Source organism: Stutzerimonas sp. Brlt_14 (assembly GCF_051948915.1).
Lineage (GTDB): Bacteria > Pseudomonadota > Gammaproteobacteria > Pseudomonadales > Pseudomonadaceae > Stutzerimonas > Stutzerimonas stutzeri.
The window spans coordinates 115,344-230,686 of sequence record NZ_JAYJLM010000004.1 but is presented as its reverse complement, the minus strand read 5'-3'; the positions used below and the strand labels follow the sequence as shown (position 1 = coordinate 230,686).

The following is a 115,343-nucleotide window of genomic DNA, read 5'->3' as shown; positions in this document are numbered from 1 at the left end:
GCCGCCGCGTTCTGGCTGTGGCGCCGCCTGACCCGAAAGAAGACGCCTACCGCGCAACAGCAGGGCAGCCTGCCGATGGTCCGCTGCGCTCAATGCGGCGTGCACGTGCCGCAGAACCAGGCCCTGCAGGCCCATGACCGCTGGTACTGCAGCCAGGCTCACCTCGAGCAGGACAGCACCTCTGGTGGGCACTGAGAACCTCACCTTCTTCGGCGATCAGGGGCGGCGCATCCTTCGCCTGTATCACCTCTACCGCCTGACCATTGGCCTCGCGCTGGTGCTGCTGATCAGCAGCGACCTGCACAACGATCTGCTGCAGATGAGCAATCCGCGGCTGTTCCAGTACGGTGCCTGGCTCTATCTGATCCTCAACATCATCGTCGCGGTGCTGGTGCAGAGCCCCAAGCGCGACCTGCCAGTGCTCAGCCTGGCGCTGATGGACGTGATCCTGCTGTCGGGATTGTTCTATTTTGGCGGAGGAACGCCGAGCGGCATCGGCAACCTGCTGATCGTCGCCGTCGCCATCGCCAATATTCTCCTGCGGGGGCGGGTCGGTTTCTTCATCGCCGCGGTCGCTGCCACCGGCCTGATCTACCTGACCTTCTACCTGAGCATCAGCCGTTCCGAAGCCAGCAGCCAGTACGTCCAGGCCGGTGCGCTCGGCACGCTGTGCTTCGCCGCAGCCTTTCTCGTCCAGGGACTGACTCGGCGCCTGCAGGTCAGCGAGACTCTGGCCCGCCAGCGCGCCGAGGAGGTCGCCAACCTCGAGGCCCTCAACGCGCTGATCCTGCAGCGCATGCGCACCGGCATCATGGTGTTGGACCCGCAGGAGCGCGTGCTCCTGGCCAACCAGGGAGCGCTGCAGTTGCTCGGCCAGGAATCGCTGGCCGGCGAGCGTCTCGCGCCACGCTGCCCGGAGCTGCTCAAGGCACTGCAGCACTGGCGTGGCAATCCCACACTGCGCCCGCCGAACCTCAAGGCCACCCCCGGCGGACCGACGCTGCAGCCGAGTTTCGCCGCCCTGCAGCACGGCAACAAGCTCGACACTCTGGTGTTCCTCGAGGACATCTCGCAGATCGCCCAGAAGGCCCAGCAACTCAAGCTCGCCTCCCTCGGACGACTCACAGCCAGCATTGCCCATGAAATCCGCAATCCGCTGGGCGCCATCAGCCATGCTGCTCAACTGCTACAGGAATCCGAAGAGCTGGACGGCCCGGATCGGCGGCTGGCGCAGATCATCCAGGACCACTCGCGGCGGATGAATCTGGTCATCGAGAACGTGCTGCAGCTTTCCCGGCGCCGCCAGGCGGAGCCCCAGCTGCTGGATCTCAAATACTGGCTGCATCGCTTCGTCAGCGAGTTCCGCCAGGGGCTCAGCCCACAGCAGACGGTTCACCTGGAAACCATCGGCAGCTCGCTGCAGACGCGCATGGACCCCAACCAGCTGACCCAGGTGCTCACCAACCTGGTGCAGAACGGCCTGCGCTACAGCGGCAAGGAGCACGATCGCGCTCAGGTCTGGCTCCGCCTGTTTCGCGACGAAGCCAGCGATCTGCCGGTCGTTGAGGTCCTCGACGATGGACCCGGCATCGCCGCCGAGCAGTTGCACAACGTTTTCGAACCCTTCTTCACCACCGAGAGCAAAGGCACCGGGCTCGGGCTGTACATCTCCCGCGAGCTGTGCGAGAGCAACCAGGCACGCCTGGACTACCGCGAGCGCGCCGAAGGCGGCAGCTGCTTCCGCATCGTCTTCGCGCACCCGCGCAAGCTGAGCTAGGCGCAGCAGAACAGTTGCCGGCAACGCATCACACATCGACCAAAGCGGCAGCCACGGCGGCGCCGGGAGAGTTAACATGCTCGCCAGCCGCCCGGAAGGCGACCCCCGCTTCAGGAACCAGAGCAAGACCATGACCGCGCGCCAGAAAGCCCTGATCATCGACGACGAGCCGGACATCCGCGAGCTGCTGGAGATCACCCTCGGCCGCATGAAGCTCGATACCCGCAGCGCACGCAACCTCAAGGAGGCGCGCGAGCTGCTGGCACGCGAGCACTACGACCTGTGCCTGACCGATATGCGCCTGCCCGACGGCAGTGGCCTTGAGCTGGTCCAGCACATCCAGCAACAGTACCCACAACTGCCCGTGGCGATGATCACCGCCTATGGCAGCCTGGATACCGCCATCGGTGCACTCAAGGCCGGTGCGTTCGACTTCCTCACCAAACCGGTGGACCTGAACCGCCTGCGCGAGCTGGTCAGTACCGCCCTGCGCCTGCGCGCGCCCGCAGCCGAAGCGCCGGTGGACAGTCGCCTGCTGGGCAGCTCGCCGCCGATGAAAACCTTGCGCAAGCAGATCGGCAAGCTCGCCCGCAGCCAGGCACCCGTCTACATCAGCGGCGAGTCGGGCAGCGGCAAGGAACTGGTGGCACGCCTGATTCACGAGCAGGGCCCGCGCAGCGAAAAGCCATTCGTGCCGGTCAACTGCGGTGCCATTCCGTCGGAGCTGATGGAAAGCGAGTTCTTCGGCCACAAGAAGGGCAGCTTCAGCGGCGCCATCGAGGACAAGCCCGGCCTGTTCCAGGCCGCCAACGGTGGCACGCTGTTTCTCGACGAGGTGGCGGACCTGCCGCTGCCGATGCAGGTCAAGCTGCTGCGCGCCATCCAGGAAAAGGCCGTGCGTGCCGTTGGCGGTGCGCAGGAAGTGATGGTCGATGTACGCATCCTCTGCGCCACCCACAAGGATCTCGCCAGCGAGGTCGCCGCAGGCCGTTTTCGCCAGGATCTCTACTACCGCCTGAACGTCATCGAACTGCGTGTACCGCCACTGCGCGAACGCCGCGAAGACATCGGCCTGCTCGCCGATGTCATGCTGCGCCGTCTGGCGCAGGAATGCGGCGAGGCCACGGCCCGCCTGCATCCCGATGCCCTGGCCAAGCTGGAGAACTATCGCTTTCCGGGCAACGTCCGCGAGCTGGAGAACATGCTCGAACGCGCCTACACCCTGTGCGAAGGCGACGAGATCAAGGCTGGCGACCTGCGCCTGGCGGATAGCCCCGGCCTGCCGGAAAACGGCGAAGCCAGCCTGGCGCAGATCGACAACCTGGAGGACCACCTGGAGGAGATCGAGCGCAAGCTGATCATGCAGGCCCTCGAAGAAACACGCTGGAACCGCACCGCGGCCGCCCAGCGACTGGGGCTGACCTTCCGCTCGATGCGCTACCGCCTGAAGAAACTCGGACTGGACTGAGTGGCAGGCGTAGACGCCTGCCACCGGATACGAACGCTGCGCCCTACCCCTGCGACAGCAGGTTGCGCAGATCGATGATCGCCGCGTTGGCGCGGGAGATGTAGTTGGCCATCACCAGCGAGTGATTGGCCAGCACGCCGTAGCCGCTGCCGTTGAGCACCATCGGGCTCCACAGCGGCTCCTGCGCCGCCTCCAGCTCACGAATGATCTGCCTGACGCTGATCGTGGCGTTCTTCTTGGCCAGCACGTCGGCGAAGTCCACCTCGATCGCCCGCAGCAGATGTGACAGCGCCCAGGCCTGACCACGTGCCTCGAAGAACACATTGTCGATCTGCATCCAAGGCGTCTCGACCACCTGCTCCTTGACCTGCGGCACGATACCGGCCCGCTCCTGCTCCGGTGCGATATCGGCATCCAGGCGCACCCGACCGACACTTGCCGACAGGCGCTGGGACAACGATCCGAGGCGGGTCGCCGCGTCACCCAACCAGTTGTTCAGGTTGTCGGCGCGGGTATAGAACAACGCCTTGGGCTCCGGCTCGCTGAGGCGCGCCAGATAGCGATCCAGACTGCGGATGCCGTTGCGGTATTCACTTTCCGAGGCGGGCAGGGTCCAGCTGCGGTTGTCGAAGTTGAACAGCGGCTCGGCCTTGGCCAGATCCGGGTCCTCAGTGGACTGTGACTGCGAACGGGCGAAATCCTTGCGCAGCGCCCGCGCCAGATCACGAACCTGCACCAGCACGCCGTATTCCCAGCTCGGCATGTTGTCCAGCCACAGCCCCGGCGGGGCGATGTCATTGCTCAGATAGCCGCCGGGCTTGTCCAGCAGGGTACTGGCCACGCGCTTGAGGGTTTCCACCGTGGTATAGCCGCTGACCAGCTGGCGCTGCGAAGCCTCCGCCGCCTGGCGCGTATGCTGCTGTACCGGAAACAGGTCCGGCTCGCGACTCCAGTACCATCCCAGCAGCAGCGTCACCAGCAGGTAGATGCCCAGCAGAGCGGCAAGAATCAGCAGAAGCGGGTTGCCTGCGCGTTGGCCAGCCGCTCCGGCCGAGCCGTTGGAGCGGCCGAGGCGAGCGAAGCGATTCTTCCAATCCGACATGGGCTGTGTGTCCTTCTGGCGAGTTCAGGGGTTCGACCGCCCGGCACCGGAGACGTTGCGCAGGCATGTCTTTACTATAACGCAGGGCCCAGGCGTGCTCAGCGCCAAATTGAGAACCACTACCGCGCAACGCCCTTCCAAAGCGCACCGACGGTGATAGCATGCCGCCATTACAATGCACCAGGGCAGCGCACCTGGCGCGCCAGGAATAATCGCGATGTCGGATCAGGAAGAGCTTAAACAGCATTTCGCCCAGCGGGTCATCCACCAGGCACGGGAAGTGCTGGAGGTCTGGCAGCAACTGCAACGCAGTGAATGGAACGAGGACTACCATGCCGCGTTGACCGAAGCGACGACTCGTCTTCGGCGCTTTGCCGATCGCTTCGAGCAGACCGAGCACAGCGAGCTGGCGTTGAACATCGAGGATTGCCTGAGCGACATCCGCGACAACCGCGGGCGTCTGTCCAGCAGCACCATCTCCACACTGAGTCAGCTGATCTATCGCCTTGCCCGCACCGGACTGCGCCACAGCGATCCGCACAACCAGTCGTTCCTGCCGCCGCTGAGCAAGCCGGTGTACATCGCCCTGCAAGACCAGGAGCGCGCCGAGCATCTGGTACGCCAGCTGGACTTCTTCAGCATGTCCGCACAGGCTTTCAGCAATGTCGCCGCGTTCCGCACGGCGATGCATCGCCGGCACCCGGCCGCCATCGTGATGGAGGTGGACTTCAACGGACCGGGCGAAGGGCTGCGCCTCGCCGAACAGGTGCAACTCGGTCTGGAGCCGAAGCTGCCCATGCTGTTCTTCAGCCACGCCGAAACCGACACGCCGACTCGCCTGGCCGCCGTCCGCGCCGGCGGTCTGGAGTTCTTCACCGGCACCCTGGACGCCAGCAGCCTGCTGGAGAAGATCGAGATCTTCACCCGCACCGCGCATTACGAGCCGATTCGCGTGCTGATCATCGATGACTCGCGTGCCCAGGCGACGCATACCGAGCGGGTGCTGAACAACGCCGGCATCGTCACCCAGACCCTGACCGAGCCGATCCAGGCCATCGGCGCACTCGCCGAGTTCCAGCCGGACCTGATCATCCTCGACATGTACATGCCCGACTGCCAGGGCACCGAGCTGGCCAAGGTAATCCGTCAGCATGAGCGCTACGTCAGCGTGCCGATCATCTACCTGTCCGCCGAGGACGATCTGGACAAGCAGTTGGACGCCATGGGCGAAGGCGGCGACGACTTTCTCACCAAGCCGATCAAGCCGAGCCACCTGATCGCCACGGTACGCACCCGCGCCACCCGCGCGCGCAGCCTGAAGGCGCGCATCGTGCGCGACAGCCTCACCGGTCTGTACAACCACACCCACAGCCTGCAGCTGCTCGAGGATGCTCGCTTCCGCGCCCGTCGCGACAATCGACCGCTGAGCTTCGCCATGCTCGACATCGATCACTTCAAGCAGGTCAACGACACCTTCGGCCACCCCATGGGTGACCGGGTCATCAAGAGCCTGGCGCTGTTTCTCAAGCAGCGCCTGCGCAAGACCGATCACATCGGCCGCTACGGTGGCGAGGAGTTCGCCGTGGTGCTGCCAGACACCCCGGCAGAGGCCGCCTGCAAGGTGCTGAACGAGATCCGCCAGCGTTTCGCCGAGATCCGTTTCCCGGCGCAGCCGCGCGATCTGAGCTGCACCTTCAGCTGCGGCATCACCGAGCTGACCGCCGATGCCGAGGTCAAGACGCTTACCCAGCAGGCCGACGAGGCGCTCTATCGTGCCAAGCACGCCGGTCGTAACCGCGTCGAGCGTTACTAGCCGCCAATACAGGCGCGGCCGCCAACGTCGCGGGTCGTGTAGCGATCGTCGGAGCGGCCGGCTGTCACGCGAATGACATCAAACTGCCATACCTTGCAAGGCCTCCGAATTGCTTTGCGAGGCGAGCATGCGCCTGAAGTCGCTCACCACTCTCAATACCCTGCTGCTGATCGCGGTGTGTCTGGCACTGGGCGCGACGCTCTGGTGGTCCGAGCGCGCCATGGAGCGTCCCTACCTGCTGATGGTGCGCTATCTGGCGCTGTCCCAGCAGTTTCAGCAGCAGGCGGTGGACAACATTCACGGCTACCTCGCCAGCGGTGACGCGCTGCGCCACAGCCAGGCGCAGCAGGCGCTCACCGAATTCGCCGATGACAGCAGCGCGCTACCGGAGGACCTGGCAGCGCGGCTGCGTCCCAGTCTCGCCGAACTGTCGCGCTTCACCGCCGACGAGCTGCTGGCCGCGGGCAAGCTGGCCGGCGACCCGCAAGGGCTGCTGCTGCAGGCCGAGCGCGAAATGGCCGGCGTGCTCTCGCAGCTCGACGACTACCGCGCGCACGCCGATCATCCACGCGCCGCAGACTACCAGCGCCCCCTGTTCGCCGCCGGGCAGCAGCTGTTTCGTCTGAGCCACGCCCGCGGCAAGCTGGTGAGCAGCGGCCGTGACGAGCTGAACTCCGAGGTGGAGCAGGTGCTGCGCAGCCTGGAGCAGGAGGCGGCACGACTCGACACGCTGCCGCTGCTCGGCGTGCTCACCCAGAACCAGTCCGCCACCAGCACCTTTGCCGCGCTGCTCGACCTGGGGGCGGCAGCGGATCAGCACAGCGAAGACCGTGGTATTGCCCTCAAGCGCGAGTTCGCCAGCCTGATCAAGCGCTACCCGGCCGAGCTGCAGCGCACCCGCGAGCTGATCCGCCAGCGTAGCGCGCTGCTCGACAGCAGCGCGCAGAAGATCGCCAGCGTCGAGCAGGCGCTGGCCGCGCTGGAGCCCGCGGTACGGGCCGAACACAGCCGCATCCAGAGCGAAGTGCGCCTGATCCAGATCGGCATCATTGCGCTGATCCTGCTCATCGCTCTGGCCATCGACCGCCTGCAGCGTCAGCTGACTCGAGCCCTCGGCCAGCTGGTGCCGGCTTTGTCCAACTGGGCGCGAGGTGACTTCAGCGCAGAGGTACGCATCGCGAGCCGGATTCGCGAGATCGACGACATCGAGACCTCGCTGAACCAGCTGCGTACCTACCTGCTGGAACTGGTCGGCACGCTGCGCAAGCAGGCGACGCGCGTCGCCGAAAGCAGCCGCAGCCTGGACGAGATGAGCAGCAGCCTGCATGACGGCGCCCAGCGCCAGACCGGCGACACCGCGCAGATTCGCGACTCGCTCGGCGAGCTGGAGGCGACCATCCAGCAGGTGGCCGATGGCGCCGGCGAAGCCGCCCAAGCCAGCCGCGCAGCGGCGCGTGCGGTGCAGCACGGCCAGCAGGTCATCGGCGAGAGCCTGACCGGCCTGCATGGGCTGGTCAGCGAGGTGCAGGGCAACGCTGTGGCAATCGAACGACTGGCCGACGAAACCGTCACTATTGGCAAGGTCCTGACGGTCATTCGCGCGATTGCCGAGCAGACCAATCTGCTGGCGCTCAATGCGGCGATCGAAGCAGCCCGCGCCGGTGGTCACGGCCGCGGCTTCGCGGTGGTCGCGGACGAAGTGCGCTCACTGGCACAGCGTACCAGCGGGGCCACCGAGGAAATCCAGCAGCTGATCGGCCGTCTGCAGCAGGCCGCGCGGCAGTCCGTGGAGGCGATGCGCAGTCAGGTCGAGCATGCCGAAAGCACGGCCAGCCTGGCGCAAAGCGCCGATCAGGCCCTGGAACAGATCGTCTCGACCATAGCCAGCATCAACCATATGGCCGAGCAGATCGCCCAGGCCACGGCCCAGCAGGGCGAAGCGGTGGGCGAAATCCGTGGCCACAGCGAACGTATCCATCAGCTGGGCGATGCCAACCTGGGGCACATCAGCCGCGGCCGGGAGCAGAGCGCCGAGATGCTGCAACTGGGCAGCGAGCTGGATCGAGCGACCCAGGCCTTTCGCTTCTAGCCGGCGCGCTTGCCGATGGGCGCTCCAGACGATGCCCGCTAGCGCGGCGCGACCGGACGCTGCGGCTTGCGGCCCTTGCCGGCGGGCTTGCCACCATTGGCCGCCTTGCGCCGCGCCTCGGCGGCGGCCTTGGCCTGCTCGCGCTTGTCCCAGGCGTTGCCGTCGTGGCTGCGCGGCGGCAAGCCGTTGTGCTGGGTGAGGATCTTGCCACCCTGCCCGGCCTTCTTGCTGCCGACCGGCGTGGAGTTCTTGCGTCGCGCGCTCTGGTAGCCGTCCACCGCCGGCTGGTGCGCCGGAATCAGCTGGTGCTTGCCGCTGCCGATCAGGTCGGCACGACCCATGCGAATCAGAGCCTCGCGCAAGAGCGGCCAACCCTTGGGGTCGTGATAGCGCAGGAAGGCCTTGTGCAGGCGACGCTGCTCCTCGCTCTTGACGATGGTCACACCCTCGCTCTTGTAGGTCACCTTGCGCAGCGGGTTCTTGCCGCTGTGGTACATCGCGGTGGCGGTGGCCATTGGCGAGGGATAGAAGGCCTGCACCTGGTCTGCGCGGAAGCCGTTGGCCTTGAGCCACAGTGCCAGGTTGAGCATGTCCTCGTCGGTCGTGCCCGGATGCGCGGCAATGAAGTACGGGATCAGGTACTGCTCCTTGCCCGCCTCTTTCGAGTACTTCTCGAACATGCGCTTGAAGCGGTCATAGGTGCCGATGCCCGGCTTCATCATCTTGTCCAGCGGACCACGCTCGGTGTGCTCCGGCGCAATCTTCAGATAACCGCCGACATGGTGGGTGACCAGCTCCTTGACGTACTCCGGCGACTCAACGGCGAGGTCGTAGCGCAGGCCGGAGGCGATCAGGATCTTCTTCACGCCCGGCAGTGCACGCGCCTTGCGGTACAGCTCGATCAGCGAGCTGTGATCGGTATTGAGGTTCTCGCAGATGCCGGGGAACACGCAGGACGGCTTGCGGCAGTGCTTCTCGATTTCGTGGCTCTTGCAGGCCAGGCGATACATGTTGGCAGTCGGCCCGCCGAGATCGGAGACCACACCGGTGAAGCCCGGCACGTTCTTCATTTCCTCGATCTCGTGCAGGATCGACTCGTGGGAGCGGCTCTGGATGATGCGCCCCTCGTGCTCGGTGATCGAGCAGAAGGTGCAGCCACCGAAGCAGCCGCGCATGATGTTCACCGAGAAGCGGATCATTTCGTAGGCGGGAATCTTCGCGCCGTTGTATGCCGGGTGCGGCACGCGCGCGTAGGGCGCGGCGAACACGTAGTCCATTTCCTCGGTGGTCAGCGGAATCGGCGGCGGATTGAGCCACAGCTCACGGTCGTCGTGACGCTGCACCAGCGCGCGGGCGTTGCCTGGGTTGGTTTCCAGGTGCAGCACCCGGTTGGCGTGGGCGTACAGCGCCGGATCGTTGCGCACCTTTTCGAAGGACGGCAGACGGATCACCGTGCGGTCACGCTCCAGCTTCGGGTGCGGCAGCAGCTCCACCGGCCGGGCTTCGTTCGGGTCGTCTTGCGGCCCCTTGTCCTTCTCGATGGCGCAGGCGGACAGGTCCTGCGTGTTGACGTAGGGGTTGATGATCTTGTCGATCTTGCCCGGGCGGTCGATGCGAGTGGAGTCGATTTCGAACCAGCCTTCGGGTGTGTCCTTGCGAATGAACGCGGTGCCGCGCACGTCGGTGATCGCTTCAACCGGCTCGCCACGCGCCAGGCGCTGCGCTACCTCGACGATGGCGCGCTCAGCATTGCCGTAGAGCAGGATGTCCGCGGTGGCGTCCATCAGGATCGAGCGGCGCACCTTGTCCGACCAGTAGTCGTAATGAGCGATGCGGCGCAGCGAGGCCTCGATGCCGCCGAGCACCACCGGCACATGCTTGTAGGCCTCCTTGCAGCGCTGGCTATAGACCAGACTGGCGCGATCCGGCCGCTTGCCGGCCAGACCGCCCGGGGTATAAGCGTCATCGGAGCGGACCTTGCGATCGGCGGTGTAGCGATTGATCATCGAGTCCATGTTGCCGGCCGCGACGCCGAAGAACAGATTCGGCTCGCCGAGCTTCATGAAGTCGTCTTTGCTCTGCCAGTCCGGCTGGCTGATGATGCCCACGCGAAAGCCCTGCGCCTCGAGCAGACGACCGATGATCGCCATGCCGAAGGACGGATGATCGACATAGGCATCACCCGTGACGATGATGATGTCGCACGAGTCCCAGCCGAGCTGATCCATCTCCTCCCTGCTCATCGGCAGGAACGGCGCCGGACCGAAACACTCGGCCCAGTACTTGGGATAGTCGAACAGTGGCTTGACGGCGTGCATGGCGGAAAACCGGGGCAACGAAAACGGGCGCGGAATATAGCACAAAAAATAACCAAGTCCGACCAGCGTGCAGGGTCTTTATCGACCTTGGCGACGGGCGCGCGCAGTGTCATTGTCGCCCGCTATACTCGCGCCACCCGACCCACGCATCGAGCCCGGGAGATCCTGGTGCACGCCATCCTCCTCGCCCTGCTGCTGTGCCTAGGCACGCTCTTGCCGGCCCATGCCGATACTGCCCTGATCGGCGCGCATGACAGCGGCCGCAGTCTGAATGCCCACGTGGAATTGCTGATGGATCCCGGCGCCGAGTTGAAGGTGACGGACCTGCAACGCCCTGAGGTGCAGGCGCGCTTTCAGCCGGCGCAGGGCAAGGCCAGCGTCGGCCAGAGCCCGCACCCCTGGTGGGTTCGGGTCACGCTGCAGCGGGCCAGCGACGCGCCGTCTCAATGGTGGCTGGAAGTTGGCTCGGTGACCCTGAAAGACCTGCGCATCTATTTGCCGGACGGCAACGGTGGCTGGACCGAGCGTCAATCCGGCGAGCTGGTCGGCTTTCACGAAGGGCGCGACCACGCCTACCGGCGCATGCTGTTCCGCCTGCCGGAGCTTAGCGACCAGCGCCCGCTGACCTTTTATCTGCGCAGCTACGATCCGGCCGGCAACTCCTTTCCGCTCAAGGTCTGGCAGCTCGACGCCCTGCAGGAGCAGGCAGTGGGCGAGAACCTGTTTCTCGGCCTGATCTATGGCCTGATCCTGGCCATGCTGCTGTACAACCTGTTCATCTTCCTCAGCCTGCGCGATACCGCCTATTTCTGGTACGTGATGACCACCAGCGGCGCGCTGCTGATGATCCTGGGCATGACCGGACACGGCTTTCAGTACCTCTGGCCGAACGGACCGGTGCCCTTCTGGCTGGATCGCATCAGCATCCCGGCGCTCTGGGGCTTCAGCGCCTGCCGCTTCACCCAGACCCTGCTGCAGACCCGCCGTTTCGTGCCCTGGGCCCATCGCCTGCTGACCTTCGCCCTGTGCCTCTATGTCACGGCCGTGCTGCTCAACATCTTCGGGCTGCGCGCGTTCGGCGCCTGGGTCTTCGTCGCGCTGGCCCTGACCGCGATCCCGGCCTCGCTCTGGGCCTCGTTCCGCCGCTGGCGCCAGGGTTACTTTCCCGCCCTGCTCTACCTCTGCGGCTTCGGCGTGATCCTGGGCAGCGTCAACCTGCTGTTGCTGCGCGCCACCGGCGTGATTCAGCCGGCGGCCTGGAGCGGCTACGTCTTTCCGCTGGCGGTGGCGGCCGAATCCATCCTGTTCTCCTTCGCCCTGGCCTCGCGCATCCAGATACTCAAGCAGGAACGGGCGGCGGCGCTGGAGCATGCCGACCGGGAGAAGTCCGCGCGACTGAAGCAGGTCCAGGCCAGCGCCGAACAACTCAGCCTGGCGGTGGAGGCGCGTACCGCCGAGCTGGCACAGGCCAACCGGGACCTCAGCGAACGGGAAATCGAGCTCAAACAGGCCGCCTTCCACGACCCGCTGACCGAACTGCCCAATCGCCGCTACCTCATCGAGCGCGTCGAAGCGGCCATCGCCGAGGCCGCGCGGCGCGGTGAGTCGATTGCGCTGCTACTGATCGATCTGGACCACTTCAAGCCGATCAACGACGGCCATGGCCACGACGCCGGTGATCTCCTGTTGCGCACACTGGGCCAGCGACTGCGCAGCCTGGTGCGCAGCAGCGACATGGCAGCCCGGCTGGGCGGGGATGAATTCGCGATACTGCTGACCGGGGCAACCGTTGAACAGGATGCCGGGCAGGTCGCCGAACGCCTGTTGCACGAGCTGTCGTTGCCGGTGCCTTACCGGGGCACCAGCCTGGCGGTGACCGTGAGCGTCGGCGCCGCGTTCTTTCCGCACCATGCCGAGGAGTTCAGCCGGCTCTACAAGGCCGCTGACGAGGCGCTCTACCGCGCCAAGCAGCAGGGCCGGGCGAGCTGGGTCCAGCAGGACGGCCGCGCGCCGGCCGATCAGCCGACATAACGGCGCGGCACCCGCCCGGTCACCTTGGTCAGCAGCTCGTAGCCGATGGTGCCGCAGGCCTGGGCGAGCTCATCGATAGGCATCTGTGCCCCCCACAGCTCCACCGCGTCGCCGAGCTGCGCCTGCGGCAGGTCGGTCAGATCCACGGCGAGCATGTCCATCGACACCCGCCCGGCCAGCGGCACGCGCTGCCCATGGATCACCACCGAGGTGCCGGAAGGCGCGGTACGCGGATAACCATCGGCATAGCCGCAGCTGACGGTGCCGATACGCGAAGGGCGCTGCGCCACCCAGCTCGCACCGTAGCCAACGCTTTCACCGACCGGCACGTCGCGCACCGCGATCAGCGCGCCGGTCAGCGTCATCACAGGTTTCAGTCCAAGCTCCCGGGCGCTCAGCTCGGCGAACGGCGTCGCACCGTAGAGCATGATGCCAGGCCGGATCCAGGCCATATGCGCCTGCGGCAGGGTCAGCACGGCGGCGGAATTGGCCAGCGAACAGTGCTCGAACGGGAGCTCCAGCAGCTCTGCGTAGCGCTCCAGCTGGGTTTCGGTCAGCGCATGGCCACGCTCGTCGGCGCAGGCGAAGTGACTGATCAGATTGAGTTCGCCGACCTGGGCCGCTCCCTTGAGCCGCGCGTGACACTCGCGCAGGCCGTCCACGCTGAAGCCCAGCCGGTGCATGCCCGAATCCAGCTTGAGCCAGACGTTCAGTGGCCGCCCCAGGTCGGCGGCCAGCAGCCAGTCGGCCTGGCGCGCGTCCTGAACGGCGATGTCCAGCCCCAGCTCGGCCGCGCGCAGATACTCGGATGGCTCGAAGCAGCCTTCCAGCAGCAGGATGCGCGCCTCGGGTGCGCATCCGCGAATCACCTCCGCCTCTTCCAGGCAGGCCACGGCGAAACCATCGGCAATCTCGCGCAATGCCGTTACCGCCTCTGGCGCACCATGGCCATAGGCGTTGGCCTTGACCACGGCGAAGGCCTTGCGCTGGGGTGCGCATTGTTTGGCGAGCAGGTAGTTGTGACGAAGCGCGGTCAGGTCGACCGTGGCAACCAGCGGACGCATGGGACTGTTCCTGTACAACGGCGGGTGAGGCTGGAATCTTACTCCGCTCGGCACGACCGTGCAGACCGGAACTCGGCGAGGGGCATGGACGACACCCTGCCCCGACGCCGAGCGAGGCGGACGACTAGTCGTCGTCGAACTGATAGCTGCCCGGCGCGAGGTTCTCGAAGCGCGAGTACTTGCCGAGGAAGGCCAGCCGGGTGGTGCCGATCGGGCCGTTCCGCTGCTTGCCGATGATGATCTCGGCGACGCCCTTGTACTCGGTTTCCGGGTGATACACCTCGTCGCGGTAGACGAACATGATGATGTCCGCATCCTGCTCGATCGCCCCCGATTCACGAAGGTCTGAGTTCACCGGGCGCTTGTTGGGTCGCTGCTCCAGCGAGCGGTTGAGCTGCGACAGAGCGATCACCGGACAGTTGAATTCCTTCGCCAGGCCCTTTAGCGAGCGCGAGATTTCGGAAATCTCGTTGACCCGGCTGTCGCCGCTGGACCCTGGAATCTGCATCAGCTGCAGGTAGTCGACCATGATCAGCGCGATCTCGCCGTGCTCGCGGGCCAGGCGACGGGTCCGCGCACGCATCTCCGAGGGGCTGATGCCAGCGGTATCGTCGATGAACAACTTGCGATCGTTGAGCAGGTTGACGGCCGAGGTCAGTCGCGGCCAGTCATCGTCATCGAGCTTACCGGCGCGCACCTTGGTCTGGTCGATGCGCCCGAGCGAAGCGAGCATACGAATGACGATGGAGTCGGCGGGCATTTCCAGAGAGAACACCAGCACCGCCTTGTCGGTACGCAGCACGGCGTTTTCCACCAGGTTCATGGCGAAGGTGGTCTTGCCCATGGACGGACGGCCGGCAACGATGATCAGGTCGGCCGGCTGCAGGCCGCTGGTGGCTTCGTCCAGATCGGTGAAACCGGTGGACAGGCCGGTGATCGCCTCGCCAGCATTGAACAGGGTGTCGATGCGGTCGATGGCCTTGACCAGAATGTCGTTGATGCCGATCGGCCCGCCGGTCTTCGGTCGCGCTTCGGCAATCTGGAAGATCAGTCGCTCGGCTTCGTCGAGGATCTCCTCGCCGGTGCGGCCCTGCGGGGCATAGGCGCTGTCGGCGATCTCGTTGCTGATGCCGATCAGCTGGCGCAGCGTCGCCCGCTCACGAATGATCTGCGCGTACGCCTTGATGTTCGCCACCGACGGTGTGTTCTTGGCCAGTTCGCCGAGATAGGCAAGGCCGCCGACCTGGGACAGGTGCCCCTCCTTGTCCAGCTGTTCGGACAGGGTGACCACGTCGAACGGCGAGTTGCGTTCGGCCAGGGCGAAGATGGCGCGGAAGATGAGGCGATGATCGTGGCGATAGAAGTCGCCGTCGGATACCTGGTCGAGCACGCGCTCCCAGGCATTGTTGTCCAGCATCAGACCGCCAAGCACCGCCTGCTCAGCCTCGATGGAGTGTGGCGGCACCTTGAGCGCGGCGGTTTCCAGATCGTACTGCTGGGGGACACTGATGTCGTTCATGGCACTCGAAAGTCGAAACTACGGAAAAAACAAAGGGCACGTTCCACTCGCGTGGAAACGTGCCCGATGTTACTCGTCAGGCACCAGCGGTGCCAGACGACGGCTTAGCCGGCTACGACGATCAGCTTGACGGTCGCTTCGACGTCGGTGTGCAGGTGCACAGCCACGTCGTATTCGCCGGTCTGGCGAATGGTGCCGTTCGGCAGACGAACTTCGCTCTTGGCCACTTCGACGCCGGAGGCGGTCAGGGCATCGGCGATGTCGGCAGTGCCGATGGAACCGAACAGCTTGCCCTCATCGCCCGCGGTAGCGGTGATGGTGACTTCCAGTTCGGCCAGCTGAGCAGCGCGAGTTTCGGCAGAAGCCTTCTTCTCGGCAGCAGCTTTTTCCAGCTCGGCGCGGCGGGCTTCGAACTCGGCGATGTTGGCCGGGGTCGCAGCGGTAGCCTTGCCTTGCGGCAGCAGGTAGTTACGGCCGTAACCGGCCTTGACGTTTACCTTGTCGCCCAGGTTGCCCAGGTTGGCGATCTTTTCCAGCAGGATGACTTCCATTTGAGTCTTACCTCTTAACTTTTAACCTTCACCGTTCGCAGGTCCCGCGCCGTTCTTGCCGGCCGCGCGACCACGAAAATCAAACAGACTGTCGACAATGGCCAAAACGGCCAGTAGCGGATAAATCAACTGCATGAACAGCACCAGCGTGACGTACAGCCCCACCAGCCAGAACCGCGGCAGGCGCCCCTGAGCCACCAGTCCGTGCATCAGCGCGAGACCGGCGAACACCAGCGGTACACTGCACAGCGGCGTCAGCACGGCCAGCTGCGCACCGAGATTCGGCCCCAGCAGCATGCCCACCAACAGCAGCATCGCCAGAATCGGAGGAAACCGCAGCGCACGAAACTCGCTGCCGAAACCACCCGGGTTGTACAGCGCGGCCTGCCAATAGCGCCCCAGCATCAGGCTCAGCAGGGTGACGATCTGCAGCAACGCGGCCAGCAGGCCGGTCAGCACGGGCACCAACAGCGACTCCAGACGCCCGCGCTCTTCCACCGAAAGCTGCTGATAGGCCCCCGACAGCGCGTCGGGCAACACTTTCTGCAGTTCGCTGGCCAGCGCCGCAATCGGCTCGCCGAACACCGCACTGAGCGCCCAGACATACAGCAGTCCGAGGCCCACGCTACATACCATCACTCGCACCCACGACGCATGACTGCGCAGCAGGAGCGCCAGCCCCAGCGAACCGAGCAGTACCAGCAGGGTTCGCGGATCGCCGAAGTACCACCAGGCCAGGGCCGGTATCACCGCCCAGACCAGCACACTCAACGCATCGTTCAGCCCGCGTCGCAGCAGCACGAGACTGCCTGCGGCAGCGCTCAGCCAGAACAACATGGGCAGTGCCGCAGCACCGGCCACCACGAAGATGGCCTGCATGCGGCCGCGCATGATGAACTCAGCCAGGGCGCGCATGCGATTTATCCCTTACTTCTGTCGACCAGCCGGATCAACGGCCGTGGCTGTCGGTGTAGGGCAGCAGGGCCAGGTAGCGGGCGCGCTTGATAGCGGTGGCCAGCTGACGCTGATAACGTGCCTTGGTTCCGGTGATGCGGCTAGGAACGATCTTGCCGGTCTCGGAGATGTAGGCCTTCAGGGTGTTGAGATCCTTGTAATCGATCTCTTTCACGCCTTCGGCGGTGAAGCGGCAGAACTTACGACGACGGAAAAAACGTGCCATGAAATAGGCTCCTCAATAGATCCGTGGATTACTCGTCAGCGTTGTTATCGCTGTCACTGTCGTTCTCGTTGGAGCCGTCAGTGTTGTCAGGGCGATCACGACGCTCGCGGCGCTCGCTACGGTTTTCCTCGGCCTTGAGCATTTCGGACTGCTCGGTCACGGCTTCGTCGCGACGAATGATCAGGTTGCGGATGACGGCGTCGTTGTAGCGGAAGTTGTCTTCCAGCTCGGCCAGGGCCTTGCCGCTGCACTCGACGTTCAGCATCACATAGTGAGCCTTGTGCACGTTGTTGATGGCATAAGCCAGCTGACGACGGCCCCAGTCTTCCAGACGATGGATCTTGCCACCGTCTTCTTCGATCAGCTTGGTGTAACGCTCCACCATGCCGCCGACCTGCTCGCTCTGGTCCGGGTGAACCAGAAAGATGATTTCGTAATGACGCATAACTGCTCCTTACGGGTTGCAGCCTGCCGACGATGCGGTCAGGCAAGGAGTGAATGACTTGTTGTCTTGCTTGCAGAAAGGCGCGCAAACGCCTGCCATCCAGGCAAGGGGCGCCATTCTAGAGAAGGGGCAACAGCGGCGCAAGGCAAACTGGTGATTATTTAACCAGCACGTGGTAATCAGCCACGTAGCGCCTCGCGCTCGGCGCGAATGCCGTCGAGCAGCTCGCGCACCTGGTGGATATCGTAGGGTTTGAGCATGGTGCGCAACCGCTCGACGCCGACGTCCGAAGCGTTGACGGCGTAGCCCGAGGCGATCACCACGGACAGTCGCGGATGCCGCGTCACCGCCTCGCGCGCCAGGTCGATGCCACTCATGCCGGCCAGACCGACATCGGTCAGCAGCACATCGAACGGCTCCCGCGCGAGCGCCTCGAGCGCTTCCTCGGCTGTCTCGCTGGCCACGACATCATGACCGAGCTCCATCATCACCTCGCCGGTCAGCATGCGCAGCGTGGGATCGTCCTCGACGAAGAGAATCTTGAGCGCACCGCCATCGGCCTCTGGCACAGCCCCGGAAGAGGACGGCGCGCCCGCAGACGCTGGCGCTGGTTCAGCCGAAAACTCCCTATCAGCCGCGCATGCCTGCTCGTCAATATGACGGGGCAGATGCACACGCACGGCGGTGCCCCCGCGCTCGCCGCTTTCCAGGCTGACGAAACCGCCGCTCTGCTTGACGAAGCCATAGACCATGCTCAGCCCGAGGCCGGATGCGTTGCTCGCCTGCTTGGTAGTGAAGAAGGGCTCGAACGCCCGGGCGCGGACGTCCTCGCTCATGCCGCTGCCTTCATCGATCACGCTGAGCAGCACATAGTCGCCGCCCTGCCCCGACGCGGCATCGGCAGCGACCAGACGATTCTCCAGGCGCAGCACCACGCGGCCGCTGCCAGACATCGCATCACGCGCATTCGCGGCCAGATTCAGCACCACGCTCTGCAGATTGCCGACATCGACGAACACCGGCCAGGGCTGGCCGAGCACTTCGAGCTCCAGCTGTACGGCCGAACCCAGCGCGCCGTTGAGCAATTCATGCATCTGCTCGAGCAGCTGGGGCAGATGCACCTGCCTTGGCAGCAATGGCTGACGACTGGCGAAGGCCAGCAACTGCGAAGCCAGCCGGGCGCCTTTCTCCACGCCGCTGACGGCCGAATCCAGACGTCGGGCAGCGGTCTCGTCGCCACCGAGACTGCGACGCAGCAACTGCAGGTTGCCACCGATGATCTGCAGCATGTTGTTGAAGTCGTGGGCGATGCCGCCGGTCAGCTTGCCCACCGCCTCCAGTCGCTGCGCCTGCTGCAGAGCCTGTTCGGCGACCTGCCGCTCCGCCTCGCTCTGCTCGAGCGCCAGGGTCCGCTCGCGCACCAGCTCCTCGAGATGTTCACGATAGCGCTGCAATTCCGATTCGTTGCGCTGCTGCTCGGTTACATCCTGACCCTGCACGAAGATGCCGGTGACGTTGCCCTCGTTCTCGATGATCGGCTGCAGCACGAAGTCCAGAATCGTCTCTTCCGGCTCCCGGTCCGCTTGGCGCTTGAGAAACAGCGACACGCGCTTGCCGATGTAGGATTGCCCGGTGCGGTAGACCTCGTCCAGCAGGTCGATCAGCCCCTGGTCGACAACTTCGGGCAGGCCCTCGCGAACCGTCTTGCCCAGCAGCTGGCGATGCCCGGTCACCTCTCGGTAGGCATCGTTGATCAGTTCGTAGACGTGATTCGGTCCGCGCAGGAAACAGACGAATCCAGGCGCCTGCGCGAAGAGGCGCCGCAACTGCTCGCCCTCGGATTGCAGCAGCCTGGCGCGGGACATGACGCCTTGCTCGAGCTGCTGCACAGGCTGATGCCCTGCAGCCTGCTTCAGCGAATCCTTCATGGCCTGCAGCTCGGTGATGTCCGAGGTGTGCTGCAGGATGGCCACGACTTCGCCCTGCTCATCCAGGATCGGCGTGTGCGTGGCGCTCCAGTAGCGATCCTCGTAGACAGACCCGAGCGACGTGTGGCGGGCAATGGAATAACGGATTACCGGCAGCGTATCGATGGCCTTACGGCTGAGCACGCGGGCAAAGGAGTCGAGCAGCTCCTGCACACGAGTCGTCTCGGGGCTGAGCGGATCTGCTGCGAACGCTTCGTGAAGGCGCTGCCCCTGGATCTCCTCCAGCCTGCGGCCGGTCAGGGCCAGGTAGGCCGCGTTGGCATCCAGGATGACCAGATCGCGGTCGAGCAGAACATAGGCGTTCGGCGACAGCCGGAACAGGCTTTCAAAAGACGGGCGCTGCTGCATACAACCTCCATGGTACGAGCCTGACGCCGCGTAACGAACCCAGCAAGGCTCCGAGTCTGGAGCCCTCAAGCAACATGATGAAAAGACGCTATCCGGCGAACCAGCCTGTGACAGCGATTGACCACAAAAAGGTCAGTCGGTTTCCGAACGAACCGGAAGGATCGGTCCGGGATCAATCGGTCGCCGCACCCCGCCCACGCTGACGTAGCGCTTCGAACAGACAGACACCGGTGGCAACCGATACGTTGAGGCTGCTGACGCTTCCCGCCATGGGCAGGCGCACCAGATAGTCGCAGTGCTCGCGGGTCAGCCGGCGCATCCCGCGCCCTTCGGCGCCCATGACGAGCACGATGGGGCCGGTGAGGTCCTGCGCATAGAGCGACTGCTCAGCCTCGCCAGCGGTTCCGACGACCCACAACCCTTTCTGCTGCAACTTTTCCAGGGTGCGCGCCAGGTTGGTGACCGCCACCAACGGAATCACCTCGGCGGCACCACAGGCCACCTTGCGCACCGTGGCATTGAGGGTGGCGGACTTGTCCTTCGGCACAATCACCGCCAGCGCGCCGGCCGCGTCGGCCGTACGCAGACAGGCGCCGAGGTTGTGCGGATCGGTCACCCCGTCGAGCACCAGCAGCAATGGCGGGCCTTCGGCGCGATCGAGCAGCTCGTCGAGCATCGCCTCACCCCACACCTGACTCGGGCTGACCTCGGCCACCACGCCCTGATGCACGCCCTCGACCCAGGCATCCATCTCGCGGCGCTCGCACTGGCCGACACTGACCCGCGCCTGCGCGGCCAGTTCGATCAGCACCTGCACACGCGGGTCGCCCCGGCCTTCGGCCAGCCATACCTGCTTGACGCGCTTGGGATGATGGCGCAGCAACGCTTCCACGGCGTGCAGGCCATAGATCTTTTCCAGCTGACTCATGACTTGGCCTTGCGCTTTCTGGGACCACCGCTGGAGGCTGGCGACTTCTCGGCCGGCTTGCCAGCGGACTTCGGCTTGGATGCGCCGGACCTGGACTTGCTGCCGCCTGCCTTGTCGGCCTTGCCCTTGCGGCCGCCCGACTTGGCTTCGGCCATCAATGCCTGCTTCAGCTCACGGCTCTTGCGGATATCGGCGTTACCCGGCTCACGGCCGCGCTCGCCGCTGTCACGCTGGCCAGCTGTCTTGCTGCCACCGGCGATCAGCTCGAAGTCGATCTTGCGTTCATCCAGATCGACGCGCATGACACGCACCTCGACGCTGTCGCCAAGGCGGAAACTGCGACCGCTACGCTCACCGGAGAGACGGTGATGCAGCGGGTCGAAGTGGTAGTAGTCGCCCGGCATCGCCGTGACATGCACCAGGCCCTCGACATAGATGTCGGTCAGCTCGACGAACAGGCCGAAGCCGGTGACCGCGGTGATCACACCGGGGAAGGTCTCGCCGACGCGATCCTTCATGAACTCGCACTTGAGCCAGTTGACCACGTCGCGAGTGGCCTCGTCGGCGCGCCGCTCGGTCATCGAACACTGTTCGCCCAGTTGCTCCAGCGCCGCCTCGTCATACGGGTAGATGCGCGCCTTGGGCATGCTCGGGGCGCCTTCACGCCGCACGTGCGGCGTGTCTCGCCGGGACCGGATGACGCTGCGAATGGCGCGATGCACCAGCAGATCCGGATAGCGCCGGATCGGCGAAGTGAAGTGCGCATAGGCTTCGTAGTTCAGACCGAAGTGACCATGGTTCTCGGCACTGTAGACCGCCTGGCTCAGCGAGCGCAGCATCACCGTCTGGATCACGTGAAAATCCGGACGCCCCTGGATCTTCTCCAGCAGCGCCTGGTAATCCTTGGGCGTCGGCCCCTCCTTGCCCTTGTGCAGGGAAAGCCCCAGCTCACCGAGGAAGGCGCGCAGCTTCTCCTGACGCTCCAGCGGCGGTGCGTCGTGCACGCGATACAGTGCCGGGATCTCATGCTTCTGCAGGAACGCCGCGGTGGCGACGTTGGCGCAGAGCATGCACTCCTCGATCAGCTTGTGCGCATCGTTGCGCTCGGTGGGCTTGATCGCGGCGATCTTGCGATCGGTACCGAAGACGATGCGGGTTTCCTGAGTCTCGAAATCGATCGCACCGCGGGTATGGCGCGCCTTGAGCAGCACCTTATAAAGCGAATAGAGCTGCTTGAGGTGCGGTAGCACTTCGGCGTACTCGGCGCTCAGCCGCTTGCCTTCGGCAGACTTGGGCTGCTCCAGCATCGCGCTGACCTTGTTGTAGGTCAGCCGTGCATGGGAGTGGATCACCGCTTCGTAGAACTGGTAGTCGGTCATCTTCCCCGACTTGCTCAGGGTGATCTCGCAGACCATGGCCAGACGATCGACATGGGGATTCAGCGAGCAGAGACCGTTGGACAGCTCCTCGGGCAGCATCGGCACCACGCGCTCGGGGAAGTACACCGAGTTGCCGCGAACCACAGCTTCCTTGTCGAGCGCCGAGTCCACCTTCACATAGTGCGACACATCGGCAATGGCCACATACAGACGGAACCCGCCGGTCAGCAGCTTCCAGCCGCCCGGCTTCTCGCAGAAGACCGCATCGTCGAAGTCGCGAGCATCCTCGCCGTCGATGGTGACGAACGGCAGATGGCGCAGGTCGACGCGCTTGTGCTTGTCCTTTTCCTCCACCTCGGGCTTGAGCCGCGCAGCCTCCTTGAGCACCGCCTCGGGCCATACGTGCGGAATATCGAAGCTGCGCAGCGCGACGTCGATCTCCATGCCCGGCGCCATGTAGTTGCCGATCACCTCGACGATATCGCCCTGCGGCTGGAAGCGCTGCGTCGGCCAGTGAGTGATCTTCACCTCGACGAACTGACCCGGCTTGGCATCCAGCGCCCGCCCGGGCGTGACCAGCACTTCCTGCTGAATCTTGGGGTTGTCCGGAACGACGAAACCGACATCGCTCTCGATGTGATAACGGCCCACGATGCTCTCGTGAGCGCGGCTGATCACCTCGACGATGGCGCCTTCGCGGCGCCCACGCCGATCGAGGCCCGCGACACGCGCCAGGCAGCGGTCACCATCGAACACCAGGCGCATCTGCGCCGGGCTGAGGAACAGGTCGTCGCTGCCATCGTCGGGGATGAGGAAGCCAAAACCGTCACGATGGCCGCTGACGCGCCCGCAGACCAGGTCCAGCTTGTCCACCGGGGCATAGGTGCCGCGCCGGGTGTAGATCAACTGGCCGTCTCGCTCCATCGCACGCAGGCGGCGACGCAGCGCTTCGATATCTTCGTCGGACTCCAGCCCGAACTCTTCCACCAGCTCTTCACGGGCAGCTGGCGAGCCACGTTCGCCGAGATGCTGAAGAATCAGCTCACGGCTGGGAATAGGGTTTTCGTACTTTTCCGCTTCACGAGCGGCCTCGGGATCGAGGGATTGCCAATCGGCCATTAAGAGATGTCACCTTTCATTCATTTATAGAGGCAGAACGCCCTTTTTCTATTGAAGCGCGAATCGCTGCCGGACGGCAGCTTTCATGCGAATTATTTTTCGCCATCAGGGGTTTACAAGGCCAAACCTCGGCCGTATAGTTCGCGCCCACAATGTCTGGCAGACGTTGTAACACGGAAACGGCCAAGTATCATCGTTTCTCGTGCCCAGGTGGCGGAATTGGTAGACGCACTAGGTTCAGGTCCTAGCGGTGGCAACACCGTGGAAGTTCGAGTCTTCTCCTGGGCACCACTCTTCAAATGAAACCCGCATCTTCGATGCGTGTCTCAGGCAGTAACGAAGATTGCCGACTTCGGCCGATGTGAATCGGCAAAATGGCAAAAAAGTCGGTGAGCAATCATCGCAATGTGCCCAGGTGGCGGAATTGGTAGACGCACTAGGTTCAGGTCCTAGCGGTGGCAACACCGTGGAAGTTCGAGTCTTCTCCTGGGCACCACTCTTCAAGAAAAAACCGAGCCCCTGGCTCGGTTTTTTCGTTTCAGCCCGATAAAAATCCCCGTCGACCCAGACTCGCGCTGTCGCCAGCTCCAGAGAGCAAAAGACCGCCCGAAGGCGGTCTTTCTACCATGCGCGCTATCAGGCGTACGGATGACGCAACACGATGGTCTCGTTGCGGTCCGGACCGGTGGAGATGATATCCACTGGCGCCTCGATCAGCTCTTCCAGTCGCTTGATGTAAGCGCGAGCATTGGCCGGCAGCTCGTCAAGACTCTTGGCGCCAACGGTCGACTCGCTCCAACCCGGCATGTCCTCGTACACCGGCTGCAGACCGTCGTAGCTGTCGGCATCGGTCGGCGCATCGACCAACACTTCGCCATTGCGATCCTTGTAGCCGACGCAGATGCGGATGGTCTCCAGCCCGTCGAGCACGTCGAGCTTGGTCAGGCAGATCCCGGAGATGCTGTTGATCTCGATAGCACGGCGCAGGATGACGGCATCGAACCAGCCGCAACGACGCGCACGCCCGGTGGTCGAGCCGAACTCATGACCACGCTCGGCCAGGCGCGCGCCGACGTCATCGAACAGCTCGGTGGGGAACGGACCGGAGCCCACACGAGTGGTGTAGGCCTTGGTGATGCCGAGGATGTAGTCCAGGTACAGCGGACCGAAGCCGGAACCGGTCGCCGTGCCACCAGCCGTTGTGCTGGAGCTGGTCACGTACGGATAGGTGCCGTGGTCGATGTCCAGCAGCGAGCCCTGCGCACCTTCGAACATGATGCAGGCACCCTGCTTGCGCAGCTCGTGCAGACGGGCGGTGACATCGGTGATCAGCGGCTTGAGGATTTCCGCGTAGCCGAGGGCCTCGTCGAGAGTCTTCTGGAAATCAACCGGCTCGACCTTGTAGAAGTTCTGCAGCACGAAGTTGTGGTAGTCCAGCAGTTCGCGCAGCTTGACCGTGAAGCGCTCCGGATTGAACAGGTCACCGATGCGCAAGCCGCGACGCGCCACCTTGTCCTCGTAGGCCGGACCGATGCCGCGACCGGTGGTGCCGATCTTGCCTTCCGAGCGCGACGCCTCACGGGCCTGGTCCAGCGCCACATGGTAGGGCAGGATCAGGGTGCAGGACGGGCTGATGCGCAGGCGCTCGCGCACCGGCACACCCTTCTCTTCCAGCTTGGTGATTTCCCGCAGCAGCGCATCGGGCGCGACCACTACGCCATTGCCGATCAGGCACTGCACGTTGTCACGCAGGATGCCGGACGGGATCAGGTGCAGCACGGTCTTCTCACCGTCGATGACCAGGGTATGACCGGCATTGTGGCCGCCCTGGTAACGCACGACCGCAGCCGCCTGATCGGTCAGCAGATCGACGATCTTGCCCTTGCCCTCATCACCCCACTGGGTGCCCAGGACCACGACATTCTTACCCATAACCCTTTGTCCTCTTCGGCGAAGCATGCCGGCCGCAACCGGCGATAATCGAAACCTGGCCGGCGCCGCGAGCATGCGGCGCCATAGCCATCAGGACGCCAGCGAAGCCACCGTCCAGATACCATTACTCAACTGCAGCTGCCGATCACAGCCCAACTGCGCGGCATCGGCTTGCGACTGGCCGTCCAGCGCCTGCACTACGCGCTCACCCTGGCGGCGCAGATCGCGAATCGCCCCCCAGAGGCCGGACTCGTCGCCGTATGGCGCCCAGATTCCGGCAACCGGCGTGGTCAGATCGGCGTTACCCAGACCGACCAGCGTTTTCAGATCGGTGGAGAAGCCTGTCGCCGGGCGCGCACGCCCGAAATCGGCACCGATGTCGTCGTACCGCCCGCCCTGGGCGATCGACTGCCCCACGCCCGGCACGAACGCGGCGAACACCATTCCAGTATGGTAGTGATAGCCACGCAATTCGCCCAAATCGAAGTACAGCGGCACCTGCGGATAGCGCAGCGCGAGCTGGTCGGCCACCGTCGCCAGGGTTTCCAGCGCCGCCTGTACGTCAGCGGGCGCAGTGGCCAGCGCATGCCGAGCGTCGTCGAGCGTCTCGCGCCCACCACACAGACGCGCCAGCGCGCGCAGCATCGAGGCGAGGGCCGGATCAAGCGCCGCGGTCAACTGCTCAATCTCGCCCATGGCCTTGCGCTGCAGCGCGTCGAACAGGCGCTGCTCGGCCTCGCCACTCAGTGCGGCCGCCTTTGCCAGGCCGCGATAGATGCCCACATGACCGAGATCCATGTGCACGTCGGGCACATCGGCCAGTTCGAGCATCTCCAGCATCAGGCTGATGACCTCGAGATCGCTGGACGCAGACGCATCACCGTACAGTTCTGCACCGAGCTGAATGGGGCTGCGCGAGGTGGAAAGCGCCTGCGGCTTGGCATGCAGCACGCTGCCGGCATAGCACAGCCGGCTCGGCCCTTCACGACGCAGGGTATGCGCATCGACGCGGGCCACCTGCGGGGTGATATCGGCACGCAGCCCCATCTGACGACCGGAGAGCGGATCGATGACCTTGAAGGTGCGCAGGTCCAGGTCCTGCCCGGAACCGGTGAGCAATGACTCGAGGAATTCCACGTGCGGGGTGATGACCAGCTCGTAGCCCCAGCGCTGGAACAGATCCAGCACGCGCCGACGCGCCGTTTCGATACGCGCCGCCTCTGGCGGCAGCACCTCTTCGATGCCATCTGGCAAGAGCCAGCGGTCTACCGTTGCCATTCGCGAAATCACCTCTCGTTCCGGTAAGCCCAGACGAAAACCGCGGCTGCAGCCTCAGCTGGCCTCCGGTCGCGTGCAGTTGTGTTCGAACCATGGCATCCGAGCCATGCCCCTGAGGGGTCGGCATGACCACCGCATGCCTGGGATAGCCTGCGACCTCAAGGGCACAGACGCAAAAAAGCCGGGATTTTCCCGGCTGGCGGATCATAGCAACCTTTTCCCCATGGGTCACCCGGCGACACGCGCGTGCCGCCGGAGAACCCCGGGCAAATGGCCGTGAAACGCTACTTGTTGCTCTGCAGATAGCGGAAGAAGTCGCTCTTCGGATCGAGCACCAGCACATCTTCCTTGCTGGAGAAGCTCTCACGGTAGGCCTGCAGGCTACGATGGAACGCGTAGAACTCCTGATCCTGCCCGTACGCGGCGGCATAGATCGCAGCAGCCCTGGCATCACCATCACCACGCAGCTCTTCCGCCTCGCGGAAGGCCTCGGCCAGCAGCACCCGGCGCTGACGATCGGCGTCGGCACGAATACCTTCGGCCAGCTCCTTACCCTTTGCGCGATGCTCGCGAGCCTCGCGTTCACGCTCGGAACTCATCCGCTCGAACACGCTGCGGTTGACCTCGCGGGGCAGATCGATACCCTTGACGCGCACATCCACCACCTCGATACCGAGCTCCTGCTGAGCGGCGCGATTGAGACTGGTGGTGACCTGCGCCATCAGCTCGTCACGCTGACCGGAGACCGACTCGTGCAGGGTGCGCTTACCGAACTGGTCACGCAGCGCCGCCTCGAGACGACGCGCCAGACGCTCATCGGCAATCTGCTTCATCCCCGACGTCGCGGTATAGAAACGCTCGGCATCGTCCACACGCCACTTGGCATAGGAGTCGACCATCAGCGCCTTCTTCTCCAGCGTCAGGAAGCGTGACGTGGTGGTATCCAGCGTCAGCAGTCGCGCATCGAACTTGCGCACCGAGTTCACGTACGGAATCTTCATGTGCAGACCCGGCTTCACGTCAGGCTCGACGATCCGGCCGAAGCGCAGCAGCACGGCACGCTCGGTCTGGGAAACGATGTAGAAGCTGTTCCACAGAACGATGGCCAGCACCACACCCACGATCAGGGCGGTAAGGGATTTATTGCTCATCAGCGACTCTCCCTCGTACGAACTTCACGCGGATCCAGCTCCGGCGGCAGACGAGTGCCCTGGGTTGCCGCCGCACCCGACGCCACTCCGGCAGGTGCCGGCGTGCTTGCGCCACGGCTGTTGATCATCTTGTCCAGCGGCAGATAGAGCAGATTCTGCCCACCATCGCCACTCACCATGACCTTGCTGGTATTGCTCATGACTTCCTGCATGGTTTCCAGATACAGACGCTCGCGCGTAACTTCCGGTGCCTTGCGGTACTCGGCGACCAGCTTGCTGAAGCGGTCGGCCTCACCCGTCGCCCGTGAAATCACCGCATCGCGGTAACCGCTGGCCTCTTCCAGCATGCGCTGGGCCTGACCACGAGCCTCGGGGATCACGCCGTTGGCGTAGGACTCGGCCTGGTTCTTCTCGCGCTGCTCGTCCTCCCGCGCCCGGATCACGTCATCGAACGCTTCCTGCACTTCACGCGGCGCCGAAGCACTCTGGATGTTGACCTGGGTGACGACGATGCCGGTGCCGTAGTTGTCGAGGAAGCGCTGCAGGCGTTCCTTGACCTCGCCGGCCATGACCTCACGACCCTCGGTGAGCACCTGATCCATGGCAGTGGAGCCCACGACGTGGCGCACGGCACTGTCGGTGGCGTGCTGCAGGCTGATTTCAGGCTGATCGACACTCAGCACGAAGGACTGCAGATTGCTGATCTTGTACTGAACGGTCAGCGGCACCTCGATGATGTTCTCATCCTCGGTGAGCATCTGCCCCTGCTTGCTGTACGAGCGCTCGCGCGTCACGTTCTCCTGGAACTTGCGGTCGATCGGCGGGAAGTAGATGTTCAGGCCCGGCCCCACCGTCTCGTGATACTTGCCGAAGCGCAGCACCACGGCCTGCTCCTGCTCGTCGACGATGTAGATGGCGTTGAACAGCCACACGGCCAGCAGCACCACCAGCGCCACCCAGACAAGGCCGAAACCGCCGCGCTTGCCGGAGCCACCAAAGTTGCCGCCACCACGTTTCTTGCCGCCAAACATGCCGTTCAGGCTGTCCTGCAGCTTGCGGAAAGCCTCATCGAGATCCGGTGGCCCCTTCTGGTCGCCACCGCCGCCACGACGGCCGCCGCCACCACTGCCCCAGGGATCCTGGTTGTTCGAGTTGCCACCCGGCTCATTCCAAGCCATAGCGCTCTCCATTCAAATAAAGCTAAAGACGCGCCCACGGCGCGCCCGCCAATGCTACAGAAAGCCCCGAACGACCGGCAAAATTGCCGATCGAGGCTTTATTGCAAAGTGTGTTGCTCGATGAACTCGCCCACCCGCAACCCTTCGCGGCTGATCAAGCGATTCAGTTCGACCCGCGGCAAGCGAACTTCCAGCAGGCTGCCACCCTCCTCGTCGTGCGTCTCGCGCTGCACCGCACCCAGCTCGAAGAACTGCGCACGCAAGCGGCCCAGCCTCTGCGGCAGGCACAACGTGCCGACGAAGAGATCATCACCGAGCAGCTCGGCGACGGCCTGACGCAGCAGGTCGAGCCCCAGACCGTCACGGGCGGACACCCAGACGCGCTGCGGCTTGCCATCGGCATCGCGCTGTATCTGCGGCTCGATACCCTCGAGAAGGTCGAGCTTGTTGTACACCTCGAGCATCGGCAGCTCGTTGGCGCCGATCTCGCCAAGCACCGCGAGCACCTGCTCGATCTGCTGATCACGTTCAGGCTCGTGAGCATCGATCACGTGCAGCAGGAGGTCGGCGTTGCTGGACTCTTCCAGCGTCGCCCGGAACGATTCCACCAGCTTGTGCGGCAGATGACGGATGAAGCCCACCGTGTCGGCCAGGATCACCGGCCCGACATCCTCGAGCTCGAGGCGGCGCAGCGTGGGATCGAGCGTGGCGAACAGCTGATTGGCGGCATAGACCTCGGATTCGGTCAGAGCATTGAATAGCGTGGATTTGCCGGCGTTGGTGTAGCCCACCAGCGACACGGAAGGAATGTCCGCACGACGCCGGCCACGACGGGCCTGCTCGCGCTGGCCACGGACCTTTTCCAGACGCTGCTTGATCTGCCGGATGCGCACGCGCAGCAGGCGACGGTCGGTCTCCAGCTGGGTTTCACCCGGCCCCCGCAGGCCGATACCGCCCTTCTGCCGTTCGAGGTGGGTCCAGCCGCGGACCAGCCGCGTGCTCATGTGTTCGAGCTGCGCCAGTTCGACCTGCAGCTTGCCCTCGTGGGTACGCGCCCGCTGGGCGAAGATGTCCAGAATCAGGCCGGTGCGATCAAGCACACGGCATTCGAGCGCGCGCTCGAGGTTGCGCTCCTGGCTGGGGGTCAGCGTGTGATTGAAGATCACCAGCTCGGCCTCGCCTTCCTTGACGAGGTCATGCAGCTCCTCGACCTTGCCGCTGCCGATCAGGAACTTGGCGGAGGGCTGGTGGCGGGAAACATTGACGAAGCCAACCGTTTCCGCCCCCGCCGAACGCGCCAGCTCCTGGAACTCCTGAGGGTCCTCGCGCGCCGCGGGATCCTGGCCGTCCAGGTGCACCAGGATAGCCCGCTCACCGCCACCGGGACGTTCGAAGAACAAAGAAACCTACCTCAGTCGTTACCCGACTCGGATTGCTCGGCATCGCCAGCGGTCGGCAGACGCACGGGGCGGCCGGGAACCACAGTGGAAATGGCGTGCTTGTACACCATCTGGCTTACGGTGTTTTTCAGAAGGATGACGAATTGGTCGAAGGATTCGATCTGGCCCTGCAGTTTGATGCCGTTGACCAGATAGATGGAAACCGGGACGCGTGCCTTACGCAGTGTGTTGAGGTAAGGGTCTTGTAGCGAATGCCCTTTTGACATGTGCCGCACTCCTTAGAGGATCTGTTTTCATTAGTGTTCTAAACGTACAACCGACGATCCACTTGTTGAGAATAGACGGTCAATTAGCAGTGTCAGCTCAATATGGAGAGCGATTGCAGGTATTTCAATGCGCGCGGCAGATTGTCGCAGGACAAACTGTCCAGCCAGTGAACCTCCCCCCAGCTTCGCAACCAGGTGAACTGACGCTTGGCCAGTTGCCGGGTGGCGATGATGCCGCGCTCCACCATTTCCTCGCGAGTCGATGAGCCGTCCAGGTATTCCCACACCTGACGATAGCCAACCGCGCGAATGGATGGCATGCCGAGGTGCAGGTCGCCACGAGACCGCAAGGCTTCGACCTCTTCGACGAAGCCCTGTTCAACCATGTGCCGGAAACGTCTCTCGATGCGCTCGTGCAGGATGTGGCGTTGCGCGGGAGCGATACACAGTTGCGCGACAGTATAAGGCAAGACGCCGGAGCCTGGCGCGTCTGGGCCGGCTTTTTGCGACCTTTGTCGGGCGCGATGCTCGCTCATGGTCAAGCCGCTGACACGATAGACCTCCAGCGCGCGCACCAGCCGCTGCGGATCGTTGGGATGAATGCGTGCCGCCGACTCCGGGTCCACCTGCGCCAGCCGGTCGTGCAGCACCTGCAGCCCCTCGCTTGCTGCCAGGGCTTCGAGTTCCGCGCGCACCGAAGCATCAGCCGCCGGCATGTCCGCCAACCCTTCCTGCAACGCCTTGAAATACAACATGGTTCCGCCGACCAGTAACGGAATGCGGCCGACGGCGGTGATCTCCGCCATGGCCGCCAGCGCATCGCTGCTGAACTCGGCAGCCGAGTAGCTCTCAGCCGGATCGAGGATGTCCACCAGGCGGTGCGGGAACTGCGCCAGTACCTCGGCAGAGGGCTTCGCCGTGCCGATGTCCATGCCACGGTAGACCAGCGCCGAGTCGACGCTGATCAGTTCGCAGGGCAGCACGCGCGCCAGCTCCAGCGCCAGGTCAGTCTTGCCCGAGGCGGTGGGGCCCATAAGAAAGATGGCGGGAGGCAGAGAAGACATCGGCGGGCTCGGCAGGCGTGGCCGCATAGTTTCCAGTGGCAGGCGGCAGGTCGCAAGCACGGCCTGCCGCCCGGAGCCGGGTCAGCGGCCGCGCAGGAACAGCTTGTCCAGATCGTCCATGCCCAGCTGCGTCCAGGTCGGGCGGCCATGGTTGCATTGCCCGCTGCGCTCGGTGTGCTCCATGTCGCGCAGCAAGGCATTCATCTCCGGAAGCGTCAGGCGGCGGTTGGCACGTACCGCGCCGTGGCAGGCCATGGTCGCCAGCAACTCGTTGAGGTGTGCCTGGATGCGGTCGCTGGTGCCGTACTCCAGCAGATCGGCAAGCACGTCACGCACAAGCTGGGTGGCCTCGGCCTGCTTGAGCAGCGAAGGAATCTGACGGATCGCCAGGGTTTCCGGACCGAGGCGCTGCAACTCGAAGCCGAGCATCTGGAACCACTGCGCGTGCTCTTCCGCGCAATCGGCCTCGCGCTGGCTGAGTGCAATGGACTCGGGCACCAGCAGCGGCTGGCCGCGCAGCCCTTCGCTGGCCATGGCAGTCTTCAGCCGCTCGTAGGTGATGCGTTCGTGGGCGGCATGCATGTCCACCAGGACCATGCCCTGGGCATTCTCGGCGAGGATATAGACCCCCTTGAGCTGCGCCAGCGCGTAACCCAGTGGCGGCACGTCATCCTGGCTGGCCGGCAGCGGCGCCGCGGCGCTTTCGGGCAGCGGAGTGAAAAACTCGCGGTACGCGCCCTGAGCCTCGGCGGTATAGCCGGCCGACGCCGGGCGCGGCGCCTGATAGCCCGCCCCCGCACCCCGCCAGGCGGGTGTCTCGCCTTGCGGCCGCTCGAGCACGCTGGCGGACAGGCTCATCTCGTTCTGCCCGGCGAACTCGCCGGCAGCCAGTCCGGACACCTGGGTCATCGGCGCTACGCTCGCCGGCGCGGCCAGCTGGTCCTCGGGACGCACATCGCCCAGCGCGCGGTGCAGCGTGCCGTAGAGGAAGTCATGGACCATATGGCTGTCGCGGAAACGCACCTCGTGCTTGGTGGGATGCACATTGACGTCCACCACCGCCGGATCGACGTCGAGGAACAGCACGAAGGTCGGATGCCGGCCGTTGAACAGCACGTCGCGATAGGCCTGGCGCACCGCATGGGCGACCAGCTTGTCGCGCACCATGCGCCCGTTGACGTAGAAGTACTGCAGGTCCGCCTGACTGCGCGAGAAGGTCGGCAGTCCGACCCAACCCCAGAGCCGCAGCCCGTTGCGTTCGATCTCGATGGGCAGCGCCTGCTCCAGGAAGGCCGGCCCGCATACCGCAGCGACGCGCCGCGCACGGGCGCTGTCGTCGTTGGCCTGATGCAACGCCAGCACGCCCTTGCCGTTGTGGCGCAGATGGAAGGCCACATCGAAGCGCGCCAGCGCCAGGCGCTTGATGACCTCCTGCAGGTGGTCGAATTCGGTCTTCTCGGTGCGCAGGAACTTGCGCCGTGCCGGCGTGTTGAAAAACAGATCACGCACTTCCACCGAAGTGCCCACCGGGTGAGCCGCCGGCTGCACTCGCGCTTCCATTTCGCGCCCCTCGGTTTCCACCTGCCAGGCCTCGCTGGCATCGGCAGTACGCGAGGTCAGCGTCAGACGCGAGACGGAGCTGATCGAGGCCAGCGCTTCGCCGCGAAAGCCCAGGCTCATGACTCGCTCGAGATCTTCCAGATCGCGAATCTTGCTGGTGGCATGGCGGGCCAGGGCCAGCGGAAGGTCGTCCGGCGGTATACCGCAGCCGTCGTCGCGAACCCGCAACAGCTTGACCCCGCCCTGCTCGACGTCCACCTCGATACGACTGGCGCCGGAGTCCAGGCTGTTCTCCAGCAGCTCCTTGATCACCGAGGCCGGGCGCTCGACCACCTCGCCAGCGGCGATCTGGTTCGCCAGCCGCGGGCTGAGCAGCTGGATGCGTGGCGCTTGCGTCATGGCTGGGACGCCAGGGTGGTAGCGGGAATGTTCAGCGTCTGGCCGATCTTGATCACATCGTTGCTCAGGTTGTTGGCACTGCGCAGCGAGGCCAGGCTGACCTGATAACGCTGGGCAAGCAGCGCCAGGCTTTCGCCCGAGCGCACGACATGCTCGCGCGGGCCGGCGGCGATCTTGCCGGAATCACGCAGCCAGGCAACGTAGGTCCCCGGCGGCGGATTCTCGTGGAAGAACTGCCGCACGCCACTGTGAATGGAGCGCGCCAGCGCCTGTTGATGGCTGGACGTCTGGAGTTTCTTGGCTTCCGACGGATTGGAGATGAAGCCGGTCTCGACCAGGATCGAGGGGATGTCCGGCGATTTCAGCACCATGAAGCCGGCCTGCTCGACGCGCCGCTTGTGCAGCGGCGTGATGCGCCCCATGTTGCTGAGCACCTTCTGCCCGACGTTCAAACTGGACGACAGCGAGGCGGTCATCGACAAATCCAGCAGTACGCCGGCGAGCATCTGATCCTTGTCGCCGAGGCTGACGTTGCCGGCACCACCGATGAGGTCGGAGCGGTTTTCGCTGTCGGCCAGCCAGCGGGCGGTTTCCGAGGTGGCGCCGCGGTCCGACAGGGCGAACACCGAGGCGCCGTACGCTGCCGAGCGCGGCGCGGCATCGGCGTGGATCGAGACGAACAGGTCGGCGCCCTTCTTGCGGGCGATCTCGGTCCGTTTGCGCAGCGGAATGAAGTAGTCGCCGGTGCGCACCAGTTCGGCGCGGAAGCCTTTCTCGGCGTTGATCTGGCGTTGCAGCTCCTTGGAAATCTGCAACACCACGTGTTTCTCGTAGACCTTGCCGGGGCCGATGGCGCCCGGGTCTTCGCCGCCGTGGCCGGCGTCGATGGCGATCACGATGTCACGCTTGCCACCCGAGGTGGCCGGCAGCTTCACCGCCGGCAGGGTCGGCGAGACCGGAGCAGCCGGGGTGGACGGTGTGGCGGTCGCTGGCGGCTGGGTGGCGGCACGGGCCGCAGTGGCCTGGTCGAACAGATCGACCACCAGACGGTGTCCATACTGCTGGTTGGGCGCCAGGCTGAAGCTCTTCGGCGAAACGGGCGCATGCAGGTCGACCACCACGCGCAGCGTGTTGGCATCGTGCTGACCGGCGCGCAGGGAGGCGACCGGCGTGTTCTGCAGAGCGAGCTTGTCGAGCTCGGCCTTCAAAGTCGCGCCAGTGACGTCGATGACCAGCCGGTCGGGTGCGGTGAGGGTGAAGATCTTGTGTTCGACCGGCCCTGACAGGTCGAACACCAGGCGGGTGTTGTCCGGCGCACGCCACAGACGCACGCTCTGCACATCGCTGGCAGCAAACAGGTCCGTCGCCATCAGCGACAGCACCAGGCCAACAACCAGGGTGCGAATGCGCATCCCCAAACCCATGTTATTCATAGCTCTCCGTCGGTCAGGGCGACACACCAGGCTTCGCCCCGCGCGGTATGGGGCGACAGGCGCAGCGTTCGGCCGGCCTCATGCGGCGTAATGGTAATGTCCATGTCGGCCTTTGGCAAAATGCCGGCCCCGCGCTCCGGCCACTCGATCAGGCACAGCGCGTTACCCTCGAAATAATCGCGGATGCCGAGAAACTCCAGCTCTTCGGGATCGACCAGGCGATACAGATCGAAATGGAACACCTGTACCTCGCCCAGTTCGTAGGGCTCGACCAGCGTGAAGGTCGGGCTCTTGACCTTGCCCTCGTGGCCGAAACCACGGATCAGGCCGCGTGACAGCGTGGTCTTGCCGGCGCCGAGGTCGCCATGCAGATAGATAACGCCCCGACCACCGGTCACCCGGGCAATGCGCGCGCCCAGTGCGAGCATCGCCGCCTCGTCCCCGGCATACAGATTCACTTCAGGCATGGCGACTGCTCCTCGAACAACTGACGAATCACCGGAATCAGATCACTGGCGGCCAGGCCGCGACCCAGCGGGCCAAGGCGCTCACCGGCGGCGGCGTGCAGCCAGGCGCCCAGGCAAGCCGCATCGAACGGCGCCAGCTGCTGCGCCAGCAAGGCACCGAGCACTCCGGCCAGCACGTCGCCGAGCCCGGCACTGGCCATCGCCGGATGGCCGCGATCGCACAGGGCCAGCCGGCCATCCGGCGCCGCGACCAGCGTGCCGGCCCCCTTGAGCAACGCGACGCACCCATAACGCTGCGCCAGCGCCCGCGCCGCCGCCGGGCGATCGGCCTGCACCTCGCCGACCGAGCACTTCAGCAGTCTCGCTGCCTCGCCCGGATGCGGCGTGATCAGGCAGCCGGACGGCAATTCGACGGCACCGGTAGCGAGCAGGTTCAACGCATCGGCATCCCAGACCTGCGGCTGCTCGCGCTGCGCAGCCGCGGAAATCAGGCTACGCCCCCACGGCGCCTGGCCGAGGCCGGGACCGACCACCAGCACATCGGCACGTTCCAGCAGCGCCGTCAGGCTGTAGGTGGACTCGACGCCATTGCACATGACCTCCGGCCGGCGCACCAGCGAAGCGCTGACGTGCTCCGGGCGGGTCGCCAGGGTCACCATGCCGGCCCCACAGCGCAGCGCAGCCTCGGCGCTGAGCAGCGCGGCGCCGCCGGTACCCAGATCACCGCCGATCACCAGCACCTGGCCGAAACTGCCCTTGTGCGCGGTCGGCGAACGAGGTGCGACCCGCGCCAGCGAGCCATGGTCGAGGCGCACGGCCTCACTGGCCACCTGCGCGACGATTCCCGGGTCGGCCTGCAGGTCGTCGAACACCAGCGCGCCGACGCGATCCGGGCCGTCGGCGGTAAACAGGCCGAGCTTGAGGCCAATGAACGTCACGCTGAGATCGGCGCGCACTGTTTGCCCCAGCACCTGACCGGTGTTGGCGCACAGCCCGCTGGGCAGGTCGATTGCCAGCACCGGACGGCCGCTGGCGTTGATCGCCGCGATCGCGCTCGCATAGGGTTCGCGCACCGCGCCGGTCAGACCGGTGCCGAGCAGCGCATCCACCAGCACGCCCTGCAGCGGCGCCTCCGCTCGCCAGGGTTCGATGGGCACTCCGCAATCACGCGCTTCGGCGCAGGCCAGCGCCGCGTCGCCCTGCAGCGTTTGCGGATCGCCCACCGCCAGCACCCGCACCTGCCAGCCAGCGCGCTGCGCCAGCGCCGCCAGCAGGTAGCCATCGCCGGCGTTGTTGCCGCGCCCCGCGAGCACGGTCACAGCACCTGCATCGGGCCAGCGCCGGCGCAGCGCGCGCCAGGCGGCATGGGCGGCACGCTGCATCAGTTCGAAACCGGACGTACCGGCGGCAATCAGGCGCGCATCGAGTTCGCGCACCTGGGTGGCGTTGTACAGGGCGACGGGCAGGGAATCGATCATCGGTGCAGGGATCATCGCGGCGGAATGTCTGGCAGAATTATACGCACCCGCTCACTTCCCGCCGCAGTCTCCGATGTCCAGCTCCGCTCTCGATCCCGTCGCACTCGCCGACTCCATCAAGGAGTGGGGCCGCGAGCTCGGCTTCCAGCAGGTGGGGATCACCGGCGTCGACCTTGGCGAGCACGAGGCGCACCTCGAGGCCTGGCTCCAAGCGGGCTATCAGGGCGAGATGGACTACATGGCGGCCCACGGCAGCAAGCGCTCGCGGCCGGACGAACTGGTGCCCGGTACGCTGCGAGTCATCTCGCTGCGCATGGACTACCTGCCGGGCGACACCCGCATGAGCCAGCAGCTGGCCGACCCGGAAAAAGCCTATGTGTCGCGCTATGCCCTGGGGCGGGATTACCACAAGCTGATCCGCAAGCGCCTGCAGCAGCTGGCCGAGCGCATTCAGCAGGTGGCCGGTCCGTTCGGTTTCCGCGCCTTCGTCGACAGCGCGCCGGTGCTGGAGAAGGCCGCCGGCCAGCAGGCCGGGCTTGGCTGGATCGGCAAGAACACCCTGCTGCTCAACCGCAAGGCCGGCAGCTGGTTCTTTCTCGGCGAACTCTTCGTCGACATCGCGCTGCCGGTCGACGAGCCGGTGACCCGCGATCACTGCGGCAGCTGCCACGCCTGCCTGGACATCTGCCCCACCGAGGCGTTCGTCGGTGAACGGCTGCTGGACGCGCGGCGCTGCATTTCCTACCTCACCATCGAGCTCAAGGGGCCGATCCCGGTCGAGCTGCGCGACAAGATCGGCAACCGCGTATTCGGTTGCGACGATTGCCAGATCGTCTGCCCCTGGAACCGCTTCGCACGCCCCACCGAGCAGAGCGACTTTCAGCCGCGCCATAGCCTGGACAACGCTGAACTGGCGACCCTGTTCCGCTGGACGGAAGAGGAGTTTCTCAGCCGCACCGAGGGCTCGCCGCTACGCCGCGCCGGCTACGAACGCTGGCTACGTAATCTCGCGGTGGGCCTGGGCAATGCGCCGTCGAGCATCCCGGTGCTGGAAGCGCTTCAGGCGCGCCGCGACGATCCGTCGGAGCTGGTGCGCGAGCATGTGGAGTGGGCCCTGGCCCAGCACGCCGGTCGCGCACCAGCCTGAAACACCCGACTAGGGCGCCGGAAGCGCCGCGGTGTCGGGCGCGGCGGCGCTCAGTTGGCGCAGCTCCTCGGCATCCAGCGTTTCCTGTTGCAGCAACTGCCGGGCGCAGCGCTCGAGCAGCTCGCGCCGTGCCTCGAGCAACGACAGGCTGCGCTGGAAGGCCGCCTGCACCAGCTCCTGCACTTCCTCGTCGATGGCCGTAGCGGTGCTTTCGGCGTAGTCGTGCTGCGGCTTGAGGCCGAGCAACGCTTCGTTGCCGAGAAAGGCGTTGGGCTCACGCTCCAGCGCCAGATGGCCGAGGCGCGTGGACATGCCGTAACGGGTGACCATGGCGCGGGCGATGTCGGTGACCTTGGCCAGGTCGTCCGCCGCGCCGGTGGACAGATGGGCGAACACCAGCCACTCCGCCGCGCGGCCGCCGAGCAGCACGGCCATCTTGTTTTCCAGCTCCTCGCGGGTCATCAGGAAGCGATCCTCGGTGGGCCGCTGGATGGTGTAGCCCAGCGCGCCCATGCCGCGCGGGATGATCGACACCTTGTGCACCGGATCGACGCCCGGCAGCGCCATGGCCACCAGCGCATGGCCCATCTCGTGGTAGGCGACGATCTCGCGCTCGCGCGGGTTGAGCAGGCGATTGCGCTTCTCCAGCCCGGCGATGATGCGTTCGATGGCCGCGGTGAAGTCCTGCATCGCCACCGCCTCGGCGTTGCGCCGGGTCGCCAGCAGCGTCGCCTCGTTGACCAGGTTGGCCAGGTCGGCGCCGGTGAAGCCCGGGGTCAGCGCGGCGATGGCCTGAGGATCGACATCGGTGCCCAGCCGCGACTTCTTCAGGTGCACGTTGAGAATCTGCACCCGTCCGACCTTGTCCGGCCGGTCCACCAGCACCTGGCGGTCGAAACGGCCGGCGCGCAGCAGCGCCGGGTCGAGGATCTCGGGGCGGTTGGTGGCCGCCAGCAGGACGAGCCCGCTGGAGGTGTCGAAGCCGTCCATCTCCACCAGCAGCTGGTTGAGCGTCTGCTCCTTCTCGTCATGCCCGCCGGACAGGGGGCCGGCACCGCGGGCACGGCCAAGGGCGTCCAGTTCGTCGATGAAGATGATCGCCGGTGCCTGCGCCCGCGCCTGCTCGAACAGATCGCGCACCCGCGCCGCGCCGACACCGACGAACAGCTCGACGAACTCGGAGCCGGAAATGGAGAAGAATGGCACCTTCGCCTCGCCCGCCACGGCGCGCGCCAGCAGCGTCTTGCCGGTGCCCGGCGGGCCGACCAGCAGCACGCCCTTGGGCATGCGCCCGCCGAGGCGGCCGTAGGTTTGCGGGTCGCGCAGGAACTCGATGATTTCCTTGAGCTCGTCCTTGGCCTCGTCCACGCCGGCAACATCAGCGAAGCTCACCTTCATGTCGGTCTCGACGTAGACCCGCGCCTTGCTCTTGCCGATCTGCATCATGCCGCCGCCACCCAGGCCGCTGCCGATGCGCTTGAGCAGGAACAGCCAGATGCCGAAGAACATCGCCGCCGGGATGATCCACGACAGCAGGTCGCGCACCAGCGTGCTTTCCACCTTGCCGGTGTAGCGTACCGGGTACTGCTGCAGATGCTCGGCCAGCTGTGGCTCGACGCGGTTGGTGATGAAACGACGCTGACCGCCGGCCAGGGGCTCCTTGAGCCGGCCTTCGATGCGCCGGTCCGTGATGGCCAGTTCATCTATGCGCCCTTCCTTGAGGTGCTGCTCGAACTCGCTGTAGGGGATGGTCGCCACCTCCTGCTGCGCCGACAGCAGGTACTGGAGGCCGAGAAACACCAGGATGGCGATCATCCAGTAGTTGAAATGGAACTGAGCGCGGTCTTTCACACCGTTTCTCCTTGTGCGCGGACCGTCAACTATGCCTGTGCGGCCGCGAGCTTGCCTGGACCCAGATCAGTTATGCCGCGGTTGCCGGCAATCAGAGCCCGCCGCGTACACCGAGCCCGACGCCCAGCTCCGCCGCGACGGCGAAGGGCAGCAACAGCGTGTCCAGCAAGGCGCTGGCCGGCAGATCGAGCGCGGCATGCTTGGGCGCCACGGCACCGAAGCGATCCAGTGGGCAGCAGCCACCGTTGAGGCTGTACCAGTCCAGACGCGTGCCGGAATAGATGATCGGCGCGCCGGGCTTGGCCGCGTCCAGCGTGCGCACCGTGGCGCAGCCACCCAGCACGCTCAGCGTCGTCAGTACCAGCAGCGCCCGACCGATCATCTCAGTCGTCGCTGACGATATGGTGCTCGCCCCAGCGCGGCAGCATGTCCTGGGGAATGTTGAGCAGGTTGAGGATGCGCGCGACGACGAAATCCACCAGGTCGTCGATGCTTTGCGGCTGGTGATAGAAGCCGGGCGAGGCCGGCAGGATCACCGCACCCAGATTCGACAGCTTGAGCATGTTTTCCAGATGAATGCTCGAATAGGGCGCCTCGCGTGGCACCAGAATCAGCTGGCGGCGCTCCTTGAGGGTGACGTCGGCGGCGCGTTCGATCAGGTTGTTGCAGGCGCCGGTGGCGATTGCCGACAGCGTGCCGGTGGAACAGGGCACCACCACCATCGCCGTCGGTGCGCCGGAGCCGGACGCCGGCGGGGCCATCCAGTCCTCCTTGGCGAACACACGGATCTGCCCGGCGGCGGCACCGGTGTACTCGGAGAGGAAGGCCTGCATGGCCTGCGGCTTGGCCGGCAGCACCACGTCGGTCTCGGTGGCCATCACCAGTTGCGCGGCCTTGGAAATCAGGAAGTGCACCTCGCGGTCTTCCTGGATCAGGCAATCGAGCAGGCGCAGACCGTACTGCGCGCCGGAGGCGCCGGTCATGGCCAAGGTGATGCGTTCCGGTCCGCTCATTCAATTTGCTCCTGATGCCATTCGCGTGGAAATGCCTGCGGCGATTTCCAACCTACGCCAGTGCGGCGGCCAATTGGCCGTGCAACCCACCGAAACCGCCATTGCTCATCACCACCACCTGAGTGCCCGGCACGGCATCGGCTTTCACTTTGGTAATGATCGCCTCAAGCGAATCGCAGACCGTGGTCGGCACCGGCGAGCCGGCGACGGTCGCGGCGAGATCCCAGCCGAGGTTGGCCGGTGCGTACCAGATCGCCTGATCGGCCAGCGCCACCGACTCGGCCAGCCCCTCGCGGTGCGCGCCGAGCTTCATCGAGTTCGAACGCGGCTCGACCACGGCGATGATCGGCGTATCGCCGACGCGCTTGCGCAGGCCGTCGAGGGTGGTGGCGATGGCGGTCGGGTGATGGGCGAAGTCGTCATAGATGGTCACGCCATTGACCTCGGCGACCTTCTCCATGCGCCGCTTGACGCTACGGAATTCGCTCAGCGCCTCGGCGCCCTGCTTCGGCAGCACGCCGACATGCCGTGCCGCCGCCAACGTCGCCAGCGCATTGTTGACGTTGTGCCGGCCGGTCAGCTCCCACTCCACCACGCCCTGCACCTCGCCGTCGAAGATCACCTCGAAGCGCGAGCCGTCGGCGCTGAGCAGCTTCGCCTGCCACTGGCCGCCGTCGCCGGTGGTCTGCACCGGTGTCCAGCAGCCCATGCCGATGACGCGCTTGAGCGCCGTTTCCGACTCGGGATGGATGATCAGCCCCTCGCCCGGCACGGTGCGCACCAGATGATGGAATTGCCGCTCGATGGCAGCGAGATCCGGGAAGATATCCGCGTGATCGAACTCCAGATTGTTCAGGATCGCGGTGCGCGGGCGGTAGTGGACGAATTTGCTGCGCTTGTCGAAGAAGGCGCTGTCGTACTCGTCGGCCTCCACCACGAAGAACGGCGTACCGCCGAGCCGTGCGGAGATGCCGAAGTTCTGCGGCACACCACCGATGAGAAAGCCCGGGCTCATGCCGGCATGTTCCAGCACCCAGGCCAGCATGCTGCTGGTGGTGGTCTTGCCATGGGTGCCGGCCGCCGCCAGTACCCAGCGACCCTGCAGCACGTGATCGGCTAGCCATTGCGGGCCGGAGACATAGGGCAGCCCCTTGTTCAGCACGTATTCCACTGCGGGGTTGCCACGCGACATGGCGTTGCCCACCACCACCAGATCGGGTGCCGGTTCCAGATGCGCCGGCTCGTAGCCCTGCATCAGCTCGATGCCCTGAGCCTCGAGCTGGGTGCTCATCGGCGGATAGACGTTGGCATCGGAGCCGGTGACGCGATGGCCGAGTTCCTTGGCCAGCACCGCGAGCGAACCCATGAAGGTGCCGCAGATGCCGAGAATATGGATATGCATTGATGACCTCTGAAAGACGCCGCGCCAGACGGCATGGCCGCGCATTCGACGCTGGAAAACTGCGGCGCAGATTAGCACAGGGTCCGCTGCGGGGCGGTCGCACCGCACGTCGCCTCGCCTGCCGACGAACGGAGCCTGTTCTACGCTGAAAGACAGCAGTCATCACAATTACAAGACCGGAGACTCATCATGCGTTACGCCCATCCCGGCAGCGAAGGCGCTGTCGTTTCCTTCAAATCCCGCTACGGCAATTACATCAACGGCCAGTTCGTCGAGCCGGCCGGTGGTCAGTATTTCACCAACCTTTCCCCGGTCAACGGTCAGCCCATCGCCGAGTTCCCGCGCTCCGACGCCGCCGACATCGAGAAGGCCCTGGACGCCGCCCATGCCGCCGCCGATGCCTGGGGCAAGACCAGCGTCCAGGCGCGTTCGCTGATCCTGTTGCAGATCGCCGACCGCATCGAGCAGAACCTGGAGACGCTCGCCATCACCGAGACTTGGGACAACGGCAAGGCGGTGCGCGAGACGCTCAACGCCGATATCCCGCTGGCCGCCGACCACTTCCGCTATTTCGCCGGTTGCATCCGTGCCCAGGAAGGCACCAGCGCGGAGATCGACGAACACACCGCGGCCTACCATTTCCACGAGCCGCTGGGCGTGGTGGGGCAGATCATCCCGTGGAACTTCCCGATCCTGATGGCCGCCTGGAAGCTCGCCCCGGCGCTGGCCGCCGGCAATTGCGTGGTGCTCAAACCGGCCGAGCAGACCCCGCTGGGCATCAACGTGCTGCTCGAATGCATCGGCGACCTGCTGCCGCCGGGGGTGCTCAACGTGGTGCACGGCTACGGCCGGGAAGCCGGCGAAGCACTGGCCTCGAGCAAGCGCATCGCCAAGATCGCCTTCACCGGCTCCACCCCGGTGGGCTCGCACATCATGAAGCGCGCCGCCGAGCACATCATTCCGAGCACCGTGGAGCTGGGCGGCAAGAGCCCGAACATCTACTTCGAGGACATCATGCAGGCCGAACCGGCCTTCATCGAGAAGGCCGCCGAGGGGCTGGTGCTGGGCTTCTTCAACCAGGGCGAGGTGTGCACCTGCCCGTCCCGCGCACTGGTGCAGGAGTCGATCTACGCGCCGTTCATGGAAGCGGTGATGAAAAAGGTCGCGCAGATCAAGCGCGGCGACCCGCTGGACACCGACACCATGGTTGGCGCCCAGGCCAGCCAGCAGCAGTTCGACAAGATCATGTCCTACCTGAAGATCGCACAGGAAGAAGGCGCCGAAGTGCTCACCGGCGGGGCGGCCGAGAAACTCGAAGGCTCGCTCGCCACCGGTTATTACATCCAGCCGACCCTGCTCAAGGGCACCAACAAGATGCGCGTGTTCCAGGAGGAGATCTTCGGCCCGGTGATCGGCGTCACCACCTTCAAGGACGAGGCCGAGGCGCTGGCCATCGCCAACGACACCGAGTACGGCCTCGGCGCCGGCGTGTGGACCCGCGACATCAACCGCGCCTATCGCATGGGCCGGGCGATCAAGGCCGGCCGTGTCTGGACCAACTGCTACCACCTCTACCCGGCGCACGCGGCGTTCGGTGGTTACAAGAAGTCGGGCGTCGGTCGCGAGACGCACAAGATGATCCTCGACAGCTATCAGCAGACCAAGAACCTGCTGGTGAGCTACGACATCAATCCGCTGGGCTTCTTCTGATGGGCTGAGCGCGGTGGGCTTCGGCTCACCGCGCGTTCGAACAAGACACCTGCCGGGCTCCGCCATGGTGCTGTGGAGCCCGCAAAAGGTGCGTTCCTGCCGACATCCACCGACAAAACACCGGGAATCCCGTATTCCGTGCCGGGGCATGACGCTTGCTAGGGAGAGAGGTGCCAACCCGTCCAAGAGGATTCCCCCATGGCTCTCGAACACAGCAGTTCAACGCCACCGCACCACGCAATCGATTTCGAAACCGTTGGCAGTAGCTATTTCCAGGAACGCGAACTGAAGAAAGGCGCCGCCGGCTGGGTGCTGCTGGTCGGCCTTGGCGTCGCCTACGTGATTTCCGGCGACTACGCCGGCTGGAACTTCGGCCTCGCCCAGGGCGGCTGGGGCGGGCTGTTCATCGCCACGCTGCTGATGGCGACCATGTACCTGTGCATGTGCTTCTCGCTGGCCGAGCTGTCGTCGATGGTCCCGACCGCGGGCGGCGGCTATGGTTTTGCCCGCACCGCCTTCGGCCCATTGGGCGGCTTTCTCACCGGCACGGCGATCCTCATCGAATACGCCATCGCGCCGGCGGCGATCGCCGTGTTCATCGGCGCCTATTGCGAGTCACTGTTCGGCATCGGCGGCTGGATGATCTATCTGGCCTTCTACATCGTCTTCATCGGCATCCATATCTTCGGCGTCGGCGAGGCGCTGAAGCTGATGTTCATCATCACCGCGGTCGCCGCCCTTGCCCTGGCGGTGTTCATCGTCGCCATGGTGCCGCACTTCTCGGTGGACAAGCTGCTCGATATCGCGCCGACCACCGCTGCCGGTGCCAGCAACTTCCTGCCCTACGGCTACGTCGGCATCTGGGCGGCGATTCCCTACGCGATCTGGTTCTTCCTCGCCGTCGAAGGCGTGCCGCTGGCCGCCGAGGAAACCAAGAACCCGCAGCGCGACATGCCCCGCGGGCTGATCGGCGCCATGCTGATACTGGTCGCCTTTGCCGGCCTGATCCTCCTGGTCGGCCCGGGCGGCGCCGGCTCCAGCACTCTGGTGGCATCCGGCAACCCGCTGGTGGAAGCGCTGACCACGGCCTACGGTTCGTCCACCTGGATGAGCGGCTTCGTCAACCTGGTCGGCCTGGCCGGGCTGATCGCCAGCTTCTTCTCGATCATCTTCGCCTACTCGCGGCAGATCTTTGCCCTGTCGCGGGCCGGCTACCTGCCGCGCAACCTCTCGCTGACCAACAAGAACAAGGCGCCGGTGCTGGCCCTGGTGATCCCCGGTGTGATCGGCTTCCTGCTCTCGCTGACCGGCCAGGGCGACCTGCTGATCCTCGTCGCGGTGTTCGGCGCGACCATCTCCTACGTGTTGATGATGGCTTCGCACATCGTGCTGCGCCTGCGCCGGCCGGATCTGCATCGCCCGTACAGGACACCCGGCGGCATCGTCACCTCGGGCGTGGCGCTGGTACTGGCCTGCATCGCGGTCATCGCGGGCTTCCTGGTCGACCCGCGGGTGGTGATCGGCGCCGCGATCATCTACGGGATCTTCATCGCCTATTTCGCGATCTACAGTCGACACCATCTGGTGGCCGGCACGCCGGAAGGGGAATTCGCGGCGATCGAGCAGGCCGAGGCGACACTCAAGTAGGGAGAGCAGCCATGACGTACTCGCACAGCGTGGGCGGCACCACCTGGCGCTTCGACGATCTGCGCGAGGTGATGGCCAAGGCCAGCCCGGCGCGATCCGGCGACCTGCTCGCCGGGGTCGCGGCGGGCAGCGACGCCGAGCGAGTGGCGGCGCAGATGTGCCTGGCCAATGTGCCGCTCAGGCGTTTTCTCGAAGAAGCACTGATCCCCTACGAAAGCGATGAAGTCACTCGGCTGATCATCGACAGCCATGACGCCGCCGCCTTCGCGCCGATCAGCCACCTGACCGTGGGCGATTTCCGCAACTGGCTGCTCGGCGAGGAGGCGGACGAGTCGTCGCTGAAAGCCCTCGCACCGGGGCTGACGCCGGAAATGGTCGCCGCGGTGTCGAAGATCATGCGCGTGCAGGACCTGATCCTGGTCGCGCAGAAGGTCCGCGTCGTCACCCGCTTTCGCAACAGCATCGGCCTGGCCGGACGCATGTCCACCCGACTGCAGCCGAACCATCCCACCGACGACGGCGCCGGCATCGCCGCGAGCATTCTCGACGGCCTGCTCTACGGCAACGGCGACGCGGTGATCGGCATCAACCCGGCCACCGACAGCACCGCTGGCATCTGCGAGCTGCTGAAGATGCTCGACGCGGTGATCAGCCGCTACGAGATCCCGACCCAGGGTTGCATCCTCACCCACGTCACCACCTCCATCGAGGCGATCAACCGCGGCGCGCCGCTGGACCTGGTGTTCCAGTCCATCGCCGGCACCGAGGCGGCCAACGCCAGCTTCGGCATCAACCTGTCAACGCTGCAGGAAGGCTATGAGGCCGGCCTGTCGCAGAAGCGCGGCACCCTCGGCGACAACCTCATGTATTTCGAGACCGGCCAGGGCAGCGCGCTGTCGGCCAACGCCCATCACGGCGTCGATCAGCAGACCTGCGAAGCCCGCGCCTACGCCGTCGCGCGCCGCTACAAGCCGCTGCTGGTGAACACCGTGGTCGGCTTCATCGGCCCGGAATACCTCTACAACGGCAAGCAGATCATCCGCGCCGGGCTGGAGGACCACTTCTGCGGCAAGCTGCTCGGCGTGCCCATGGGTTGCGACATCTGCTACACCAACCACGCCGAAGCCGACCAGGACGACATGGACATGCTGTTGACCCTGCTCGGCACGGCGGGCATCAACTTCATCATGGGCATCCCGGGCTCGGACGACGTGATGCTCAACTACCAGACCACCTCCTTCCACGACGCCCTCTACGTGCGTCAGGTGCTCGGCCTGCGGCCCGCACCGGAATTCGAGGAATGGCTGGCGAAGATGCAGATCCTCCGACAGGACGGCAATCGCCTGCAGCTCGGCCGTGACCTGCCCGAAGCCTTCCGCCGTGCGCTGGAGCAGCAGGCATGAGATGCCAGGGCAAATCCGGCAGCGACCTCGACCGCGCAGGGGCCGCGCACGGCTTCTCCGGCGAGGCCGCTGCCATGAGCGTCCGCCGCCTGGGCCAGCGTATCGACCATCGGGAGCCGCAATGAACCACATCCCCAATCCCTGGCAGCACCTGCGCCAGCTGACCCCGGCGCGCATCGCCCTTGGCCGTGCCGGCACCAGTCTGCCGACGGTGGCGCAACTGGATTTCCAGTTCGCCCACGCGCAGGCCCGTGATGCCGTGCACCTGCCGCTGGACTGCGCCGCGCTGACCGCCGAACTGGACAAGCACGGCCTCGCCTGCCTGCCGCTACACAGCGCCGCCAGCGACCGCCAGACCTATCTGCAACGCCCTGACCTCGGCCGACGCCTCGACGAAACCAGCGCCGCCACGCTCGACGCCGAGGCCGGCGACGGCTGCGACCTGGCACTGGTGATCGCCGATGGCCTCTCGGCCCTGGCCGTGCAGCGTCATGCGGCACCCATGGCACTGAAGATCGCCGAACAATGCCAGGCCGAAGGCTGGTCCCTCGGTCCCGTCGCGCTGGTGGAACAGGGCCGCGTGGCGGTGGCCGACGAGATCGGTCAGCGTCTCAAGGCGCGCATGGTGGTGATCCTGCTCGGGGAGCGACCGGGCCTCAGCTCGCCGGACAGCCTGGGCCTTTACTTCACCTGGGCACCGCAGGTCGGCCGGCACGATGCGCAGCGCAACTGCATCTCCAACATCCGCCCCGAGGGGCTGAGCTACAACCTGGCCGCGCACCGCCTGCTCTACCTGATGCGCGAAGCCAGCCGCCGACAGCTATCCGGCGTCCAGCTCAAGGACGAGGCCGACGTGCCGGCGCTGGACGGTCAGCCGCGCGCCGGCAACTTCCTGCTCGGCTAGCCGGCATCAGGCCGGCTGCCAGGGCTCCAGCGTCTGGCTGTAGACCACCGCGCCGTCGATGTCGCGCAGGCTCACGCTCAGCGCACCGCTCTGGGCATCGATCTCCACCTCGCCGAAGAACTGGAAGCCCGCCCGCGGCGAGCTGTTCGCCGTCGGCGGCGCCTTCTGGAACACCACTTCCGGGCCGAAGGTGCCGTCCAGCGGATTAGGCCCGAAGCTGCCGGCGTTCAAGGGGCCTGCGACGAACTCCCAGAACGGCTCGAACTGCTGGAAAGCGGCGCGGTTGGGGTGGTAGTGGTGCGCGGCGCAATAGTGCACATCGGCGGTCAGCCAGACGGTGTTGCGCACCCGCGCACGCTGGATGAAGGCGAGAAGCTCGGCGATTTCCAGCTCGCGACCGAGCGCCTGACCGTCGTCACCGTTGGCGATCGCCTCCCAGCGACGCATGCCCTGGGCATCCACGCCGTCCGGCACATGCAGGCCGATGGGCATGTCGGCGGCGATCACTTTCCAGGTCGCCCGCGAGGCGCGCAGCTCGCGCTTGAGCCAGCGCAACTGCTCACGGCCGAGGAAAACCGTCTGCGCGCCCTGCTCGCTCTGCAGATTATCGGTGTTCGGCCCGCGGTAGCTGCGCATGTCCAGCACGAACACGTCCAGCAACGGCCCGTAGCTGACCTTGCGATAGATGCGCCCGAGCTTGTCGCCGCGGGCCACGCGCATCGGCGCGTATTCCAGGTAGGCCTGACGCGCACGGCGGACCAGGGTGTCGATGTCGCGAACCTGCCGGTAGCGGTCGTCCAGCTCCTTGCTCGGCGACCAGTTGTTGGTCACCTCGTGATCGTCCCACTGCCAGATCTGCGGTACCTCGGCATTGAAGGCCCGCAAGTTCTCGTCCAGCAGGTTGTAGCGGTAGTTGCCACGAAACTCGTGCAGCGTCTCGGCAACCTTGCTCTTCTCTTCGGTGACCAGGTTGCGCCAGATGCTGCCGTCCTCGGCGGTCACTTCGGCGGGAATCGGCCCGTCGGCATAGATCACGTCGCCGCTGTGCAGGAAAAAGTCCGGCCGCCGCCGACGCATGCTTTCGTAGATGCGCATGCCGCCGAAGTCCGGGTTGATACCGTAGCCCTGGCCGCAGGTGTCGCCGCCCCAGACGAAGCGGATATCGCGCGGGCGCTTCGCGGCGCTGCGCAGGTGGCCGAACCAGGGCTCGCTGAGCACGCCGCTGCGGGCATCCTCGAAACGAGCCCGGTAGAAGATCGACTGATCCGCCGGCAGCCCACGCAGGTCGACGCGGGCGGTGAAGTCCTGACCGGCATCGGTTACGGAGGACACCATGCGCCGCGGATTGCCGAAGCGGCTGCGCGTATCCCACTCGACGATCAACCGGCCAGGGCGGTCGCAGCGGCTCCAGATCAGCGCGCGATCGTCCGTCACGTCGCCGGACTGCACGCCGTCAAGCATCTGCGGGCGCGCCCGCGGCGCGGCGATGATGGCGGGCGCGGCGCCCAGGACCGGCAGGGCGAGGCCGGCGCCGATACCCTGCAGCAGTTGGCGGCGCTTCTGATCCGGTGCGGTCATTTCGGAAGTCTCCTGGCGAGTGGGGGTCATTCCGATGTACCCGTCCCGCTTGACAGTCCCGTGACGCGCCGACCGACGGCACGCTCAGCCGGCCGCCAGCAACAGCACCGCGTCGATCTCGAACAGCATGCCGTCCAGTGCCAGACGCGGCACGGGAATCAGCGTACAGGCCGGCTTCGGACCCGGCCCCAGCGCCCGCGCGAGTTCGTCGCCGAACACCTGCAGCCGCGCTTCGCTGTGATCGACGATCAGTACACCGAGCCTGGCAATCTGCTGCGGTGTACCGCCCACGGCCTCGATGGCGATACACAGGTTGCGCAGCGCCTGGCGCACCTGCTGGCGGAAGTCCTCGGACAGCTCTCCGTCGGCGGTTTCACCGCCCTGCCCGGCGATGAAGGCCAGTCGCGCGCCGGGCGGCAACAGCGCCACATGGGAATAGCCGTTCGGGGCGGGGTCGTACAAGCCCGGCGGGTTGATCAGGGAAAGTCCCCCTGGGCGGTTCTGTTCACGCATGGCAGGCTCCTCGTCTACAGGGTTCGGCGGGCAAGGCCAGCAGTAGCGCCACTCGCCCGGAGTACTCACCGTAGCAGCCGCCCGGCGATCCCACCGGTGTTTCGCAGAGGCGGTCGCGGGCTTTCATGGCAGCCGAGGTCCGGCTTGCCGCTGGTGAACGCCGCGCTTATGGTGAGCGCCCCGCCCCGCTGGAAACATCAGCCATGTGGTCCTTTCGCGCCTGGCAGCGCAAACGCATCCTCGCTCGCAACCCGGTCGATGTCGATCTGTGGCAGCGGGTGCTCGACAGCCTGCCGATTCTCGACGGTCTCGGCGACGACGAACTCGCCCGCCTGCGTGAGCGCGCCGTGCTGTTCCTGCACGACAAGCGCCTCACCGCGCTGCCCGGCGTCGAGCTGCAGGCCGAGGACCGTCTGCGCCTGGCGCTGCAGGCGCAACTGCCCCTGCTGCACCTGGCGGACCTCGGCTGGTATCACGGCTTCCACGAGATCGTGATCTACCCCGATGATTTCCTCAGCCCGCAGAAGCACCGCGATGCCGCCGGCGTCGAGCATGAATGGGACGCCGAACACAGCGGCGAAGCCTGGCTGCAGGGCCCGGTGATCCTGGCCTGGCCCGGGGTGCAGGAAAGCGGCGGCTGGGAGGCCTACAACCTGGTGATCCACGAACTGGCGCACAAGCTGGACATGCTCAACGGCGATGCCAACGGCCTGCCGCCGCTGCATCGGCAGATGCGCATCGATGCCTGGGCCAGCGCCATGCAGGGCGCCTACGACCGACTCAACGCCGCGCTGGACGCCGACCCGGAAGCCGAGACGCCGATCGACCCCTACGCCGCGGAAAACCCGGCGGAATTCTTCGCCGTCACCAGCGAGTACTTCTTCAGCGCCCCGGACGTGCTGCAGCAGAGCTTTCCCGACGTCTACGCGCAGCTGGCGGCGTTCTACCGGCAGGACCCGCTCGCTCGACTGCAACGCCTGCAGGCCGAACATCCCGCCTATCGGGAACCTGCGTAGGGCTGGCGCGTCGAAGCCGGCGTGCATTGCGCGCGACATTGCGCCTATAATCGCGCCCACTTTTTTTCCGCCCCCAGGCCGCGCTGGCCGATCAGGAGCCCATCGTTCATGAGCTACAGCAAAGTCCCGGCTGGCAAAGACCTGCCGAACGACATCTACGTCGCCATCGAGATCCCGGCCAACCATGCGCCGATCAAGTACGAGATCGATCACGACACCGACTGCCTGTTCGTCGACCGCTTCATGGCCACCCCGATGTTCTACCCGGCCAACTACGGTTTCATCCCGCATACCCTGGCCGATGACGGCGACCCCCTCGACGTGCTGGTCGTGACCCCCTATCCGGTTGCCCCGGGCTCGGTCATCCGCTGCCGTCCGGTCGGCGTGCTGAACATGACCGACGAAGCCGGCGGTGACGCCAAGCTGATCGCCGTCCCGCACGACAAGCTGACCCAGCTGTACAAGGACGTGAAGGAATACACCGACCTGCCGCCGCTGCTGATCGAGCAGATCAAGCACTTCTTCGAGAACTACAAGGATCTCGAGAAGGGCAAGTGGGTCAAGGTCGAAGGCTGGGAAGGCGCCGACGCCGCCCGTGCCGCCATCATCAAAGCTGCCGAGGCTTACCAGAAGTAAGTCGAGGCACTGAAGAAAAGCCGGCCACAAGCCGGCTTTTTAATGCCCGCAAATCTGCCTTTTGCCACCGGCCCGGTTCGACTATCGCTAGCCCCGCGCCTGGTTGCGCCCGCCACGCTTGGCTTCGTAGAGCGCCTGGTCCGCTCGCGCCATCAGCTGATCCACCTCGCCCGGTAGGCCCTCCATCTGCGCCAGACCGATGCTGACCGTCACCGTGATGTCGCCGGCCGCCGTGGGCATCGGCGTCTGGGCCACGGCAGTGCGGATCTTCTCGGCCACGCAGCGTGCCCCTTCGGCATCGGTATGCGGCAACACGATGGCGAACTCCTCGCCCCCGAGCCGACCGAACAGGTCGTGAGCGCGCAGCATTCCGGCACAGGTCTCGCTGAACTGCTTGAGCACGGCATCGCCGATCGGATGGCCGTGCACGTCGTTGACGCGCTTGAAGTGATCGATATCGAGCATCAGCAGGCTCAGGCTCTCGTTGTGGCGGCGGGCTCGCGCGAGTTCAGCCTCCAGGCCCGCTAGAAAGGCCCGGCGACTGCTGACGCCGGTCAGTACATCGGTGTTGGCCAGCTGTGCCAGCTGGCCGTGGGCGAGGCGCAAGCGAGCGATGCTCTGGAAGTAGCGACTGCTCAGCAGAAAGATCAGCAGCGCCACCACCGACAATGCCAGGGAGATGACACCTGCCGAAACGGTCAGCAATGTCTTGCGCTCCTGGAATGCCGCCATGAAGTCCGTCGGCGACAACAGCACGACCACCACCACGCCCTGGTCAATCAGGCGCCGATAGGCGCCGAGGCGATACTCCCCGTCGATGACGCTGACGCCTTCGTAGAAGCCCCGCTGGGGAGCCTCCGGATCGAAGTAGGGCTTGTCCTCCGGCACCTTGAAGTGCCCGTAGCGCCCCGGAATCTGCGTTCCGGAGGCGATGGCTCGCACGCTGCGATCGGTGCCCAGCAAAACGATGCTGCCGTTGGGGCCGACGTCGATCTGCTGGTAGTAGTCGGCGAAGAAGCTGGTGGGCACGGAAAGCACCAGCACCCCGGCGAACTCGCCATTCTGGTGAATGGGACGAGTGAACTGGATGGTCCACTGTTTCGAAACCCGACCAAGCACCGGCTTGCTGATGAACAGCCGATCCTCCTGCGGGTTGTCGCGATGCACGCGAAAGTGCTCGCGATCGCTCAGGTCCACGTGCTTTCCGGACGGCCCGAGGTTGGAAAAGACCAGCCGGCCGTCCCGGTCGATAACCGCCAGCTGTGCAATGAAGCCGCCATAGGCCTTGAGCTCCTCGTCCACGTGGCGGCCGAAGTCCATGTGCTCCAGGACGTCTTCACGCATGTCCAGCAACACGATGTCCATCAGCCGGATGGTGCTGAGCACGTGGGCCTCGAAAGCGGTGGCGAGGTTCATCGCGTTGTTGCGCGCCGCCTGCACCGTCAGCGTACGTTCATGCTTGATCTCGTCCAGCACGAACGCCCACATCGGTCCCAGCGTCAGCACGAGCACCAGGGCTGCCAGAAGTCCTGCCTTGCGTTTCAAGCTTCACCCCGTCGCGTCCTACGCGAAGTTCTTGTTCTCGAAGCTAACAGACGAACGGTAGCGCCGGCCAGACACGTGACCGGACAACGCACCGGCACGACGCGCGCCCGCCCGCGCTGTGTACGCAAGGGCAACACAGCCATCAGGCCGGAATCAGGCCATCGCCACTGGCTGGCGCACCGGAAGAAGCTCATGCACGACCAGCACCTGCCGGGTCAGCGTACTCATCAGCAATGCCGAGCTCTGGTAGGTGCGCCGCTGTCCATCACGGCCGTGCTCGTAGCTGAACACAAACGGATCGCCAGTGCCGGCGAGCAGCGCCTCGATGCCGTCTGCCAGCCTGGCACCGGCATCGAACCCGTCGCCAGTGGCCGCACGGCAGCGCGCCAGGTAATCCAGCGACTTGCATCCGGACAAGGCAGCCGGAGCGTTGCCGCCGGCCATCCAGACCTGATTGGCAGTGATCAGCCTGCCGTTGCCATCGACCACCCCGATGGCCAGCGGCAAGGCATCGATGATCCCGCGGGTGAACGCTTCGGCGTCTTCCAGACGTGCCTCGCGCCGCTGCTGCTCGGTCACATCCTGCAGGCAGCCGACCAGCAAACCGCCCAGAGCACCGAGGCCCTGGAAAACCTGCCCAGGTTGATCACCGACTATGCCCGTGCCACTTGCCGGAGTTGAGCACGGTGCCGCTGCAGACGAGCGTCGCTGATGCGATTCAGCGCACCGCCGATACGTCGCGCCTATATCCCCTGCTTTCGAAGGGATTCCCGTGACCGTACGGTTTCGCTATGGTGGCTAACAGGTATCACGGAGTGATCGCATGGTTCGGGGCTCAATCCTCTTGCTGTTGTTTGTCGCCTTGCTCGGCTGCCAGCCCGAATCGGATTCGATCCGTATCGGCAGCAACCGCTGGCTTGGCTATGCGCCGATCTATCTGGCGGACGATCTGGGCTGGACTGCCCCCAGTGGCATCCGCCTGGTGGAATACCCGAACACCACAGGTGTGCTGCGCGGCTTTCGCAACGGCATGCTGGACGCCGCCATGCTCACCCTCGACGAAACGCTGCTGCTGCAGGACAGCGCGGCGGAGCTCGACCTGGAGATCATTCTGGTCACCAACGTCTCAGCTGGCGCCGATGCGCTGTTCGCCCGCGCGCCGCTGACCAGCCTCAAGGACCTGGCCGGCCAGCGCATCGGCGTCGAAAACACTGCGCTGGGCGCCTACTTCCTTTCCCGCGTGCTGGATCAGGCCGGGCTGCGGATCGACGATCTGCAGGTGGTCAGCCTGCCGGTGCATGAGCAGGCCCCGCCGCCTTCGCCGCCGGCGAAGTCGACGCTGTCATCACCTTCGCTTCGGAGGGCCCGGCGCTGGAAAGCAAGGGCGCCCGGCGCATCTTCGACAGCCGCCAGCTGCCGGGCGAGATCGTCGACGTACTGGTGGTCGACCGGCAACGCGTCACCCGCGAGCAGCGTCGGCGCCTCCGGGACCTCTGGTTCGATGCGCTGCGCACCTGGCAGGACAATCGCGGCGAAACCGATCCGCGCCTGCATGCGCGCCTGGGCCTGACGCCGATGGCACTGCAGGTCACCCTCGACGGCCTGTTGATGGGTGATCGCGCCGTCAACCGTGAGTGGTTCGACGAGGGCCAGTTGCAGCAGAGCATCGGCCAGCTCAGCCAATATCTGCGCGAACGCCGGCTGCTCAACGGTTCGAATCCGGTCAATCTGATCGCTCGCTGCGAGGGCCCAATATGCTGACAAGGTTGTCGCTGCGTCGATCAATACCCCTGCTGCTGGGCATCTTCGGTCTGCTGTTCACGGTCATGCTGACCGCCTGGCACCTGCCGACCCGTATCGAGGAAACCCTCGCCGGCTGGCGCAACCACACCTCGCAGCATCTTGCCCTGCTGCAGAGCAGCCTGAGCGATCATCGCCGCCTCGGCCGCAACGCCGAGCTGGAAACCGAGCTTGCCGATCTGGCCAGCCTGGAAGGTGTGCGCTGGGCGATGGTGATCGACCGCAGCCTACAGGTGATCGCCACGACCCAGCTGGGTCTGTCCCCCGAGCGCCTGGCACTGATCGATGCCGGCGAACTCGCCAAACAGGTGAACGGCGGCCGCGCGGGCTGGTTCGGCGAAGGCTCCAGGCAGCTGGCGATCTACCCGCTGGACCGCGTCGCCCAGGACGGCACGCCGCTGCGCGAAGCGCTGCTGGTGGAGTACGACTTCGCGCCGATGCTGGCGCAGACCAAGCGCGAGGCCTGGTTCTACCTCGTGCAAACGCTGGCCCTGCTGTTGTTGCTTGGCGTGATCCTAAACCGCCTCTACGGTCGCCTGCTGACGCGCCGCCTGGCCCGCATCGACCAGGCCGCACGCCAGTTCGCCATCGATCAGCAACCGCAGAACCTGTCGGTCGGCGGCCGCGACGAGATCGGCCGGCTGGCCAGAACCCTCAATCGGATGATGAACCAGCTGCACGAGCGCCAGCTGGCGCTCAGCGAAAGCGAGCAGCTGTTCCGCGACCTGGTGGACACCGCGCCGATCGGCATGCTGGTGGTCGACCGCGAGCTGCGCGTGCTGCAGGCCAACCCTGCGGCGGCAGCGCTGTTCGGCTGTACCCCGGCGGAGCTGTTGGGCAACCTGCCGAGTGATCGCCTGCTGGAAAGCGATGCCACCACCCGCCTGCTGAGCACCCCGGCGAACACGCCGCTGGAGCTGACCGGTCGCCGTCATGATCGGGAGGTGCCGCTGGAGATCAGCTGCACGCCATTCCAGCGCTACGGCGTTCGCCATTTCCTCGTGCTGCTGCGCGACATCAGCGACCGCCTGCGCGCCGAACAGCGTCTGCGCTTTCTTGCCCACTTCGATCCGCTGACGCAGCTGGCCAATCGCAACTACCTGGTGCAGCGCCTCGAACAGTTGCTCGCGGCGCGCCTGCCGCTGACGCTGCTCTACCTCGACCTGGACCACTTCAAGCGCATCAACGACAGCCTCGGCCACGAGATCGGCGACAAGCTGCTGGTGCAGATCGGCGACCGCCTGGGCCGGCTGATGCCCGAGCATGCGCTGCTGTCGCGCAGCGGTGGCGACGAATTCATGCTGCTGCTCGACGGCAGCGACCACGCCCGCGCCGAGCAGCTGGCCCAGTGCATCATCGAAGGCTTCCAGCCGCCGGTGCGCATCGGCCAGTACGAGTGCTACGTCAGCCCGAGCATCGGCGTTGCCATCAGCGACGGCCGGCACAGTGCCAGCGACCTGCTCAAACAGGTGGACCTCGCCCTGTATGCGGCCAAGGATGCCGGCCGCAACTGCACGGTGTTCTACAACGAGGCGCTCAGCGATGCCGCCGCCGGCCGCCGCGCCCTCGAGCAGGCTCTGCGCCGGGCGCTGGACCGGGACGAGTTCGTGCTGCATTACCAGGCCCAGGTCAATGCCCAGGGCGAGCCCGAAGTCATGGAAGCGCTGCTGCGCTGGAATTCGCCGGAGCGCGGACTGGTACCGCCCGGAGAATTCATCCCGGTGCTGGAAGAGAGCGGCATGATCATCGAGGCGACCCGCTGGGTGGTCCGAGAGGCCTGCCGCCAGGCCTGCCGCTGGCACGCCATGGGCCATCCGCTTCGCATCGCGATCAACCTGTCGCCGCTGGACTTCCGCCAGGCCGATCTGGCGGGCAGCCTGCTGGCGATCCTCGCCGAAGAGGGTGCGTCGCCCGACATGCTGGAGTTGGAGATCACCGAAAGCGCGCTGCTGGAGGCCGACGAGCATGTGCAGCAGACCCTCGGCCGTCTCAAGGCCGCCGGTTTGCCACTGCTGCTCGATGACTTCGGCACCGGCTATGCCTCGCTGACGTACCTGCAGCGCTTCCGCTTCGACGGTATCAAGATCGACCGTGAATTCGTCAGCGGGCTGCCGGACAGCGAGCAATCGGTAGCCCTGGTGCGGGGCATCCTCACCATGGCCAGCCACCTTGGGCTGCATGTGGTGGCCGAAGGGGTGGAGAACGAGCGTCAGGCGGCCTTCCTGCGCCTCAACGGCTGCCCCAGCCTGCAAGGCTTCCACTATGCGCGACCGCAGCCGGCAGCGCAGTGCCGTCTGCAGCTGAATGGCCGGCCGGTCAATCTGCAGCTGCCGCTGGACGGCTGATCGGCATCGATAGCGGCAAAGCGCCTGCAATTGCGAAGCGTTCGCATCTGAGTTAGGTTCGTGCCCCCTCCCGGTGGCATGCACCCATGCGCGACAACAACAAGATTCCCGATGCCTGTCTGCAATGCTATGTCCATCACCGCCAACGGCTGGTAGCCCATCTGACTCGCCTCGGCGGCTGCCGAGCACTGGCCGAGGACCTGGCCCAGGATGCCTGGCTGAAACTGGCGCAGGTCATGCCCGAGCAGAGCCTCGCCAACCCCAAGGCCTATCTCTTTCGCATCGCCACCAATCTATTGCGCGATGCCCTGCGCCATCGCGCGCTTGTCGGTGCCGGCGACGAGGCACCGCTGGAACTGATCGAGGCCGTGCAGGCCGACCCCTGCGGGCTGGTGGAACACCAGTGTGCGCTGCGATGCGTCCTGCGCCAGCTCGACGACTTGCCGCCACGCTGTCGCCAGGTGTTCGAACTGGCGCGGCTGGAAGGGCTCAGCCAGGCGGAGATCGCCGAGCGCCTGGGCATTTCGGTGAACACCGTGATCGCTCAGCTGGCCAAGGCGCGCCAGCGGCTGGAGCGGCCGTAATTTTTTTTCTGTCACCCGTAATGGTTTTTCCGCGCTGATTCGTCTTGCCTGTGCCCTTGCGCAATTGAGAGTAATTCTCGATTAAACGGCATCCTCGCAGATGCTTTCGTGCGGCCACGCCGCCAGACAAGAAACCACCGACGCCGCGAAAACGGCCCGCTCCGGGTCGCGGCCGCGCTCGGCCCGAGGAATGTGCATGACCCCGTCCAGTACCGTAGTGCCCTTCGCCCCCGGCCCCGCCAGCAACGGGCTGTTCACCCGCAGCAATCATGATGACTACCGCCGGCTCCTGCAGCAGGGTCTGAACCTGGTGCAGCAGTGCCTGCAGCGTCAGCAGCAGCCGTTCAGCGGCATCCTTCCGCACGAGCTGGCCGCCGACTTCGAACGCGTCGATCTCGAGCGCCCGCTGGGCGACGCCGGCGCCGCGCTGCGCGAGCTGGATCAGCTCTATCTGCGCGACGCGGTGTATTTCCACCATCCGCGCTACGTCGCCCATCTCAACTGCCCGGTGGTGCTGCCGGCGCTGCTCGCCGAAGTGCTGGTGTCATCGCTCAATTCCTCGCTCGACACCTGGGACCAGAGCGCCGGCGGCACGCTGATCGAACAACGCCTGATCGACTGGACCTGCGCGCGCATCGGCCTCGGCAGTCAGGCCGACGGCGTATTCACCAGCGGCGGCACCCAGTCCAACCTGATGGGGCTGCTGCTGGCCCGTGAGCACGTCTGCAACTGCTTGCCCGGCCACGGCGGCAACCTCCAGCACGGGCTACCGCCGGACGCGGGCCGACTGCGCATCTTCGCCTCCCGCGCCAGCCACTTCAGCGTGCAGAAATCCGCCGCGCTGCTGGGGCTGGGCTACGACGCCGTGCGCAGCATCGAAACCGACAGTGCCCAATGCATGAGCGTGCCGGCGCTGGCCCAGGCGCTGGCGGACTGTCAGCGCTTGGGCGAGCTGCCCATGGCCGTGGTCGCCACCGCCGGCACCACCGACTTCGGAAGCATCGACCCGCTGCCGGAGATCGCCGCGCTGTGCCAGCACTATGGCGTCTGGTTGCACGTCGATGCCGCCTATGGCGGCGGCCTGCTGGTCGCGCCGCGCTACCGCGGCTGGCTGACCGGCATCGAACACGCCGACTCGGTCACCGTGGACTACCACAAGTCGTTCTTCCAGCCGGTCAGCTGCAGCGGCTTCTTCGTTCGCCGGCGTCAACACCTGAGCTACATCACTCACCACGCCGACTACCTCAACCCGCGCAGCCAGACCCGCGAGGGCACGCCGAACCTGGTCAACAAGAGCATCCAGACCACCCGCCGCTTCGACGCGCTGAAGCTCTGGCTGACGCTGCGCATCCTCGGTGCCGAGCATCTCGGCGCGATGTTCGAGGAAGTCATCGACCGCGCCGCCGACACCCATCGCCTGCTCGCCGACGACCCGGCCTTCGAAGTCTTCGCCCCGCGCCTGAGCACGCTGGTGTTCCGCTTCGTCGCCGCAGGCGTGGCGGACGAGCGCCTGGACGACATCAACCGCGAGATCCGCAAGGCCATCTTCCGCTCCGGCGCGGCGGTCATTGCCGCCACCGTGGTCAAGGGTCGGCAGTACCTCAAGTTCACCCTGCTCAACCCGGAAACCACGCTGGACGACCTGCGCTCCATCGTCGAGCTGATTCGTGACCACGGCGCCCGCCTGCTCGACGACCGCCAACCAGTAGGAGATCGCTCATGAACAAGATCTACGACTTCATCGGCATCGGCATCGGCCCGTTCAACCTTGGCCTGGCCTGCCTGGCACAGCCCATCGACGGACTCGACTGCCTGTTTCTCGACCGCGCCGAGGGCTTCAACTGGCATCCCGGCATGATGCTCGACAGCGCCACCCTGCAGACGCCGTTCATGGCCGATCTGGTGACCCTGGCCGACCCCACCAGCCGTTTCAGCTTTCTCAACTACGCCAAGCAGATCGGGCGGCTGTACGCCTTCTACATCAAGGAAGACTTCTTCCTGATGCGCCGCGAATACAACCAGTACTGCCAGTGGGTGGTGGAGCAGCTCGACAGCCTGCGCTTCGGGCATTTCGTCCAGCACGTCGACTACCTCGACGAGCGTCGCTGCTACCGCGTGCGCGGGGTGCATGCACGCAGCGGCGAGGGTTTCGAGTTCCTCACCCGCCGCCTGGTACTCGGCACCGGCACCACGCCCTATCTGCCGAGCTGCTGCGAAGGCCTGGCCGACCACGTCAGCCACAGCGGCAACTACCTGCAGGACAAGCCTCGCCTGCAGGGCAAGCGCTCGATCACCGTGGTCGGCAGCGGCCAGAGCGCGGCGGAGATCTACTACGACCTGCTGCAGGAAATCGACCGCCACGACTATCAGCTGAACTGGATCACCCGCGCGCCGCGCTTCTTCCCGCTGGAATACACCAAGCTGACGCTGGAAATGACCAGCCCCGAGTACATCGACTACTTCCACAGCCTGCCGCGCAGCACCCGGGAAAAGCTCATCGACAGCCAGAAGGGCCTGTACAAGGGCATCAACGGTACGCTGATCAATGCCATCTACGACGAGCTGTACAACCAGAGCCTCAAGGGCGAGGTGCCGACCCAGCTGCTGACCAACGCCGAGCTGCGCCGCTGCCAGCGCCTGGCCGACGGCACGCTGGAGCTGGAGTTCTTCCAGCACGAACTGCAGCAGAGCTACCGGCACCGCTGCGAGGCGCTGGTGATGGCCAGCGGGTATCAGTACCGCCTGCCACGCTTCATCCAGCCGATCGCCGAACGCATCGTCTGGCAGGCGCCGGAGCGCTTCGCCGTGGCGCGCAACTACAGCATCGACCGCAACGGCGACGAGGTCTTCGTGCAGAACGCCGGGCTTGCCGATCACGGCCTGGTGACGCCGGATCTCGGCATGGGCTGCTACCGCAACGCCTGCATCCTGCGCGAGATCTGCGGGCGCGAGCACTACGCGGTGGAGACGAAGATCGCCTTCCAGCAGTTCAGCCTGCCGCAGCCGCTCACGCCCCAGGGCGCGGTGGCGGCGCGATGACGCTGCGACGCGCACTGATCGGCATGACACTGCTGGCCGTGCTCGGCGACAGCCTGCTGATGCCGTTCTACCCGCAATACTTCGCCGAGCGTTTCGGCGAGTTGCGCAGCGAGCAGGTCGGGCTGTACCTGGCCGCGGTGTGCCTGGTGGCGATGCTCGCACTGCCCGTGTGGGTGCGCCTTGCACGCCATGCTCACCCGCTGCGGCTGCTGATCGTCGGTCAGCTGGTAGCCGGCGTGCTGGCACTGGCCTGTGCGGCCATCGACCGGCAGTGGCTGTTCTGGCCGGTGTCGCTGGCGATGATCGCCTTCAAGGCCAGCTATCTGCTGATGTATCCCTACGTCATGGGCCTGGTAGGCACCGACCAGCAGGTACGCACCATCGGCCTGCTTTCGGTGGTGGTGCACCTGGGCGCAATCGCCGGCGCGACGCTGGGCGGCGGCGTGCTGCACTACCTCAGTCCGGCGCGGATGTTCGTGCTGATGGGGCTGATGGACTTCGTGCAGATGGCCGTCAGCCTGCTGCTGTTGCGCCATGCGCCGCAGCCGGCACGGGTCGATGCGAGCACGCCACCGAGGCCGCGGGAGGAGCATCTGGCCATTGCCCGACTGTGCCTGCTGATGCTGGCCTTCTACTTCTGCGTCTACCTGGCGCGGCCGTTCTTCACGCTGTACTGGGAACAGCTCGGCGGACCACAGGCCAGCTGGATCACTGGCTTGGTTTACGCCATTCCCGGCATGCTGGCACTGCTCGCCCTCGCCCTGCACTACCACGCCGGGCAGCACCTGACCGCCTGGCTGCTGCTCGGCGCCGCCGGGCTGGCGTTGCAGGGTGTCGAGCAGATGCCGCTGGTGCTGGCCGGGCGCGTGCTGTTCGGCTGGGCGCTGTACCAGCTCACCGTGGCGCTGGATGCGCGACTGTTCGCCCTCAGCCGGCCGGAGCACTACGGCCGCGACTACAGCCTGATCAACATCTTCCAGAACCTCGGCGTACTCACCGCCTCCTGGCTGGCCGGCGTGGTGGTACGTGATGCCGGCCTCGCCGCGCCGTTCCTGCTCTCGGCGCTGGGCCTCGTTCTCACCGCATGCGCCCTGCGCTGGCTGCTGGTTTCGGCACCGGTCGGGGCGCCTCTCTGTGGAGCCAAACCATGAACACCGCTCTTTCCCGCGCGGACGGTCCGCGCTTCGTCCGCTACTGCGCACTCGGCGCGATGCACTTCGAAACCCTGCAACCCGAGCACCTGCCGCTGCTGCAGGACTGGCTGCGCCGCGACTACGCGCGCTTCTGGGGCATGGGCCACATGAGCCTGACGCAGCTGGCCGACTACGTTGACGAGATCCAGCGCAGCAGTCACCGCGACATCGCCCTCGGCCTGTGGAACGGCGAGCCGGCCTTCCTGTTCGAGGGCTACCACCCTGCCCACGACCGGCTCGCCGACCACTATCAGGTGCGCCCCGGCGACCGCGGCATGCACCTGCTGCTCGCCCCCTGCGAGCGCCCGGTGCACGGCTTCAGCCTGGAGGTGATGCGCAGCATCCTCGCCTATCAGTTCGCCGACCCTTTCGCCCGCCGCATCGTCGTCGAGCCCGACGCGCGCAACGCCAAGGTACATGCGCTCAACCGCCGGGTCGGCTTCGTCTACCAGTGCCTGCTGCATCTGCCGGAGAAGGACGCCTGCCTGGCGTTCTGCACCCGCGCGCAGTTCCTCGCCACCCTTCAGGAGAATCCGCAATGAATCAGCTCGTACGCCTGCCGACCGCTACCAGCGACCTGGCCACCGACCATCTGCAAGCCGAACTCTGGGCCCGCGCCAATCGCCTGTTGCTGAAAAAGGCGCTGGCCGAGTTCAGCCACGAGAAGCTGCTCAGCCCCGAGCCGCTGGGTGACAGCCACTACCGCGTCGCCGTGCCGGACAGCTCGACCGAGTACCGCTTCAGGGCGCGGCGGCTGGCGCTGGATCACTGGTCGATCGCCACCGACTCCATCGAAAAGCTCAGCAACGGGGAACCACAGCCGCTGGATGCCCTTGCATTCATCATCGAGTTCAGCGACGTCCTCGGCCTTTCCGAAACCAACCTGCCGCTCTACCTGGACGAGATCAGCAGCACCCTGTTCGGCAGCGCCTACAAGCTCGCCAACAGCCCGCTGAGCGCGGCCCAGCTGGCCCTGTCGGACTTCCAGCAGATCGAGACCGGCATGCGCGAAGGTCATCCGGGATTCGTCGCCAACAACGGGCGGATGGGGTTCGACGCCCAGGATTACCGCGCCTACGCGCCGGAAGCCGCCAGCCCGGTGCGTCTGGTCTGGCTCGCCGTGCACCGCAGCCGCGCCAGCTACAGCGCCATCGACGGGCTCGACCAGGCGACCCTGCTGCGCGAGGAACTGGGTGGCCAGCTCGGCGTGTTCCACAACCAGCTGCAGGCGCTGCAGCTCGACCCGGACGACTATCTGCTGATGCCGGCGCATCCCTGGCAGTGGCACAACATCCTGGCCATCGGTTTCGCCGCGGAGATCGCCAACCGGCAGATCGTCTATCTCGGCCTGAGCAACGACCGTTACCTGGCGCAGCAGTCGATCCGCACCTTCTTCAACCAGAGCGAGCCGCAGCGGCGCTACGTGAAGACCGCCCTGTCGATCCTCAACATGGGCTTCATGCGCGGGCTGTCGCCCTATTACATGCAGGCGACCCCGGCGATCAACGCCTACCTCGCCGGCCGCGTGGCGCGCGACCCGCTGCTGCGCGACTGCGGCTTCCAGCTGCTGCGCGAGGTGGCGGCGATAGGCTATCGCAACCCTTACTACGAGCAGGCGCTGCCGGCCAGCAGCCCCTACCGCAAGATGCTCTCGGCGCTCTGGCGCGAGAGCCCGCTGGGCCACATCGAACCCGGCCAGCGGCTGATGACCATGGCCGCGCTGCTGCACAGCGACGGCGACGAGCGCGCCCTGCTGCCGACGCTGATCAGCGCGTCGGGACTCACCGCCGACCGCTGGCTGCGGCAGTACCTCAATGCCTACCTGAAGCCGCTGCTGCACTGCTTCTATGCCCATGACCTGGTCTTCATGCCCCATGGCGAAAACCTGATCCTGGTGCTGGAAGACCATGTGCCGGTCCGCGTGCTGATGAAGGACATCGGTGAGGAAGCGGTGATCCTCGATGCCGAGGCGAAGATTCCCGAAGCGGTCGGCCGTCTCGCCGTCTCGGTGCCGGACGAGCTCAAGGTGCTGTCGATCTTCACCGACGTGTTCGACGGCTTCTTCCGCTACCTGGCGCAGATTCTCGACGAACAGGGCGGCCTGCCGGAGCAGCGCTTCTGGCAGCAGGTCGCCGACTGCATCGCCGACTACCAGGCCAGCCAGCCGCAGCTGCGCGACAAGTTCGCCCGTTACGACCTGTTCGCCGAGGAATTCGCCCGCTCCTGCCTGAACCGCCTGCAGCTGGGCAACAACCGACAGATGCTCGACCTCGCCGATCCGGCCGGAGCGCTGAAATTCGCGGGCACCCTGAAGAACCCCGTGGCGCGCTATGCACCGGAGCGCTGAAGCGCGCTGGCCGCCCACGGATGCGCTGGGCAGCCTGCTGCTGCGCCTGCGTCGCGTGCTGCCGGGCCTCGATGGTCGGGTCGGCGCACCCCGCGCCGACGAGCTGACGCTGGAGCATCCACAGTCTGTGGCCAGGCTGCTGGCGCACTGGCGGGCGGCCTGTCCGGAAGCGGGCCGCCACTACTGGGCGGCGCGCTGCTGGACGCTGCTGGTCTGGCAGCCCATCTACCTACAGGTGCTCGCGGTGCGCCTGGCCGGCCAGGCCCCGTGCCTGGACGGCCTGGCGCAGGGCGTCGAACAGGGCTTCGTCGCCGGGTTCTGCCTGCCCGATCACCAGCCACTGCAGGGCGAGCCCCAGCGCCTGCTGCGCCATGCCGGCGCCCAGATCCGTGGCTTCTGTGAACAGGCCCAGGCCGTCAGCGGGCCGCTGCTCGGGCTGCACCCCAAGCTGGCGCAGCGGCTGGCGGCCGACTGCGTCATGGCCGCACTGCTGCATAGCCAGCGCCTCGACGGTTGCGGCAACCTGCAACTGTGCCGGGCGGCTGACGTCTGGCTGGCGGCTTGCGCCATGTCCGGCGCCAGCGGCCTGCTCGCGGTACCGCTGGCCGAAGGCGGTACGCGCCTGGGCCTGCAGCGCAAGGCGTGCTGCCAGCACTTTCGCCGCGCCGATGGCGAACTCTGCGACAGCTGCCCGAAGCTGCCGCTCGCCGAACGGGAAAGGCGACTGCGCGAGCAGGACCACTGAGCGGCGGCGCGGGTTGGAGGGCACCCCGCCGGCCTACGCAGGTTGATACACATCACGCGGGCAAACCTTGTGGCTGCCACCGGCGTTTCTTTGCTAATGTCGCGCCCGTTTCCGACTCGCCGCCGACGACAGGTTCCCGCCATGGCCCGCAAGAAAGCTGCACTCGATTTCGAACAATCCCTTGCCGAGCTGCAACAGCTGGTGGAGCGCCTGGAGAGCGGCGAGCTGTCGCTGGAAGACTCGCTGACCTGCTTCGAACAGGGCATCGGCCTGACCCGCGACTGCCAGGCGGCGCTGAGCCAGGCCGAGCAGAAGGTGCAGATCCTGCTGGAACGCGACGGCAGCCTGCAGGAAGCCCCCTTCGAGTCGGACCCCGAAGCATGATGATCGGCGACTACCAGAAAGGCTGTCAGCAGCGCGTCGACGGCTGCCTCGAAGCCCTCTTCGTCCCGCCGCTGCCGCAGCTCGAGCGGCTCTACCAGGCCATGCGCTACAGCGTGATGAACGGTGGCAAGCGCGTCCGCCCGCTGCTGGTCTACGCCGCCTGCGAAGCACTGAATGGTGACAAGGCCAGCGCCGACGGCGCCGCCTGCGCGGTCGAGCTGATCCACGCCTATTCGCTGGTGCACGACGATCTGCCGGCCATGGACGACGACGACCTGCGTCGCGGCCAGCCCACCACCCACAAGGCTTTCGACGAGGCCTGCGCCATCCTTGCCGGCGACGGCCTGCAGAGCCTGGCCTTCGAGGCCATGGCCCAGGAACGCCACAACCCGCAGGATGCTGCCCTGCGCCTGCGCATGTTCGCCGTGCTGGCGCGCGCCGCCGGGCCTGCGGGGATGGTTGGCGGCCAGGCCATCGACCTCGGCTCGGTGGGCCTCAAGCTCGATCGCGATGCCCTCGAGCTGATGCACCGGCACAAGACCGGGGCGCTGATCGAGGCCAGCGTGCAACTCGGCGCCCTCGCCAGTGGCCGTGCCGATGCCGACAACCTCGCCTCGCTGAGCCAGTATGCACGCGCCATCGGCCTGGCCTTCCAGGTCCAGGACGATATCCTCGACGTGGAAAGCGACACCGCCACGCTCGGCAAGCACCAGGGCGCCGACATCGCCCGGGACAAACCGACCTACCCGGCCCTGCTCGGCATGGACGCGGCCAAGGCCTACGCCCTGGAACTGCGCGACCAGGCACTGCACGCCCTGCGGCCTTTCGACTTCGCCGCCGAGCCGCTAAGGGAACTGGCGCGCTACATCGTTGAACGGCGCAATTGACCTTTCGCCGAAATCGCAGTCAAACCCCTACCGGACCCGGGGCCGTTCTTATCGAGGGGCCCATCGGGTAAACTGCCGCTCTTTTTTCAACGACAACGATCCGCCTGATGCCCAAGACGTTCCATGAGATTCCTCGGGTGCGCCCCGCGACGCCCGTTCTTGACCGAGCGGCGACCCCCGAGCAGCTGCGCCGACTGGGCGAGGCGGAACTCGAAGAGCTTGCCAACGAACTGCGCCAGGAGCTGCTGTACAGCGTCGGCCGCACCGGCGGGCACTTCGGCGCCGGCCTCGGCGTGATCGAACTGACCATCGCCCTGCACTACGTCTACGACACACCGGACGACCGGCTGGTCTGGGACGTGGGCCACCAGGCCTATCCGCACAAGATCCTCACCGGCCGCCGCGAGCGCATGGGCACCCTGCGCCAGAAGGACGGCCTGGCCGCCTTTCCGCGCCGGGTCGAGAGCGAGTACGACACCTTCGGCGTCGGTCATTCCAGCACCTCGATCAGCGCCGCCCTGGGCATGGCAGTCGCCGCGCGTCTGAAAGGCGAACAGCGCAAGTCCATCGCGGTGATCGGTGACGGTGCGCTGACCGCCGGCATGGCCTTCGAGGCGCTCAACCACGCCCCGGAAGTCGGCGCCAACATGCTGGTCGTGCTCAACGACAACGACATGTCGATCTCGCGCAACGTCGGCGGCCTGTCCAACTACCTGGCCAAGATCCTCTCCAGCCGCACCTATTCGAGCATGCGCGAAGGCAGCAAGAAGATCCTCTCGCGCCTGCCAGGCGCCTGGGAAATCGCCCGCCGCACCGAGGAATACGCCAAGGGCATGCTGGTGCCCGGCACCCTGTTCGAGGAACTGGGCTGGAACTACATCGGCCCCATCGACGGCCACGACCTGCCGACCCTGATCGCCACTCTGCGCAACATGCGCGACCTCGACGGCCCGCAGTTCCTCCATGTGGTGACGAAGAAGGGCAAGGGCTTCGCCCCGGCCGAGGCCGACCCCATCACCTGGCATGCAATCAGCAAACTGGAGCCAGTCGGCGCGCCGCCAGCGCCGAAGAAGCCCACGGGGCCGAAATACTCCAACGTCTTCGGCCAGTGGCTATGCGACATGGCCGCCGCCGACCCGCGCCTGACCGGCATCACCCCGGCGATGAAGGAAGGCTCCGACCTGGTGGCGTTCAGCGAACGCTATCCGGACCGCTACTTCGACGTCGCCATCGCCGAGCAGCACGCGGTCACCCTGGCTGCCGGCATGGCCTGCGAAGGCCTGAAGCCGGTGGTGGCGATCTACTCCACCTTCCTCCAGCGCGCCTACGATCAGCTGATCCATGACGTCGCGGTGCAGAACCTCGATGTGCTGTTTGCCATCGACCGCGCCGGCCTGGTCGGCGAGGACGGCCCGACCCATGCCGGCAGCTTCGACCTGTCCTACCTGCGCTGCATCCCCGGCATGCTGGTGATGACGCCCAGCGACGAGAACGAGATGCGCCGCATGCTCACCACCGGCTACCACTTCGAAGGCCCGGCCGCAGTGCGCTACCCGCGCGGCAGCGGCCCCAACGCCAGCATCGAGCCGGCCCTGGAACCGCTGGAAATCGGCAAGGCCGTGGTGCGCCGTCAGGGCAGCAAGGTGGCGCTGCTGGTGTTCGGCGTGCAGCTGCCCGAGGCGCTGCAGGTCGGCGAGGCGCTGGACGCCACGGTGGTCGACATGCGTTTCGTCAAACCGCTGGACGAAGCCCTGCTGCGCGAACTGACGGGCAGCCACGAGCTGCTGGTGACGGTCGAGGAGAACAGCATCATGGGCGGTGCCGGCAGTGCGGTGGCCGAGTTCCTCGCTGCCGAAGGCGTGCTGCGACCGATCCTGCACCTGGGCCTGCCGGACTACTACGTCGAGCACGCCAAGCCCAGCGAAATGCTCGCCGAGTGCGGCCTGGATGCAGCCGGCATCGAAGCGGCGGTGCGCAAGCGCCTGGCAGCACTCGGCAAAGCCTGACGTCGTTTTGGTGGATGGGTGAAGCGTCATCCACCCTACGATCACAACGCCGCTGAGTGGGAGGCGTAGAGTGGAAAACTGCGCAGCATTTTCCACGAGCGTGGCTCCGCTGCGGTGGATGGGTGGAGCGTCACCCACCCTACACTGGCAACTCCGAGTCGCCCCGTTGGCAGACAATCCCGTTTCTCAAAGCGGCGGATTTCAGCCACGCAACAACAAATTACCCTCGATCGGCACGTAACGCGTTGCCGCACGGATCAATGACTGCGCGGTGAGCCCCGGCACGCCGTAGGCAGTGGCCTCGACGCCAGCGGCTCGCACCCGTTCGAGCAGCAGGTCGAAATCACCGTCACCGGATGCCAGCACCACCTCGTCGACCCGCGCCGCTGCATCCAGCACATCGATGGTGATACCCACGTCCCAGTCGCCCTTGGCCGAGCCGTCGCTGCGCTGGATATAGGGTTTGAGCTTCACCGTGAAGCCCAGCTTGCGCAGGATCTGCTGAAACTGCTGCTGGCGCGGATCGCCGCGCTCGATGGCGTAGGCATAGGCTTCGACGATAGTGCCGCGCCGGCTGACATCGGCCCACAGCGCCGAATAATCGAAATGACAGCCATGGGCCTGGCGCACGGTGTAGTAGAGGTTCTGCACATCGGCGAACAGGGCGATCTTCTTCACGCGGCGGCCTGAAATCTGAATGGACCGCCAGTATGGACGGCGAAATCGCGCATGTCCCGCCTCGCCCGCATCCGTTACAGTGGCGCCCCCCGAAACGCTCCCTGACTGCGGACTGCAATGAACGTTCTTGCCATCCTGCGCGACGCCTGGTTTTTCTACTCCCGCCACTTCCTGACCATCGTCCGGCTCTGCCTGCCGCTGATTCTGCTGGAAAGTCTGACCCGTCTGGGGATCGATCACTGGCTCGGCGATAACGCACCGCCCGCCCTGGACCTGCTGGTGGGCCTGATCTTCTACCCGCTGTACGTCGGCGCGCTGATCCTCTTTCTGGACGCGCGCAGCCGTGGCCATGATCCGGCTCTGGGCGCGGTCTATGCCCGGGCGCTGCCATTGTGGCCAGCATTGGCAGTGCTTTCGGGGCTGGGCACGCTGTTGATCCTGCTCGGTGCCTCGCTGTTCGTGCTGCCGGGCATCTGGGTAATGGTCAAGATCGCCTTCGCCGAGTACCTGCTAGTGCTGCGCGGGCTGACGCCGCTGGCAGCGCTGAAGCAGAGCTTCCAGCTCACCCGCGGGCATTTCCTGTTGGTCCTTGGCTGTGTGATGACCGTGCTGTTGCCGGTCTGGATGCTCGAGGTCTGGATCGCCGCTCAGCTGTTCGCTGACGAGACCCCGCCGCTATTGCCGGCGATGCTGCTGGATGGCGTGGTCGGCCTGCTGCAACTGCTGCCGACCATCATGCTGTTCCGCTGCTTCATGCTCTGCAGCGAACCGCCGGCAAGGCAGTCGGAGCCCGGCTGAGACGCCGTTCGGCTGGTCCCGCGGTCAGGCGTCGACGGCCTGCTAGGCTTGCGTGGCCATTCAAGGAGAACGCACCATGGCCGAACAGAACCCCAGCATCCTTTCCCACATTTCCCTGGGCAGCAATCGCTTCGACGAGGCGGTTGCCTTCTATGACCAGGTCCTCGCCACCCTCGGCTGCAAACGCATCCTCGAACACCCGGGTGCGGTCGCCTGGGGCCGCGAATATCCCGAATTCTGGGTCCAGCGCCCCTTCGACGGCGGCACCGCCTCCGTCGGCAACGGCACCCATGTGGGCTTCTTCGCCGCCGATCAGGCTGCCGTGGATGCCTTCCACCGAGCCGCCATCGCCGCCGGCGCGGTCGATGAAGGCGCCCCCGGACCACGGCCGGAGTATGGCGAGCCCTATTACGGTTGCTTCGTCCGTGATCTGGACGGTCACAAGATCGAGGCGGCCTACTGGGACGCCGCGCTGATGGAGCAGCTCTACGGCAGCGGCGAGTGACCGCGGAGCATCAGGTTCGAGTGCCGAGCAGCCGTGGCAGCAGCAGGTGCTGGTACAGCCGCGGGCACCAGCGCGCCAGCAGCCGCGCCTTCCAGTCGAGATTGGAGTGCACCAGCAACGCGCGCCGACGCAGCGCGGCCTGGTAGATCGCCTCGGCGACATCCTGCGGCGAGGCGACCCGACCGATGTCCAGCACCGGCGACGGCGCGGTGGAGCCGTCGCCGACCAGCACGTTCTTGCGCAGGTCGGTGGCGGTGTAACCGGGGCAGACCAGCATCACATGCACCCCGGTATCGCTCAGCTCGCCGCGCAGCGTCTCGAACAGCCCGTGCAGCGCGTGTTTGCTGGCGTTGTAGGCGGCGCGGTTGGGCACAGGGGCATACTGCGAAAGCGAGCTGAGCACGATGATCTGCCCGTCCCGGGCGATCAGGCTGGGCAGCGCCGCCTGGGTGCAATGCAGCGCGCCGTAGAAATTCACCGCCATCACCCGCTGGAACACCGCCAGGCTGGTGTTGGCCACCGGGCTGCGATGGGTGATGCCTGCATTGTTGACCAGCACGTCGATGCCGCCGTAACGCTCGATCACCAGCGTCACCGCACGCTGCACCGCCTCGGCATCGCTGACGTCGCAACACAGCCCCAGCGCCTCGGCGTTGTGGTGATCGGCCAGATGCTGCACCAGGCCATCCAGCGCATCCTGATGCAGATCGAAGATCACCAGCCGCGCGCCAGCCTGGGCCATGCGTACCGCCAGGGCGCGGCCGATTCCGGCGCAGCCGCCGGTGATCAGCACCAGCTTGCGGTTGAACACCTTGCGATCGAACACCTTGCGCTGCATACCTGTACTCCTCGCCCGCGACATCGCGCCTTGCCTTGAGCATAGGTCGAGATAAGCGGACATACCTCACGTCACGGCAAGATGCCTCATGGACAACAGCGCAACGCCTGCGCATGCTTGCCGGACCAGCGCAAGCCAGTGATCGATCTCTTGAAAGCATTTCTCCAACTGGCCGTGGCCCTGCTCTGCAGTCTGTCTGCCGGGGCCATGGCTTCGCAGCGAATTCTCAACGTCGGCTATTACGAATTCGCCCCCGCCATCTATACCGACGCCCACGGCACGGCGCGTGGCGAGCTGGCGGAGCTGACTCGGCGTGTCGCCCGCCAGGCCGGCTACGGCGTGCACTTTCGCGCGCTGCCCGGCGCACGGCTCTATGCGGCGCTGGAGAATGGCAGCATCGACCTCTGGCCAGGTGCCCGGGGCAAGCCCGAGCTGGCCGCCCATACGCTGGAGGGTCGGCATACCCTCAGCCAGATCAACCTCAACCTCTATCACCGCGCCGGCACACCGGTGCCGCGCATTCCCGACGATCTGGCCGGCAAGGCGCTGATTCTGATCGGCGGCTACAGCTACTGGCCGAACATCAACGCGATCCTCGAGAACCCGGCGCTCGACCTGCGCCTGCTGCGCACCAGCAATCACCTGTCGGCGCTGGAAATGCTGCGGCGCAAGCGCGGCGACTACCTGCTCGACTACCAGATCCCGGTGGAGCAGGCCCGGCAGCGCCTGAACATGGAAGAGCTGCCCTACCTGCGCCTGACCCAGGTGCCGATCCACTTCATCGTTTCACGCCATGCGCAAGACGCCGAAGCCATCGTCGAGGCACTGGATCAGGCCTACGAAACGCTGCGCCAGGCCGGCGAAGACCTCAGCCTGCCCTCCGACTGAGCCTCATTGCCCGCGGGGCTTGGCCCGGGCGGTGGGCTCGGCGATCAGCGGATCGTCCGGCCAGTAATGCTTGGGATAGCGCCCCTTCAGATCCTTCTTCACCTCGGCATAGGTATTGGCCCAGAAGCTCGCCAGGTCCTGGGTGACCTGTACCGGCCGGCGCGCCGGCGACAGCAGGTGCAGCTTAACGACCTGCCGGCCGCCGGCGATACGCGGCGTGTCGGCCAGGCCGAACAGCTCCTGCAGACGCACCGCCAGCACCGGCGGCTGCTCGCTGTAGTCCAGCCGAATGCGCGAGCCGGAGGGCACCGTGACGGCCACCGGTGCCTGCTCCTCCAGGCGCTGCGGCAGCGGCCAGGGCAGCAGGGTGGCGAGCATCGCGGCGAGATCGAGCTGGGCGAAGTGCGCCAGCCGCGTGACCTTGCCCAGGTAAGGCAGCAGCCAGTCCTCCAGGCGTGCCAGCAGTGCGGCGTCGCTGACATCCGGCCAGTCGCTGGTGTCGCCCGCATCCAGCTCGAGCTGGCGCAGCAGGCCGATGCGCGCCTGCCACTGGCGCAGCTCCGGCGTCCAGGCCAGCAGTTCCAGCCCCTTGCGCCGCACCAGAGCGAGCAGCGCCTTGCCACGTGCCTCTTCGTCCAGCGTCGGCAGCGGTTCGCGACTGAGCACCAGCTCGCCGACCCGCCGCTGCCGCTCGGCACGCAGCACGCCCTCGCGCTCGTCCCATTCCAGCTCGTCGCGCACGGCGACCTGCTCGGCCAGCGCGCTCTCGAACAAGGCCGGGTCCAGCGCCACGGCGCGATAGATGCGCTCCTCGCGCTGGCCCTGATGGCTGCCCAGCTCGGCGATCACCAACCAGGATTCCTTCATCAGCGGGTCCGGCTCGCCGAACTGCGCCGCGCGGCCGTTGGCCAGCCGATAGCCACCGCCGCCCTCGCGGCGCTGGCGGGCCACCCGGTCCGGATAGGCGAAGGCCAGCAGCGCGGCCAGCGCGTGTTGCTCATCGAGTTCAGCAGCCGGCGCCGCCGCGGCAGCGCGCAGCAAGCTGCGAAACTGCCGGGCCAGTTGCCGGACGCGCTGCACCCCAGCACCACGACCATCCTGCAACTGATGCAGGCGCAGGGCGAGATCGGCTCCGCCGCCGCGCGGCCCGCCGGATTGAATATCACGCTCGACCAGCAGCGCCGCCACGTCGGCAGCCAAGGCAGCCACGCCCAACGCCTGCCCGCGCAGCAGCATGTGCGCCAGGCGCGGATGCACCGGCAGCTCGGCCATCGCCTGGCCGTGGCGGGTCAGCTGCCAGCCGCCGTGCTCGCTGCGCTGCAGCGCACCGAGGCGCTCCAGCAGGGCCTGCGCCTGGCCGTAGGCGGCGGCCGGCGGACGATCGAGCCAGGCCAGCTCGTCGGGCTCGACGCCCCAGCGCGCTAGCTGCAGCGCGACGCCGGCAAGGTCCGCCTGGAGAATTTCCGCCTCACCGTAGGCCACCAGCTGCCCGTGCTGCTCCTCCGACCACAGCCGGTAGCAGGCGCCCGGCTCCAGCCGCCCGGCCCGCCCCGCCCGTTGCGTGGCCGAGGCGCGGGAGATGCGCCGGGTTTCCAGGCGGGTCATGCCACTGCCGGGATCGAAGCGCGGCACCCGCGCCAGCCCGGCGTCCACCACTACCCGTACACCTTCGATGGTCAGACTGGTCTCGGCGATATTGGTCGCCAGCACCACCTTGCGCAGGCCCGCCGGTGCAGGCTCGATGGCCGCACGCTGCTGGGCCAGCTCCAGTTCGCCATGCAGCGGGCAGAGCAGGATGTCGCCGCACCCCTCCAGCTGCTCGGCCAGCGCCTCGTTCACCCGACGGATCTCCGCCTGCCCGGGGAGGAACACCAGCACGCTGCCACGCTCGTCCTGCAGCGCCTGCAGCACCGTCTGCACCACCCGCGGCTCGATGCGCTCGCCCGGCGCCAGCGGGCGGCCCCAGCGCTGCTCCACCGGGTGCATGCGCCCCTCGCTGCGCACCACCGGTGCCTCGTCGAGCAACGCCGACAGGCGCTGGCCCTCCAGCGTCGCCGACATCAGCAGGAGCTTGAGCGGCTCGTCGCGGAGCAGCTGACGCGCATTGAGCGTCAGCGCCAAGGCCAGATCGGCATCCAGGCTGCGCTCGTGGAATTCGTCGAAGATCACCAGCCCGACGCCTTCCAGTGCCGGGTCGTCCTGCAGGCGGCGCGCAAGGATGCCCTCGGTGACCACCTCGATGCGGGTGTTAGGCCCGACCTTGCTGTCCAGGCGGATGCGGTAGCCCACCGTCTCGCCGACCCGCTCGCCCAGCTCGCTGGCCAGGCGTTCGGCGGCGGCGCGGGCGGCCAGCCGGCGGGGTTCGAGCATGATGATGGTCTGCCCGGCCAGCCAGGCTTCGCCGAGCAGCGCCAGCGGCACGCGGGTGGTCTTGCCGGCGCCGGGCGGCGCCTCGAGCACGGCTTCGTCGCGCTGTTGCAGGGCCTGGCGCAACGCCGGCAGAACTTCGTCGATCGGTAGGGAATTCATGAGCACTCGCTTCGGGCAGACGATTCAACAACCGAAGCGCCCGCCCGAAGCTGGACGCATCAGTTGACGCTGTAGCCGCGTCCGGTCAGGCAGGCACCGAGGGCGCGCTTGTAGGTGTCGGCAACGCTGGCCGCCGGGGCCGTCCGGGCGCTGGCCGGGTCGAAACCGCTCTGGCTGACCGCCCAGCTATGGCACTCGTAGCGGTCGCGGCTCTGCTGCTCGGCACTCTGGCCCTTGGCCGGGTAGGCGATCACATCATATCGCGTGGCCTCGCTGGCCGGCAGCGGCGGCTGGCTGACGGGTTCGTAGACGTTGCGCTCGGCATTCCACAGGTAATAGGTTCCGGCGGCGACGAAGTAGAGCATGCTGCCGATCCACACTTCCCGCGCGCCGGCTGGCAGTCCGTGCCCATGACGCGGCCCTGGCGCAGGGTAGGGCCCCGGGCCTCCCGGCCCACGCTGCATGCCCGGACCCGGCCCGGGCGGTGCAGCAAGGGCGGTCGCTGCAACGCAGAAGGAAAGGAACGCGCCGAGCGCGGCGCGCGGCAATGATCCGAACATGGTGGTGCACTCCGAGTGAGAGGAATCGCCACGCGATTATCCGCCTGAGCCGCGCAGGGCTCCGTCAATGCTCGGTAAGGACTGGGTAAAGCTGCCGGGTACCGAACACCCGTGCGTGCGGCATGGTCTGATGTCGAGAAAACATCATCCAGCCCTTGTATAGTTGCGCCACTTTTCCCGGAGGTCTTTATGCGTACCCGTAACCGAATCATCGGCGGCGTGTTGGCCGCTTCCCTGTTCACCCAGCTGACCGCCTGCGGCACGCTGTTCTATCCCGATCGCCGCGGGCAGATCGAAGGCCGCATCGACCCGGCGATTGCGGCTCTGAATGCAGTCGGCCTGATCTTCTACCTCCTCCCTGGCCTAATTGCTTTCGGTATCGACTTCGCCACTGGCGCGATCTACCTGCCCGACGACCAGTACTCCGTTGCGCCGGAGAAACTGCAGGAAGCGATCGGCGCCGATGGGCAGATCGACCAGGCCCGCCTGAAAGCCATCATCGAGGCGGAAACCGGCCGCAGCCTGCCGCTGGACGACCCACGACTGATCCAGCACAACGGCAGCGTCGAGCAGCTGGCCGCTTTCGGCCTGCGCCCGGCCGCCTGACGCGCACAGGGATAGCCGCCGCCGATGAGCATCAATCGCGACCACGCCCGGCTCATGCGCCGGGCCACCGCCGCGGCATTGGCGACGGCCATCCTGCTGGCGCTGAGCAAGGCCGTCGCCTGGTGGCTGAGCGGCTCGGTGAGCCTGCTGGCCGGCCTCACCGACTCGCTGCTGGACGGCGCCGCCTCGCTGCTCAACCTGCTGGCGGTGCACTACTCGCTGCGCCCGGCGGACGACGATCACCGCTACGGCCATGGCAAGGCCGAGGCACTGGCCGGGCTGGGGCAGGCGGCATTCATCTGCGTCAGCGCGATCCTCGTCGGCGTGCAAGGCGTCGACCGCCTGCTGCATCCGCAACCGTTGGGCGCGCAGGGTGTAGGCATCGCGGTGATGATCTTCTCGCTGGTGATGACCGCCGTGCTGCTGACCTACCAGCATCACGTGGTGAAAATCACCGGTTCCACCGCCGTTCGCGCCGATTCGCTGCACTACCGCTCCGACCTGCTGCTCAACAGCAGCATCCTGCTCGCGCTGGTCCTCGCCAGCTTTGGCTGGGAGCGTACCGACGCGTTGTTCGGCATCGCCATCGCCTTTTACATCTTCTGGAGCGCGATCAGCATCGTCCGCGAGGCCGGGGCCGTGCTGATGGATACCGAGCTGTCGCCGGAGATCAGCGAACAGATGCAGCAACTGGTCTGCGAAGTGCCCGGGGTACATGGTTGCCATGACTTCCGCACGCGGGTTTCCGGCACGCGCTGGTTCGTCCAGTTGCACCTGGAACTGCCTGGTGAACTGCCGCTGTCGCAGGCACATGATCTGTGTGTGGCGGTGGAGAATGCGATTCATGACCGCTATCCGAACGCGGAGGTGCTGGTGCATGCCGACCCGCTTGAGGTAGCGCCGCCGAGGCGGTGAGCCTTCGACCAGTGTCAGGCGTCGGGGCGATAGAGCCCCTGTCTGTATCGCTTGCAGGTTTGCAGACCTTGCATCGCCGATCACATCCAAACCCCCACGACGCCCACAACGAAAAAGACCACGCCTGGGCGTGGTCTCTTCGATTCGTCTGGCCGATGGTAACGGCTGCTTCGCACGGTGCCTCGTGAGCGCCGGAGGCCCGGACCGTCGGTCTCGGTAAGACTTTCGGTGACCGCGGCGGGGATCGCGTGCCGTGGTCGTTCTGCCGGGGGCTGAAGTTGAGATAAAGCTTACGCCGCCCCGACCGGCACCGGATTGCGAAGATTGCTGATCAACGCACCTCTTGCGCAATCAACAGCCCTGGATTCATCATCGCGCGCAATCCGATCCCAAAGGCATCCCTCCATGAGCAAACTCGACCGCTACGACCTGCGCATTCTCGCCGAACTGCAGCACGACGCCCGCATCTCGAACCAGGAGTTGGCCGAACGCATCGGACTGTCGCCCTCGCCCTGCTCCCGCCGCGTCAAGCAACTGGAAGACGACGGCTATATCGCTCGCCAGGTAGCCCTGCTCGACCGCAAGAAGCTCGGCCTGACACTGACCGCCTACGTGCTGATCGGCATGGACCGGCACACCCCGGAGCGCTTCGAGCACTTCGAGGGCGTGATCGGACGCTGCCCGGAAGTGCTGGAATGCAGCCTGGTCACCGGCATGGATGCCGACTACCAGCTCAAGGTGGTGGTGCCGGACATGGACCACTACCAGCAGTTCCTGCTCGGTACCCTGACACGTATCGAAGGCGTCTCCAGCGTGCGTTCCAGCTTTGTCCTGCGTCAGGTGGCATCGAGCACCGAGCTGCCACTGGAGCATTTGCGCAGCTGAGACGCAGCGCACAGGCTGTACCCTACTTTCCGAAGGGTTACTGCCTATAATCCGCGCCCTTGTATCCGGTGTCGCCAGGCGCGCCGGACAGCCGAATGCGACGCTCCGTACAGGCGCCGCTCCCGAACCTTCGTGCCAGGGATGCCCCATGAACGACACCAACCGCGTCATGCAGAGCTATGGCCGCTGCTGCGCGAGCCCCCGCTTTTTCGATGACTTCTACGCCACCTTTCTCGCCAGCTCGCCAGCGATACGGGAGAAGTTCGCCCGTACCGACATGACCGCTCAGAAGCAGCTGTTGCGCGCAGGCATCCTCAACCTGGTGCTGTTCGCCCGCGGCATGCCGGACACCAAGCTCCGTGCGCTGGGTCAGAGCCATTCGCGGGCACAGCTGGATATCCATCCGGAGCTCTATGACCTGTGGATCGATGCCCTGCTCGAGACCATCGGGCAACACGACGAGGACCTGCAGCAGGCGGACCTGCAGGCCTGGCGCGCGGTGCTGAACAAGGGCATCGATGTGATCAAGGCGGCCTACTGAATTCGGGCGAGACATTTCGCCGCACCGGCGCCCGGTCGGCGCGATCCGAACGCTTTGCGAGCACGACCGTCCAACCAGCGGTGGCACACGCGCCGCTTTGCGCAGGCGTATACTGCCCCGCTTTCGCGCCCGGCCTGCCACGGGCGCCGTCGTCGAAGTCAGTCAGGAGAACCCTGTGGATCCCGAAGTTTTCGAAAAGTGGATGATGATCGTGCTGGTCGGCGGGCTGATGGCCTTCATGGCCTTCATCATCTGGGACCTGGCCAAGAAGTCCAAGGCCGGTCGCCTCGGCACCGCCATCCTGTTCCTCGGCCTGGGTCTGTGCCTGTTCGCCTTTCTCGCCAAGCCGGTCATCGGTTACATCATCGAAGTGACTCAGGGCATCCCGCACTGAGTTGAGGCACCGGCCGGCGCGCTACAGCTGCGCCGGCACTTCCCGCCACTCGCCCGGCTGCAGGCCGTCCAGCGCCCAGGGGCCGATGCGCACCCGTACCAGGCGCAAGGTCGGCAAGCCAACCGCCGCCGTCATGCGCCTCACCTGGCGATTGCGCCCTTCGCGAATCACCAGCTCCAGCCAGCTGGTCGGTACGCTCTTGCGAAAGCGCACCGGCGGATGGCGCGGCCACAGCTCGGGCTCATCGAGCTGCCGCGCTTCGGCCGGCAGGGTCATGCCGTCGTTCAGCTCGACGCCCTGACGCAGCCGCTCCAGCTGTGTCTCGTCCACCTCGCCTTCCACCTGCACCCAGTAGGTCTTGGGCAGCTTGTGCTTCGGGTCGGCGATACGCGCCTGCAACCGACCGTCGTTGGTCAGCAGCAACAGACCCTCGCTGTCGCGATCCAGGCGCCCGGCGGGGTAGACGCCCGGCACCGAGACGAAGTCCTTCAAGGTCGCACGACCATCGGCATCGGCGAACTGCGTAAGCACGTCGAACGGCTTGTTCAGCAGCAACAGCCGCGGCTCGGCCGGCGGCGCCTTGGCGACGCGCCGCGGCGCAGGCGCTCTGGCAGGCGATCGCGAGGATGGAGAACGCGGTGGACGGGGCATGGCGACGGGTCTCGGAGCGGGCCGGCCATGCTAGAAGCCAGGCCTGCAACGGGCAAGTGGCGGGCCGGCACCGAAATCGGGCAAAGCGGGCCCTGGCAGTGCACCACGCGCCCTGCGATGCACCAGCATGGCTCACCACAAAAGCTGCCGGACCAACCCAGGATCAGCGCAAAGCGGCGTCGTAGAAGGCTTTGCGCCATTTGGCACGGATGCTGCCATTGCTCCAGGCGTTCCGATGTACCCAGCCCACAGTTGCGCACGGACAGCCAAGGAGCCCCAAATGAAACGCCGTCCTCTGATCAAGACCACCCTCGCCGCCAGTGCCCTGATGCTCAGCGGTCTGTTCCCTTTTACCCTGCAGGCCGCCGAAACCATCAAGGTCGGCATCCTGCATTCGCTGTCCGGCACCATGGCCATCTCCGAGACCTCGCTCAAGGATATGGCGCTGATGACCATCGACGAGATCAACGCCAAGGGCGGCGTGCTCGGCAAGCAGCTCGAGCCGGTGGTGGTCGATCCGGCTTCCAACTGGCCGCTGTTCGCCGAGAAAGGCCGTCAGCTGCTGACCCAGGACAAGGTCGCGGTGACCTTCGGTTGCTGGACTTCGGTTTCGCGCAAATCCGTGCTGCCGGTCTATGAAGAACTCAACGGCCTCTTGTTCTACCCGGTGCAGTACGAAGGCGAGGAACTGTCGCCGAACGTCTTCTACACCGGCGCCGCACCGAACCAGCAGGCCATCCCGGCCGTCGAGTACCTGATGAGCGAAGACGGCGGCAGCGCCGAGCGCTTCTTCCTGCTCGGTACCGACTACGTCTACCCGCGCACCACCAACAAGATCCTGCGCGCCTTCCTGATCAGCAAGGGCGTGCCGGAATCCAGCATCGAAGAGGTCTACACCCCCTTCGGTCACAGCGATTACCAGACCATCGTCGCCAACATCAAGAAGTTCGCCGCCGGCGGCAAGACGGCCGTGGTGTCGACCATCAACGGCGACTCCAACGTGCCCTTCTACAAGGAGCTGGCCAACCAGGGCCTGGACGCTACCGACGTTCCGGTCGTCGCCTTCTCGGTCGGTGAAGAAGAGCTGCGTGGCATCGACACCAAGCCGCTGGTCGGCCACCTGGCCGCCTGGAACTACTTCCAGTCGGTGGAGAACCCGGTCAACGAAGCCTTCGTCAGCAAGTGGAAGGCCTACGCCAAGGCCAAGAACCTGCCGGGCGCCGACAAGGCGGTGACCAACGACCCGATGGAGGCCACCTACGTCGGCATCCACATGTGGGCGCAGGCGGTCGAGAAGGCCGGCAGCACCGAGGTGGACAAGGTGCGCGATGCACTCGCCGGGCAGACCTTCAAGGCACCGAGCGGCTACACCCTGACCATGGACGAGAAGAACCACCACCTGCACAAGCCGGTGATGATCGGCGAGGTCCAGGAGGACGGTCAGTTCTCGGTGGTCTGGGAAACCGAAAGCCCGGTCCGCGCCCAGCCGTGGAGCCCCTACATCCCGGGCAACGACAAGAAGCCGGATTACGCGGTGAAGTCCAACTAACCGCTGCGGTCGTCATGGTGGATGGGTGACGCACCGATTTCGCGTCCCGATCCACCCCACGATCGCTCGGCTTTCGTTGGGCGGATCGGGACGCGTAGTCGAGACGTTCTCATCCGCCCGCCCATCGCCGCCACCTCCATCAAGAGAGCCCGCGGCGCCCCCTGGGGAATTCACGCATGAACACTGCCCTGCACCGATTATTGCTGCTGCTCCTGCTGGTTCTGCCCTGGGCAGCCCAGGCCGGAGACGCGGCCGACTACGCCAAGGCCAGCCCGGCCAAACAGGCCAGGCTGCTGGAAAGCTGGGCCGCCGCGCCCGCGCCTGAGCGGCTGCCGCTGATCGAAGCGCTGCGCGCCAATCGCGTGGCCATCGACCAGAACAAGACGCCCTTCATCGAGGAAAACGGGGCCTACCGTGCCCTCGAAGGTGATGCCGAGCCGGTCGGCACGCCGAAGAAGCTGCGCCTGAACAACCGCCTGCGCGGCCTGCTCAACACCGCCCTGGCGAGCCACCAGCTGTTCGCCGAAGACCCCGCGCAGCGCCTCGCCGCGGCCAAGCGCCTGCAGCGCAGCGGCCAACCGGAACAGCTCGAGCTGCTCCAGCAGCGCCTGGACGTAGAGGAAGATGCTGCCGTCAGCGAAGCGCTGACCCTGGCACTGGCCAACCTGCAGCTGACCGCGAGCGACCCGGCCGTACGCCTCGCCGCCGTGCGTCTGCTTGGCGAAACCGGTGCTCCGCTGGCGCGGGTAAGGCTGGAAAACCTGCTCGCCGATGAAGCGGAAACCGACGCCGCCGTACGCAAAGCCGCAGAAACCAGCCTGGCCCAGGTCAAGCGCAAGCTCTTGATCGGCGAACTGCTCGGCCAGGCCTTCAGCGGCCTATCGCTGGGCTCGATCCTGTTGCTCGCCGCGCTTGGCCTGGCAATCACCTTCGGCCTGCTCGGGGTGATCAACATGGCCCACGGCGAGATGCTGATGCTCGGCGCGTACTCCACCTACATGGTGCAAATATTGATGGCCCGGCTCGCACCTGAAGCCTTGGCGTTCTATCCGCTGGTGGCGCTGCCGGTGGCTTTCTTCGTCACCGCGGTGATCGGCATGGCGCTGGAACGCACGGTGATCCGCCACCTTTACGGTCGCCCGCTGGAAACCCTGCTGGCGACCTGGGGCATCAGCCTGATCCTGATCCAGCTGGTGCGGGTGCTGTTCGGCGCGCAGAACGTCGAGGTCGCCAACCCGGCCTGGCTGTCCGGTGGCCTGCAGGTGCTGCCGAACCTGGTGCTGCCGTACAACCGCATGGTGATCATCGGCTTCGCGCTGTTCGTGGTGCTCCTGACCTGGCTCTTGCTGAACAAGACGCGCCTGGGCCTGAACGTGCGCGCGGTCACGCAGAACCGCAACATGGCCGCCTGCTGCGGGGTGCCCACCGGGCGCATCGACATGATGGCGTTCGGGCTGGGTTCCGGCATCGCCGGGCTCGGCGGCGTGGCCCTGAGCCAGATCGGCAACGTCGGCCCGGACCTCGGCCAGAGCTACATCATCGATTCCTTCCTGGTGGTGGTGCTCGGCGGTGTCGGTCAGCTGGCCGGCAGCATCTTCGCCGCCTTCGGCCTCGGCATCGCCAACAAGATCCTCGAACCGCAGATCGGCGCCGTGCTGGGCAAGATCCTCATCCTCGCGCTGATCATCCTCTTCATCCAGAAGCGTCCGCAGGGGCTCTTCGCTCTCAAGGGGAGGGTCATCGATTGAACCAGCCACTTACCCTCACCGCCGCGCAGAAAGCCGGGCCGAAAGCCACGGTCATCGCCCTCGGCCTGGCGCTGGCTGTCCTCGTCGCCATGCCGCTGCTGCACCTGCTGCCGGCCGAGCATGCCCTGCACGTTTCGGCCTACACCCTGACCCTGGTGGGCAAGATCCTCTGCTACGCCATCGTCGCCCTGGCGCTGGATCTGGTCTGGGGTTACGCGGGGCTCTTGTCACTCGGCCACGGCCTGTTCTTCGCCCTCGGCGGTTACGCCATGGGCATGTACCTGATGCGCCAGAGCGCCGGTGACGGCCTGCCGGCATTCATGAGCTTCCTCGCCTGGAACGAGCTGCCCTGGTACTGGTATGGCACGTCGAGCTTCCTCTGGGCCATGTGCCTGGTGGTGCTGGTGCCCGGCGTGCTGGCCTTCGTCTTCGGCTTCTTCGCCTTCCGCTCGCGGATCAAGGGCGTGTACTTCTCGATCATGACCCAGGCGCTGACCTTCGCCGGCATGCTCCTGTTCTTCCGCAACGAGACCGGCTTCGGCGGCAACAACGGCTTCACCGATTTCAAGACCATCCTCGGTTTCTCGATCTCGGCGCCGGCGACCCGCGCCACGCTGTTCCTCGCCACCGTGGCGCTCCTGGCCGGCAGCCTGTACCTGGGCTTCCGCCTGGCGCGCAGCAAGTTCGGCCGGGTGCTCACCGCCCTGCGCGATGCCGAGAACCGGCTGATGTTCTGCGGCTACGACCCGCGCGGCTACAAGCTGTTCATCTGGACGCTGTCGGCGGTGCTCTGCGGCCTGGCCGGTGCGCTCTACGTGCCGCAGGTCGGCATCATCAACCCCAGCGAGATGGCGCCGACGCAATCCATCGAGGCGGCCGTCTGGGTCGCACTCGGCGGACGCGGCACGCTGATCGGCCCGCTGCTCGGCGCCGGCCTCGTCAACGGCATGAAGAGCTGGTTCACCGTGGCCTTCCCCGAATACTGGCTGTTCGCCCTCGGTGCGCTGTTCATCGTCGTCACCCTGTACCTGCCCAAGGGCGTCATCGGCCTCATCAAGCGGAGGGGCGAAGAATGAAAACCGTACCCTGCAGCGCCGTCATCGACGGCTTCGACCCCACCGGGGGTGGCCTGACCCGCGATGCCATCGGCCTCGGCCGGGTCGCCGAGAAGGGCCTGGACGTACGCCACGGCACCATCCTCAGCCTGGAAGACATCAACGTCAGCTTCGATGGCTTCAAGGCGCTGACGAATCTAAGCCTGTACATCGGCGTCGGCGAGCTGCGCTGCATCATCGGCCCCAACGGCGCCGGCAAGACCACCATGATGGACGTCATCACCGGCAAGACGCGTCCCACCAGCGGCAGCGCCTGGTTCGGCGAAACCCTGGACCTGACCCGCATGAGCGAGGTGGACATCGCCCAGGCCGGCATCGGCCGCAAGTTCCAGAAGCCCACGGTGTTCGAGGCGCTTTCAGTGTTCGAGAACCTGGAGCTGGCGCAGAAGACCGACAAGTCGGTGTGGGCCAGCCTCAGGGCCAGGCTTTCCGGCGAGCAGAAGGACCGCATCGACGAAGTGCTGGAGACCATCCGCCTCGGCCAGTCGCGTCATCGCCCGGCCAGGCTGTTGTCCCACGGGCAGAAGCAGTTCCTCGAGATCGGCATGCTCTTGATGCAGTCGCCGCAGCTCTTGCTGCTCGACGAACCGGTGGCCGGCATGACCGATGCCGAGACCGAATTCACCGCCGAGCTGTTCAAGTCGCTGGCGCGCAAGCATTCGCTGATGGTGGTGGAGCACGACATGGGCTTCGTCGAGACCATCGCCGACCACGTCACCGTGCTGCACCAGGGCCAGGTGCTGGCCGAGGGTTCGCTGCAACAGGTGCAGGCGGATGAGCGGGTGATCGAGGTGTATCTGGGGCGTTGAGCAAAAAGGTGGATGGCTTCGGCCATCCACCCTACGCCCGCCAAACGCCCATGCCCGCATCAACGCAAACCTAATCGTAGGGTGGATAACGCCAGAGGCTTACCCACCAAGTGAAGGAGTCGCACATGCTGCAAGTCCAGCAACTGCACCAGTACTACGGCGGCAGCCATATCCTGCGCGGCCTCTCGTTCGAGGCGAAGATCGGCGAAGTCACCTGCCTGCTCGGACGCAACGGCGTCGGCAAGACCACCCTGCTCAAGTGCCTGATGGGCCTGATCCCGGCCAAGGAAGGCGCGGTGAACTGGGAGGGCAAGCCGATCACCGGCTTCAAGCCGCACCAGCGCGTGCACGCAGGCATCGCCTACGTGCCGCAGGGGCGCGAGATCTTCGGCCGCCTGACCGTCGAGGAAAACCTGCTGATGGGCCTGTCCCGTTTCAGCGCCAGGGAAGCCAAGGAAGTACCCCAGTTCATCTACGAGCTGTTCCCGGTTTTGCAGGAAATGAAGCACCGCCGCGGCGGCGACCTCTCCGGCGGCCAGCAACAGCAGCTCGCCATCGGCCGCGCGCTGGCGAGCAAGCCGCGCCTGTTGATCCTCGATGAACCCACCGAAGGCATCCAGCCCTCGGTGATCAAGGAGATCGGCGCGGTGATCAAGAAGCTCGCGGCCCGCGGCGACATGGCGATCCTCCTGGTGGAGCAGTTCTACGACTTCGCCGCCGAACTGGCCGACCAGTACCTGGTGATGAGCCGCGGCGAGATCATCCAGCAGGGCCGCGGCGAAAACATGGCCGCCGAGGGTGTGCAACGCCTGGTGGCGATCTAGCCTTGCTGCAGCGCCCCCACGGGGGCGCCTGATCGGTGTCAATGTCCGGCTCTCCCGCCGGGCCGATGATTGACAGCGTTGGCTCCAGCAGGGGGTGCATGGCATGCACGATGCGTTCGACTCTTCCGCCCCGGCCGAACATGCCAGGCCGCTGATCTGGCTGTCCTGGCTGTTGGGCGCGGCCATGCTCGGCGCGCTGGTGGTCGGCGTCCTGCAGCTGGCCGACGCCAGCCACTTCGCCCTGATTCTCAGCCAGGCCGAGCCGGCCTGGCTGCTGGTCGCCATCGCGCTGCAGGGACTGACTTACGTCGTCCAGGGTCAACTGTATCGCCAGGTAGTGACGGCCGCGGGCACGTCGCTGCCGTTGTGGGACGCCACCAAACTCAGCCTGACCAAGCTGTTCATCGACCAGGCCCTGCCTTCCTCCGGATTCAGCGGCGCGGTGGCAGTGGTCGCCCTGCTGCAACGCCGCGGCATCGCTGCGTCTCAGGTTTCCAGCTGCTTCATCGTCAGCGTGTCGGCCTATTTCGTGGCCTACCTGCTGGCGCTCGGCGCCGCCCTCTTCATCGCAATCGACAGCGGCCATGGCAGTCTCGCCGTGATCGCCACCAGCGCAGCCTTCATGCTGTTCTGCGGCCTCATGGCGATCGCCGCGCCGCTGATCGCCGGGCTGCCGCAGGGCGCCCTGGCCAGGCGTCTGCAACACGTGCGCTGGATGCAGCGCCTGCTGGCGATGGTGTTCGCGGCCGAGCCCCGACTGACGCGCAATCCGCGCCTGCTGAGCTGGGCCAGCGGCTATTCCCTGCTGATCGTTCTGCTTGACGCCCTGACCCTCTGGGCGCTGCTTCACGCAGTCGGCCACGCGGCGCCCTTCGCCGGCATCTTCGCCAGCTTCATGCTGGCCAGCGTGTTGCGCAGTGTCGGCATCGTGCCGGGTGGGCTGGGTGCGTTCGAGGCCGCCGCGGTGGCGACCCTCAGCTGGGCCGGCGTGCCGCTGGCGGCCGGCCTGTCGGCAACGCTGCTGTTTCGCGTGTTGAGCTTCTGGCTGCCGATGCTGCCCGGCTTCTGGCTCTCCCGGGACGCCTTGCGGGCCGGGGCCGCAGACCACCACGAGACGGTCACGCCGGACTACTGGAGCCAGCCGCTGGATGAGCTCTACGCCAGCCTGAAGACCGGCCCGAACGGGCTCGCCAGCGACGCTGCCGCCGCGCGACAGCCGTCGGTCAGGCGTACGTACCGGCCGAACCTGGCGCGGCAGGTCGGCGCCTCGCTGCTGCGCCAGCTGTCCAGCCCGCTGGTGCTGATCCTGTTGATCGGCGCGCTGGTGGCGCTGATCGCCCATGACTGGCTGGATGCCCTGATCGTGCTGGCCATCGTCATCGCCAGCGCGCTGGTCGGCAGCCTGCACGAGGTCCGTTCCAACCGCGCGATTGCGCGCCTGCGCGAACAGGTGGCCAGCCGCGCCGATGTCTGGCGCGACGGGCGCCTGCAGAGCCTGGCCGCGGATGAAGTGGTGCCCGGCGATATCGTCGAGCTCTCGGCAGGCAGCCTGATTCCGGCCGATGGCCGGCTGGTCGAGGCGCGCGACTGCTTCGTCAACCAGGCCCTGCTGACCGGCGAGACCTTTCCGGTGCAGAAGCAGGCGAGCCGGATCGCCAGCGACGCCGCCCTGTCGCAGCGCGACAACTGCCTGTTCCGCGGCACCTCGCTGCGCAGCGGCACGGCGCGCCTGCTGGCCGTGCGCTGCGGCCTGCATACCGAGCTCGGCCATATCGAGCGCTCGCTGGTGCTGCGCCCGCCGGAAACCGAGTTCGAGCGCGGCCTGCGCCAGTTCGGCGGTCTGCTGCTGCGGGTGATGCTGGTGATGGTCACGGCGGTGCTCGGGCTCAACCTGTTCCTCGACCGACCGCCGCTGGACACCCTGATGTTCGCCATCGCCCTGGCCGTCGGGCTGTCGCCGGAGCTGTTGCCGGCGATCCTCAGCGCGACCCTTTCGGCCGGCGCGCGACGCATGGCGGGGCGCGGCGTGATCGTGCGCCATCTCAACGCCATCGAGAATCTCGGCGCGATGGACACCCTCTGCACCGACAAGACCGGCACCCTCACCCGCGGCGTGGTGGCCCTCGACGGCGCGCTGGACGCCGACGGCCAGCCCAGCAGCACGGTGCTGCGCATGGCCTGGCTCAACGCATCGCTGCAGACCGGCCTGCGCAACCCGCTGGACGAGGCGATCGGCGACTACGCCCGCGACAAGGCGCCGGCCATGACTGGCGCCGACAAGCTCGATGAAATTCCCTACGACTTCGTCCGCAAGCGCCTGAGCGTGCTCTTGCGCGACGCCGGCGAGCCCACGCCACGGCTGATCTGCAAGGGTGCGCTGGATAACGTGCTGCAGGTGTCGGCGTTCGTGCAGCAGGGCGATGCCGTGCTGCCGTTGACCGCCGAGCGGCGTGAGGCGCTGGCGGCCCGCTTCGCTGCCTGGAGCGCCGCCGGCTATCGGGTGCTCGGCCTTGCCTGGCGCTCCATGGAAGGCGAGCGCTGCACCGTCGATGATGAACAGGCGCTGGTCTTCGCCGGCTTCCTGCTGTTCTTCGACCCGCCCGAGCCCGGTGTGCGCGAGGAACTGGCCGCGCTGCGCGAGCTGGGCGTGGCGGTGAAGATCATCAGCGGCGACAACCGCCTGATCGCGCGGCAGGTGGCCGAGAGCGTCGGCATCGATGTCGAGCGCGTCATCACGGGCGCAGAGATCGGGCAGATGCGCGACGAGGCGCTGATCAACCTGGCGCCGCGGGTCAGCCTGTTCGCCGAGGTCGATCCCAACCAGAAGGAGCGCATCATCCGCGCGCTGCAGAAGACCGGCCACGTGGTGGGCTTTCTCGGCGACGGCATCAACGACGCGCCGGCACTGCATGCCGCGGACGTCGGCATCTCGGTGGACAACGCGGTGGACGTGGCCAAGGAGGCGGCCGATTTCGTCCTGCTGCGCCACGAGCTGGGCCTGGTCCGTCAGGGCATCGACGAAGGCCGGCGTACCTTCGCCAACACGCTGAAGTACATCTACCTGACCACCAGCGCCAACTTCGGCAACATGATCAGCATGGCCGTGGCCTCGTTCTTCCTGCCCTTCCTGCCGCTGCTGGCCAAGCAGATCCTGCTCAACAACTTCCTCTCCGACATTCCGGCCATCGGCATCGCCGGTGACCGCGTCGATGCCGACTGGTCACGCACGCCGCATCGCTGGGACATCGGCGAGGTGCGTCGCTTCATGATCCTGTTCGGCCTGATCAGCTCGGTCTTCGATCTGCTCACCTTCGGCGTGCTGCTGTACCTGGTGGGCGAGCAACCGGAGCTGTTTCGCAGCGGCTGGTTCGTCGAATCGCTGATCACCGAACTCGCCATCATCTTCGTGGTGCGCACGCACAAGCCGTTCTACCGCAGCCGGCCGGGGCGCTTCCTGCTGGTCAGTTCACTGCTCATCGCGCTGCTGACCGTGCTGCTGCCCTACACGCCGGTGGGCGGCTGGTTCGCCCTGCAGCCACTGCCGGCCACGGTGCTCGGGGCGGTTCTGCTGATCACGCTGCTCTATGCGGCCTGTTCGGAATGGACCAAGCAGCGCTTCTTCGCCCGGCTCGGCGCATCCCGTCAGCCCTGAGCAAGAGCGCAGCAGGCGCACCACGAAAGGGCATGGCGAACCGGGCGGCAGCAGATCGCACCGTAACGGTGCATATCCCCACGGGTCTCGTCGTCGACGAGGCCTCACACGCCCCGAAGCTGCGCATACCGTTGGGTGGAGGCACGACTATTGCTGTCTGCCCAGTCAACTACCACCGGCAGCCGCGCATGACCGTTCTGACTCACCCCTTCACCCCGCACTGGCAGGCCGAGCTCGAGCTCGGCTATACCCGCATCGGCGACGCGACGCGCCCGGTGCTGCGCCGCCATAGCGGACCGCTACGGGTGCAGAAGCATCTGTATCCCGAAGGGTCGGAAGTCTGCCAGCACATCATCGTCCACCCCCCGGGCGGCATCGCCGGCGGGGATCGGCTGGACATCAGCGTCACGCTCGGCCCCGGCGCCTGGGCGCAGCTGACCAGCCCCGGTGCAGCCAAGTGGTATCGCGCCGCCAGCCCGGCCTTTCAGGACCTGCAGCTGCGCGTCGAGGCCGGTGCCACGCTGGAATGGCTGCCGCAGGAGACCATCGTCTATTCCGCGGCTCAGGCCGAGCTGAACACTCGCATCGAGCTGCACGGCGACGCCCGGCTGTTCTACTGGGACATCGTCGCCCTCGGCCGGCCGGCAGCAGGCGAGCGCTTCGACGCCGGGCATTTCCAGGGGCGCCTGGATATCCGTCGCGACGACCGGCTGATCTGGCACGAGCGCCAGCGCATCGCCGGCGCCGATGCGTTGCTCGACTCACCGATAGGCCTCGACGGGCGTTCGGTGTTCGCGACCCTCATCGCCAGCGGCGAGCTCGACGCGGACCTGCTGGAACGCTGCCGTGAACTGCCCAGCCGCGTGCGCGGTGACCTGACGCAACTGCCGGGGCTCATCGTGGCGCGCTGTCTGGCCGACGAGGCGCTGCACGCCCGCGCCTGGCTGATCGACCTGTGGCGGCTGTTGCGCCCCGAACTGCTGGGCCGCGAAGCGGTACCGCCGAGAATCTGGAGTACCTGAATGATCGGTGGGCACGGCTGCGCCGCTGCCCTCCCTACGCCGGCGCGCCTGCGTGCACGTCGCCCTGAACAACGCTGCGTGGTCTCGACCACCGGCCGGTGGATACGAAGAGCGACATCCACCCTACGACTGGAGCGGTTATGGATCTGTCACCAAGAGAGAAGGACAAGCTGCTGATCTTCACCGCCGGCCTGGTGGCCGAGCGCCGGCTGGCCCGCGGTGTGAAGCTCAACTACCCGGAGGCCATGGCCTACATCTCCGCCGCGCTGCTCGAAGGCGCGCGCGACGGCCAGACGGTCGCCGAGCTGATGCACTACGGCACCACCCTGCTCAGCCGCGAGCAGGTGATGGAAGGCGTGCCCGAGATGATTCCGGAAATCCAGGTCGAGGCGACCTTCCCGGACGGCACCAAGCTGGTCACGGTGCATCAACCAATCGCCTGAAATATCGGTCAATGTCTACTGCCCACGACCTTGAACCGTTCTTGAAGGAAACCAACGTGCAGATACGCGACGCCCTGGACACCGACCTCGAAGGCATCCTGCAGATCTACAACGACGCGGTGCAGAACAGCACGGCGATCTGGAACGACCACTGCGTCGACCTCGCCAACCGCCAGGCCTGGCTGGCCGAGCGTCACGCGCAGGGCTACCCCGTGCTGGTCGCAATCGACGAGCTGGGCCGCGTGGCCGGCTATGCCTCCTTCGGCCCCTGGCGCCCCCACGACGGCTTTCGTCATACCGTGGAGAACTCGGTCTACGTCAGCCCCGACCATCGCGGCAGCGGCATCGGCCGCAGCCTGATGAAGGCACTGATCGAGCGCGCCCGCATGCTCGACAAGCATGTGATGGTTGCCTTCATCGAAAGCGAGAACCGCGCCTCGGTGCATATGCACCAGCAACTGGGCTTCATCCATGTCGGCCAGATGCGCCAGGTCGGCTGCAAGTTCGGCCGCTGGCTGGACCTGACCATGATGCAACTGACCCTGAACAGGACCTCGAAACCATGATTCCCGGCGAATACCAGATCCAGGACGGCGATATCGAGCTCAACGCCGGCCGCCGCACCCTGACCCTCTGCGTGGCCAACAGCGGCGACCGGCCGATTCAGGTCGGTTCGCACTACCACTTCTTCGAAACCAACGACGCGCTCACCTTCGATCGCGCCGCCTCGCGCGGTATGCGCCTGAACATCCCGGCCGGCACCGCGGTGCGCTTCGAACCGGGCCAGAGCCGCGAGGTGGAGCTGGTCGAGCTGGCCGGCGAGCGCCGGGTGTTCGGCTTTGCCGGGCGGGTAATGGGCGCGCTCTAGGGCACAGCGCTTTTCGTAGGGTGGAGAACGCCGAAGGCTTTTCCACCGTGAACAGGATCGGTGGATGGCTTCGGTCATCCACCCTACGCGAGACGATACGGATGAAGATTTCCCGCCAAGCCTATGCCGACATGTTCGGCCCCACCGTTGGCGACAAGGTGCGCCTGGCCGACACCGACCTGTGGATCGAAGTCGAAAAGGACTTCACCACCTATGGCGAAGAGGTGAAGTTCGGCGGCGGCAAGGTGATCCGCGACGGCATGGGCCAGAGCCAGCTCTGCGCCGCCGAGGTGGTCGATACCCTGATCACCAACGCGCTGATCCTCGACCACTGGGGCATCGTCAAGGCCGACGTGGGCCTCAAGGACGGCCGCATCGCCGCCATCGGCAAGGCCGGCAACCCGGACATTCAGCCCGATGTGACCATCGCCATCGGCGCCAGCACCGAAGTCATCGCCGGCGAAGGCATGATCCTCACCGCCGGCGGCATCGACTCGCACATCCACTTCATCTGCCCGCAGCAGATCGAAGAGGCGCTGATGAGCGGCGTGACCACCATGATCGGTGGCGGCACCGGGCCGGCCACCGGCACCAACGCCACCACGGTGACGCCCGGCCCCTGGCACATGGCGATGATGCTCAAGGCCGCAGACGCCTTTCCGATGAACATCGGCTTCACCGGCAAGGGCAACGCCTCGCTGCCCGAGCCGCTGATCGAGCAGGTCAGGGCCGGAGCCATCGGCCTCAAGCTGCACGAGGACTGGGGCACCACCCCGGCGGCCATCGACAACTGCCTGTCGGTCGCCGACCAGTACGACGTGCAGGTGGCCATCCATACCGACACGCTGAACGAATCGGGCTTCGTCGAGACGACCCTCGGCGCGTTCAAGGGCCGCACCATCCACACCTACCACACCGAAGGCGCCGGCGGCGGCCACGCGCCCGACATCATCAAGGCCTGCGGCTTCGCCAACGTGCTGCCCAGCTCCACTAATCCGACCCGGCCGTTCACCCGCAACACCATCGACGAGCACCTGGACATGCTCATGGTCTGCCACCACCTCGACCCGAGCATCGCCGAGGACGTGGCCTTCGCCGAGAGCCGTATCCGCCGCGAGACCATCGCCGCCGAAGACATCCTGCATGATCTCGGCGCGTTCTCCATGATCAGCTCCGACAGCCAGGCCATGGGCCGCGTCGGCGAGGTCATCACCCGCACCTGGCAGACCGCCGACAAGATGAAAAAGCAGCGCGGCGCCCTGCCCGGCGACGGCGCGGGCAACGACAACTTCCGCGCCAAACGCTACATCGCCAAGTACACCATCAACCCGGCGATCACCCACGGCGTCAGCCACGAGGTGGGCTCGATCGAAGTGGGCAAGTGGGCCGACCTGGTGCTCTGGCGCCCGGCGTTCTTCGGCGTGAAGCCGACGCTGATCCTCAAGGGCGGCGCCATTGCCGCGAGCCTGATGGGCGACGCCAATGCGTCGATCCCGACTCCGCAGCCGGTGCACTACCGGCCGATGTTCGCCAGTTACGGCGGTTCGCTGCACGCGTCGAGCTTCACCTTCATCAGCCAGGCCGCCTTCGAGGCCGGCGTGCCGGAACAGCTGGGACTGAAGAAGAAGATCGGCGTGGTCCGGGGTTGCCGTCAGGTGCAGAAGAAGGACCTGATCCACAACGACTACACACCAGACATCCAGGTCGACCCGCAGAACTATCAGGTGCGCGCCGATGGCCAGCTGCTCTGGTGCGAGCCGGCCGAAGTGCTGCCGATGGCGCAGCGCTACTTTCTGTTCTGAGCTTCACGGACAGCGCAGCAGCCGACAGGCCGCAGCGCCAACGAAAAGCCCAGGCTTGTCCGCAAGCCTGGGCTTTTCATATCCGTGCCCCGCTCCCGGCCGACACTGATGGCACCGCCTTGGTGCGCTACGTCTTTTGAGTGCATACCCGCGATGCATCCGCAAAGTCGAACGGGATTGAATTTCTGATCTGAAATTTGCATCAATCTTGTATACAAACTTTCCTGCACGATGCCTCGAAGCGCCTAGACTCGAGGCATCGGGCGCAACCGCCTCAGTGATCGTCGCCTGATAATTCGCGAGCTCTGTCGTACGCGGAACAAGAACTGCATACAAAAATCCACAGTCTTGCTCAGAGCGCATCCCATGAATCACGACGACTTTCAGATCAAGCAGATCGACCCCAGTCTCTATAACGCGGATCTCGCGCCGCTCCCCCCGGCTGAACGCAAATGGGGCTGGTTCGAGATCTTCAACGTGTGGTCCAACGACATACAGAGTTTGTTCGGCTACACGCTGGCCGCCACGCTTTTCATCAGCTACGGGCTCAATGGCTGGGCGGTTCTGACGGGTATCGTCCTGGCCGGCTTTATCGTGATGGGGCTGGTGCACCTCACCGGAAAACCGAGTGTGAAGTACGGCATTCCGTTCCCCGTCATGGCGCGGGCGAGCATGGGCGTACGCGGCGCTAACTTCCCGGCGGTCGTCCGCGGCATCGTCGCGATCTTCTGGTATGGCGTGCAGACCTACTTTGCCTCGACTGCCGTTGCGCTGCTGCTCCGGGCCTTCATGGGCACCGATCCACAGGCGGCGACACTGCTCGGCCTGACTGCTATCGACTGGGCCGCCTACGTGATGGTCTGCGTGTTTCAGGTAGCGCTGTTCGTTCGCGGCGTCGACTGGGTAACGCGCTTTCTCAACTGGGCCGGCCCGCTGGTCTACCTGGTGATGATCGTGCTGATGATCGCCATCTGGTATCAGGCCGGCCCGAGCCTGCTGGGCGCCCTTGGCGACATCTTCAGCGGCAGCGGCGAACATGCCGGCGGTCCGATTGCAGCATTCGCGGCAGTGGTCGGCACCATGGTCGCCTACTTCGCCGCGGTGGTAATCAATTACGGCGATTTCGCCCGCTTCGTGAAAGATGAGCGGCAGATGCGCATCGGTAATTTCTTCGGCCTGCCTGTGAGCCTGGCGGTTTTCTCGATGATCGCGCTGGTGATCACCGCCGGCACCGTGGTCGTATTCGGAGAGACGCTGACCAACCCGACCGACATCGTGGCACGCATCGACAATGTCACCCTGACGGTCGTCGCCGCGATCACCTTCTTCGCCGCTACGGTGGGCATCAACCTGGTCGCCAACTTCATCCCTCCGGCCTACGACATCGCCAACCTGGCCCCCGCCAGGATCAGCGCCCGGACCGGTGGCTTCATCACTGCCGCCATCGCCTTTTTCATCGGCGCGCTGTGGGTGGCCTTCATCAGCGAAGTGGGCATCGCCGCCTTTGTCGATACGCTGGGCGCGGCGCTGGCGCCGCTGTACGGCATCATCGTGGCGGACTACTACCTGGTCCGGCGTCAGCGTCTGGATGTACAGCAGCTGTTCTGCGCCGAACGTACCGGCATCTACCACTTCAACGCTGGCTGGAACCGCAAGGCAATGATCGCGTTCGGTGTGAGTGCCGTGTTCTCCGTGGCCTCGGTATGGACGCCCGGACTGGAGAGCCTGTCCGGTTTCGCCTGGCTGCTGGGCGCACTGTTTGGCGGGACGCTGCACTATGTGCTGATGCGCAGGCAGCCCCTTCTTGTCACCCCGGTACAACCCGCGCCGCTGGGGTGAGCGTCGCTGCAAACGAGGCCGGGCATGCTAGAGTGTCCGGCCTTTTTCATCGCTCAGGGCCTTGCGATGGTGCGAACCCTCCTCGACGACCTGCTCACGGTGCAGCGTATCAGTGCCGTGCCGGCCATCCTGCAGGTCCTCAGCGAAACGACCGGCCTGCGCTTCGCTGCAGTTGCCCGCGTTACCGAGACGAACTGGACCGCCTGTGCCGTGTTCGATCGTATCGAGTTCGGCCTGAAGGTCGGCGGGGAACTCGACGTGACCACCACCCTGTGCAGCGAGATTCACGCCTCCCATCAGCCGATCATCATCAGCCAGGTCAGCGCCGATCCGGACTACTGCCACCATCACACGCCGCAGATCTATGGGTTCGAAAGCTACATCTCGGTCCCGGTGCTGCGCGCCGATGGCAGTTTCTTCGGCACGCTCTGCGCGCTGGACCCGCTACCCCGCGACCTGTCCAGCCCGGCGACGCGCGCAATGTTCGAATCCTTCGCCCGTCTGCTGACCCTGCAGCTCGATGCCGAGGAGCAGCAGCAGAGCACGCGCGCCGCGCTGGCCGACGAGCGCCTCACCGGCCACCAGCGCGAACAGTTCATCGCCCTGCTCGGCCACGACCTGCGTACCCCGCTGGCCTCGATCCAGGCGGCCAGCGACCTGCTGCTGCGCCGCTCGACGGAAGCCGGCACCCAGCAACTGGCCGAGCACGTGCGCACCGCCAGCCAGCGTGCCTCGCGCATGGTGGATGACCTGCTGGATTTCGCCCGCGGTCAGCTGGGCAACGGCATTCCGCTGAACTGGACGACGCCACCGGAGCTCAATCGCACCCTGCTCCAGGTGACCGACGAGCTGCGCAATGCGCATCCGCGACGGGTGCTGCTCGAGCGGCTGTCGCCAATGGAGATGTTCGAGTGCGATCCGGACCGCATCGCGCAGCTGCTCGCCAACCTGATCACCAACGCGCTGCATCACGGCGCCAGCACCGGCCCGGTGATCGTGACGGCGCAGACCGACAACGGGCATTTCGAACTCGCCGTGCACAACCGCGGCACGCCGATTGCGGCCGAACACCTCGAGCGGCTGTTCCAGCCCTACTGGCAGGACCAGGGAGGCTCCAGCCGAGGAGGCCTGGGGCTCGGCCTGTTCATCGTCGACCAGATCGCCCGTGCCCACGGCGGCAGCATGCGTGTCAGTTCCAGTGCCGAAGCGGGCACCACCTTCACCTTCTGTATGCCGATCCGCCGCGATTGATCAACGCAGCTGGCTGTCCTTGCTACCGCGACGGTTGTAGCCGCTGAACCTGGCATCTTCCTTGTCCTGCGCCGCCTGGCACTTGATGCACAGGCGTACACCCGGCACCGCCTGACGGCGCGCCTCGGGAATCTTCTCTCCGCATTCTTCGCAGTGCTTCAGGCTTTCGCCCCGAGCGAGTCGGCTGCGGGCGCGCTGTACGGCATCTTCGACGGTGCTGTCGATCTGCTCCTGTACCGCGCCATCTCCTGCCCAACCGGTGGCCATCGCAACCTCCTCGGCCCGCCGGGCCAGTTCTTGGGTGTGCCTGCATTGGAACGGTATTCGCGCCGGGGGTTTCCAAAAAGCCGCCTCGTGAACCGCCGGATTTTCGTTAGGCCACGCACCGGCGCCGCCTGTCGATCCGCTGGCGCCAAATCGACGAGCGGGGCTCGCAGCCCGACCAGCTTGACTATCCTCGGCCCGGTTCAGGCAAGCCGTGGCAGCCAGCAGCGCTCCAGTCCGGTCTTGCCGCAGGTGGTCGTCACCGGTCGGCCGTTCAGTCTTCTCACCAGTGAAGCAGCATATGCACAGACGATATCTGCTCGCGCTGGCCATCGCGCTCGGCGGCTGCGCCAGCCAACCTGAAGTGGTGGAACGCGAGGTCGGCCAGTTCGACCTCAAGCTCGGCACCGCACCGACTCGCAGCATGGCCCAGGGTCTGGTGCAGCCCACCACGGCCGGCACCTTTCGTGGCGGCCTCGATCTGACCCACGCCAGTGGCGTCTACCTCGGCCAGTGGTCGCCCAGCATCGGACTGCTCGACGGCAGTCAGCTGGAGCTCAACAGCTATGTCGGTTACGCCCAGCCACGGCTCGACGATTCGCTGGGTTACGAGCTCGGCGTGATCCGCTATAGCTTTCCCGAGCTGCAGACCAAGAACCGCGAGGAGTACTACGCCGGCGTCAACCTGGGCAGCAGCCGGCTGGGTGGCGCGCTGAGCAGTTCGCTGGGGCGGACCGACAGCACGCTGTTTCTCGACCTGGGTGCGCTGCGGCCGTTCGATGTCGGGGTACGCCTAAAGTACGCCAGCCACACCCTGGACAGCCCGCTGTACTACCCCGGCGGCAGCGTGCGGGTGTTCAACGACTGGTCTCTGAACCTGTCGCGGCGCCTGCTCGGCATGCAGCTGGATCTGTCCTACACCGATACCAGCCTGCGCGGCGCGCAATGTGGCGTCTATTCGGGGCAGAACACCTATTGCGAAGGGTTCATGATGTTCAAGGCCGAACGCTCGTTCTTCTAGCATCGCGACGTCTGCCGGCGCTATCCCCATCGAAAGCGCAGCTGCGCATTGCCGACCGCCAGCAGGAAGGCCGCTGCGGCGAAGCCGTAGAGCAGCCCGAGGTTGCCATCCTGAAACAGCCAGGAGCCCAGCACCGGCCCGGTGGCCATGCCCATGAAGCGGAAGAAGTTGTAGCTGCCCACAGCGGTGGCGCGGTTGTGCTGGTACAGGTCCATCAGCAGACTGGTCTGCACCGGCAGCGACAGCCCGAGAAACAGCCCGAACGCCGTTACCGCCACCACCAGCGCAACCAGCGACAGGGGTGCCACCGCCAAAAACAGCAGCAGGCTGAGCGCATTGAGCAGCGCCGTGACCAGCAGCATCGGCCGCGGTCGCCAATGCCCGAGCAGCCGACCGCCGACGTAGCTGCCGATCACCACGGCCACCGACAGCGGCAGAAACACCAGCCCTTTTTCGCTGGCGCTCAGGCCGTAAACCGCATCCAGCACCCGCGGCATGAACACCAGGTAGTTGTAGAAGGCGTAGTACTGCACGAAGCTCAGCAGCATGATCGCCAGCCCCTGGCGGTTGCCCAGTACCTCCAGGTACTGCGCCGGATGAAAGGCGCGCGGCTCCCCGGCCGGCCGGGTTTCCCGCAGCCAGATGGCGTTGCTCAGCAGCGCGGCCGCACCGACGATGGCCAGCAGCAGGAACACGTAGTGGAAGTCCAAATGCTCGCCGACGAAACCGCCCACCACCGGGCCGACCACCGGCCCCAGCGCCACCATCATCTGGAACGAACCCATCGCCCGGCCGCGCGCGGCGCCCTCGAAACGATCGCCGATCACCGTGACCGCCACCACCGCTCCGGCGGCGATGCCGACTGCCTGCAGCGCGCGGAACGCCAGCAGTGTCTCGATGCAATCGGCCAGGAAACAGCCCAGGGAAGCGACGATATAGATTGCCAAGCCGGCCAGCAGGGTGCGCTTGCGCCCACTGCGATCCACCAGCGGCCCGTAGATGATCTGCATGAAGGCCAGCACCAGCGTGAAGATCGAGATGCTGAGGTTGATCAGAAACGGCGTGGTGCGCAGCGCACCACCGAGCTCCGGCAGGATCGGCGCATACACGGTCTGAGTGAACGGCCCGAGAAAGGCGGCGAAGGCGACCATGAAGGTCAACAGGCGTGGGCTCATCAAGGCTCCAGCGGCGGCGGTGGTGCCCACCCGGGCAGCGATGGCTGTCCGGGCGGGTCAACGGCTTACTCCTTGACCTGCATGTACTCCTCGGCCCAGACGACGTACTCGTCCGCGGTGGAATACTTGACCGACAACTGCGAGGCGTTGAGGTCCAGGGCGTCGACCTGACGCTGCTCGCGCAGGCAGTCGTAGGTCGCCTTGATCGCTGCGAAGTAGGCTGCGTGGCCGTTGACCACGATGCGCACGCCGAGCGCGGCCAGCCGCGCGTTGTCGCGCAGGTTGGGGTTACCGTAGGTGACCAGCATCAGCGGCTTGCTGAGCTGGCTGGCGATGCTTTCCAGGTGATCGAAATCCTCGATGCCGACCAGGCAGATGGCATCGGCACCGGCCTTTTCGTAGGCCTGGGCGCGCGCGATGACTTCCTCGAAGCCGATCACGCCGGCGTTGGTGCGACCGATGATAGCCATCTGCGGATCGACTCGCGCCTCCAGCGCCGCGCGAATCTTGCCGACGGCCTCGAACATGCCGATGAGGTCGGTGGAGCGGCGGCCGAATTTGGGTGGCAGCAGGGTGTCCTCGATGGTCAACGCGGAAATCCCGGCGCGCTCCAGTTCGGAAACGGTGCGCATCACGTTGAGCGCGTTGCCGTAACCGTGGTCGGCATCGGCCAGCACCGGCAACTGGGCGACGCGGCAGATGCGCGTGGCCTGCTCGACGAACTCGCTCAAGGTGATGAGGTTGAAGTCCGGCGCGGCCAGCACCTGCAGCGAGGCCACCGAGCCACCGAGAATGCCGACCTCGAAACCGAGATCGGCGGCGATGCGTGCCGACATCGGGTCGAACACCGACGCCGTGTGGAAGCAGCGGTCGGCGTTGAGCAGCTCGCGGAAGTTGCGGCGCAGGTCATGATGAGAGAGTCGCGGCATATAGGCTCCGTTTGTTGTATGCGTTGCACGCAAGGGTCGAATCGCCCTGTCTGTTCATTTCAATATCGATGCTGAGAAGCTGTTCGGCCATCCGAATGGCACATCTGCCGTTTATCCGCCGGCGGCGGGCTGGCGGCGCTGCACATAGGCCATGCACAGCCCGCTGGCGATGATCACCGCCATGCCGATCAGGGCGCCGGCATCCGGTGCGTGATCGAAGGCGAGGTAACCCACCACCCCGGCGAACACGATCTGGCTGTAGGTGAACGGCGCCAGCGTCGCCGCGCTGGCGAAGCGGAAGGCGTTGGTCAGCAGCAGATGGCCGAGCATGGCCATGCCACCGAGGGCGCCCATCAGCAGCGCGTCGTGCAGCGTCGGCGTGCGCCAGTTGAAGATCACCAGCACGCTCAGGGCCACGCAGCCGACCAGGCTGGTCAGGTAGTTGCTGGTCACCGGATGGTCGGTTCCGGCCAGGCGCCGCGTGATCAGCTGATAGACCGTGAACGACAGCGCCGCGCCCAGCGGCAGCAGCGCTGCCGGAGTGAACAATGCCGACCCCGGACGAACGATGATCAGCACGCCGAGCAGACCGAACCCCACCGCGATCCACTGGCTGGGATTGATTCGCTCACCGAGCAGCGCCGAGGCGACGGTCACCAGCACCGGCGTCAGGAAGATCACCGCGGTCGCCTCGGCCAGCGGGATGAAATGCAGGCCGTTGATGAATAGCAGGCTGACGCTGACCAGGCTCAATCCGCGCAGCAGCTGCGGCCAGGGCCGCAGGGTGCGGAACACGCGCTGCCCCATGCGCGGCACGAACAGCGCCGTCATCAGCACCGTCTGCGCCACGTAGCGGGCCCAGATGACCAGAAAGACGGGGTAGATCTCCGAAAGGTGTTTGGCCAACCCGTCATGGCTGGCCAGCAGCAGACCCGACAGCAGTATCAGCAGAACGCCATAGAGCGGGTGGTGATGATCGTTCAACGCTCGCCTCACTTGTTAGCAGACTAAGCATTATGCCTGCCAAGGCCTGCGGATGCTCCATCAATCGGCTGACTGGTGCTGCCACGGCGACGAGCCGGCTGGCCAGTTGACACCGGCTGACCTCGGACCTGTACACCCGCCCCGCAGGCCGTCCGCTGGCAAGCAAAACACCGCCGTTTCGCGTATGATCGCCGGCTTTTTGCCGGGCCGCGTGGCGTTTCGCGGCATTCGAGTGTAGTCGTGATGTACCAGTTGAGAGCGATGCAGGAGCGCGATATCCCTGCCGTCCTGGCGATCCAGGAAGAATCCTATGCTGCCGAGGTACTGGAAGACGAAGCGGTGATCCGCTCGCGCCTGGCGGCCTGCCCGCAGCTGGCCTGGGTAGCCGAGGACGCCGAGGGGGTCTGCGGCTACCTGTTCGCCTACCCGTCCCGCCTGGGCAAGGTCACGCCGCTGGACGGTGAATTCCACAGTGACGGTGAAGCCGATTGTCTGTACCTGCATGATCTGGCCGTGGCCCGTCGCGCCGCCGGTCGCGGCATCGGTCCGGCGCTGGTACGCCACAACCTGAAGCAGGCCAGCAGCATCAGGCTGCGCTATTCGGCGCTGGTCTCGGTACAGGATTCGACCGGTTTCTGGTCGCGCCTGGGCTACCAGGCCCATGACGAACTCGAGCCGCCACAGGCCGGCAACCTGGCCAGCTATCAGATCCCGGCGGTATACATGGTGCGCAGCCTGCACCAGTAAGGCGCACGCTTGCGCCAGGACCGCACCACGCGCACCGCAACGGTGCGCGGCAGGCCCCAATATCTGGCACAAAGATCCCTGGAGCCGCCACCAGTCCTGTCCGAACGCCCGATTGGCAAGCCCCTTGCTCTGCTTCGGCAAACGATCCGACCGGAACATTGCAATGCTGGTGATTCGCCAACGCATCGCGGCCCGCCCTGAATGGCAGGCCGAACTCGAACTGACCTACGACGCGCGCAGCAAGAGTCGCCTGCGCTGCTTCAGCAGCAGCGGCGAAGACGTCGGCCTGTTTCTCGAGCGCGGCCAGCCGCCACTCGCCGACGGTGAGTGCCTGCTGGCAGCCGATGGCCGTGTGGTGCGCGTGCGCGCCCGCCCCGAACAGCTGTTGCACGTCACCTGCGCCAGCGCCTTCGAGCTGACCCGCGCGGCCTACCACCTGGGCAACCGCCATGTCGCCCTGCAGGTCGGCGACGGCTGGCTGCGCCTGCTCGACGACTATGTACTCAAGGACATGCTGTTGCAGCTGGGCGCCCAGGTCGAACACATCGAGGCGCCCTTCCAGCCGGAGCATGGTGCCTACGGTGGCGGCCATCATCATTCCCACGCCGGCGAGGCGGAGTTCAGTTACGCACCGCGCCTGCACCAGTTCGGCGTACGCCCGTGAACGCGGCGGGCGCGCCCGTCCCGGCCTGGGCTCTGCTCCGGCTGGCCAGCCCGCAGCTGCCGATCGGCGGCTACAGCTATTCCCAGGGGCTGGAGATGGCGGTGGAGAACGGCCAGGTGAACGACCCGGACAGCGCCCGGCGTTGGCTGGAGAATCAACTGCTGCTCAACCTCGCCCGCTTCGAGGCGCCGCTGCTGCTCGCGCATTGCCAAGCGGCGGCACAGGACGACTGGCCGCGCCTGTTGCATCTGGCCGCCGAACACCGCGCCAGCCGCGAAACCCGCGAGCTGCAGCTGGAAAGCCGGCAGATGGGCTATTCCCTCGCGCAGCTGCTCGACGGCCTGCCGGAACTCGATCAACCGGGGCGTGACTGCCTGGCCGCCGCCGACGAGCCCGGCTTGGCCCTGGCCTGGGCGCTGGCCGCCCGTGCCTGGCAGATCGAACCTGCCGATGCACTGGCCGCCTGGCTGTGGGGCTGGCTGGAAAATCAGCTGGCGGTGCTGATGAAGACCCTGCCGCTGGGGCAGCAGGCGGCGCAGCGGTTGACCTCGCAGCTGTTGCCGGTCCTGAGCCAGGCGCAGCGGGAAGCGAGTCAGCTGCCGGCAGCGGCCTGGGGCAGCGCGCCGTTTGGATTGGTGCTGACCAGCATGGCGCATGAGCGGCAGTACAGTCGGTTGTTTAGGTCATGAGGGTCACAAGCTTTCAGGCAACTCGGACCCCAACCCCCGTCAGGAGGCCGAGCGCAGTTGCCGTGGAGGGGGTTGAGCAGCATGGATGCCGCGAGAGCTGCGATGGGCCAGGGATGGCCCTTCGCAGCGTGCCCCCGGAGCGGCGATGGAGTGAGGGCACCCTTCGCGCAGCGAAGGGCCGGATGCCGGGGTCACCTTCTCTTTGGTTACTTTCTCTTGGCGAGACAAGAGAAAGTGACGCGCCGTGCAAGGCGCAACCTGCAGTCCCAGCCGAGGAAAGTGCGGCGCCTGACAACATTGCGTACGCCACCATCGATCACCCAGCGATTTCTATTCCCCCCTGCCCCAATCGGCAGCGGCACGCCCTTCGCATCAACCCCGAGGCACCCACACTGCCTCCCAGAGGAGACCACCCATGAGCACTCAACCCCTGCGCGTCGGCATTGGCGGGCCGGTCGGTTCCGGCAAGACCGCCCTGACCCTCGCCCTGTGCCAGGCCCTGCGCGACCGCTACAACCTCGCCGTGGTGACCAACGACATATACACCCAGGAAGACGCCCAGTTCCTCGTGCGTAACGAGGCCCTGGCGCCCGAGCGGATCATCGGCGTGGAAACCGGCGGCTGTCCGCACACGGCGATCCGCGAGGACGCCTCGATCAACCTCGAAGCCGTGGAGCAGCTCAACCGGCGCTTTCCCGGCCTGGATCTGATCATCGTCGAGTCCGGCGGCGACAACCTCTCGGCCACCTTCAGCCCGGAGCTGTCTGACCTGACCATCTACGTGATCGACGTGTCCGCCGGCGACAAGCTGCCGCGCAAGGGCGGCCCGGGCATCTGCAAGTCCGACCTGCTGGTGATCAACAAGATCGACCTCGCACCCATGGTCGGTGCCTCGCTGGAGGTGATGGATCGCGACGCCCGCAAGATGCGCGGCGAGCGCCCGTTCGTCTTCAGCAACCAGAAGGTCGGCCAGGGTCTCGAGGAGATCATCGCCTTCATTGAAAAACAGGGAATGCTCAGCGCCGCCTGACGTCCGCCCGACCACCCTAGGAGTCTCTATGAACCTGCGCAAACCACTGCTCGCCACCCTTCTGCTGCTCAGCCCGACCCTGGCACTGGCACACCCCGGCCACGATCACGCCGGCGTGCTGTCCGGTATCGCTCACCCCGTCTTCGGTCTCGATCACCTGCTGGCGATGGTCGCCGTCGGGCTATGGGCGGCCCAGCAGACCGGCAAGGCGCGTTGGGCGCTGCCGCTGATCTTCGTCGCCACCATGCTGCTGGGCGGCCTCGCCGGCTTTGCCGGTATCGAGATGCCGCTGATGGAAACCGGCATTGCCGGCTCGGTATTCGCACTGGGCTTGCTGGTGGCACTGGCGGTACGTCCGCCTCTGCCGGTGGCCGCCCTGCTCACCGCGCTGTTCGCCATCAGCCACGGCGTCGCCCATGGCCTGGAACTGCCGGAGCTGTCCAGCCCGTGGGGTTATGCCGCCGGCTTTGTGGCGGCCACCGCTGCGCTGCATGCCCTGGGCTACGGGCTGGTGCGCGGCCTGCCGCAGGCCGCAGCGCCGCTGGTTCGCATCGCGGGGGCCGTATCGGCGGTTACCGGCGCCTGGCTGCTGGTCGCCTGATAGGTGACAGGCATGCCCACAATAACCCTCGCTTATAACCCAGTCCCATCCTGAATCACCGGGAACCCTCGGCGACAGCACAAACCAAAGCTAGTGGACGCGTTCTACGGTGCGGCCTTTAAAGCGCACCGCAGAACGGGCTACCCACTGACAAGGGAGCGATGCTGTTGACCACCTACTCTACGCACGGCTTTGCCTACTGGGCCCTGAAGGCATTTGCCATCGTCCTCGCACTCTATGGCCTGGCGCTGGCGGCGGGCGGCCTCTGGCTGGTGACGCTGGGAGGCTCCTGGTATTACCTGCCCGCCGGTATCGGCATGCTGGTCTCCGGCATTCTGCTGTTATTCATGCGCATTCAAGGCGTGTGGCTCTACTGGCTGGTATTCGTGGCCACGCTGGTTTGGGCACTTTGGGAAGTGGGCCTCGAGCCCTGGCCCCTGGTACCCCGTCTGGTCGCGCCCGCGGTCATCGCGCTGCTTACATTGCTGTTCATCCCCACGGTTCGCCGCCACTCGAATTGAGGTAGACCTATGCGCCTCTGGATCGCGCTCGCCGCGCTGACATTAAGCCTGCCCGACATTCACCACGCCCAGGCTCAGAACAGCCCGACCACCGAACGGGCGACAGCGGCCTCCCCCGCGCCTTCGGACTGGACGTCGTACGGCCGCGACAACGCAGCCACCCGCTATTCGCCGCTCAGGCAAATCACGCGCGACAATGTCGACCAGCTCGAGCCCGCCTGGGTGTACCAGACCGGCGACATGCCGCCACCGGAAGTGGACGACAAGTGGGCCCCGGAAAACACCCCGCTGAAAGTCGGCAACTCGCTGTACCTGTGCAGCGCCATGAATATCCTGATCGGGCTCGATGCCGGAAGTGGTCGCGAACGCTGGCGCTTCGATCCACAGGTGCCGATCGATCACATCCCCTATTCAGCAGCCTGTCGGGGCGTCAGCTATTACGAGGTGCCCGATCCAGAGCCGGCCCAGGCCTGCGCGCGGCGCGTCATCGAGGGCACGCTCGATGCGCGGCTGATCGCCGTCGATGCAGACACCGGCCAGCCGTGCGAGGACTTCGGCAACTCCGGGCAGGTCAATCTGCTCGAAGGGATGGGCGATTCGCCCCCCGGCTACGTCGCGGTGACCTCGGCACCGACCATCGTGCGTAACGTGGTCGTGGTCGGCCACCAGGTGCTCGACGGGCAAAAGGAGGATGCGCCATCCGGGGTGATCCGCGGCTACGATGCCGAAACCGGCGAGCTCGCCTGGGCATGGGACATGGGGCGTCCGGGCGAGACGGGCATGCCGGCCGAGGGCGAGCAGTACACGCGCGGCACGCCCAATGCCTGGACGACCTTTTCGGCCGACGACGAGCTCGGCCTGGTCTACGTGCCCATGGGCAATTCGGCTGTGGATTACTTCAGCGGCAACAGAGAAGACTACGAGCACCCCTACTCCACCGCCCTGGTCGCGCTCGACATCACCAGCGGCGAAGTCGCCTGGGTTTTCCAGACGGTGCACAACGATGTCTGGGACTATGACCTGGGCTCGCAGGGCACGCTTGCCGACTTTCCCATGGGAGAGGGCCAGAGCGTCCCGGCTGTCATTCTGCCGACCAAACAGGGCGATATCTTCGTGCTTGACCGGCGCACCGGCGAGCCGCTCACCGAGGTGCAGGAGCGCCCGGTGCCGGCCAGCAAGCTGCCCGACGAACAGCTGTCGCCGACTCAGCCCTTCTCGGTCGGCATGCCGACACTCGCCAAGCCCAAGCTCACCGAACGCGACGCCTGGGGCTTTTCACCCCTGGATCAGCTCTGGTGCCGGATTCAATTCCTGCAGTCCGACTACGAGGGGATGTACACCCCGCCGAGCGTCGAGCGGCCCTTCATCCAATACCCCGGCTACAACGGCGGCAACGACTGGGGCGGTGGTTCGCTGGACCCCGAGCGCGGCATCTTTGTCGCCAACTACACCGACTTGCCGATGCGTGATCAGCTCATCCGTCGCGAAGAGGCTGATGAGAAAGGCATGGTGCCGCTGGGCGAGCCGGGTGGGACGACCGATTCCGGCGGGCCGGTGCCCCAGGCAGGCTCTCCTTACGCCATCTCGATCAAGCCATGGCGCAACGGCCTGACCGGTATCCCCTGCACCCGGCCACCCTACGGCGGAATCATGGCCATCGACCTGGCCACCCGTGAGGTACTGTGGGACAAGCCACTGGGCACCGCCCGCAACAATGGCCCCTTCGGCATCCCCTCGCGCCTGCCCTTCACCATCGGCACGCCCAACAATGGCGGCTCGGTGATCACCGCCGGTGGGCTGATCTTTATTGCCGCCACTACGGACGACCTCATTCGCGCCATCGATATCGATACCGGCGAAGTGGTCTGGCAGGACGTGCTGCCCGCTGGCGGCCAGGCGACGCCGATGACCTACGAGGTCAACGGACGCCAGTACCTGGCCATCTTTGCCGGCGGTCACCATTTCATGGAGACCAAGATCGGCGATTACCTGGTGGTCTACAGCTTGCCCACCCCGGGGGACTCCAGCTCCACCGAAACGCTGGAGGAGTGACTAGCGAAATGGCGGCTCGTCGAAGCTGCGCAGCTTGCGCGAGTGCAGCGAGTTGAGCTGGTTGCGCAGCAGTTCGAGGGCGGTGATACCGATCTTCAGGTGCTGGGTAACGGCCCGCTCGTAGAACGCGTTGGCCGAGCCGGGCAGCTTGATCTCGCTGTGCAGTGGCTTGTCCGACACACAGAGCAGCGTGCCGTACGGCACCCGTAGGCGGTAGCCCTGGGCGGCGATGGTGCCGCTCTCCATGTCCACCGCAACGGCACGCGACAGGTTGATCAGCGGTCGCTCCTGCGCCCAGCGCAGTTCCCAGTTGCGGTCGTCGTAGGTCAGCACGGTGCCGGTGCGCAGGCGCTTCTTCAGCGCCTCGCCCTGCTCGCCGGTGACCTTGGCTGCAGACTCCTGCAGCGCCTGCTGGACCTCGGCCAGGGCCGGCAGTGGAATGTTCGGCGGCAACACGCGATCGAGGATGCCGTCGCGGCGCATGTAGGCGTGGGCCAGCACGTAGTCGCCGATGGACTGCGACTGCCGCAACCCGCCGCAGTGGCCGATCATCAGCCAGCAATGCGGTCGCAGCACCGCCAGGTGATCGGTGATGTTCTTGGCGTTGGACGGACCGACGCCGATGTTCACCAGGGTGATGCCGTGGCCGTCTTCGGCAATCAGGTGATAGGCCGGCATCTGGTAACGGTGCCAGAGCACACCGCCGATGATCGCCTGCGCCTCGCCCTCCTCCATGCCACGCTCGATGATCACGTTGCCCGGCAGCACCATGCGGGTGAAACGGGTGTCGTCACGCAGCATGTCGAGGCCGTGGCGGATGAACTGGTCGACGTAGCGGTGGTAGTTGGTCAGCAGGATCCACGGCTGCACATGGCGCCAGTCGCTGCCGGTGTAGTGCACCAGCCGGCGCAGCGAGAAGTCCACCCGCGCGCCATCGAACAGTGCCAGCGGATAGGGATCGGCGTGCTCCCAGTCGTAGAGCCCGTCGGCGATATCGTCGGTAGCGGCGGACAGGTCGGTACTGGGGAATACCCGCGCCAGCTCGGCGGCGGTCACGCCGGTGCCGGCCAGCTCGTCGCCCTGTTCGATCACATAGGGATAGGGAATGTTGCGGTCGCTCATGCCGACCTCAACGGTGACGTTGAAATCCTGGATCAGCGGCTTGAGCTGATCGAGCAGGTAGGCGCGAAACGCGGCCGGGTGGGTCACCGTAACGCTGTACACGCCGGGCGCCTGCACCTTGGCATAGGCGCGGGTCGAAGCCGGCACTTCGCCGTGGCATTCATAGGTCAGACGCAGCTGCGGATAGCGGAACAGGCTGCGCTCCTGCAGGCTCGGCTCGGTGCGGCTGGTCACGTAACGTTTGAGCGCCTGGTTGAGCGCCGTGGTGGCGCGCGCGTGCAGTTCGGCAAGGTAGTCCACTGCAGCTTCTGCGCTGGTGGCAATGCGGAAAGTATCACCGGCTGGATTCATGCTGGATTCCTTGTTCAGTCGTTGGAAACATCTTGCCTGCTCATCGATGACAGCGATAGCGCCGCAGACACCTCATCCGTTGCTCGCCTCACGCCAAGCCCCTCGGCCAATGCCTGCAGCGCCTGCTGCAATGGCACCAGCCCGGGCGCCGCACTCAGGCTGAGGCGAAGCGCATCCGGCGCATCGGGGCCGACGGCAAACACCTGTGCCGCCGCGCATTCGATGGAAGCGGCGTGGGCAATGCCGGCCAGGCCGACCTCGCCATCCGTGGCCGTCAACCAAAGGTGCGGCGAAGCGGGCCCCGCCACCCTTGGTCCTAGCAGCTTGCGCGCCATCTTCCAGCGCCGCTCGATCTGGCGACGCTGCCAGGCCAGCCGACGCAGCGCCGTGCCGTCCTCGATCCACTCACTTGCCAGGCGCAGGCACAGCGGCGAGAGCGCCCAGCCGGTGGCCTGCGCTTCCGGATCGATGCGCCCCAGCCATGACCCGGGCGTGGCAATGAAACCGAAACGCAGCCCAGGCGCGACGGTCTTCGACAGACTGCCGACCAACACGCTGCGCTCACCCAGCAACGTCGCCAGCGGTGGTTCGTCACCGATGGCTCCGTAGACATCATCCTCGATGATCAGCAGATCGTGCCGACGCGCCAGCTCCGCGATCGCCTCGCGCCGCTCGCGGTCCATGCTGACGCCCGTGGGATTCTGCAGGCAGGGCGTCAGCACCGCGACCCGCGCACCGGTGGCCCGAGCCTGGCGATCGAACTCCTCGGGCACGATGCCGTGCTGATCGAGCGCCACACCATACAGAGGCAGGCGCAGCTGACGCGCAGCGGCCTTGATGCCGGGCGAGGTCAGCGCCTCGACCAGCACCGGTTCGCCCGGTGCGCACAGGCCCAGCATGGCGGCAAACACACCCTGCTGTGCACCGGCACAGAGCAGGATCTGCCCCGGCGGCAGCTCCAGCCCGCGGCGCTGCAACCAGCGGCTGACCGCGACGCGCCCGCGCTGCAGCGCCGAGGCCGAGGGGTAGCCCTGCAACAGCGCAAGCTCTGACGATGCTCCCAGCGCCGCCAGGCTGCGGTGCAGATCCCGATCGTCCGCGTCCAGCGCCGGCAGATTGGTCGACAGGTCCAGGCGCGCCGGCACGGCCTCCGGCTGCTTGAGCAGGAACAGGCTGGCCTCGCGGCTGCTTGCCAGCACAAAGGTGCCGCGGCCGACCTCACCGCCAACCAGATGCCGTCGCGCGGCCTCGCGATAGGCCTGCATGGCCGTGCTCGGATTGAGCCCCAGCGCCCAGGCCAGCCGGCGCTGCGGAGGCAGGCGATCGCCTGGCTTGAGTTCGCCGCGCTCGATCGCCACGGAGATCGCATCCACCAGCGCCAGGTAGCGCGGTTGATCGTTATCGCTAAGCTTCGGTAGCCACATTGCCTGCCATGCAATATAAGGATTTACCCATACAATGATCCGACCTAGGCTCTCCGTCAAACCACTGAGGAGCCGCCATGTTCGATCTCACCGCACTGCGCCAGGCCGCCGAACTGATCGGCCGGCATGTTCCGCCGACCCCACAGTACAACTGGCCGCTACTGTCGCAACGCCTCGGCTGCGAAGTCTGGGTCTAGCACGAAAACCACACGCCGGCCGGTGCATTCAAGGTTCGCGGCGGCCTGCTCTACGTGCATGAGCTGCTCGGGCGCGAGCCACGACTGCCCGGCATGATCAGCGCCACCCGCGGCAATCACGGCATCAGCCTGGCGATGGCCGCGCGACAGGCCGGCGTGCCGCTGAAGATTCTGGTACCGCTGGGCAACTCGACGGAAAAGAATGCGGCGATGCGCGCCTGCGGCGCCGAAGTCATCGAACACGGTGAGGATTTCGACACGGCGCGCCAGCAAGCCGCCGAGCTGGCGAGACAGAGCGGCTGGCATTTCGTCCCCGCGCTGCATCCGGACCTGATTCGCGGGGTCGCCACCTATGCCCTGGAGCTCTTCGAGGCCGCGCCGCCGCTGCGCCGCGTCTACGTGCCCATCGGCATGGGCTCGGGCATCTGCGGCCTGATTCGCGTCCGCGACCTGCTGGGCCAGGACTGCGAAATCGTCGGCGTCGTTTCCAGCGCAGCGGACGCATACGCACAAAGCTTCGAGCAGGGGCGGATCGTCTGCACCGAGACCGCCGATACGTTCGCCGATGGCATGGCCTGCCGGATGCCTGCTGCCGAAGCACTGGAGATGATCGCCGAAGGTGCCGCACGCATCGCGCGTGTCGATGACGGCGAAATCCGCCGGGCGATCGTCGCGCTCCACGTAGACACCCACAACACCGCGGAGGGCGCCGGCGCCGCCGCACTGGCTGCCGCCATTCAGGAACGCGCGCTTAACGCGGGGGAACGCATTGCCGTCGTGCTCAGCGGCGCCAACATCGATCGCCGTGTGCTGACGGAGATACTGGCTGACCACGTGCGGTATTCCGACTGACGTGTGCGATGCCAGCAAGGCAGAAGGCTGCCTGTTAAATCAGGAAACGAGTCCGTCGCCGCAGGCAATTCCCGTCTGGCCCGCGCAACGCCATACTCGCGCCCGCCCGGCTCAGCGCGCGCCTGCGAGGCGCCGGCCGGGGCATCGATCGACAGACAGGTAGGCATCATGCAGGTAGCACATCCGGAAACGAGCCGCAGTCGCCTCGGCCAGTTCATCGAACGGCCAGCGTTCCAGCGCGGCATTCTGCTGCTCATCGTGATCAACGCGGCGATTCTCGGCATGCAGACCTCGGCCGCGCTGGTGGCGCGCTGGGGCGAGGCGCTGGTACTGCTGGATTCGCTGATCCTGGCGGTATTCGTTGCCGAGATCGCCGCGCGCATCTATGTCCACCGTGCAGCGTTCTTCCGCGATCCCTGGAGCCTGTTCGACTTCAGCGTGGTCGCCATCGCCCTGGTGCCGGCCAGCGGTCCGTTCAGCATCCTGCGTGCCTTGCGCGTGTTGCGGGTGATGCGCATGGTGACCATGGTGCCGTCGATGCGCCGCGTGGTCGGCGCACTGTTGTCGGCAATTCCCGGGCTGGGCTCGATCGCCATGGTGCTGGCGCTGGTCTTCTACGTCTCGGCGGTGATCGCCACGGGCCTGTTCGCCGCCGACTTCCCCGAGTGGTTCGGCAGCCTTGGTCGTTCGGTGTACACCCTGTTTCAGGTCATGACTCTGGAAAGCTGGTCGATGGGCATCGTGCGCCCGGTGATGGAAATCTTTCCCTATGCCTGGGTGTTCTTCATCCCGTTCATCCTGATCGCCACCTTCACCATGCTCAACCTGTTCATCGCGATCATCGTCAATGCGATGCAGACGGTCACCGACGCAGACCGCGAAGCCACCCAGGCGAGCATCGAGGCGGCGCGCGAGCATATCGAAACCGACCTGCACGACGAGGTCCGCGCCCTGCGCGGGGAGATCGCCGAACTCAAGGAATTGCTGCGCCAGCAGCCTCGTCCCTGACGCTGCAGGCCCGACGGCAAGGGGCTGCCGCCGGACAAGGGCTCACAGATGCGGTGCGCTGCGCGCCAGCAGCGCGGCGATATCCAGCCCCCTCGGCAGGGTGCCGTGTACCCGCCCGTGGCCATCCAGCCGGCTGGCGATGAAGGCATCCGACACCGCGGCATCGCCCGCTTCGAGCAGCAGCTTGGCCTGCAGCGTCACGGCCACCTCTTCCGTCAGCTGGCGGGCGCGGTACTGGATGTCCTCGGTGTCGCCGAAGGCCGCCTTCAGTCGCTGGATATGCACTTTAAGACGCGCGTCACCGTGGCCATCGCCGAGTTCGGCGAACAGCACCTCCAGCACGCCGGGCTCTTTGGACAGCGCGCGCAGTACATCCAGGCATTGCACGTTGCCGGAGCCTTCCCAGATGGAATTCACCGGCGCCTCGCGATAAAGCCGCGGCAGGATGGTTTCCTCGACATAGCCGGCGCCGCCGAGGCATTCGCTGGCCTCGGCGATCATGGTCGGGGCGCGCTTGCAGATCCAGTACTTGCCGATGGCGGTGACCAGCCGGGCGAACTTGTCTTCGTGCTCGTCACGGCGATGGTCCTGGGCGCGGCCCATGCGCAGGGTCAGCGCCAGCGCTGCCTCGCTTTCCAGGGCAAGGTCGGCCAGCACGTTCTGCATCAGCGGCTGATCGAGCAGGGCGCGCCCACCTACCCGGCGGTGCGCGCAATGATGCATGGCCTGTGTCAGCGCCTGACGCATCAGCGAGCTGGAGCCGATCATGCAGTCGAAACGGGTCGAGGCGACCATCTCGATGATGGTCGGCACGCCGCGGCCCTCCTCGCCAACCATCCAGGCCAGCGCGCCGCGGTACTCGACTTCGCTGGAGGCGTTGGCCCAGTTGCCCAGCTTGTTCTTCAGACGCTGGATATAGAAGGCGTTGCGCGTGCCGTCCGGGCGATGGCGCGGTAGCAGGAAACAGGACAGCCCCTTGTCGGTCTGCGCCAGGGTGAGGAAGGCGTCGCACATGGGCGCCGAGCAGAACCACTTGTGGCCGATCAGCTCGTAGGCCTGCCCCGGCCCGCCAGCACCGACCGCAAAGGCACGGGTCGTGTTGGCACGCACGTCGGTGCCGCCCTGCTTCTCGGTCATGGCCATGCCGATGGTAACGCCGGCCTTCTGCTCCATCGGCACGTTGCGCGGGTCGTATTCGCGGGCGAGGATCTTCGGCAGCCAGCGTTCGGCAAGGTCAGGCTGCAGACGCAACGCCGGCACGCTGGCGTAGGTCATGGTCAGGGGGCAGCTGCTGCCGGCTTCGGCCTGGTTGTGGAGGTACATCAGCGCCGCACGCGCCACCTGCGCGCCGGGCTGGGGATCGGTCCAGGGCAGCGAGGGGATGCCATGCTCGACGGCGGTGCGCATCAGCTCGTGATAGGCCGGATGGAATTCCACCAGATCGATCCGATGACCGTAGCGATCATGGCTCTTGAACACCGGCCTGTTCTCGTTGGCGAGAAAGCCGGCCTGCATCAGTGGCCCACCGGCCAGCGCGCCATAGACATCCAGCCGCCCCTGGGCCCAGCCGGCATGATAGCGCTGCGTCCACTGTTGCAACGGCAGGTCGAGGCGGTAGAGGTTGGCGCCTTCGAGCGGCGGCACCTGGTTGATGACCTCGTGGGTTTCGGCACAGGTCTGCGGAATCATCTGACGGCCCTCGTTTCGTTGCCGATGCGCGGCGGCTGTCAGCAAGCGTAGTCGGCGCATGCGAGCAACGGGCGGCGCGGTTGGATCAGCAGTGAAACACGCAGCGGCAGACCGCTTGAAGCGAGGTATCGGCCAAAAGGTCCGCGCCTCAGGCAATCGGCGCGGACGGCGGGTTACCCGGTTGACTCGCGGGCATCTGTTCGGGGCCATGCAGCGGGAAGCGCACGCGGATGCAGAAGCGACTGCCCAGGCCGGGCCGCGACTGCTGACTCAGCTGCCCGCCGAATACTTCGATCAGCCCGCGGCTGATCGCCAGGCCGATGCCGAGCCCGCCGTAGCGTCGGGTCATGGAGCCATCCACCTGGCGGAACTGGTGATAGAGGTAGGCCTGATCGGCGGCGCTGAAACCGATGCCGCTGTCGATCACTTCTACCTCGAGCTGCACCTGGCGCTGTTCCACCGCGCCGCCGAAGCGCAACGTCACGGCGCCCCGCGAGGTGAACTTGACCGCGTTGTCGAGCAGATGACAGATACTTTGCTCGAACTTCTCGCCGTCCCCGTACACGCGGTCCGGCAGCTTGCCGTCGAATTCCAGATCGAAGGCCAGCGCCTTGGCGCGCGCCTGGGGGCCGAACTGCTGCTCCAGCCGCACCGCCGTGTCGCGCAGGCTGAAGCGCTGGGCCTGCAGGCGCAGCTTGCCGGCGCGCAACTCGCTGAGCACGAGGATGTTGTTGACCAGGCGCATCATGTCCCGCGCCGAACCGGTGGCAATGTGCTGGTACTGCTGCAGTTCCTCCGGAGTTTCCGACGCCGGCAGCAGCTCGAGCGCGCCCATCACGCCCATCATCGGCGTGCGCAGCTCGTGGCTGATGTTGGAGAGAAACTCGTCCTTGAGCCGGTTGCTCTCGGCCAGCTCGCGGTTCAGCTGTTCCAGGTCGGAGCGGGCGTTCTCCAGGATCTTTGCCCGCTCGTCCTTCAGCGCGTTGATGCGATCGGCCAGCGCCATCGAAAGCAGCACCACCTCCAGCGCGGCCCCCAGCTGGCTGGCGTACATCGTCAGGAAGTTGTGCGGCAGGTGGCCGAGCACCATCAGGGTGTTGATCTGCCCTCCGACCAGCAGCGCGCTCCAGGCGATGATGAAATAGCGCGCCACACGCATGCCGCGCAGCCAGGCCAGGATGCCAGCGGCGAACACCGCCAGGGTGAAGAGCAGCGCCAGCGCGGTGGCCAGGCGCAGCGACAGGCCATAGTCGGTGGTCAGCGCCAGCACCATGACCACCACCGAAAAACCGATGATCAGCCGCAACAGCCGGTCCATCCAGCGGCTGTGCTCGGCGGTGCGCAGGAAGCTGCGGGTGAACAGGCAGCCGAACAACCCTGTGGCGCCGATCAGCAGGGGGGTCGCAGCGTTGGCCCACCAGGGCCGATCCGGCCAGAGAAACTGCACCCCGGCGCCGTTCACCGAGACCTGATAGAGGCCAAACGCGGCGATGTAGAGGATGTAGAACAGGTAGCTCTGGTCGCGGATGCTGATATAGATGAACAGGTTGTAGACCAGCATCGCCAGCAGCACGCCATAGATCATGCCCAGTACGTAGATGCGTCCCGGCTGCGCCTCCAGATAGGCGTGCTGCGACCAGAGGCTCAGCGGCACCTGAATCGAGCCTTCGCTCTCCACCCGCAGGTAGACGCGCTGCGGCTGCTCGGGCTGGAGCTCGAGTTCGAACAGGTAGTTGCCCTGACGGATCTCGCGACTGGCCCAGGGCCGGGTGTCGCCGGTATCCCGGGCGAGGCGGTAGCCACCCTGCCCGTCGGACAGATAGAGCTGCAGGCTGTCCAGCGGCGGATACGCCACTTCCAGCAACCAGCGCCTCGCCCCCTGGGCGATCTGCG

At 66.1% G+C, this 115,343-nt stretch carries 98 protein-coding genes, 2 tRNA genes and 2 pseudogenes (2 of these 102 cut by a window edge); 59 read left to right on the top strand and 43 right to left on the bottom strand.

Annotated features, from left to right (window positions below; genetic code table 11):
- The 3 genes from VF716_RS11450 to VF716_RS11440 all read left to right on the top strand — a co-directional run.
- A protein-coding gene (locus tag VF716_RS11450; protein ID WP_013984074.1) for a PP0621 family protein crosses the window boundary here: on the top strand, positions 1–195 show its 3' portion. It extends 39 nt beyond the left edge of the window; only the last 195 of its 234 coding nucleotides appear in the window; its start codon lies beyond the left edge, outside the window; the stop codon is at positions 193–195.
- A complete protein-coding gene (locus tag VF716_RS11445; protein WP_061372990.1) occupies positions 185–1,777 on the top strand; it encodes a sensor histidine kinase in 1,593 nt (530 codons plus the stop codon). Before VF716_RS11450 ends, VF716_RS11445 begins: the two co-directional genes overlap by 11 nt.
- A gap of 130 nt (positions 1,778–1,907) precedes the next feature.
- Positions 1,908–3,245, top strand: coding sequence for a sigma-54-dependent transcriptional regulator (locus VF716_RS11440; RefSeq protein ID WP_026006503.1), 1,338 nt, complete (start codon positions 1,908–1,910; stop codon positions 3,243–3,245).
- A 43-nt stretch (positions 3,246–3,288) separates the two neighbouring features.
- Here the strand turns inward: VF716_RS11440 and VF716_RS11435 are convergent, their stop codons facing one another.
- The gene (locus VF716_RS11435) at positions 3,289–4,347 is read right to left on the bottom strand and encodes a DUF2333 family protein (protein WP_011914666.1); all 1,059 of its coding nucleotides are present in this window, start codon (positions 4,345–4,347) and stop codon (positions 3,289–3,291) included.
- 217 nt (positions 4,348–4,564) lie between these two features.
- Here VF716_RS11435 and VF716_RS11430 point away from each other — a divergent pair, with 217 nt between their 5' ends.
- Complete coding sequence (locus tag VF716_RS11430) at positions 4,565–6,160, top strand: response regulator (protein WP_014597755.1); 1,596 nt, start codon at positions 4,565–4,567, stop codon at positions 6,158–6,160.
- Positions 6,161–6,287: 127 nt separating this feature from the next.
- A complete protein-coding gene (locus VF716_RS11425) occupies positions 6,288–8,249 on the top strand; it encodes a methyl-accepting chemotaxis protein (protein WP_108242335.1) in 1,962 nt (653 codons plus the stop codon).
- Positions 8,250–8,287: 38 nt separating this feature from the next.
- On the opposite strand, the gene VF716_RS11420 is transcribed toward VF716_RS11425, so the two are convergent.
- Positions 8,288–10,567, bottom strand: a complete 2,280-nt coding sequence (locus VF716_RS11420; protein ID WP_014597757.1) for a YgiQ family radical SAM protein — start codon at positions 10,565–10,567, stop codon at positions 8,288–8,290.
- Between the two features lie 168 nt (positions 10,568–10,735).
- Between VF716_RS11420 and VF716_RS11415 the strand changes: the two genes are divergently transcribed.
- Complete coding sequence (locus VF716_RS11415) at positions 10,736–12,598, top strand: diguanylate cyclase domain-containing protein (RefSeq protein ID WP_440552708.1); 1,863 nt, start codon at positions 10,736–10,738, stop codon at positions 12,596–12,598.
- Here VF716_RS11415 and alr read toward each other — a convergent pair.
- From alr to rnr, 9 genes are all read right to left on the bottom strand, one after another.
- On the bottom strand, positions 12,586–13,662 hold the full coding sequence (gene alr, locus VF716_RS11410; protein WP_068506196.1) for an alanine racemase: 1,077 nt from the start codon (positions 13,660–13,662) through the stop codon (positions 12,586–12,588). The two genes, VF716_RS11415 and alr, sit on opposite strands and share 13 nt — an antisense overlap.
- A 124-nt stretch (positions 13,663–13,786) precedes the next feature.
- Complete coding sequence (gene dnaB, locus VF716_RS11405) at positions 13,787–15,181, bottom strand: replicative DNA helicase (RefSeq protein ID WP_013984082.1); 1,395 nt, start codon at positions 15,179–15,181, stop codon at positions 13,787–13,789.
- Positions 15,182–15,285: 104 nt separating this feature from the next.
- On the bottom strand, positions 15,286–15,732 hold the full coding sequence (gene rplI, locus VF716_RS11400; RefSeq protein ID WP_011914672.1) for a 50S ribosomal protein L9: 447 nt from the start codon (positions 15,730–15,732) through the stop codon (positions 15,286–15,288).
- Between the two features lie 21 nt (positions 15,733–15,753).
- Positions 15,754–16,647 (bottom strand): hypothetical protein, encoded by an 894-nt coding sequence (locus VF716_RS11395; protein ID WP_011914673.1) that lies wholly within the window; start codon positions 16,645–16,647, stop codon positions 15,754–15,756.
- Between the two features lie 34 nt (positions 16,648–16,681).
- Complete coding sequence (gene rpsR, locus VF716_RS11390; RefSeq protein WP_003283112.1) at positions 16,682–16,912, bottom strand: 30S ribosomal protein S18; 231 nt, start codon at positions 16,910–16,912, stop codon at positions 16,682–16,684.
- A gap of 28 nt (positions 16,913–16,940) precedes the next feature.
- Positions 16,941–17,357 carry a 30S ribosomal protein S6 gene (gene rpsF / locus VF716_RS11385; protein ID WP_011914674.1) on the bottom strand — a complete coding sequence of 139 codons (417 nt, stop codon included), beginning with the start codon at positions 17,355–17,357 and terminating at the stop codon, positions 16,941–16,943.
- 179 nt (positions 17,358–17,536) lie between these two features.
- Entirely contained in the window at positions 17,537–19,693 is a 2,157-nt protein-coding gene (locus VF716_RS11380; protein WP_440552707.1) for a PAS domain-containing protein, read from the bottom strand.
- 172 nt (positions 19,694–19,865) lie between these two features.
- The gene (gene rlmB / locus VF716_RS11375) at positions 19,866–20,621 is read right to left on the bottom strand and encodes a 23S rRNA (guanosine(2251)-2'-O)-methyltransferase RlmB (protein ID WP_013984085.1); all 756 of its coding nucleotides are present in this window, start codon (positions 20,619–20,621) and stop codon (positions 19,866–19,868) included.
- A complete protein-coding gene (gene rnr / locus VF716_RS11370) occupies positions 20,618–23,119 on the bottom strand; it encodes a ribonuclease R (protein ID WP_440552706.1) in 2,502 nt (833 codons plus the stop codon). Before rnr ends, rlmB begins: the two co-directional genes overlap by 4 nt.
- A gap of 204 nt (positions 23,120–23,323) precedes the next feature.
- Between rnr and VF716_RS11365 the strand changes: the two genes are divergently transcribed.
- Both VF716_RS11365 and VF716_RS11360 read left to right on the top strand, forming a co-directional pair.
- A tRNA-Leu gene (locus VF716_RS11365) sits at positions 23,324–23,410 on the top strand.
- Positions 23,411–23,528: 118 nt separating this feature from the next.
- A tRNA-Leu gene (locus VF716_RS11360) sits at positions 23,529–23,615 on the top strand.
- 140 nt (positions 23,616–23,755) lie between these two features.
- Here VF716_RS11360 and VF716_RS11355 read toward each other — a convergent pair.
- From VF716_RS11355 to VF716_RS11305, 11 genes are all read right to left on the bottom strand, one after another.
- Positions 23,756–25,051 carry an adenylosuccinate synthase gene (locus VF716_RS11355; RefSeq protein ID WP_014597763.1) on the bottom strand — a complete coding sequence of 432 codons (1,296 nt, stop codon included), beginning with the start codon at positions 25,049–25,051 and terminating at the stop codon, positions 23,756–23,758.
- Positions 25,052–25,141: 90 nt separating this feature from the next.
- Complete coding sequence (locus tag VF716_RS11350) at positions 25,142–26,329, bottom strand: ATP phosphoribosyltransferase regulatory subunit (protein WP_440552705.1); 1,188 nt, start codon at positions 26,327–26,329, stop codon at positions 25,142–25,144.
- Positions 26,330–26,613: 284 nt separating this feature from the next.
- Entirely contained in the window at positions 26,614–27,480 is an 867-nt protein-coding gene (hflC, locus tag VF716_RS11345) for a protease modulator HflC (RefSeq protein WP_011914681.1), read from the bottom strand.
- Positions 27,480–28,658 (bottom strand): FtsH protease activity modulator HflK, encoded by a 1,179-nt coding sequence (hflK, locus tag VF716_RS11340; protein ID WP_013984089.1) that lies wholly within the window; start codon positions 28,656–28,658, stop codon positions 27,480–27,482. The genes hflC and hflK overlap by 1 nt, the downstream gene beginning before the upstream one ends.
- 98 nt (positions 28,659–28,756) lie before the next feature.
- Positions 28,757–30,058 (bottom strand): ribosome rescue GTPase HflX, encoded by a 1,302-nt coding sequence (gene hflX, locus VF716_RS11335; protein ID WP_020305919.1) that lies wholly within the window; start codon positions 30,056–30,058, stop codon positions 28,757–28,759.
- A gap of 11 nt (positions 30,059–30,069) precedes the next feature.
- Complete coding sequence (gene hfq, locus VF716_RS11330) at positions 30,070–30,324, bottom strand: RNA chaperone Hfq (RefSeq protein ID WP_279640556.1); 255 nt, start codon at positions 30,322–30,324, stop codon at positions 30,070–30,072.
- 92 nt (positions 30,325–30,416) lie between these two features.
- The gene (gene miaA / locus VF716_RS11325; RefSeq protein WP_053527872.1) at positions 30,417–31,388 is read right to left on the bottom strand and encodes a tRNA (adenosine(37)-N6)-dimethylallyltransferase MiaA; all 972 of its coding nucleotides are present in this window, start codon (positions 31,386–31,388) and stop codon (positions 30,417–30,419) included.
- Between the two features lie 81 nt (positions 31,389–31,469).
- Complete coding sequence (gene mutL, locus VF716_RS11320) at positions 31,470–33,347, bottom strand: DNA mismatch repair endonuclease MutL (protein ID WP_440552704.1); 1,878 nt, start codon at positions 33,345–33,347, stop codon at positions 31,470–31,472.
- Positions 33,344–34,759 (bottom strand): N-acetylmuramoyl-L-alanine amidase, encoded by a 1,416-nt coding sequence (locus VF716_RS11315; RefSeq protein WP_019405350.1) that lies wholly within the window; start codon positions 34,757–34,759, stop codon positions 33,344–33,346. Before VF716_RS11315 ends, mutL begins: the two co-directional genes overlap by 4 nt.
- Positions 34,760–34,776: 17 nt before the next feature.
- Complete coding sequence (gene tsaE, locus VF716_RS11310) at positions 34,777–35,247, bottom strand: tRNA (adenosine(37)-N6)-threonylcarbamoyltransferase complex ATPase subunit type 1 TsaE (protein WP_011914687.1); 471 nt, start codon at positions 35,245–35,247, stop codon at positions 34,777–34,779.
- Positions 35,235–36,725 carry an NAD(P)H-hydrate dehydratase gene (locus tag VF716_RS11305; protein ID WP_440552703.1) on the bottom strand — a complete coding sequence of 497 codons (1,491 nt, stop codon included), beginning with the start codon at positions 36,723–36,725 and terminating at the stop codon, positions 35,235–35,237. Before VF716_RS11305 ends, tsaE begins: the two co-directional genes overlap by 13 nt.
- A gap of 73 nt (positions 36,726–36,798) precedes the next feature.
- On the opposite strand from VF716_RS11305, the gene queG reads away from it, so the two are divergent.
- Entirely contained in the window at positions 36,799–37,872 is a 1,074-nt protein-coding gene (gene queG / locus VF716_RS11300) for a tRNA epoxyqueuosine(34) reductase QueG (protein ID WP_108242340.1), read from the top strand.
- A 9-nt stretch (positions 37,873–37,881) separates the two neighbouring features.
- Here queG and ftsH read toward each other — a convergent pair whose 3' ends face one another.
- The 4 genes from ftsH to mpl all read right to left on the bottom strand — a co-directional run bounded on the left by ftsH (position 37,882) and on the right by mpl (position 42,138).
- Positions 37,882–39,723 (bottom strand): ATP-dependent zinc metalloprotease FtsH, encoded by a 1,842-nt coding sequence (ftsH, locus tag VF716_RS11295; protein WP_019405353.1) that lies wholly within the window; start codon positions 39,721–39,723, stop codon positions 37,882–37,884.
- 91 nt (positions 39,724–39,814) lie between these two features.
- Positions 39,815–40,105, bottom strand: a complete 291-nt coding sequence (locus tag VF716_RS11290) for a YceK/YidQ family lipoprotein (RefSeq protein ID WP_011914691.1) — start codon at positions 40,103–40,105, stop codon at positions 39,815–39,817.
- A 1-nt stretch (position 40,106) separates the two neighbouring features.
- Complete coding sequence (gene ubiX / locus VF716_RS11285) at positions 40,107–40,736, bottom strand: flavin prenyltransferase UbiX (protein ID WP_013984098.1); 630 nt, start codon at positions 40,734–40,736, stop codon at positions 40,107–40,109.
- A 52-nt stretch (positions 40,737–40,788) separates the two neighbouring features.
- Positions 40,789–42,138, bottom strand: a complete 1,350-nt coding sequence (gene mpl / locus VF716_RS11280) for a UDP-N-acetylmuramate:L-alanyl-gamma-D-glutamyl-meso-diaminopimelate ligase (RefSeq protein ID WP_108242341.1) — start codon at positions 42,136–42,138, stop codon at positions 40,789–40,791.
- A 189-nt stretch (positions 42,139–42,327) separates the two neighbouring features.
- Here mpl and exaC point away from each other — a divergent pair, with 189 nt between their 5' ends.
- The 5 genes from exaC (at position 42,328) to eutC (ending at position 47,802) form a co-directional block, all read left to right on the top strand.
- Positions 42,328–43,848: an acetaldehyde dehydrogenase ExaC gene (exaC, locus tag VF716_RS11275; RefSeq protein ID WP_019405356.1), complete on the top strand. Its 1,521-nt coding sequence runs from the start codon at positions 42,328–42,330 to the stop codon at positions 43,846–43,848.
- Between the two features lie 198 nt (positions 43,849–44,046).
- Positions 44,047–45,495, top strand: a complete 1,449-nt coding sequence (eat, locus tag VF716_RS11270; protein ID WP_011914695.1) for an ethanolamine permease — start codon at positions 44,047–44,049, stop codon at positions 45,493–45,495.
- Positions 45,496–45,506: 11 nt separating this feature from the next.
- On the top strand, positions 45,507–46,898 hold the full coding sequence (locus VF716_RS11265; protein WP_049324607.1) for an ethanolamine ammonia-lyase subunit EutB: 1,392 nt from the start codon (positions 45,507–45,509) through the stop codon (positions 46,896–46,898).
- Positions 46,895–47,023 carry a hypothetical protein gene (locus VF716_RS11260; RefSeq protein WP_440552702.1) on the top strand — a complete coding sequence of 43 codons (129 nt, stop codon included), beginning with the start codon at positions 46,895–46,897 and terminating at the stop codon, positions 47,021–47,023. The genes VF716_RS11265 and VF716_RS11260 overlap by 4 nt, the downstream gene beginning before the upstream one ends.
- Positions 47,020–47,802: an ethanolamine ammonia-lyase subunit EutC gene (gene eutC, locus VF716_RS11255; protein ID WP_017246063.1), complete on the top strand. Its 783-nt coding sequence runs from the start codon at positions 47,020–47,022 to the stop codon at positions 47,800–47,802. The genes VF716_RS11260 and eutC overlap by 4 nt, the downstream gene beginning before the upstream one ends.
- Before the next feature lie 6 nt (positions 47,803–47,808).
- Here the strand turns inward: eutC and VF716_RS11250 are convergent, their stop codons facing one another.
- Together VF716_RS11250 and VF716_RS11245 are read right to left on the bottom strand one after the other, a co-directional pair.
- On the bottom strand, positions 47,809–49,380 hold the full coding sequence (locus VF716_RS11250; protein WP_279946757.1) for an alkaline phosphatase D family protein: 1,572 nt from the start codon (positions 49,378–49,380) through the stop codon (positions 47,809–47,811).
- Between the two features lie 84 nt (positions 49,381–49,464).
- Positions 49,465–49,893, bottom strand: coding sequence for a RidA family protein (locus VF716_RS11245; protein WP_011914699.1), 429 nt, complete (start codon positions 49,891–49,893; stop codon positions 49,465–49,467).
- A 203-nt stretch (positions 49,894–50,096) separates the two neighbouring features.
- Between VF716_RS11245 and VF716_RS11240 the strand changes: the two genes are divergently transcribed.
- Both VF716_RS11240 and ppa read left to right on the top strand, forming a co-directional pair.
- Positions 50,097–50,909: a zinc-dependent peptidase gene (locus tag VF716_RS11240; RefSeq protein ID WP_041755794.1), complete on the top strand. Its 813-nt coding sequence runs from the start codon at positions 50,097–50,099 to the stop codon at positions 50,907–50,909.
- Between the two features lie 108 nt (positions 50,910–51,017).
- Positions 51,018–51,545 (top strand): inorganic diphosphatase, encoded by a 528-nt coding sequence (ppa, locus tag VF716_RS11235; RefSeq protein ID WP_003290517.1) that lies wholly within the window; start codon positions 51,018–51,020, stop codon positions 51,543–51,545.
- Between the two features lie 87 nt (positions 51,546–51,632).
- On the opposite strand, the gene VF716_RS11230 is transcribed toward ppa, so the two are convergent.
- The gene (locus VF716_RS11230) at positions 51,633–53,090 is read right to left on the bottom strand and encodes a sensor domain-containing diguanylate cyclase (protein ID WP_020305908.1); all 1,458 of its coding nucleotides are present in this window, start codon (positions 53,088–53,090) and stop codon (positions 51,633–51,635) included.
- Between the two features lie 153 nt (positions 53,091–53,243).
- Positions 53,244–53,693, bottom strand: coding sequence for a PAS domain-containing protein (locus tag VF716_RS11225; protein WP_020305907.1), 450 nt, complete (start codon positions 53,691–53,693; stop codon positions 53,244–53,246).
- 220 nt (positions 53,694–53,913) lie between these two features.
- On the opposite strand from VF716_RS11225, the pseudogene VF716_RS11220 reads away from it, so the two are divergent.
- From VF716_RS11220 to dxs, 12 genes and pseudogenes are all read left to right on the top strand, one after another.
- Positions 53,914–54,851 (top strand): annotated as a pseudogene (locus VF716_RS11220) (ABC transporter substrate-binding protein).
- The gene (locus VF716_RS11215; RefSeq protein WP_440552701.1) at positions 54,845–57,235 is read left to right on the top strand and encodes an EAL domain-containing protein; all 2,391 of its coding nucleotides are present in this window, start codon (positions 54,845–54,847) and stop codon (positions 57,233–57,235) included. Before VF716_RS11220 ends, VF716_RS11215 begins: the two are co-directional and overlap by 7 nt.
- 86 nt (positions 57,236–57,321) lie before the next feature.
- Positions 57,322–57,819: an RNA polymerase sigma factor gene (locus VF716_RS11210; protein ID WP_017246489.1), complete on the top strand. Its 498-nt coding sequence runs from the start codon at positions 57,322–57,324 to the stop codon at positions 57,817–57,819.
- 196 nt (positions 57,820–58,015) lie between these two features.
- Complete coding sequence (locus VF716_RS11205) at positions 58,016–59,542, top strand: pyridoxal phosphate-dependent decarboxylase family protein (protein ID WP_440552700.1); 1,527 nt, start codon at positions 58,016–58,018, stop codon at positions 59,540–59,542.
- Entirely contained in the window at positions 59,539–60,858 is a 1,320-nt protein-coding gene (locus VF716_RS11200; RefSeq protein WP_440552699.1) for a lysine N(6)-hydroxylase/L-ornithine N(5)-oxygenase family protein, read from the top strand. Before VF716_RS11205 ends, VF716_RS11200 begins: the two co-directional genes overlap by 4 nt.
- The gene (locus VF716_RS11195) at positions 60,855–62,009 is read left to right on the top strand and encodes an MFS transporter (RefSeq protein WP_049325090.1); all 1,155 of its coding nucleotides are present in this window, start codon (positions 60,855–60,857) and stop codon (positions 62,007–62,009) included. Before VF716_RS11200 ends, VF716_RS11195 begins: the two co-directional genes overlap by 4 nt.
- Positions 62,006–62,593 (top strand): GNAT family N-acetyltransferase, encoded by a 588-nt coding sequence (locus VF716_RS11190; protein ID WP_017246493.1) that lies wholly within the window; start codon positions 62,006–62,008, stop codon positions 62,591–62,593. The genes VF716_RS11195 and VF716_RS11190 overlap by 4 nt, the downstream gene beginning before the upstream one ends.
- Positions 62,590–64,398: an IucA/IucC family protein gene (locus VF716_RS11185; protein ID WP_049325091.1), complete on the top strand. Its 1,809-nt coding sequence runs from the start codon at positions 62,590–62,592 to the stop codon at positions 64,396–64,398. The genes VF716_RS11190 and VF716_RS11185 overlap by 4 nt, the downstream gene beginning before the upstream one ends.
- Positions 64,382–65,143 (top strand): siderophore ferric iron reductase, encoded by a 762-nt coding sequence (locus tag VF716_RS11180; protein ID WP_049325092.1) that lies wholly within the window; start codon positions 64,382–64,384, stop codon positions 65,141–65,143. The genes VF716_RS11185 and VF716_RS11180 overlap by 17 nt, the downstream gene beginning before the upstream one ends.
- Before the next feature lie 141 nt (positions 65,144–65,284).
- Positions 65,285–65,527 (top strand): exodeoxyribonuclease VII small subunit, encoded by a 243-nt coding sequence (locus tag VF716_RS11175; RefSeq protein WP_003283056.1) that lies wholly within the window; start codon positions 65,285–65,287, stop codon positions 65,525–65,527.
- Complete coding sequence (locus VF716_RS11170; RefSeq protein WP_011914720.1) at positions 65,527–66,414, top strand: polyprenyl synthetase family protein; 888 nt, start codon at positions 65,527–65,529, stop codon at positions 66,412–66,414. The genes VF716_RS11175 and VF716_RS11170 overlap by 1 nt, the downstream gene beginning before the upstream one ends.
- 107 nt (positions 66,415–66,521) lie before the next feature.
- Entirely contained in the window at positions 66,522–68,420 is a 1,899-nt protein-coding gene (gene dxs, locus VF716_RS11165; protein WP_017246496.1) for a 1-deoxy-D-xylulose-5-phosphate synthase, read from the top strand.
- A gap of 201 nt (positions 68,421–68,621) precedes the next feature.
- Here the strand turns inward: dxs and VF716_RS11160 are convergent, their stop codons facing one another.
- On the bottom strand, positions 68,622–69,098 hold the full coding sequence (locus VF716_RS11160; protein WP_242100299.1) for a LabA-like NYN domain-containing protein: 477 nt from the start codon (positions 69,096–69,098) through the stop codon (positions 68,622–68,624).
- 117 nt (positions 69,099–69,215) lie between these two features.
- On the opposite strand from VF716_RS11160, the gene VF716_RS11155 reads away from it, so the two are divergent.
- On the top strand, positions 69,216–69,896 hold the full coding sequence (locus VF716_RS11155) for a YciC family protein (RefSeq protein ID WP_014597789.1): 681 nt from the start codon (positions 69,216–69,218) through the stop codon (positions 69,894–69,896).
- Between the two features lie 76 nt (positions 69,897–69,972).
- On the top strand, positions 69,973–70,401 hold the full coding sequence (locus VF716_RS11150) for a VOC family protein (RefSeq protein ID WP_011914724.1): 429 nt from the start codon (positions 69,973–69,975) through the stop codon (positions 70,399–70,401).
- A 10-nt stretch (positions 70,402–70,411) separates the two neighbouring features.
- Here VF716_RS11150 and VF716_RS11145 read toward each other — a convergent pair whose 3' ends face one another.
- Positions 70,412–71,239 carry an SDR family oxidoreductase gene (locus VF716_RS11145; protein ID WP_045633345.1) on the bottom strand — a complete coding sequence of 276 codons (828 nt, stop codon included), beginning with the start codon at positions 71,237–71,239 and terminating at the stop codon, positions 70,412–70,414.
- A gap of 81 nt (positions 71,240–71,320) precedes the next feature.
- Here VF716_RS11145 and VF716_RS11140 point away from each other — a divergent pair, with 81 nt between their 5' ends.
- Positions 71,321–72,127 carry a substrate-binding periplasmic protein gene (locus VF716_RS11140; protein WP_095461267.1) on the top strand — a complete coding sequence of 269 codons (807 nt, stop codon included), beginning with the start codon at positions 71,321–71,323 and terminating at the stop codon, positions 72,125–72,127.
- 3 nt (positions 72,128–72,130) lie between these two features.
- Here the strand turns inward: VF716_RS11140 and hrpB are convergent, their stop codons facing one another.
- A complete protein-coding gene (hrpB, locus tag VF716_RS11135; RefSeq protein ID WP_254161902.1) occupies positions 72,131–74,656 on the bottom strand; it encodes an ATP-dependent helicase HrpB in 2,526 nt (841 codons plus the stop codon).
- A gap of 59 nt (positions 74,657–74,715) precedes the next feature.
- The gene (locus tag VF716_RS11130; RefSeq protein ID WP_014597793.1) at positions 74,716–75,021 is read right to left on the bottom strand and encodes a hypothetical protein; all 306 of its coding nucleotides are present in this window, start codon (positions 75,019–75,021) and stop codon (positions 74,716–74,718) included.
- A 384-nt stretch (positions 75,022–75,405) separates the two neighbouring features.
- On the opposite strand from VF716_RS11130, the gene VF716_RS11125 reads away from it, so the two are divergent.
- The 5 genes from VF716_RS11125 (at position 75,406) to VF716_RS11105 (ending at position 78,557) form a co-directional block, all read left to right on the top strand.
- Positions 75,406–75,822, top strand: coding sequence for a polyribonucleotide nucleotidyltransferase (locus VF716_RS11125; protein WP_106442383.1), 417 nt, complete (start codon positions 75,406–75,408; stop codon positions 75,820–75,822).
- Between the two features lie 24 nt (positions 75,823–75,846).
- A complete protein-coding gene (locus tag VF716_RS11120; RefSeq protein ID WP_011914730.1) occupies positions 75,847–76,737 on the top strand; it encodes a cation diffusion facilitator family transporter in 891 nt (296 codons plus the stop codon).
- A gap of 405 nt (positions 76,738–77,142) precedes the next feature.
- Positions 77,143–77,622 (top strand): Lrp/AsnC family transcriptional regulator, encoded by a 480-nt coding sequence (locus tag VF716_RS11115; protein WP_017246503.1) that lies wholly within the window; start codon positions 77,143–77,145, stop codon positions 77,620–77,622.
- A 148-nt stretch (positions 77,623–77,770) separates the two neighbouring features.
- Complete coding sequence (locus VF716_RS11110; RefSeq protein ID WP_013984128.1) at positions 77,771–78,163, top strand: globin; 393 nt, start codon at positions 77,771–77,773, stop codon at positions 78,161–78,163.
- A 175-nt stretch (positions 78,164–78,338) separates the two neighbouring features.
- Positions 78,339–78,557: a DUF2788 domain-containing protein gene (locus VF716_RS11105; protein ID WP_013984129.1), complete on the top strand. Its 219-nt coding sequence runs from the start codon at positions 78,339–78,341 to the stop codon at positions 78,555–78,557.
- Positions 78,558–78,578: 21 nt separating this feature from the next.
- Here VF716_RS11105 and VF716_RS11100 read toward each other — a convergent pair whose 3' ends face one another.
- Complete coding sequence (locus VF716_RS11100) at positions 78,579–79,208, bottom strand: pseudouridine synthase (RefSeq protein ID WP_230624889.1); 630 nt, start codon at positions 79,206–79,208, stop codon at positions 78,579–78,581.
- Positions 79,209–79,488: 280 nt separating this feature from the next.
- Between VF716_RS11100 and urtA the strand changes: the two genes are divergently transcribed.
- From urtA to VF716_RS11035, 13 genes are all read left to right on the top strand, one after another.
- Positions 79,489–80,757 carry an urea ABC transporter substrate-binding protein gene (gene urtA / locus VF716_RS11095; protein ID WP_011914735.1) on the top strand — a complete coding sequence of 423 codons (1,269 nt, stop codon included), beginning with the start codon at positions 79,489–79,491 and terminating at the stop codon, positions 80,755–80,757.
- Positions 80,758–80,933: 176 nt separating this feature from the next.
- Positions 80,934–82,505 carry an urea ABC transporter permease subunit UrtB gene (gene urtB / locus VF716_RS11090; RefSeq protein WP_440552698.1) on the top strand — a complete coding sequence of 524 codons (1,572 nt, stop codon included), beginning with the start codon at positions 80,934–80,936 and terminating at the stop codon, positions 82,503–82,505.
- On the top strand, positions 82,502–83,581 hold the full coding sequence (gene urtC, locus VF716_RS11085) for an urea ABC transporter permease subunit UrtC (RefSeq protein ID WP_003283037.1): 1,080 nt from the start codon (positions 82,502–82,504) through the stop codon (positions 83,579–83,581). The genes urtB and urtC overlap by 4 nt, the downstream gene beginning before the upstream one ends.
- Complete coding sequence (gene urtD / locus VF716_RS11080; protein ID WP_125882093.1) at positions 83,578–84,429, top strand: urea ABC transporter ATP-binding protein UrtD; 852 nt, start codon at positions 83,578–83,580, stop codon at positions 84,427–84,429. Before urtC ends, urtD begins: the two co-directional genes overlap by 4 nt.
- 125 nt (positions 84,430–84,554) lie before the next feature.
- On the top strand, positions 84,555–85,253 hold the full coding sequence (gene urtE / locus VF716_RS11075) for an urea ABC transporter ATP-binding subunit UrtE (protein WP_011914738.1): 699 nt from the start codon (positions 84,555–84,557) through the stop codon (positions 85,251–85,253).
- 103 nt (positions 85,254–85,356) lie between these two features.
- Positions 85,357–88,905 (top strand): magnesium-translocating P-type ATPase, encoded by a 3,549-nt coding sequence (gene mgtA, locus VF716_RS11070; RefSeq protein WP_125856562.1) that lies wholly within the window; start codon positions 85,357–85,359, stop codon positions 88,903–88,905.
- 188 nt (positions 88,906–89,093) lie between these two features.
- Positions 89,094–89,927 carry an urease accessory protein UreD gene (locus tag VF716_RS11065; protein WP_111481534.1) on the top strand — a complete coding sequence of 278 codons (834 nt, stop codon included), beginning with the start codon at positions 89,094–89,096 and terminating at the stop codon, positions 89,925–89,927.
- Between the two features lie 140 nt (positions 89,928–90,067).
- Positions 90,068–90,370 (top strand): urease subunit gamma, encoded by a 303-nt coding sequence (gene ureA, locus VF716_RS11060; RefSeq protein ID WP_003283033.1) that lies wholly within the window; start codon positions 90,068–90,070, stop codon positions 90,368–90,370.
- Between the two features lie 11 nt (positions 90,371–90,381).
- Positions 90,382–90,936 (top strand): GNAT family N-acetyltransferase, encoded by a 555-nt coding sequence (locus VF716_RS11055; protein WP_017246510.1) that lies wholly within the window; start codon positions 90,382–90,384, stop codon positions 90,934–90,936.
- The gene (locus VF716_RS11050; protein ID WP_011914741.1) at positions 90,933–91,238 is read left to right on the top strand and encodes an urease subunit beta; all 306 of its coding nucleotides are present in this window, start codon (positions 90,933–90,935) and stop codon (positions 91,236–91,238) included. Before VF716_RS11055 ends, VF716_RS11050 begins: the two co-directional genes overlap by 4 nt.
- Positions 91,239–91,339: 101 nt before the next feature.
- The gene (ureC, locus tag VF716_RS11045; RefSeq protein WP_061372958.1) at positions 91,340–93,040 is read left to right on the top strand and encodes an urease subunit alpha; all 1,701 of its coding nucleotides are present in this window, start codon (positions 91,340–91,342) and stop codon (positions 93,038–93,040) included.
- A gap of 366 nt (positions 93,041–93,406) precedes the next feature.
- Positions 93,407–94,879 carry an NCS1 family nucleobase:cation symporter-1 gene (locus tag VF716_RS11040; RefSeq protein ID WP_013984138.1) on the top strand — a complete coding sequence of 491 codons (1,473 nt, stop codon included), beginning with the start codon at positions 93,407–93,409 and terminating at the stop codon, positions 94,877–94,879.
- A gap of 24 nt (positions 94,880–94,903) precedes the next feature.
- Positions 94,904–96,130, top strand: coding sequence for a GAF domain-containing sensor histidine kinase (locus VF716_RS11035; protein ID WP_049338957.1), 1,227 nt, complete (start codon positions 94,904–94,906; stop codon positions 96,128–96,130).
- Here the strand turns inward: VF716_RS11035 and VF716_RS11030 are convergent, their stop codons facing one another.
- Entirely contained in the window at positions 96,131–96,397 is a 267-nt protein-coding gene (locus VF716_RS11030) for a DksA/TraR family C4-type zinc finger protein (protein WP_013984140.1), read from the bottom strand.
- A gap of 298 nt (positions 96,398–96,695) precedes the next feature.
- Here VF716_RS11030 and VF716_RS11025 point away from each other — a divergent pair, with 298 nt between their 5' ends.
- Entirely contained in the window at positions 96,696–97,415 is a 720-nt protein-coding gene (locus VF716_RS11025) for a TorF family putative porin (RefSeq protein ID WP_440552697.1), read from the top strand.
- 20 nt (positions 97,416–97,435) lie between these two features.
- Here the strand turns inward: VF716_RS11025 and VF716_RS11020 are convergent, their stop codons facing one another.
- The 3 genes from VF716_RS11020 to VF716_RS11010 form a co-directional block, all read right to left on the bottom strand.
- The gene (locus VF716_RS11020) at positions 97,436–98,590 is read right to left on the bottom strand and encodes an MFS transporter (protein ID WP_111481536.1); all 1,155 of its coding nucleotides are present in this window, start codon (positions 98,588–98,590) and stop codon (positions 97,436–97,438) included.
- Between the two features lie 65 nt (positions 98,591–98,655).
- Positions 98,656–99,519, bottom strand: a complete 864-nt coding sequence (locus VF716_RS11015) for an isocitrate lyase/PEP mutase family protein (protein WP_111481537.1) — start codon at positions 99,517–99,519, stop codon at positions 98,656–98,658.
- A 111-nt stretch (positions 99,520–99,630) separates the two neighbouring features.
- A complete protein-coding gene (locus VF716_RS11010; RefSeq protein ID WP_020305866.1) occupies positions 99,631–100,503 on the bottom strand; it encodes a DMT family transporter in 873 nt (290 codons plus the stop codon).
- 261 nt (positions 100,504–100,764) lie between these two features.
- Here VF716_RS11010 and VF716_RS11005 point away from each other — a divergent pair, with 261 nt between their 5' ends.
- The 7 genes from VF716_RS11005 (at position 100,765) to VF716_RS10975 (ending at position 106,807) form a co-directional block, all read left to right on the top strand.
- Positions 100,765–101,250, top strand: coding sequence for a GNAT family N-acetyltransferase (locus VF716_RS11005; protein ID WP_049338959.1), 486 nt, complete (start codon positions 100,765–100,767; stop codon positions 101,248–101,250).
- Positions 101,251–101,413: 163 nt separating this feature from the next.
- Positions 101,414–101,914: an urease accessory protein UreE gene (gene ureE / locus VF716_RS11000; RefSeq protein WP_014597810.1), complete on the top strand. Its 501-nt coding sequence runs from the start codon at positions 101,414–101,416 to the stop codon at positions 101,912–101,914.
- Positions 101,911–102,603, top strand: coding sequence for an urease accessory protein UreF (locus tag VF716_RS10995; RefSeq protein WP_095461258.1), 693 nt, complete (start codon positions 101,911–101,913; stop codon positions 102,601–102,603). Before ureE ends, VF716_RS10995 begins: the two co-directional genes overlap by 4 nt.
- 415 nt (positions 102,604–103,018) lie before the next feature.
- Positions 103,019–103,633 carry an urease accessory protein UreG gene (ureG, locus tag VF716_RS10990; RefSeq protein WP_013984147.1) on the top strand — a complete coding sequence of 205 codons (615 nt, stop codon included), beginning with the start codon at positions 103,019–103,021 and terminating at the stop codon, positions 103,631–103,633.
- A 28-nt stretch (positions 103,634–103,661) separates the two neighbouring features.
- Positions 103,662–104,234 (top strand): HupE/UreJ family protein, encoded by a 573-nt coding sequence (locus VF716_RS10985; protein ID WP_125855832.1) that lies wholly within the window; start codon positions 103,662–103,664, stop codon positions 104,232–104,234.
- Positions 104,235–104,395: 161 nt separating this feature from the next.
- On the top strand, positions 104,396–104,755 hold the full coding sequence (locus VF716_RS10980) for a hypothetical protein (RefSeq protein WP_003283009.1): 360 nt from the start codon (positions 104,396–104,398) through the stop codon (positions 104,753–104,755).
- A 9-nt stretch (positions 104,756–104,764) separates the two neighbouring features.
- Complete coding sequence (locus VF716_RS10975; protein WP_003283008.1) at positions 104,765–106,807, top strand: pyrroloquinoline quinone-dependent dehydrogenase; 2,043 nt, start codon at positions 104,765–104,767, stop codon at positions 106,805–106,807.
- Here the strand turns inward: VF716_RS10975 and amn are convergent, their stop codons facing one another.
- Positions 106,808–108,280, bottom strand: a complete 1,473-nt coding sequence (amn, locus tag VF716_RS10970) for an AMP nucleosidase (protein ID WP_108242362.1) — start codon at positions 108,278–108,280, stop codon at positions 106,808–106,810. It lies immediately after the preceding gene.
- Positions 108,281–108,294: 14 nt separating this feature from the next.
- The gene (locus tag VF716_RS10965; RefSeq protein WP_125460217.1) at positions 108,295–109,704 is read right to left on the bottom strand and encodes an aminotransferase-like domain-containing protein; all 1,410 of its coding nucleotides are present in this window, start codon (positions 109,702–109,704) and stop codon (positions 108,295–108,297) included.
- A 77-nt stretch (positions 109,705–109,781) separates the two neighbouring features.
- On the opposite strand from VF716_RS10965, the pseudogene VF716_RS10960 reads away from it, so the two are divergent.
- Positions 109,782–110,753 (top strand): annotated as a pseudogene (locus VF716_RS10960) (threonine dehydratase).
- A 168-nt stretch (positions 110,754–110,921) separates the two neighbouring features.
- Positions 110,922–111,761, top strand: coding sequence for an ion transporter (locus VF716_RS10955; RefSeq protein WP_013984153.1), 840 nt, complete (start codon positions 110,922–110,924; stop codon positions 111,759–111,761).
- A 42-nt stretch (positions 111,762–111,803) separates the two neighbouring features.
- On the opposite strand, the gene VF716_RS10950 is transcribed toward VF716_RS10955, so the two are convergent.
- Both VF716_RS10950 and VF716_RS10945 read right to left on the bottom strand, forming a co-directional pair.
- Positions 111,804–113,450 (bottom strand): acyl-CoA dehydrogenase family protein, encoded by a 1,647-nt coding sequence (locus VF716_RS10950; RefSeq protein ID WP_048330007.1) that lies wholly within the window; start codon positions 113,448–113,450, stop codon positions 111,804–111,806.
- 148 nt (positions 113,451–113,598) lie between these two features.
- On the bottom strand, positions 113,599–115,343 hold the 3' portion of the coding sequence (locus tag VF716_RS10945; RefSeq protein WP_125460216.1) for a sensor histidine kinase. It continues 253 nt past the right edge of the window; only the last 1,745 of its 1,998 coding nucleotides appear in the window; the start codon falls outside the window, past its right edge; the stop codon is at positions 113,599–113,601.

What these genes read in the sequence shown, in the direction of transcription:
- mgtA (WP_125856562.1), top strand. Translation starts at nt 85,357, where the DNA reads ATGCACGATGCGTTCGACTCTTCCGCCCCGGCCGAACATGCCAGGCCG.
- VF716_RS11265 (WP_049324607.1), top strand. Translation starts at nt 45,507, where the DNA reads ATGACGTACTCGCACAGCGTGGGCGGCACCACCTGGCGCTTCGACGAT.
- VF716_RS11260 (WP_440552702.1), top strand. Translation starts at nt 46,895, where the DNA reads ATGAGATGCCAGGGCAAATCCGGCAGCGACCTCGACCGCGCAGGGGCC.
- VF716_RS11065 (WP_111481534.1), top strand. Translation starts at nt 89,094, where the DNA reads ATGACCGTTCTGACTCACCCCTTCACCCCGCACTGGCAGGCCGAGCTC.
- rnr (WP_440552706.1), bottom strand. Translation starts at nt 23,119, where the DNA reads ATGGCCGATTGGCAATCCCTCGATCCCGAGGCCGCTCGTGAAGCGGAA.
- eutC (WP_017246063.1), top strand. Translation starts at nt 47,020, where the DNA reads ATGAACCACATCCCCAATCCCTGGCAGCACCTGCGCCAGCTGACCCCG.
- VF716_RS11250 (WP_279946757.1), bottom strand. Translation starts at nt 49,380, where the DNA reads ATGACCGCACCGGATCAGAAGCGCCGCCAACTGCTGCAGGGTATCGGC.
- alr (WP_068506196.1), bottom strand. Translation starts at nt 13,662, where the DNA reads ATGCGTCCGCTGGTTGCCACGGTCGACCTGACCGCGCTTCGTCACAAC.
- rpsR (WP_003283112.1), bottom strand. Translation starts at nt 16,912, where the DNA reads ATGGCACGTTTTTTCCGTCGTCGTAAGTTCTGCCGCTTCACCGCCGAA.
- eat (WP_011914695.1), top strand. Translation starts at nt 44,047, where the DNA reads ATGGCTCTCGAACACAGCAGTTCAACGCCACCGCACCACGCAATCGAT.
- VF716_RS11150 (WP_011914724.1), top strand. Translation starts at nt 69,973, where the DNA reads ATGGCCGAACAGAACCCCAGCATCCTTTCCCACATTTCCCTGGGCAGC.
- VF716_RS11170 (WP_011914720.1), top strand. Translation starts at nt 65,527, where the DNA reads ATGATCGGCGACTACCAGAAAGGCTGTCAGCAGCGCGTCGACGGCTGC.
- VF716_RS11435 (WP_011914666.1), bottom strand. Translation starts at nt 4,347, where the DNA reads ATGTCGGATTGGAAGAATCGCTTCGCTCGCCTCGGCCGCTCCAACGGC.
- VF716_RS10965 (WP_125460217.1), bottom strand. Translation starts at nt 109,704, where the DNA reads ATGTGGCTACCGAAGCTTAGCGATAACGATCAACCGCGCTACCTGGCG.
- ureE (WP_014597810.1), top strand. Translation starts at nt 101,414, where the DNA reads ATGCTGGTGATTCGCCAACGCATCGCGGCCCGCCCTGAATGGCAGGCC.
- VF716_RS10980 (WP_003283009.1), top strand. Translation starts at nt 104,396, where the DNA reads ATGCTGTTGACCACCTACTCTACGCACGGCTTTGCCTACTGGGCCCTG.
- VF716_RS11155 (WP_014597789.1), top strand. Translation starts at nt 69,216, where the DNA reads ATGAACGTTCTTGCCATCCTGCGCGACGCCTGGTTTTTCTACTCCCGC.
- VF716_RS11210 (WP_017246489.1), top strand. Translation starts at nt 57,322, where the DNA reads ATGCGCGACAACAACAAGATTCCCGATGCCTGTCTGCAATGCTATGTC.
- hfq (WP_279640556.1), bottom strand. Translation starts at nt 30,324, where the DNA reads ATGTCAAAAGGGCATTCGCTACAAGACCCTTACCTCAACACACTGCGT.
- VF716_RS11185 (WP_049325091.1), top strand. Translation starts at nt 62,590, where the DNA reads ATGAATCAGCTCGTACGCCTGCCGACCGCTACCAGCGACCTGGCCACC.
- VF716_RS11140 (WP_095461267.1), top strand. Translation starts at nt 71,321, where the DNA reads ATGCCTCATGGACAACAGCGCAACGCCTGCGCATGCTTGCCGGACCAG.
- VF716_RS11025 (WP_440552697.1), top strand. Translation starts at nt 96,696, where the DNA reads ATGCACAGACGATATCTGCTCGCGCTGGCCATCGCGCTCGGCGGCTGC.
- mpl (WP_108242341.1), bottom strand. Translation starts at nt 42,138, where the DNA reads ATGCATATCCATATTCTCGGCATCTGCGGCACCTTCATGGGTTCGCTC.
- VF716_RS11055 (WP_017246510.1), top strand. Translation starts at nt 90,382, where the DNA reads ATGTCTACTGCCCACGACCTTGAACCGTTCTTGAAGGAAACCAACGTG.
- tsaE (WP_011914687.1), bottom strand. Translation starts at nt 35,247, where the DNA reads ATGCCTGAAGTGAATCTGTATGCCGGGGACGAGGCGGCGATGCTCGCA.
- VF716_RS11050 (WP_011914741.1), top strand. Translation starts at nt 90,933, where the DNA reads ATGATTCCCGGCGAATACCAGATCCAGGACGGCGATATCGAGCTCAAC.
- ureA (WP_003283033.1), top strand. Translation starts at nt 90,068, where the DNA reads ATGGATCTGTCACCAAGAGAGAAGGACAAGCTGCTGATCTTCACCGCC.
- VF716_RS11425 (WP_108242335.1), top strand. Translation starts at nt 6,288, where the DNA reads ATGCGCCTGAAGTCGCTCACCACTCTCAATACCCTGCTGCTGATCGCG.
- ubiX (WP_013984098.1), bottom strand. Translation starts at nt 40,736, where the DNA reads ATGAGCGGACCGGAACGCATCACCTTGGCCATGACCGGCGCCTCCGGC.
- exaC (WP_019405356.1), top strand. Translation starts at nt 42,328, where the DNA reads ATGCGTTACGCCCATCCCGGCAGCGAAGGCGCTGTCGTTTCCTTCAAA.
- VF716_RS11145 (WP_045633345.1), bottom strand. Translation starts at nt 71,239, where the DNA reads ATGCAGCGCAAGGTGTTCGATCGCAAGGTGTTCAACCGCAAGCTGGTG.
- VF716_RS11420 (WP_014597757.1), bottom strand. Translation starts at nt 10,567, where the DNA reads ATGCACGCCGTCAAGCCACTGTTCGACTATCCCAAGTACTGGGCCGAG.
- rpsF (WP_011914674.1), bottom strand. Translation starts at nt 17,357, where the DNA reads ATGCGTCATTACGAAATCATCTTTCTGGTTCACCCGGACCAGAGCGAG.
- VF716_RS11100 (WP_230624889.1), bottom strand. Translation starts at nt 79,208, where the DNA reads ATGCCCCGTCCACCGCGTTCTCCATCCTCGCGATCGCCTGCCAGAGCG.
- VF716_RS11305 (WP_440552703.1), bottom strand. Translation starts at nt 36,725, where the DNA reads ATGATCGATTCCCTGCCCGTCGCCCTGTACAACGCCACCCAGGTGCGC.
- VF716_RS11125 (WP_106442383.1), top strand. Translation starts at nt 75,406, where the DNA reads ATGCGTACCCGTAACCGAATCATCGGCGGCGTGTTGGCCGCTTCCCTG.
- VF716_RS10950 (WP_048330007.1), bottom strand. Translation starts at nt 113,450, where the DNA reads ATGATTCCGCAGACCTGTGCCGAAACCCACGAGGTCATCAACCAGGTG.
- mutL (WP_440552704.1), bottom strand. Translation starts at nt 33,347, where the DNA reads ATGACGCAAGCGCCACGCATCCAGCTGCTCAGCCCGCGGCTGGCGAAC.
- VF716_RS11380 (WP_440552707.1), bottom strand. Translation starts at nt 19,693, where the DNA reads ATGCAGCAGCGCCCGTCTTTTGAAAGCCTGTTCCGGCTGTCGCCGAAC.
- VF716_RS11175 (WP_003283056.1), top strand. Translation starts at nt 65,285, where the DNA reads ATGGCCCGCAAGAAAGCTGCACTCGATTTCGAACAATCCCTTGCCGAG.
- VF716_RS11180 (WP_049325092.1), top strand. Translation starts at nt 64,382, where the DNA reads ATGCACCGGAGCGCTGAAGCGCGCTGGCCGCCCACGGATGCGCTGGGC.
- ureC (WP_061372958.1), top strand. Translation starts at nt 91,340, where the DNA reads ATGAAGATTTCCCGCCAAGCCTATGCCGACATGTTCGGCCCCACCGTT.
- VF716_RS11035 (WP_049338957.1), top strand. Translation starts at nt 94,904, where the DNA reads ATGCTAGAGTGTCCGGCCTTTTTCATCGCTCAGGGCCTTGCGATGGTG.
- ureG (WP_013984147.1), top strand. Translation starts at nt 103,019, where the DNA reads ATGAGCACTCAACCCCTGCGCGTCGGCATTGGCGGGCCGGTCGGTTCC.
- VF716_RS11200 (WP_440552699.1), top strand. Translation starts at nt 59,539, where the DNA reads ATGAACAAGATCTACGACTTCATCGGCATCGGCATCGGCCCGTTCAAC.
- hflC (WP_011914681.1), bottom strand. Translation starts at nt 27,480, where the DNA reads ATGAGCAATAAATCCCTTACCGCCCTGATCGTGGGTGTGGTGCTGGCC.
- VF716_RS11120 (WP_011914730.1), top strand. Translation starts at nt 75,847, where the DNA reads ATGAGCATCAATCGCGACCACGCCCGGCTCATGCGCCGGGCCACCGCC.
- VF716_RS11205 (WP_440552700.1), top strand. Translation starts at nt 58,016, where the DNA reads ATGACCCCGTCCAGTACCGTAGTGCCCTTCGCCCCCGGCCCCGCCAGC.
- queG (WP_108242340.1), top strand. Translation starts at nt 36,799, where the DNA reads ATGTCCAGCTCCGCTCTCGATCCCGTCGCACTCGCCGACTCCATCAAG.
- VF716_RS11030 (WP_013984140.1), bottom strand. Translation starts at nt 96,397, where the DNA reads ATGGCCACCGGTTGGGCAGGAGATGGCGCGGTACAGGAGCAGATCGAC.
- rplI (WP_011914672.1), bottom strand. Translation starts at nt 15,732, where the DNA reads ATGGAAGTCATCCTGCTGGAAAAGATCGCCAACCTGGGCAACCTGGGC.
- VF716_RS11350 (WP_440552705.1), bottom strand. Translation starts at nt 26,329, where the DNA reads ATGGCAACGGTAGACCGCTGGCTCTTGCCAGATGGCATCGAAGAGGTG.
- hrpB (WP_254161902.1), bottom strand. Translation starts at nt 74,656, where the DNA reads ATGAATTCCCTACCGATCGACGAAGTTCTGCCGGCGTTGCGCCAGGCC.
- VF716_RS11395 (WP_011914673.1), bottom strand. Translation starts at nt 16,647, where the DNA reads ATGCGCGCCCTGGCTGAGTTCATCATGCGCGGCCGCATGCAGGCCATC.
- VF716_RS10975 (WP_003283008.1), top strand. Translation starts at nt 104,765, where the DNA reads ATGCGCCTCTGGATCGCGCTCGCCGCGCTGACATTAAGCCTGCCCGAC.
- rlmB (WP_013984085.1), bottom strand. Translation starts at nt 20,621, where the DNA reads ATGAGTCAGCTGGAAAAGATCTATGGCCTGCACGCCGTGGAAGCGTTG.
- urtD (WP_125882093.1), top strand. Translation starts at nt 83,578, where the DNA reads ATGAAAACCGTACCCTGCAGCGCCGTCATCGACGGCTTCGACCCCACC.
- VF716_RS11130 (WP_014597793.1), bottom strand. Translation starts at nt 75,021, where the DNA reads ATGCTCTACTTCGTCGCCGCCGGAACCTATTACCTGTGGAATGCCGAG.
- VF716_RS11115 (WP_017246503.1), top strand. Translation starts at nt 77,143, where the DNA reads ATGAGCAAACTCGACCGCTACGACCTGCGCATTCTCGCCGAACTGCAG.
- VF716_RS11015 (WP_111481537.1), bottom strand. Translation starts at nt 99,519, where the DNA reads ATGCCGCGACTCTCTCATCATGACCTGCGCCGCAACTTCCGCGAGCTG.
- VF716_RS11190 (WP_017246493.1), top strand. Translation starts at nt 62,006, where the DNA reads ATGAACACCGCTCTTTCCCGCGCGGACGGTCCGCGCTTCGTCCGCTAC.
- VF716_RS11040 (WP_013984138.1), top strand. Translation starts at nt 93,407, where the DNA reads ATGAATCACGACGACTTTCAGATCAAGCAGATCGACCCCAGTCTCTAT.
- VF716_RS11020 (WP_111481536.1), bottom strand. Translation starts at nt 98,590, where the DNA reads ATGAGCCCACGCCTGTTGACCTTCATGGTCGCCTTCGCCGCCTTTCTC.
- amn (WP_108242362.1), bottom strand. Translation starts at nt 108,280, where the DNA reads ATGAATCCAGCCGGTGATACTTTCCGCATTGCCACCAGCGCAGAAGCT.
- VF716_RS10985 (WP_125855832.1), top strand. Translation starts at nt 103,662, where the DNA reads ATGAACCTGCGCAAACCACTGCTCGCCACCCTTCTGCTGCTCAGCCCG.
- ppa (WP_003290517.1), top strand. Translation starts at nt 51,018, where the DNA reads ATGAGCTACAGCAAAGTCCCGGCTGGCAAAGACCTGCCGAACGACATC.
- VF716_RS11290 (WP_011914691.1), bottom strand. Translation starts at nt 40,105, where the DNA reads ATGATCGGTCGGGCGCTGCTGGTACTGACGACGCTGAGCGTGCTGGGT.
- VF716_RS11315 (WP_019405350.1), bottom strand. Translation starts at nt 34,759, where the DNA reads ATGCGCATTCGCACCCTGGTTGTTGGCCTGGTGCTGTCGCTGATGGCG.
- urtE (WP_011914738.1), top strand. Translation starts at nt 84,555, where the DNA reads ATGCTGCAAGTCCAGCAACTGCACCAGTACTACGGCGGCAGCCATATC.
- VF716_RS11195 (WP_049325090.1), top strand. Translation starts at nt 60,855, where the DNA reads ATGACGCTGCGACGCGCACTGATCGGCATGACACTGCTGGCCGTGCTC.
- VF716_RS11440 (WP_026006503.1), top strand. Translation starts at nt 1,908, where the DNA reads ATGACCGCGCGCCAGAAAGCCCTGATCATCGACGACGAGCCGGACATC.
- VF716_RS11240 (WP_041755794.1), top strand. Translation starts at nt 50,097, where the DNA reads ATGTGGTCCTTTCGCGCCTGGCAGCGCAAACGCATCCTCGCTCGCAAC.
- VF716_RS10955 (WP_013984153.1), top strand. Translation starts at nt 110,922, where the DNA reads ATGCAGGTAGCACATCCGGAAACGAGCCGCAGTCGCCTCGGCCAGTTC.
- dnaB (WP_013984082.1), bottom strand. Translation starts at nt 15,181, where the DNA reads ATGAACGACATCAGTGTCCCCCAGCAGTACGATCTGGAAACCGCCGCG.
- urtB (WP_440552698.1), top strand. Translation starts at nt 80,934, where the DNA reads ATGAACACTGCCCTGCACCGATTATTGCTGCTGCTCCTGCTGGTTCTG.
- VF716_RS11430 (WP_014597755.1), top strand. Translation starts at nt 4,565, where the DNA reads ATGTCGGATCAGGAAGAGCTTAAACAGCATTTCGCCCAGCGGGTCATC.
- hflK (WP_013984089.1), bottom strand. Translation starts at nt 28,658, where the DNA reads ATGGCTTGGAATGAGCCGGGTGGCAACTCGAACAACCAGGATCCCTGG.
- VF716_RS11355 (WP_014597763.1), bottom strand. Translation starts at nt 25,051, where the DNA reads ATGGGTAAGAATGTCGTGGTCCTGGGCACCCAGTGGGGTGATGAGGGC.
- VF716_RS11110 (WP_013984128.1), top strand. Translation starts at nt 77,771, where the DNA reads ATGAACGACACCAACCGCGTCATGCAGAGCTATGGCCGCTGCTGCGCG.
- dxs (WP_017246496.1), top strand. Translation starts at nt 66,522, where the DNA reads ATGCCCAAGACGTTCCATGAGATTCCTCGGGTGCGCCCCGCGACGCCC.
- VF716_RS11215 (WP_440552701.1), top strand. Translation starts at nt 54,845, where the DNA reads ATGCTGACAAGGTTGTCGCTGCGTCGATCAATACCCCTGCTGCTGGGC.
- miaA (WP_053527872.1), bottom strand. Translation starts at nt 31,388, where the DNA reads ATGTCTTCTCTGCCTCCCGCCATCTTTCTTATGGGCCCCACCGCCTCG.
- VF716_RS11005 (WP_049338959.1), top strand. Translation starts at nt 100,765, where the DNA reads ATGCAGGAGCGCGATATCCCTGCCGTCCTGGCGATCCAGGAAGAATCC.
- VF716_RS11245 (WP_011914699.1), bottom strand. Translation starts at nt 49,893, where the DNA reads ATGCGTGAACAGAACCGCCCAGGGGGACTTTCCCTGATCAACCCGCCG.
- urtA (WP_011914735.1), top strand. Translation starts at nt 79,489, where the DNA reads ATGAAACGCCGTCCTCTGATCAAGACCACCCTCGCCGCCAGTGCCCTG.